The organism is Saccharopolyspora sp. NPDC050642 (genome assembly GCF_040654735.1).
Classification (GTDB): Bacteria; Actinomycetota; Actinomycetes; order Mycobacteriales; family Pseudonocardiaceae; genus Saccharopolyspora; species Saccharopolyspora elongata.
On sequence record NZ_JBFAIN010000007.1, the window covers coordinates 229885 to 345227 of the forward strand.

Below are 115343 nucleotides of genomic sequence, written 5' to 3' on the forward strand. Positions count from 1 at the left end.
GGGTGTCACGGTAGGAGCGCTCGGGACATCCGGCTTCAACATGGCGGGTGGCTTGGCGTCCGCCGACCGGCAGGGCATCGTGTCCAGCCTGGTCATGGTCATGGTCTCGATCGGGTCGGTGGTGCTGAACTTCGTGGGCGCGGCCGTGCTCGAGTCGACCGCCGTGGTCGTCGACGGTGAAACGACGAACTCGGCCACGGGCGTGTTCAGCTACATCGCGATCGCTTCCGGCGCGTTCGCGATCGCCGCGGTGCTGGTCGTCATGCTCGTGCGAAGCACCCGCCTCAGCCACGACTCGCCGTCGCCCGACCTCGCGCGGGACGCGGTGTGACGGACCTCTGAAGATGTCGGCAGGAGCCGGCAGTTTCCTCGCGCACACGGCGATCCGAGTTGATTTTTCAACGTCCCACAACGGACTCAGGAGTTGACGAATGGACATGAGAACCGCATCGAAAGGCACGGTCCTGGTTTCCGGCGCGAGCATCGCGGGTCCGGCCGTGGCGTTCTGGCTGCACCGGTACGGATTCGCGGTGACGGTGGTGGAGAAGTCCACCGGACCGCGGGGCGGCGGGTACCCGATCGACGTGCGCGGCACCGCGGTGGAGGTGGCTCGCCGGATGGGAATCCTGCCGCAGCTCCAGGAAGCGCACATCGAGTCGCGCCGGTTGACCTTCCTCGATGCCGATGGCAGCGAGGCAGCGGTGGTTCATCCACAGGCGGTGGTCGGCGGGGTCGAGGGACGTGACGTCGAGGTGCCTCGCGGGGATCTGACAGACATCCTGCACGGGGCCATCCGTGACGAGGTGGAGTTCGTGTTCGACGACTCCATCGACGCGCTCGCGGAACACGAGCACGGTGTCGACGTCACCTTCCGCAGCGGCATCCAGCGCAGCTTCGACCTCGTCTTGGGTGCGGACGGGCTGCACTCGCGCACCCGGGAGCTCGTATTCGGCCCCGAGCGGCGATTCCACCGCTATCTGGGGTACTGCTTCGCCTTGTTCACCATGCCCAACACCTTTGGACTCTCCCATGAAGCACTCATCTGGAACACTCCCGGAAGGGCCGCGGCGCTCTACGCGGTCAGGGACGGCAACGAGCTACACGCATTCCTCAACTTCGCTCACCCCGAACCACCATACGAGGTCCTCCGCGACCCCGAGGCACAACGCGACCTCGTCGCCACCACCTTCGCCGGCGACGGATGGGAAATCCCGACCATGGTCGCCGCCATGCGCCACGCGAACGATCCGTTCTTCGACACCGTGAGCCAAGTCCACATGCCATGCTGGTCCAGCGGCCGGGTCGCGCTCGTCGGCGATGCCGCCTACGCCCCGTCGTTCCTGACCGGGCAAGGGTCCAGCCTCGCCCTCGTCGGCGCCTACGTGCTCGCCGGCTCGCTGGCCGCCCATCGCGACCACACCGCGGCCTTCGCCGCCTACGAACGCGACATCCGCGAATTCGTCGAACTGAACCAGGCACAGGTCGGCGAAGGCGCCGCAGCGCTCTTCCCCACCACCGCCGAAGCCCTTGAAAAGCGCAACAACGAACTTCGGGGCCTCACCGCCTTGCCACCAGGAACCGGGCGCCCGGCCCACACAGCCCTCACATTGCCCGAACACAGTCCCCATCGACGGATCAATGTTGCAGGCCCGCACGGTGACGGCGAACACGATCGCGATGCACGCGCCCGCGATGAACACCACCGGCAAACGACTCACCCGAGTTCAGGAACCGCCTCTGGCTCCTCTGCCTGCTGATGGATTCGGCGGTTCTGTAACGATTGCCGGAATTCAGTAGGCGGGGTCCGGCGACGTTCTTACTGTTCATTCGTGACACTGCCACCAATTCAAGGGCAAGGCGGACAGCCCCAGGACGGGCCTCCCGAGCCAGGCTCATCCGGCCAGGGTGGGCAGCCGCACGTCCAGGACAGCGAGTCGCCGCAACCGCAGACCGGCTTCCTGCACGCGCAGCACGGCTATCCGCAAGCGCCGTACGGGAATCCGTTCGCGGCTCCACCGGTGCCCGCCCAAGAATTGACCGAACCGCGTCGGCCGCGAACGATCGAGATGGCGTTCTGGATCGCAATGGTCGTACCACTGCTGGTCAGCGTGCTGGACACCGTCTTCCTCCACCTGACGAATGACGTGGTCACCGAGGGCCTCAACGCCGCCTTGGAGCAGTACGGCGTAGAACCGGTACCAGCCCAGGACACGGACTGGATCTACACCGCAGTCTTGTACGCTGTTCTGGTCGCGCTGTGGATCGCATTCGGATTCCATTTGCGGGCGGGCCGAAACTGGGCTCGGGTGACGCTCATCGTGCTCGCTGCGGTCTGGCTGTGCGCCGAACTGTTGGGCGGCCTCCTGGCACCCGTCGCTTACATGGCACTCGGGATGCCTTGGGATCTCGGACTTCCCATTGGGATGGTCGTCTTGGGCTGGCTCGTCCGCGCACTGGCTCTGACCGGCATCATCACGTTCATCGTCCTGGTCTGCCGCAAGCCCTCGAAGCAGTACTTCCAGGAGACCCGCTACTTCCAGATGGCCCAGTGGCACGCCCAAGCGGCCCCCTGGCGGTGACGTCGATCGCGCGGCAGGCCTTCCCGACACCATCAGCCGCACGCTCCAACTCCTCATCACCACCCTCGCCGACATCGACGAACGCCGTAGCGCAGCAGAAATCCTTCCGGCCGCATCATTCCGGCACCGCAGGCCCCGGAGCGACGTTCGCTCCCTCCGGGATCGGGAAGTTCACCCCCGTCAAGGGAGTGACGTGCGAACTCTGGATCTTCCACTTCCCGTCTTCGACCAGGTACCGGTCGCGATATTCCAACGACGCCTGCTCGACGACGCCGTCGGCGAGGTTGACCCTCATGAACCAGAAGGTCCAGCTGCCGACCGCGGTGTTCGCGTCGATCAGTTCGATGTCCGGGTGCATGCCATGATGGATGTCGTTGTAGAGCCAGCGGTCGCCGTCGCGGCGCAAGGCCAGCTTGCTGTACAGCTCGACGAGCTTCTCGCGATCGTCGAAGCCGCCGAGGCCCGGGCCGTAGTCGATGTCGGCGCCCTCGCGCACGAAGCACTCCCGGAAGGCATCGGGATCCTTGCTGTCGCATGCTCGCCAGTACCGGTACTTCAGGCGTTCGATCTCCTGAATCGCCTCCAGGCGCGCGACCCTACGAGCGAGGTCACGCACATCCACGTCGCCGTCATCGAACACTTCTGCCTCCTCGTTCGCCGGACTCGCCAACGGCGATCCCGCGTCCGGCGGTTCGGCATGTCAACAGCGGGGGTCCCGACCGGGCCCCGGAACCATCAGGCGACGAACGCCGATCGCGCTCCCCTCAATCCACAATGGAGTCACTGAACTCGACCGGGGAGCCGAGGAACTCCCGGTGCGACGCCGGGGAGGTGCCGTCGACGTCGACCACGCCCAGTTCCTCGCCGACCTCCGCACCGACCAGCACCCGCCCGGTCCACCGCATCCGATCGGGGTGCTCGGCGAGCGCGGCGATGACCCGTCCGGTGAACTCCGGCGACTCGGCCATCGCGGTCAGCTCGCCGTAGCGCTCGGGATCCGAGTTCAGCACCGCCTCGGTCCGCTCGGTGCGCAGCAGTCCCATCCAGATCGACACGGCCGCCACGTCGAACGGTTCGAGGTCCACCGCCATGTCGTGCGCCATCTTGTCCACACCTGACTTCACCGCACCGTAGGCGGGCCCGTGCATGTAGCAGGTGGCGCCGAAGGACGAGGTGTTGACCAGCAGGCCGCCGCCAGTGCTGACGAGCAGCGGCGCACCGTAGTAGCTGGACACGTAACTGGAACGCAGCCCGACCTCGAACATCTCCTGCAACGCCAGCGGTTTGGACCAGAACGGCCCCTTGGTCGCGAGCTGGTCCGGCACGATGAACGCGTTGTTCACCAGGATGTCCAGCCGGCCGTGGTCGGCGCGCACCCGCTCGAACAGTGCCGCGACCTGGGCGTCATCGCGGTGATCGCAGACAACGGGAACTCCGGTGCCGCCTCTGCGGTCGATCTCCTCGGCGGTGGCGAAGACCGTGCCCGGTAGCGACGCCTCGCCCTCCCGCCGAGTCCGGCCGGTGACGTAGACCGTGGCGCCGGTTCCACCGAGCGCGAGCGCGATTCCCTTGCCCGCCCCCCGGCTCGCGCCGGTGACCACCGCGACGCGGCCGCCGCTCACAGCTCGCCCGCCATGCCGAGTGGCCCACCGCACGAGGCGACCGCGAGACCGTCGACGTCCGAGCGGAGAATCGCCTTTGCCGAAGACGTCGACTTGCGGTGCCTGGCCCGTCCCCCGATCCCGGTGATCACCGCCGAGCGGGGACTGCTCGGCACCTCCCGCCCGGACGTTCGTTCATCGGCCATGTACCGCTCCCGGTCCCTGACGCACGAGTCGACTGCGACAACTAAAAACCAAACGCTTGCTTGAGCGTATCGAAGGCGTTCGCCAAGTCAAGCCCCGGTAGCGGAGCCCGCCGGGCACGCCGTGCCCCGTGCGAGCGACTACGGTTGATCTCCCTGATTCGGACAGCTCAAGGGCGGTGACGGCCAGGGCGTCGAGTTCCGCCTCAGCGCCTCTTCTCGGGGCGCTGCCGCGGCTGCCACCAGATCGCCGAACCGGTATTCGGCGATTCGGGCGACCTCCAAGGCAGCGGCGTGGCATTCGTAGGCGGGAGCGTTGTGGAGCCGCCGCGCCCCGTGGTCCAGTACCGCTTGGAGATGTGGACGCTCACGCAGGCACATGATGAGCGGGAAGCCGAAGCGCTCCCGGTAGGCCTCGGTGAGTTCGTCCAGTTGTTCCCGCTCCTGATCGGCCAGGTCGGTCAGCCCGGGAACGGAGTGGTCGCGGAGGGACATTCCGCCGCTGACCACCGGTCCTCCCAGGTCCGGGTAGAGCGACAGCAGTCGCCGCATCTCGTCCTCGCTGGAGTCGAAGAACGCCGTCAGGAGGGCCGTCCTGAGGTCGGTCACGTCAGCGAACGGTCGCTTCTCGCACGCTCGATCGATGGCCTGCGTCGGTCCTTGGAACAGCGGCGCGAAGGCGGCTTTGAACTCCTGAGCGGTCATGCCGTTGATCTGCTCCAGCTGAAGTCGGCCGGCACTCGACGCCTCGTCGTCCGTGGCCTTGCGCCGTCTGCCGAAATGGTGGAAGACCAGGTTCAGGACGATCGCCGTGATGGCGCCGATCGTGGTCCCGCTGCCGCCGAAGATCTGCGCCCAATCCGGGACGGCGTCCTTCACCTCGGGCACCATCGTGACGTACATGGCCATCCCGATGCTGGCTGCGACGATCACGGAGTTGCGGTGATCGCGGAAGTCGACCCGCGACAGGATCTGGAGCCCCACCACGGCGACCATGGCGAACATGGCCAGGGAAGCGCCGCCGAGCACGGGTGCGGGGATCGCCGTGATGACGGCCGCGAACTTCGGCACCGAACCGAGCGCGATCATGAAAAGCCCGGCCACGCTGATCACCCACCGGCTCTTCACCCTGGTGAGCCGCACCAGACCCACGTTCTCGCTGAAGCAGGTGTACGGGAACGAGTTCAGGGTCCCGCCGATCACGCCCGAGAGCCCGTCCGCCCGCATCGCGCGGGTGATGTCGTCGCCCTGCACCCGCCTGCCGACGATCTCCGAGACCCCGGTCACCGCGCCGGTGGTCTCGATCGCCGTGATCATCATGACCACCATCATCGAGACGACCCCGCCTACCGAAACCATCGGGCTGCCGAACTGGAACGGGGTCGACAACCCCATCCAGGAGGCATGTCCCACATCGTCGAAGTCGGTGTCTCCCAGCGACCAGGCCGCGAACGTGCCGAGCGCCAGTCCGAGCAGCACGCCCACTGTGGACAGAAATCCCCGCGACACCTTGTGCACCAGTACGATGACGGCGAACGTGCCGAGGGCATACGCCATGTTCCGGCCGCTGTCGGGATGGAACGCGGAACCTTCACCTCCGGCCGCGCTCGTCGCCGCGACCGACAGCAGGCTCAACCCGATGATGGCGATGACCGACCCCGTCACGACCGGCGGGAAGTACCGCATCATGCGCCCGAAGACCGGTGCGATCACGAAGGTGATCAGCCCGGCCACGATCACGGCGCCGTAGACCATCCGCAGCCCCTCCGTGCCACCGCCCGCACCCAGCCCGATGGCGACCATAGGCGCCACCGCCACCGCCGACACCCCCTGGAGCAACGGGAGCCGCACTCCCACCTTCCAGAACCCGACCGACTGGATGATGGAGGCGATACCGCAGGTCAGCAGGCACGCGTTGATGAGGTGCACGAGCTGGCCGCCGTCCAAGCCCAGGGACGACGCCAGCAGGGTCGGGATGACGATCGCCCCACCGGCGAAGAACGCCAGCACGTGCTGGAACCCGAAGACGGCCAGTTTCGCCACCGACGGCACCTCGTCCACGGGGTGGCGGCGAGGCCGCACGTCGCCGCTCATGACGGATGTCCCGCGGCGACGCGGAAGATCCCGGGCATCAAGGGCAGTCCCGGCACCCGCTGGACCCGATCGCACCAGCGCCGCACGGCGGGATAGTCCTGGCGGGATATGCCGCCTTCCTCGCAGAGCGCGACATCTCCGAAACAAGCGATGTCGCCGAGCGAGAACGCGCCCACCAGGAAGTCTTCGCCCTGCCGTTCCATGAACCACAGGTGACGGTCCAACACGCGCAGCAGCCGATGCGCCTCTGCCTGAACCTGCGGAAGGTCCGTCGGCTCACCGAAGGCCTCGTGCCTCCGCGCCGCTCCCGCTGACGCGGTCAGAGCACGCCCGAACGCCAGCCAGTCCAGCATCGCTGCGTGACCAGCAGGATCCTCACCGCGCACGAGCCCGCCCTCGCTGTCGTAGACCCGAGCCAGGTACAGCACGGCCGACTCGGCATGATGCGCAACCGCCGCGGGGTCCACGTGTCCATCGACGAGCACCAGAGCCGGCCGGCGATCGTCCGGGGCGAACTCGTACTCCTCCAAGGCCACCGAACGGAATTCCAACCCGAGGACGCCCAGCAACGCGCGGACCTGGTAGCACTCCGCGGACGTCTCGTCGTCGTAGAGGACGATCATGGCGCGAACTCCTCACAGGTCCAGGGTCAGCTGGGCGGTGAGCGAGCGGGAGACGCACGTCATGATCGAGTCTCCGGCCGCCCTTTCGGCATCGTCGAGGTAGACGTCCTGGTGGTCCGGCTCGCCGTCGATGACCGCGACCCGGCACGTACCGCAGGCCCCCTGCTCGCACGAGGACGGAACCGTCACCCCGGCCTCGCGCACGGTTTCCAAGATGCTGCGCCCGGGCTCCACCGTCAGGTTCATGACAGACCGGGCGAGGACGATCTCGAAACGGCTGCTCTCGTCGATCTCCTGGTCATTGCGGAAGTACTCGAAGTGCACGGCATCGCGCGGCCAGCCGGCCCGGTGCGCGACATCCCTGGCGACGTCGAGCATCGGCGGGGGTCCGCAGATGTAGACCTGGCAATCCGCATCGTCCGTGGTGCCGAGGATCCGCTCCAGCTCGGCCCTGGTCTCCACCGGATCCAGGCCGATGATGGTCCGGACGTTGCCGAGCCGCGACAGGCGGTCGCCGAAGGACACGTCGGCTTCGCGCGCGGCGAAGTGGTGCAGCTCGTAGTGGAGACCTTGGTGCTCCAAGGCCTGCGCCATCGCGAGCAGCGGCGTGATCCCGATTCCGCCGGCGACCAGCAGCGTGCGTTCGCGGTCTTGCCGCAGCGGAAAACCGTTGCGCGGTAGGGACACCGCGAGCACGTCACCTTTCCGCACCTGCTCGTGCACGGATATCGACCCACCCGCGGAGTCGGAGGTCAGCTTCACGCCGATCACGTAATGCCCGGTCTCGCCGGGCCCGTTCACCAGGGAGTACTGCCGGACCAGGCCACCGGGCAGGGCGACGTCGAGGTGAGCGCCCGGCTGGCCGCTGGGGAGCGGACCGTCGCCCACCGGTCCCAGCTCCAGGCCGCGGACGCCGGCGCCCGCCTCCCACGCCCGTACCACCCGGACCCGCGTCGGCAGCTCGTGGTGGCCACTGCGGGCGGGCATCGACGCCAAGTGCTTCGGGACCGGCTCGTAGCGGGGCAAGAGCGGTTCAGGGGCGGGTTGCTCCGCAGCCCGGTCCTGGGCGAACTCACGAAGCCGGGTCAGGGCGAGGTCGAAGTGCCGAAGCAGCCGCAGCCGCTCGCCCACCGGTGCGGGGCTGCTCAGCACTCCCCGGATGATCGCACGGTCGGCATCCGTGGGCTGCACCGCGAAGAAGCCAACCCCTTCCAGCTCGACGACGAAGTCCCCGTGTCGTCTCGTCGCCGGCGGCTCGGTGTTCGGGAGCGCGGGTGGCTGCTCCAAGAGCAGGGTCACCACGTCCGCCGGTTGCGCCCGCACCGGCATGGGGCGGAGCACGAGACCCGCATCGAGTTCCGGTGGCTCGTCAGGCGGCTCCGCCAACGCGGTCCACACCAGCCCGCCGCTGGTGCGCACCGGGTAGGTGCGATTGGTGATGGTCCGCGCGGGTGCGTCGGCGGGATGGGCCGGGATGTACGTGCAGGCCGCGGTCCGGTTGGCGTAGCGCCAGCCGTGGTACTGGCATTTCAGCTCGCGGCCGTCGTTCATCGCGATCGACAATCGGACACCGCGGTGCAGGCACCGGTTCTCCCAGACGTTGACGTAATCGTCGTCGGCCCGCCACACGGCCAGTTCCTGTCCTAGCAGTTGGCCTTGAAACACGTGCCGGTAGACCAGATCGCTTTCGGACGCGACCGGGTGCCAGGTCTTCTCCGCGCGCAGCAGCAGGTCCTCACGCATCACGCGGCTCCCGGGATGACGCCGTAACGGACCCCCAACTGGCCCAGCCACCTGCGGTAGGCGACCCCGGACTTGTCGGCCCGGATCGGCGTCTCCGCTCTCGGGTCGAGCGGCAGGCCGCGCGGCAACTGGTTCTCCAGGATGGGTTTGTCCTGGCCGAAGATCGATACCTGGAACCGGCGCAGGGCCCAGTCGGGCTGGTCGTCGTCCAGCAGGCACAGCCACATGTGGGCGCGGATGTGTTCCTGGTCGAGGGCCTGCACGAACAGACCGATGACGTCGAACCGGCCCTCGGCCCCCGGGCTCGACTTGTACAGCACGGAGCAGTGCGGATGCGGAACCCGGAAGACGTAGTCGACCTCCGCCCCACCCTGGCTGGAGAGAGCCGCTTTGGGCTGGTAGAACACGCAATCCGTGGCGATGATCTCCCCGTCGGCGGCGGAGACCTCGACGTTGTAGTCCTTGACCTCGGTGTGCGGCTCATCGCCGAGTACGGAGGTGTGGACGAACGGGAAGTGCCCCATGTCGAGGAAGTTCTCGATGCCGCGGGGCGCGGATGTGCGGGCCGTGACCGAGATGGCGTGCAGCACACGTCGATTGCTCTCGTCCGCCTCCGGAATTTCGAACAACGGGCGTGGCGCGCCCAGCGACGTCCACAGGTAGCCGTACCGCTCGATCACCGGCAGGGTCGAAGCGGGAGGCCCTTCGGCGGGCCATGCCGCCGACTCGGGATCACCGTCCTGCCGTCTCCACACGGCGAGCCTGCCCTCGGGCGATCTGCTCAGCGTCAGCGGAACACCGAGCAGTCGGTCCCTCCAGGTGCGGTTTCGGGGCATCGTCTCGACGGCACCCAGCGGGTGCCAGAGGTCGAGCAGGACCTCGTCTTCGCAGGGTTGTTCCAGGAATTCGGGAGCCATGGACGGCCTCCTTGCACAGACGGTCGGGAGGGGAGGGGTATGGCCGAAAACGCCATCCCGCTCCGGAGGTCGACGACGCGACCACGGACCCGGCGCAGATCACTCCCGAACTGGTGCCAGCCAGCAAGTTAGCACCATCCGACCGAAAAATAAACAAACTGTTGCAAGGCGTTCAAGGCTCGCCCCGTCAAAGGCCTCCACCGGCCACTCCCCCGGGAAGACCGGTTCCCGTTACTACATCGGGGTGAGTCGTGCCCGCTGCGAGCCGCATCAGCTCGCGCGCTTCGGCTTCGCAGCCCGGCTTGCCCGAGTTCGTGAACGGATTGCTCCCAGGCACCGAAATACCCGGCACGCCCGCGGTCGTGACCGCACCACCGCCCGTGCGCACGGCGGACACAATGCTGCCCCGGTGTCAGCACACCGGGGCAGCAGGACGTCCGGGACCGCGGGTCCGGGACTATCGGGTTCGCGACGGGGGTCTTGCGGGGCAATAGCTTCGCCCCTGCCCCCAATGCGCGCCGGGTGTCAGCTCAGCACCTCGAGGAAGATCCAGCCCTTGTCGTCGGTGTAGCACCTGGCGTCCTTGTAGGTGCCGTCGGCCTTGAGCTGCGCCGCCTCCGCATTGCACTGGTCCATCGAGGAATACACCGCGGGTCCGCCACCGACGGTCTCCCAGCCGGACGCGGAAGCGGTGCCCACGGCCAACGGAATGGAAACCACGGCGGCGCCGAGGGTCAGACCAGCAGCGATGAGGGAACGCCGCATCTTCATATACACCTCTCCTGATGAACAAGGCCACAATGGCCTAGCCGGTTTCTTGCAGGGCCGAGATTACGTTCAGCCGGTTCCGGAACCGCAACGGCGAACCGAACATGTAGGGATTCCTTTCAGGAGCATGGGCTCCGCACGTCATAGGTGCCCGTTGGCCGATGAACCCAACCGGGCATCCGCCCCACCTCGGCCCCGCCGTGTTCGGTGATCCCCGCCCGCGACGGAGGCGGCAGCGTCAGCCACTCCTGGCCCTCCGGCACTGCTCGGCGACCGAACTCCTCACCACCTGAGCAGCCCTACGCAGATCCACTGTGGACGTCTGGTGGAGTTGGCGGTGATGGCGGGCAGGCCGGCGCCGCGGGCGGCGTGCCACGCGATGATCAGGCCGCGCAGCGCGCGCCGGTCGGTAGGCTCGATATCGTGCCTGATATCCACCAGAGGCCCTCTCTGGTCACGCAGATCGTGGAGAAGCGGGGGCTGCTCGTGCACGGGGATGGCATTGCGCCGCACCGTCATACCGAGGGGCAGCTGCTGTATCCCTCGGCGGGCGTTCTCGCCACCACGACAGAGAGGGGCACATGGGTCGCCCCGGCCAATCGTGTCGCGTGGACGCCGCCGGGTTTCGAGCACTACCACCGCGCGTACGGAAAGACCGAGGTCCGGGTGGTGGAGGTTACCGGGGCGCTGTGCGCGTCGTTGCCGGATCAGCCGATGGTGTTCGCGGTATCCCCGCTGCTGCGGGAGGCGTTGCTGGTGCTCACCAGTGGTCGTGCGCTTCGGCCGGAGGCGCGGGACCGGCTTCGCGGGGTGGTCGTGGACGAGCTGGCGGATGGCCACGAGGAGGCGCTGCATCTTCCGGAGCCGACCGATGATCGCCTTCGTGCGGTCGCGGACCTGCTGCATGCCGATCCCGCGGCATCGTTGACGTTGGCGGAGCTGGGGCGGGTGGTCGGGGCCGGCGAGCGGACTTTGAGCCGCCTGTTCCAGACCGAGCTGGGGATGAGCTTCCACAAGTGGCGGAGCCTGCTGCGCGTCCAGCATGCGCTCATCAGGCTGGCCGAGGGGGCCGCGGTCATCGATACGGCTGCCCGGCTGGGGTGGGCCAACCCGACCAGCTTCATCGAAGCATTCACCGCCATCGTCGGCCAGACACCCGGGCGGTATCAGATGGAGCTTCGTCGCAGGGACCGGTGACCGCGACAGGTTTGGCGGGTTTCCGGAACATGGTGTCGACATGCCGGTACCAGGCAGCCCTTGCGCCGGGTGACCATGGGGTATGCCAACAAACCGATCGACGTCCGAAGTGGACAAGAACACCACCGTGGTGATCGTGGGAGCGGGAGTCGCCGGGCTCGCGCTCGGCAATTTCCTGCTGCGGCGCGGGATTGATTGCGTCATCGTGGAGAAGCACAGCCGTGAATACGTCGAGCAGCGACAGCGAGCCGGGGTCATCGACACCCGGGCGGCACGCATGTTCCGCGTGTGGGGGCTCGAAGACCGGGTGGTCGGCGGCGTCCCGACCGAGCCGGTGCTGAACTTCCGCGTCGACGGGGAGACACGCACCCTCACGCTCGACGCGAATGATCACGGCGGCGGCCGTTTCTGCCCCCAGCAAGTCCTCATCCGCAACCTCATCGACGTCTTCCTCAGCGATGGCGGAGACCTTCGCTTCGACGCCGAGGTCTCGGTGGAGAACATCGCCGGTGACGAACGCCCACTCGTTCGCTACCGGGACAGTGCCGGCTCGACGAAGCTGATCAGTTGCGAGTTCGTCGCCGGCTGCGACGGTGACCGTGGCGTCAGCAGGGCCGCCATCCCCAGCGAGTCCCTCACGCGCTACTCGCACGAGTACGGATACGCGTGGCTGACCATCCTGGCCGAGGTCCCCGCCAATCACCAGTCCATGATGGCGCTCCACCCTCGTGGATTCGCCGGACAGTTCGGTCGCGGTCCGCACGCAAGCCGGTTCTACCTGCAGTGCCCGCTCGACAGCTCCACGGCACAGTGGACGGACGAGCGCATCTGGGACGAACTCGAGACCCGCTTCGGTGAACCCATGGCCGCCAAGGGCCCGATCTCCGGCACGCAACTCGTGCCCTTGCGCAGCGTGGTGTACAGCCCGATGAGCTACGGCCGGCTGTACCTGCTCGGGGATGCCGCCCACATCGTTCCCCCGATGAGCGCGAAAGGGATGAACCTCGCCCTGCACGACGCCGAAGTGTTCGCCAACGCCATGGTCCACTACCAGACCAACGATCACGATTTCAGCCTGCTCGACGATTACTCGTCGACGTGCATCCGTCACGTGTGGAACTACCAGGCCTTCGCGACGTGGTGGACCGAACTGGTGCACAACGCCGGAGACGCCTCGCACCAAGGCGAGTTCCGGCATCAGATCGCCCGAGCAGACCTCGCGCGCCTGTTCGAGTCCGGCTCGGCGAACCGACTGCTCAGCGAGTTCATCGCCGGGCTGAACTAACCACGCCTACGCGGGGAGGAAGCACCTGTTTCATTGCTGACGCCTCGCGTGGCATCGGTCCCGAACTCGCGGAGCAGATCCTTGCCCGCGGGGACCGTGTCCCTCCGGCGACGAACCGGTACCCGGAAAGGCCGACTCAGCCGATCTCCGCAAGGCACATTCCGCAACTGCCGGGTTTATTGCTGCTTTACAGCAGCTGAACAATTGACGACGACCGCCAGCAGGAATGTTAGGACGATCACCCAACCTTCCTTTCGCTTGCGCCACGACAATCTTCTCCAGGAGCCTTTTCAGGTATCGCAGTCGATAGACCGCGACGCGCATGAGGAGGCAGCAGATTGGACCGCGTTTCGGCGGACTCCGGACACATTGCGAGGACAGCGAGGGCTTTCCGCGACGTGGCCGAAGGTATGCGCAGTTCGGGCGATCAGTTCGCAGACAGCTTCCAGGGAAGCGGATACGGGAACCTGCCCGAATCCGACGAGGCCACGGCGCAGACCCGGGCGGTCGTGCAGGCCGTCCTCGACGGGGTGCGCGGGCAGGTGGACGAGTTGCTGAGGCACGCGGACGCGCTGGATCGGCAGGCCGCGGATTACCGGTCGACCGAGAACCATGCCGAGCAGGCCGCCACCAGACTGGGCCTCGGTCGATGAGTTCGGAAGGCGAGCAGAACGCGGTCGGCGGAGCGGGTTCATGACCTACGACGCCGCCTACGATGCGGCGGCGAAGACCGGCGACCCCGCCGTGCTCGGAACGCAGGCGCAGGCCTGGAGCACGCTCGCCGCAGCCCTGCGCAGCCACGAGGCGGACCTTCAGTCCCGGCTTGCCCATTCGCAGGCGGGTGGCGACTGGACCGGCCCCGCAGCGGACGCCTTTCACAACGCGACCGACGGCCTCACCGGGCGCATCGACGCGCTGTCCACCTTCTGCGAAGAAATGGCGCAAGCGCTGGGCCACCACGCGCAGCAGCAAAAACAGATTTCGGAGATTCTCAAAGAAATCGCAATTCAGGTCGCGACACTGGTCGCCTACATTGCCGCGGCGGCATTCTTTCCGGCGCTGATCGCGACTGCGGAAGCATACATCGCGACGCTGGTCGCGCAGTCGAACCGCATGCTCGCCCTGCTCGCCCAGATACTCGCCACACTCACCCGTTGGCTCGCCTCCGTACGGGCCGCCGTTCAGCGGCTGGCGGCGGCGAGCTGGCGGGGGGAGAACTTCAGCTTCGGCTATGGTCGCGCGCTGGTCGAGGGTTTTCGCGACTTCGTCATCGACATCGCCGCCAGCAGCACGGCAGCGGGGATCACGGGCAAAAGCATCAACCCGGAGCACCTGTTCACCAACGCGGCGATCAGCTTCGGCGTCGGAGGCGTCTTCGGCGGAGCAAGCGCCAGTGGACTGAAGAGGAAGCTCGACAGCTCGGGCGAGATCTTGCGCGCGCCGGACGGGCGGCCTGATTTCGTGCCTTTCAGCGGTCAGATCGACACCGCTGTGCAATCGCTGCGGTGGAACTCGCCGGGTCGGCGGCAGGCCACAACGCCGCCGGAACCGAACTCCCCTGTCCCGCGCCCCCATGCACACCGAGAACAGGCGATCTGGAGGCTCGACGATGCTCGGGCCAACGCCCGCGAGCTTGGCTTGCGGGGAAACCCGCGCGAACACCGCCACCTCATCGGCGAGGCGGACGCCGCGCACCAACGTGCCTCCGATGCCCGCGAGAAGCTCGCCGCCGCACGATCTGCGCTGCAGGACGCGGAAAACAGCGCGGCAGAAGCCCACACGGCGTTGCAAGCGGCGCGGAGCCGCGTCGACCACGCCGAACAGCGACTGTGGCGTGCGGAAAGCCTCCTCGCCGTCTACCAGCGATCGGGAAACCAGCGCTGGCAGGACGATGCGGAGACTTTCGTCCGGGAGGCCAGAACGGAGCACCACGCCGCCACCCAGCAGGTGACCGCATTGCGTGAACAGCACGACCGAGCGGTGCAGGCGCTCGACACGGCACGTGACTCGGCGGGCGTGGCGCTTCGCGAGGTGGAGCAGACCGAGGACGTCGTCAACGAACTTCGGCGGATGCTGGCCGCGTCGAACGAAGTCAGGGCGGCGGCGATCCAGTTCAACATGCATGGCACCTTCGACGACAAGCTGCGAGAGGCGTGGCGGCACAACGACTGGCGGGACTCCTTCGGCACCGCCAAGCCCTGGCAGTCGATCGTCTTTCACGAAAGCGTGCGCGACATCGCCAAGGGCGCGTCCGGCTCCGCCGCACAGTCGGCAGCCGGCATCGCGAACGGCAGCCGGGACCCGGGCACCACTGGGCGTGACGTTCTTTTCGGTGCGCTTGCCGGCGGCGTGCGCGGGGCTGCCGTTGGCTCCGCCGGCAACCGGGCATTTCCCGACACGGGCCTCGAAGAATGGCTCTTTCGAATCGGTTTGAAGTCCACCGAGAGTTTCACCCGTGAACAAATCAATGGGCCGCGATGAGCCCTTTCGCCGCGCCCTGACCGGAGACGCTCGTCGCGGTCTGCGGCACGTTCTGGACGCTGCGCATGGCCAGTGAATGCAGGGCCCGCACGGGATCGCCACCCGTCCTCAGGCCAAACGGAAGAGTGCTCCGCTGACGAGCCGGCCGCGCGACCATACCGGCATGCCGGCTCGGACGAACCCAAGCGGACCTCGGGCACCCCGTCGCGTAGGTCAGTGCCCGCTGGGCTGGTTCTTCTGGCTCATGTTGAGCTTCTCGGCCGCATGACGGAGTTCTCCGGCGCAATGCTCGCGTTCAGCGAGACCGACAGCCTCCCGCAGCGGTCCGACTTGAAGTTCCCAGGTCGCGCGGCCGGTACCGTCGAAGACGGGAGCCACCGCGTAGCTCAAGGGCAGCGGTTCGTCGGCCCGCAGGTCCGCGAATCCGTAGGGCCGCCCGCTGATCCTGGCGAGCAGGGACAGGACGCGACCCCGCAGGTGCTGCGGAACAGCGTCACCGGCGAGCTGCTCGACCACGTCGGCGAGCACGTCGAGCACGACTGGATCGGCCGCGCCGATTCCCCACAAACCGGTTCCAGTGGCCCGAATCTGCTCAAGCACCTGGGCGAGAGCTGGGCGCTGTTCGGCAGCTGCGGTAGCCAACCACGCGCTCTGCCACTGCTCATCGGCGAAGGCCACCACGGCCGCTCCGGCCGGCGCACGTAGCGGCAGACTGGTTCCGGTGGTGATTCCCGCCGGCAGCCTGCCGTTGCCTTCGGTGACAGCCAGGAACGTCAACTCGGTTCTCGTCACCAGGCTCAACGCCGCTCCACACCCCACGCGCTGGGACAACGCGCGGAGCACCTCCTCGACACCGGCAGGCACTGCCAGCGAGTCGCGCGCCGTGGCCGCAAGTCCTGCGAGCCTCGATCCCGGCCGGTAGCTGAGATCCGCCAGCCGGCGCACCCAGCCACGTTCGTCGAGCGCGGAAAGTACGGCCGCGACAGTGGACCGGCTCAGGCCGAGTTCGTCGGCGACCTCGGCGGCCGTCATCGGCGCTCCCCGCTCCACGACCAGTTCCACCACCGCGATCGCTCGTTCCGTCGGCGGAGAAGCCGATCGGTCCTTGCCCACCGCCATGCAGCCCCCTAATCTTTTGAACACGATTATTTGAGTTTATGATACGAATATTCGGGTCACATGCGAAAGAGGTTCCGATGACCGCCTCGCCAATCGCCGGTGGAGCAGACTTGGAAGGCTTCGACTTCGCCGTGGACGACACCACCGCCCTCCACGAGATCCTCGCCGAGCTGCGCGCGGCGAAGCCGTACGCGATCGTGCCGTTCGCCGGAAAGCACGCGGTGCTCCTGCTCACCCACGAGCTGGTCGGTGCCGCGTTCCGGGATGAGGCCACCTTCCCCGCCTCGGCGATCTACCCGCTGACGACCGGGCCCGTACTCGGCAAGACCCTGCAGTGCATGTCCGGGCGTGAGCACCGGATCAACCGCGCCATCGCGTCACCGCCGTTCCGGCGTGGCGAAGTCGCCCGGCACGTCGAGCCGGTGCTCGAACCGCTCGCCCACGAACTCATCGACCGCTTCGCAGACCACGGCGAGGCGGACCTGGTCGCCGAGTTCACGACCCGGTACCCGGTGCTGGTCATCAGCCGACTGCTCGGGCTCCCGGTCGAGGACGAAGACATCGTCCGGCGCTGGGCTCACGACCTGTTCTGCTACCCGTTCGATCCCGACTCCGCATTGGCGGCTTCGCGGGAGTTCACCGAGTACCTCACGCCGATCCTCGAACACCGCCGCCGCAACCCCGGTGACGACCTGATCTCCACGCTGGTCACCGCGACCGCCGAAGGCGAACGGCTCGATGACGAGCAGGTGCTGGCATTCCTGCGGCTCTTGTTCCCCGCCGGGGCCGACACCACGATGCTCGCGCTCGCCAACACCTTGGTCGCCCTCCTGACTCATCCCGACCAGCTCGAACTGGTCCGCTCAGCCCCGGACGAGCACGTGCAGTGGGCGATCTGGGAAGGCCTGCGCTGGGAACCTCCGGTCGGCCTGCTACCCCGCATCTGCCCGGAAAGCACCACGTGGCGGGGAATCGACATCCCCGCGTCCACCCCGATGATCTTCTCCATCAACGCAGCTCTGCGCGATCCCGCCGCCTACCCGAACCCCCACCGCTACGACATCACCCGACGAGCGGCGGACATGCTGGCATTCGGCCAAGGACCCCACACCTGCGCCGGCACCTGGCTCGCCCTGGCAGAGCTGAGAACGGCCCTTGCGATCCTGCTACGCCGCCTCCCCGTCCTGCGAATCCGGGACAACGCCACCGAGCGCGCTCGCATCACCAGCCAGGTCGGCACCGCGCTCCGCGGCCCAGCCGAACTCCCCGTGCGATGGGAGGTGCGGCGAAGTTCGACCTGAGCTCGGTGCGATTCCCCCGAACACGGGAACATCGCGCGTTCAGGGTTCAAGTCCCCCTGAGCGTTTTTCATCCTCTGTGCGGAATGCCTGTGCCTCTGGGTCGTGAGTGGCTGTGGCTGCTGTGGCGACCACAGGCACTCACGACTCCTGTGCGTTCGGGACCTGATGCAGTGGTGCCGTGACGCCGCTAAAACCTGTCCGGTGTCGTCGTACATCTCGTGCTGGATCGCCTCGTCGACCACCCCACTAGCCTCGCGACCCGCTACGGTGACGTGGTAGCTGCCGCTGGCTCCCACTGCAGGCGGTCTGCGATCAGCCTGCCGATGACGGCCATCGGTTCCGACTGCGTGATGGTGTGGTGGGTGCAATCGATGTCGTGGGAGATCACCTCACCCGTGATCCGCGACCGCCACGCGCCACCGTCGGTGACTTGATCGGCCCGGGTCGCGCGGAAGTACAGCAGATCCCCGTCGAAGACGGACTCGGTGAAGGTCGGCAGCAGCGCGGCGGCGTGGACGAGAACGGTGGTGAGCGCCGTCAGATGCTCCTCCCCCAACGCGAGGTGCGCCTCGGCGTCCGGACCCGCCGCCTCGAGCAACAACGACAGGACGTCCTCGTGCTTGGGCGCGACTCGCTGTTCCTGCGGGTCGACCGGCCGCGCGTCGAGCAGGGCGAGCAACGCCACGCGCTCGCCGTCGGACTGCAGGCGGGCGGCGACCGCGTGCGCCAATGCGCCGCCGAGCGACCAGCCCAGCAGATGGTACGGCCCGGTCCGTTGCACCGAGCGGATCTGGCGCACGTAGCCGTCGATCATCTCGCGGAACGACGAGGGCAGCTCGTCAGGCCGGGCCAGACCGCTGGACTGCAGGCCGTAGACCGGAACGTCCTCGGGCAGGTGCCGCGGCAGGCCGGCGTAGCACCAGCTCAGACCACCCACCGGGTGCACGCAGAACAGCGGCGGTCGAGAACCGTTGGCACGCAACGGAAGCAGCGTCTCGAACGCGTTCGAAGACGTTTCGTGATCCAGCAGGCGCACCAGGTCGGCCACGGTCGGAGCCTCGTACACGACGCCGAGGGGCACCTCGGTTCCCAGGTCGGCGCGGAGGCGGGTGACGAGTTCGGCGGCGAGCAGCGATTGCCCGCCCAGTTCGAAGAAATCGTCGTCGATGGTGACCTTCCCGACGCCGAGCACCTCGGCGAACAGGGCGCACAGCCGTTCCTCGCGGGGGGTGCGGGCGGCACGACCGGGGCGGGTGTCGGCGGCGGGCAGGGCTGAGTGGTCGAGCTTGCCGTGCACCGTCAGGGGCAGCTCGTCGAGCAGGACGAACGATGAGGGCACCATCGAGGTGGGCAGTCGTTTCGCCGTCCACGACCGGAGTTCCGCCGCGTCGAGCGGGCCTGAACCCGGTACCACGTAAGCGACCAGCTCGGGCTCGGCGGACGTTGTCGTCGTCACCACTGCCTCGGCTGCTCGTGGATGCGCGGTGAGCACCGCCTCGATCTCGCGCGGCTCGATGCGGACGCCTCGGACCTTGACCTGCTCGTCGGTGCGGCCGAGGTACTCCAGCATGCCGTTCTCCGTCCACCGGGCCACGTCGCCGGTGCGGTACATGCGCGCGCCGGGCGGCCCGAAAGGATCGGGCAGGAAGCTCTGCGCGGTCAGCTCCTCCTGGTTGAGGTATTCGCGGGCGACCTGGTCACCAGCCAGGTACAGCTCGCCGGGCACGAGTGGCGGCTGGGGTCGCATCACGCGGTCGAGGACGTAGGCCCGGACGTTGTGCCCCGGACGGCCGATGACCGGCCGGTCGCCCTCGATGCGGCAGTACACGGCATCCACTGTGGACTCCGTCGGCCCGTAGTAGTTCCAAGCCTCGACACCGGGGCAGTCGCGCAGCGTCGACCACAGCGCGGGATCGATCGCTTCGCCGCCGACCATCAGCAGCCACGGGAACTTCTCCGGTCCGGACAACAGGCCTTCGGCCAGCAGGAGACGGAGGAAGGACGGGGTGAGGTCGGCGAAGTCGATCCGATGCTGGGAGAAGTAGCGCACGAGTGCGGCCGGGTCGAGGCGCACCGCGTCCTCGACGAGGTGGACTTCCTGGCCTGCGGCCAGGAACAGCAAACCCTCCCAAGCGGTGTCGAACGAGAACGACGCGGTCAACGCCGCACGCAGTCGTCGCCCCGCCGGGTCGATCAGTTCGCGCTGGTGGTCGTGGAAGAGGTTGGCCAGGTGGCGGTGCTCGACGACCACTCCCTTCGGCCTGCCGGTCGAGCCGGAGGTGAAGCTGACGTACGCCGCGTGATCCGGCCGGTGGGTGCCGGTCGGATCGGTGCCGGGTTGCCGGTCGATCCCGACGTCGTCGAGCAGCAGAAGTGGATGCTCGACCGGAAGAGTCGCGCTGATCTCCGCGGTGGTGAGCACGTGGAGCGGCAGGGCGTCCGAGAGCAGCGTCCGGATGCGGGCGGGTGGATGGCTCGGATCGAGCGGCACGCACGCCGCGCCGGCCTTGAGCACCGCCAGCACCGCGACCACGTAGTCGGCAGTGCGCGGCAACGCCAGCGCGATGCGCGTCTCCGGACCCGCGCCACGTGCGATCAGCAGGTGCGCCAGGCGATTGGCGCGGGTGTTGAGTTCGGCAGCGGACAACATCGTCGAGCCGCAGACCAGCGCGGTGGCATCGGGCGCCGCACGAACTCGGGCCTCGAACAGTTCCGGCAACGTCGTGGCCGGCGTCTCCTGCCGGGTGTCGTTCCACGTGTTCAGAACCAGTTCGCGCTCATCCGCGGACAGCATGTCGATCGCGCCCACCTGCTGCCCGGGATCAGCGGTCGCCAGCGTGTGCAGCAACGCGAGGAAACGGCGGTGGTGCGCGGCCGTGGTCGCGGCGTCGTACTTGGCCGGATCCGAGTTGAAGTCGATCCGCAGCGATCCATCGGCGGGCCTGTCGTAGACGTTGACACCGAGGCCCGTCACCGGACCGTTCGACAAGTTGCGCAGCACCGCGGGATGGCGGCCGAACCGGAGCTGCGCGTCGTGGGTCATGATGTTGATGCCCCAGTCACCGAGGTACCCCCCGCGGTGATGGCCGATCCCCAGATCGCGCACCAGGTGCGTCGAGGAGTAGCGCTGGTGGCGCAGCAGGCCCTTCGCGCTGTTCGCGGTGGTGCGCACCAGCTCCGCCACGGTGGTCGACGGAGTCATGCGGGTGCGCAGCGGCAGCACGTTGGCCACCATCGACGGCACGCCCCGCGCGACGCTGCCCGACCGGCCGTTCACGGTCAGGTCCAGCGTGACCTCGTCGTCGCCCGCCAACCGATGCACGTACAGCGCCAGCGCGGACATCGCGACCGACGGCAGGCTCGTGCGCGCCTGCCGCGCCAGCGCCCGCAGGCCCTCGGCGTCCGCCGGGGTGACATGACCGGTCTCCCGGAGGAAGGTGTGCGGCACGATCGACGACGGCCGAAGCGACCGGCGCGCCGCAGGCCAGTCGGCCAGTCGTTCCGCCCAGTACTGCTGATCGCGGGCGAAGCGCTCGGATGCCTCGTATTCGGCCTCATCGGCCAGGATCTGCGCCAGTGAGCCGAACGGGCACGGCGGAGCAGGGTGCTTCTCCTCGGCCGCCGTGTAGAGTTCCGCGACCCGCTGGATGAACAGCGAGAAGCCGTAGCCGTCCAAGATGATGTGGTGCAGTCCGAGGTAGATGGTGAACCGCTGCTGCCCGGTCCGCAGCAAGGCGAACGAGAACAGCGGCGAGCGGCGGAGGTCCGCCGGCCTGCCGAGATCGGCCCACATCCACTCCTCGGCGGCCGCAGCCGGATCGGCGGCCCCGCGCAGATCCACCACCGGCAGCGTCCAGTCCAGCAACGGTTCGATCGCCTGCCAGACTCGCCCGCGGCCGTCGCCACCGAATCGGGCCCGCACCGCTTCCGTCTCGTCAACGGCCTCGCGCAACGCGACCTCGAGCAGCGCGACATCCACCGGGCCGTCGATCTCCACCGCTTCCGCGGCCCGGTAAATGGGGTTTGCCGGATCGAATTCCTGGGCGAACCACACCCCCCTCTGGGCAGCCGTCAGCGGCAATGTTCCGCAGTCGATCTCCTTAGGCATGGCACGCTGCGTACCACGAGAGCAGCAAGATCACACAGCGCTATGCCCTGCGCGCCAGGGGTAATGACCCTCCGTAATTCTGTGAATCACGTTCCCGGGTGATGACCCCCAGCTGCTGATCCACCAACGAGACGCCTGCCCAAGCCGGCAATGTGCCGCTACCCCCGAAAACCCAGAAACCGCAGGACAAACCGACGCAGCACGCTTCCGTTCAGCGCGGTGCGGCGTGGTTTCACTCACCACGGCCTCCCGCTTCCCTCCCACCGCAACCGTCAAAACGGTCCGCTTCGGACGGCGTTGATCAGGCGGCGTCCTGCCTCTTGATCAGCGCGAGGATCCGGTAGCTCATGGGCTCGAGATCATGTCGATCCTGGTCACTCGCCCTCCCGCGAAGCGTGTGGGCCGACAGCGGTGGCGAACTCTCCCCGCGCTTCGGCCGGCGGAGCGCCGGGGAACTCGAGCGCGGCCGCCTCGTGGTAGCCGAGGCGCGCTATGAAGCGGCCGACCGGCCCGGGGTTGTGGAAGCCGTGTTCGTCGAGCACCACGCGGCCGCCTGCCACGACGATCTGCGGCCAGCCGCGCAGCTCGTGGCCCTCGAAGGGCGAGAAGTCCGTGCCCATGTGCAAAGCCGGGCCGTCGACGGCGCGGACTTCAGCCGGGTCGAAGACGACGAGATCGGCATCGTAGCCCGGTGCGATGACGCCCTTGCCGGGGAGCGCGTTGATGCGTGCCGGCCCCGAGGAGAACAGCTCGACGAAACGCTCGAGCAGCCCGGACAGCGGCGAGCCCTCCGCCGGGACCGCGGCCCCGCCGTCGTCCGTTCCCGACGGGGAGCCGAACGCCCCCGTTGCCTCAGAGAGAGCCGTGAACGCGACCGGCATGCGGGTCTCGACACCGGGGAGCCCGTGCGGCATCTGCCGGATGTCGTCAGACCGCTCGCGCTTCTGCGAGAGGTCGTAGCACGAGTGGTCGCTCGAGACCGTGTGGATCGAGCCGTCCGCGAAGCGCTCCCGCAGCGCCGCCACCGTCTCCGGCGACCGCATCGGCGGGCAGCACGCGAACCACTCGGGGAAGCGCGAGGAGTACACCCCGTCGTCGAGCACGAGGTAGTGCGGACATGTCTCGGAGTGGATGTCGAGCCCGCGCGCGCGGGCTTCCGCGACCAGGTCGACGGCGCCGGGCGTGGACTGGTGGACGAAGTACACCGGGGCGCCCGTGTACTCGGCCATCGCGAGGACCTCGTGCACGGAGGCCTCCTCGGCGAGCTCGGGGCGGGTCTCGTGGAGGTGCGCGATCCCGGTCCGTCCGGCCTCGGCGTGCCGCTGGGTGCAGTCGACGATCACGGCGTCGTGCTCGGCGTGGACGTAGGTCAGGCCGTCGAGGCGCACCATCTCCCGCATGACCTTGAGGACGGTGTCGTTGTCCGCCATGGTCGAGCCGCGGTTCGTCATGTACATCTTGACCGAGCGGATGCCGAGCGCCGCAAGCTCCTCGAGCTGGGCCGGAACGGTCTCATCCCATTCGATGACCGAGCCGTGGAGCGCGACGTCGCAGCGGGCCTCGCGGGCGAGGGCGAGCTTGTGCTTCGCGGCCTCGAGCGGGGATTCGCTCGCGTCACGTGGGATGCCGAAGTCGAGGATCGTCGTCGTGCCGCCCCACAGGGCAGCGGTCGACGTGATCGCGAAGTCGTCGAGCGTGCGGTAGCGACCGGTCACCTGGGCCACGTGGCAGTGTCCGTCGACGCCGCCGGGGATGACGACGCGACCCGCCGCGTCGATGACGCGCTCGGCGGCGGGCACGGGTTCGAACGCGTCGAGGACGGCGGTCACCCGCCCGTTGTCGACGACGACGTGCGCGGCTCTCGTGCTGAACGAGTTGACGACAAGACCGTGCGCAATCACGAGATCGGCCTTCAACGGGCCCTCCCTTCGGTAGAAGCGGACGCGGGCGCCGCGGGGCGTGCCGCGAGCTGGGCGGCCTCGAGCGCGGCGTCGAGGGCCGGACTCAGGCCGGAGCGCGGCTTGGGCGGCGGGGCCGCGAACGAGCCGGCCCGGTGCGGCCCGGGGTTGAGCTCGACGATGGCCTCGGCGAGCCGGATCCCCGCCCCGATGCCGTCCACGACGGGAACGGGGATATCGGCCGCGACCTCGCGGGCGAGCCCCGCGAGCGGCGCGCCCGCGAGGATCACGACGTCGGCGCCGTCCTCTACGACCGCGAGCCGCGCAAGCTCGACGAGGGTGGGACGGAAATCAGCCTGGACGGTGCCGATGCCGCGCAGCGCCTCCTTGATCGAACGGATCGACGCGAGGCGATTCCCGAAGCCGAAGCGCTCGACGCAATCCCGGTACCACGCCGTGATGCGGTCCGAGATCGCGATGATCGAGAAGCGGTGGCCCTGGAGGGCCGCCGCGCAGAGCGCCGCCTCGGTGATGCCGATGACGGGGACGTCCACGAGCTCCTTGAGCGCGGGCATGCCCGGATCTCCGAACGCGGCGACGACAACGCCGTCCACGTCGCGGTGCTCGGCGATGAGCTCCGCGACGGCGCCCGCCGCGATCAGCGACTCGAAACGGGTCTCGATGTACTCGACCCCGCTGGCGGCGGTGCGCACGAGAAGCTCGGTCGTGGGGGCCGCCGAACGTTCCGCCTCGGCGCGGATCAGCTCGGTGACGTCGTCGCTGATGTTCGGATTGACGACGAGAAGTCTCATAGTGGTTCCTTGGTTCGGGCCGGCTCGCGTGGGCTCGAGCCGCTTTCCGGGTACTGCTCCCTGTACTTGCCGATGTGGTGCGCCGACTGGGCTGCTGCCCGCTCCAGGTCGCCGCTCGCGATCGCCGCGAGGAGGTCGCGGTGCTCTTGCACGAGCTCGGGCAAGTCCGTGACATGACGGAAGAGCCAGTGCATCCGGCCCTGGAGGGGCTCGAGCGCCGCGCGGAGGAAGCCGTTGTCGGCGATCCGCGTGACCTCGTCGTGGAACTCGCTGTTGGCCCGATGCGCCTCGTTGATGCTGCCGCGGGCCAAGGCGTCCGCAGCCCGGTCGAGGAGCGCATCGAGCCTCGCGATGTCCTCCGGCGTGGCCCGCTGGGCAGCGAGCCGGCAGGCCAGCACCTCGAGCGAAAGCCGGACGTCGAACAGGTCCTCGACATCCTTGTCGCTCAGCCGGGCGACCACAGAGCCGCGCGAGGCCCGCTCGGCGACGAGGCCCTCCTGGACCAGCATCCGCAGCGCTTCGCGGACCGGGAGCCGGGAGACGTCGAACTCGGCGGCGAGGTCGCGCTCGATGAGCCGCGTGCCCGGGGCGTAGTGGCCTTCGAAGATGCGCATCCGCAGGGCGTCGCGGATCACTTCGCGCAGCGGTCGGTCACGCTGTGGTTCCTCGGCCGGCCGTGCCATGGCGTCTCCCTTCGGGTCGGGTTGCGCATGATGAGCAGCGCATGCAGTTCTGGCCACATTCGACCACGCTCCTCGGCCGTGCCCCCACGTTCGGCCGATGAACGACGCAGGGCGCGTGCCGTCCACTTCGGCTCGCCCGGGAAGCCGCTTGCTGCAGTCGGGGCGAGGCCTGAATGGCCGGGAGGCGCGTCTTGGCCATGTCGTGGCCGTGAGCCGGGATCAGTCCACGGAAGGCTCCCCGGCAAGTTCTTCTCGTTCACTCATTCCGGACGGCACGCCGACCGCCGTGTTGCGCGCGATGAAGTAGTACGCCACCGCCGAGGCGACCACGCCGATCGGCCATGAGAACGGGGCGACCGCCGCGAACGCGGGGACGAGGGCAAGGATGGCGGACACGGCCGCGGTGGGGATGAACACCGCGAGTGCGCGGGGGTTGACGCCGCGACGGTAGTAGAACTCCCCGAACTCATTCGCGCGGTACAGCTCGCGGACGTTCACGACGCCCTTGCGGACGAGGAAGTAGTCGGCCGCCATGATGCCGAACAGCGGGCCGAGGAACGCGCCGAGCCCGCCGAGGAAGTAGTTCACCACGACCGGGTTCGAGTAGAGGTTCCACGGCATGACGAGCAGGGCGAGGACGGCGCTGATCACGCCGCCGCGCTTGAACGTGATGCGCTTGGGCCACACGTTCGCGAGGTCGAACGCCGGGGAGACGAAGTTCAGCACGACGTTCACGCCGATGGTCGCGACGATGAACATGAGCGCACCGACGACGAGGACGGCGGTGTGCGGCACCTTGGCGATGATGAGCGCGGGGTCTGTGATGGCGTCCCCGAACACGACGACGGTGCTGATCGTCATCGTGATGCTGACGGCTGCGAACGCCGCGAAGTTCACGGGGATGCCCCAGAAGTTGCCCCGCACGACATCGCGGCCGGACCTCGCGAAGCGCGTGAAGTCGCAGTAGTTGAGGAGCATCGTCGCGTAGGTCGCGACGAGGAGGAACGCGCCGGTGAAGACGCCGCGCAAGGCTTCGCCGCCATCGAGCGGATGCACCGAGAGGTCCATGGGGATGTGCCACCCGGCCGCAGCGAACAGCCAGACGGCCATCACGAGCATGACGACCCAGATGATCGGGCCGGCCCAGTCCTGGAATCGCCTGACGGCCTCCATGCCGCGTGTGATGACGATGAGCTGGAGTGCCCACAGGAGGAGGAAGCACGCCCACCCGAGGTAGGAGAGGCCGAGGAAGGACTGGTGCTGGAAGCGCTCCAGATCGGGGGCGATGCGGAGGAGGAGCACGACGACCGCCATGCTCGCCAGATACGTCTGGATGCCGTACCAGCAGATCGCGATGACGGCCCGGACTAGCGCAGGGAGGTTCGCTCCCCAGATGCCGAAGCTGATACGGGCCATGACCGGGAACGGGACGCCGGTCTCCTGGCCCATCTTCCCGGCCCAGTTCATGCCGACGAACAGGATCCCGGTGCCGATGAGGATCGAGGCGAGGACTTCCCAACCGTTGAGCCCGAGCGTGAACATCCCGGCCACGAACGTGTAAGTGCCGATGTTGTGGACCGAGGACATCCACACGGCGAAGAAGTTGTACGTCTTCCACTTCCGCTCGGCCGCGGGCGCGAGGTCCTCGTTGTAGAGCCGGCCAGAGGGATCGAGTTCTCGCAGGGATGACGAGTCACAGCGCACAGCGACTCCTTACGTCCGACTCCGGGCAGTGTTGGGATACCGTACTGGGATCCCAGATGTCGCACAATGACGGATGCGCATTTCGTCCGTTTTCCGCGAATGGTGCTCGTGAGCTTCGAGCCGGTCCCCGACCTCGAACCGCACGCTCCGTCCGGGTCTTGGTGTTGCGCCTGGCGACGGAGAACCCCTGCTGGGGATACCGCCGTCGCGGGATCAGCGCGGTGCCTTCGACTCGGTGCCGGGTGCGGAGGTGGCGCGGTCGCGGGCGAGGCGGTCGTCGGTGTCGCGGATGCGCTCGACCAGATCCTTGGTGATTGCCGACCTCGTGGTCGAGGCGGTACTGGCAGTGTGACCGGGACGCAGGCTGCGTGGATTCCCGGTCACCGAGCGGTTGCCGACGGGGTGAGTTCGGCGTTTCGGGCCAGCGCGGCCGCCTCGCCCCGCGAGCCGACGTCGAGTTTGCGGAGCACACCGGTGACGTGGAATTTGACGGTGCTTTCCGCGACGCCGAGCTCGTCGGCGATGGCTTTGTTGCGCTTGCCCTGGGCGAGCAGGCGCAGGACTTCGTGCTCCCTGGCGTTGAGGCTGGTCAGTCGCGGCTCGCCGGAGTGCGTGGCGGGCGAGTCGAGCGGGAGAGCGATGCTGACCCGGCTGCCCCAACCCGGGACGGCGTCCAAGTCGACAGCGGCGCCCAGCGTCCGTGCCCGACCTTCCAGCTCTCGCGACAACGTGCTCACGCCCAGCTCTCCGGCCTCCTGATCACGCACGTCGATCAGCAGCGAGCCACCGTCGCAACTCCACGCGATGCGCAGCCGGGCCAACCTGGGCTGCGCGGCGAAGGCCAACACGATCGTCCTCGTCATCGCGCGCGCCGCATAGGCGACTTCCCCCGGCAACGGTCGCGCAGTCTTGCCGGGCGCGATGAACTCCAGGCACACCTCATGGTGCTTCAGCAGCTGCCGGATGTTCTTGCGCAGCTTGGTGAACGCGGCCGATGCGGGTTCTTCCGACAACGACAGATCCGATTCTTGCGCGGACCGCAAGACGACCAGCGCCGCCGACGCCGTCTCGGTCGCGGTGAGCCGGGCACTCCGGTCATCGAGTCCGGAGGAGCGCAGCGTGTTCAGAATGGACAACAACGCGCTTTCGTGCGCGGCGACCATCTCCGTGATCGTGCGCGCCCGCTCGCTCGAGGCGGCCCGTGATTCGGCGAGGTAGTCCGGGCTGGCCTGAGCCACCTGCTGCCTGATCGAGGTCGCGACGATGCCGAAGAACCCCGCCAGCTCCTCTGCTTCCGGCAGTCGCTTCCGCGGCGCGCGGGGCACCAGCACGAGCAGCGTGCCAACCGGATCCAGCACCACCCACACCACGCGTGTCACACCGCCGATCATGGCGTTCGCCGCGACGGGGGTGCCGGGGTCGACACGGGCTTTGAGCTGGTCGAGTTCGTCGATGGTGACGCGGTTGATCATCTCGGCGTCCCCCGCGACCTTGCGTGGACGGCCCGTGCATTCCCGGGTGAAGATGACGAGGGCGCTGTGCGGCCACCGGGCGGACAGGAAACGGGAGAACCGGCCGGCGATCCCGTGCAGCGGGCCGTCGACGACCTCTCGCAAACCGCGCAGACGGTCCGGGCGCGGGGACTTCGGGTCGACCATTCCAGCGAGTCTAGGCCGCAGGTCCGCTAGCCGGAAGTCGAGGTTCTGCCCGCCTTTCGACCAGGTCGCCCAGCGGCGTGGCGCGGCTAGGGTCGCGAACGGCATGCGCCGAAGCGCATGCTTTTCCGCCGACAGACAAGGAAGCAAGCCCACATGCCACAGCAGGTGCGCGGGGTGATCGCCCGTTCGAAGCAGGCCCCGGTCGAGCTGACCGACATCGTGATCCCCGACCCCGGTCCCGGCGAGGTCGTGGTCGACATCGCGGCGTGCGGCGTGTGCCACACGGACCTGACCTACCGCGAGGGCGGGATCAACGACGAGTTCCCGTTCCTGCTCGGGCACGAGGCCGCGGGCACCGTCGAGATGGTCGGTGAAGGTGTCGAATCCGTGCAGCCGGGTGACTTCGTGATCCTGAACTGGCGGGCGGTCTGCGGCCAGTGCCGTGCCTGCAAACGCGGGCGACCGCAGTACTGCTTCGACACCTACAACGCCGAACAGCCGATGACGCTGACCGACGGCACCGAGCTCACCCCGGCGCTCGGGATCGGCGCGTTCGCCGACAAGACGCTCGTGCACGCCGGGCAATGCACCAAAGTCGATCCCGCCGCCGATCCGGCCGTCGCGGGGCTGCTCGGCTGCGGGGTCATGGCCGGGCTGGGCGCGGCGGTCAACACCGGCATGGTCGGCCGTGGCGATTCGGTCGCGGTCATCGGCTGCGGCGGTGTCGGCGACGCCGCCATCGCCGGCGCCCGCTTGGCCGGCGCGGGCACGATCATCGCGGTCGACCGGGACGAGAGGAAACTCGACTGGGCCCGCGAACTGGGCGCCACCCACCTGATCAACGCCTCCGACATCGACGCGGTCGAAGCGATCGCGGAACTGACCGGCGGGTTCGGCGCCGACGTCGTGATCGACGCGGTGGGCCGTCCCGAGACCTGGAAGCAGGCCTTCTACGCACGTGATCTCGCCGGCACCGTCGTGCTCGTCGGCGTGCCCACGCCGGACATGAGGCTGGAGATGCCGTTGCTGGACTTCTTCGCCCGCGGCGGCGCCCTGAAGTCGTCGTGGTACGGCGACTGCCTGCCCGAGCGCGACTTCCCGATGCTGATCGACCTGTACCTGCAGGGCAGGCTGCCGCTGGAGAAGTTCGTGACCGAACGCATCAGCCTCGACGAGGTCGAGAAGGCCTTCCACACCATGCACTCCGGCGAAGTCTTGCGCTCGGTGGTGATCCTGTGAACCTGCGGATCGACCACGTCGTCACCACCGGCGTCTTCGAACTCGACGGCGGGACCTGGGAGGTGGACAACAACATCTGGCTCGTCGGCGACGACACCGAGGTCGTCGTGATCGACGCGGCCCACGACGGCAAGCCGATCATCGAGGCTGTGGGCGATCGCAATGTCGTCGCCGTCGTCTGCACGCACGGGCACAACGACCACGTCACCGTCGCCCCGCAGTTGGGCGAGCAGCTCTGCGCTCCAGTCCTGCTGCACCCCGGCGACCGCGAACTGTGGGAGATGACCCACCCGGGCCAGTCGTTCCGGCAAGCGGGCGACGAGGAACGGATCGCCGTCGCGGGAACGGAACTCGAGGTGCTCCACACGCCGGGGCATTCGCCCGGTTCGATCTGCCTGCACCTGCCCGAAGCCGAGGCCCTGTTCTCCGGGGACACCCTCTTCTCCGGCGGTCCGGGCGCCACCGGCCGCTCGTTCTCCGACTTCCCGACCATCATCGGCTCGATCCGGGAACGCGTGTTCGCCCTGCCCGAGGACACCCGCGTGCACACGGGCCACGGCGACGGCACCACCATCGGCACCGAAGCACCGCACCTGGCCGAATGGATCGCCCGCGGCTACTGACGGACCTGCCCGCCGGGCCGGTTCAATCGCCGAAACCCCGGCCACGCAGGTAGTCCACCAGCATCGCCTGCGACCCGCGGATGTGGTCGCGCATCGCCGTGCGCGCCCGCGCGGCCCGTCCGCGGGTGATGTGCTCCAGGACGACCGCGTGCTCCTCGACGTAGAGCGCCCGCAGGGTCTCCGGCGACCGGATGGCAAGCCGCACGGTGTCCTTCGGGAAGTAGCGGTGCAGGTCCTGGATCATCCCGCCGAGCCGCTGGTTCCCCCCGGCGTCGTGGATGATGCCGTGGAAGGTGTCGTTGAACCGGCGCAGTCGCTCGCCGGCCTCGGTCTCCTCGGGGTCGTCGAGTTTCGCGACGGCGAGCGGCACGACCTCGGCCAGCGCCTCGTGCGCCTTCTCCAGCTTCGCGAGCATCTCGGGGTCGTGTGAACGGGCCGCCAGTTCGGCGGCGAACCCTTCGAGCTCCGCCCGCACCTGGTAGACGTCGTTGAGCTCGCGCAGGGTCGGCACCTTGACCATGGCGCCCCGGTTCGGCACCAGTTCGACCAGGCTCATCGCCTGCAGCTTGCGCAGCGCCTCGCGCGCCGGCGTGCGGCTGACCCCGAAACGCCCGCAGATCTCGTCCTGCTGCAGGTGTTCCCCGCGGGGGTACCGCCCGTCGAGGATCTCGCGTTCCAGGATGTGCGCGATCTGGTCGGCGTAGCTGCTCGGCGTCCGCAACGTGTCCGCGGCCTCACTCATTTCGTCCTCACAACGGAAATCTTAGGACAACCGGGGCCGCTCCGGTTCAGCTACCTCGGTCTTGACAACCACTCCGCGCTCAGATTGTATCCATGGATACACAGACATTGGATACACGAATACGGAGGGCGACATGGTCGACGTGCGCAACGTCAGGGGCGGCAGTGGCCTCGATCCGATCAGGGCCGAACTCGACGAGTTGCTCGACTCGGTCCAGGTGGCCACGGCCCAGGCGACCGAAGCCTTCTTCGCCAGCTACGACGAGGACCCCGACCCGGCCCGGCTGGCCTCGTGGCTGATCCCCCGCTGCTGGCGCGAGATCGACTACGTCTACCTCCTCAACGAGGAGATCCGGCGTTACGGGATGCAGTTCGAGCGGCGGCACATCACGTTGCTGGCCAAGCAGTCCTTCCAGGAGGCCGAGCACTACGACATGGTCGGCAAGGCGATCGAGTCCCTCGGCGGCGAGGTGCCCACGACCGTTCCCGCCGAAGCCGAGCCGTGGAGCCGGTTCCTCTGGGAATGCCTCGACCGCCACCCGCTGTCCGCGGTCGCGGCGTGGAATCTGTCGGAGACGTCGGCGTCGGGAAGCTTCGAACCGACCTTCCGCGGCGCGGAACGGCACGGCCTCGACGAGGTCACCCGGATCTACAAGCAGATCGAGAAGGACGAGAAGTTCCACGTCGGCCTGGGCCTGCAGATGATGGCGACCTACGTGCACACCGACGAGGACCGCGACGAGATCCTGCGGGCGATGCGCGGCATGCGCGACATCGCCTGGCGCACGTTCAGCCCCGAGTCCGTCGCGGCCGGCCGCGACACCTGATCGGCCGCCGGAGATGACCGCACAGGAAATCGACGTCTGGCGCACTGTCGTGGTCGAGGCCACGGACGGCCGCGCCGATGACGTGGTGGCGCTGACCCTGCGCGACCCCGAGGGGCAGCACCTCCCGGCCTGGGAGCCGGGAGCGCACATCGACGTGGATCTCGGCCCGGGGCTGATCCGGCAGTATTCGCTGTGCGGCGATCCGCGGACCGCCGACCGGTGGCGGATCGCCGTCCTGCGGGAACCACGCGGGCGCGGTGGATCCGCCCGGATCCACGACCACGTCCGCGTGGGCGACCGGCTCCGGGTCCGCGGGCCGCGCAACCGGTTCCCGCTCGCCGACGCCGAGAGGTACTTCCTCGTCGCCGGCGGAATCGGGATCACCCCGATCCTCGCCATGGCGACGAAGGTGGCCGCGCTCGGCCGGCCGTGGACCTTGCTCTACGGCGGGCGGACGCGATCCTCGATGGCGTTCCTCGACGAGCTGACCGCCCTTCCGGGAGGCGAGCTGATCATCGTGCCGCAGGACGAGTTCGGCCTTCCCGATCTCGACCGCTACCTGGCGGTGCCTGCGGACGGAACGGTGGTCTACTGCTGCGGCCCCGGGCCCATGCTGTCAGCCGTGGAACAGGCCTGCGGGGCGTGGCCGGCGGGATCACTGCACCGGGAGCGCTTCTCGGCGGAGGTTCCTCAGCCCGACGCGGATTCCGGGTCGTTCGAGGTGGTGCTCAAGCGCAGTGGCCTACGGCTGGCGGTCCCCGAGCACGAGCCGTTGCTCGACGTTCTCGAGGCCTCGGGCATCGAACTCGACAACTCGTGCCGGGCGGGGATCTGCGGCACCTGCGCCGTCGGGGTGGTCTCGGGAGAGCCGGACCACCGCGACGACGTGCTGACCGACGAGGAGCGGGAACGCGGCGAGATCATGCTGCCGTGCGTGTCCCGGTCACGGGGCCGAGTGCTGGTGCTCGACCTCTGACCTTTCCCATGCGGCGTTCAGCGCCACAGCAGTCACGGCGCTGAACGCCGCCTTCATCCGGTCATTTCTCTCACCACGAGGTCAGCGTCGCCATAGCGCCGCTGCAGAAGGCCAGAAGAAACCCAGCCGACCTACCTTGACTGTCTTCATTGGACACTTGTGAACTTGATCGACAGTTGGCCGTTGGCAACGCTTTCCGCCCACGCAAGTCGCCGCAGACGATTTGCGGTCTCAGCCGGTCAGGCTTGAGCCGGTCGTGTCGGCCCCGATACGGCAGCGGCGGCGCCAGGATGCGTCAGCGGTGCAACGCGTCATCCAAGACGGAGGCGATGTCCGGGTGCCGGCTCTCGAAACCCGCTTCGGTCAGGCGGGTAGGAACGACCCGCAAGCTGCCCAGGACCTCGGGAGCCACTTGACCCATGGCTACCCGAAGCAATCCAGTAGGCACGCGCAGCAACGCTTGCTTTCCGATCGCACTCGCCAACGCGTGGGTGAACGCCCGGCTTCGGATCGGGTTGGGCACGGCGATGTTGTAAGGCCCTTCAGCTCCTGGACGGGCCATGAGAAACCGGATCGCGCGGACCGCGTCGGCGAGTGATACGCAGCTCCAGAACTCGCTCCCGCTACCCAAGGTGGCCCCCAGCCCCGCTCGGAACATGGGCAGCAGCCTGGGCAGGAATCCACCGCAACGGGAGACCACCAGGCCAAGTCGCAAGTGGCATACGGCGATTCCCGCAGCACTCGCCGGGCTGGTCGCCTCCTCCCAGGCGCGTGTGACCGCGGGAAGGAAACCGTCCGCCACACCACTCGCGGACTCGCCCAGCACCTCGTCACCACGGTCGACGCCGTAAAACCGAATACCCGAAGCCGAGATCATCACCCGAGGCGGTCGATGCGCCGCAGCTGCCGCGACCGCAAGCGTGTGAGCACTGTCGATCCGGCTGCGCAGTAGCAGGGACTTGTACCCTCGTGTCCAGCGCTGCCCACCCAGAGGTGCACCGGCCAGATTGACGACGACCTCGGCTCCCGCGACCCATGCCGAACTGGGCTCGGCGACTGGGTCCCACCGCACTTCATCCGGCGACGCCGGCTGCCGCCGCACAAGCCTTCGGACCGTGTGGCCATCGCTTTCCAGTGATCGGCGCAGTGCCGTACCGATCAACCCGCCGGCTCCCGCCATGACCACGAGCATCACGCCACCATCCCCACGCTAGCGGCCAACGCGACGACGAACGCGGTGCTGACCAGCCCCAACATGATCCACGCCTGCCACCGAAGTCGCCGGCGAAACCCCGCCAACTCGTTGGCGGAGGCGAAGACCCGCGCAGGCCAATGCCGCCACGAAACGTTGCAGAACACCGTCCCGGCAGCCGCGTACAGCACGGCGACGGCGCAGTAGGCGACCACCCGCTGCGGCACGAGAGCGGCAAGGCCGGAAGCGGTCAGTATGAGGGTGCAGATCACGCCCGCTACCGGCCACCGGTTCCCGCTCGCCAGCTCAAGCAGGAAATCCTCACGCTGATGCTCGTCGGGAAAGAACCGCGCCACCCGCGGCTGAACCACCACGAGGCTGTACACCATCGATCCCAGCCACACAGCGGCGAGGATCAGATGAACCAGAACGAGGATCGATCCCACGGAGGCGGACATTCTTGAAGGCTAATCATTCGGCCGATCTCGCGTAGCCGGTTGCCCCAGACCGAACTATCCCGGTGGCACCGAAGTGGTCGCGGACCCGCCGCATCAGGGGAAGTGCTCTTCGGCCCGGGTGGGCGAGCGGTACAAGTCGGTGCCGGTTTCGATCGGGGCGCTTCGCGCGCCATTCGGCGTTGTTCGCCGGTCGCTCACCGTCGGCACTCCTGCCAGCGAGTGCATCGCCGTCACCAGCCGAGCACTGCTCGGACAGCGCAGCGCTCCGGCATATCCGGCCGCCGAGCTCAAAAATGTTTAATCTGTGATTGTTGGCAATAAATCGAGGGAACCCCGTTACCTATTGGGAATGAAATGTGATCGGGATCACTAAATAGCTTGTTGCGGTGGGTTATTGACCGCCATATTGTCCCGTTCGTGAACAAATTACTCAGGGCGGCCGCGATCGCCTCGACCCTTGCAATCGGTACATTCGCAGGAGTCGGCGTCGCTGCCGCCGCCCCGAACATGACGACCACCGCAACCGTCGCTTCTGCGCAAGCGACCGGACTGCCCGACAACACCTGGTGGGGTGTGCCGAACGGCACGACCGAAGCCGGGTACAACCTCTACGTTCCCGGTTACCAGTTCGGCTGCAATGGCGATCAGCGCCACAAGGGCCTCGACATCTCAGCGCCCACCGGAACCAACATCCACGCTTGGGGATCGGGCCAGGTCGTAGGCACCGGTTATGACGCCGGCGGATATCACCGCTGGATCCAGGTCTACTTCCCGTCGATCGACATGACGATGACCCTGGGCCACCTGCTGGACGGTTCCCAGCTGCCGGTTGGCCGCACCTTCGAAGAAGGTGATGTGTGGGCGCAGGTCGGGACGACGGCGGACGGACTCACCTTCTCGCACGTCCACTACCGCGCGTCGCACGGCAACTGGGGCGCCTCGCCCATCGGCCCCTGCGACGATGTGGACCCGTTCGTGGTGTGGTCCTCTTTGGGCTTGCCCGCCTGATCCGCATCCCCTGTGCGCCGCCAGGCGTGTGCCGCTGCCGGCGACGATCAACAGCTCCGAAGTGGAACTGGAGTCCCTGTTTTCTCCTGCGCCCACGGAGCAATTCGTCATCGCGGCCGGCTTGTTCTTGCAGTCCGTTCTTTCGAAAGGTAACGACGTGGTGAACCGGAAAAATTCATTCAGGAGAATTGTCGGCGCTGTCGCGCCGGTGTTCATGGGCGCAACGTTCATGCTGGGGAGTGCGACGCCGGCTTCGGCCGCGGACGACTACGCACTGCCGTATCCCGCTGGTGAGTCGTACGTGGTGACCCAGGGGCCGGAGGGCACCTACTCGCACGTTGGCCCGTACAACGAGTACGCCTGGGACTTCGGTCTTCCCGCCAACTACGAGGTGTCAGCTGCCCAGGGCGGGACCATCCTCGCGTCGGACTGGTCGCCGTACTGGCAGAACGGCATCGAGGTCATCATCCAGCACCCGAACGGCCAGTGCACCCACTACGCACACCTCAACAAGGCGATCTACAACACCGGCGACCAGGTTCCGCAGGGGCGGGTCATCGGCTGGTCTGGGAGCACTGGAGCGTCGTCTGCTCCACACCTGCACTTCCAGGTGATCGACTGCAACACCCGCGTAGGCATTCCCGCCGTGGTGCAGGGGCAGACGCCCGGCACCGGTACGTCGCCGGTGAGCGTGAACCCCCGATCCTGACCAGCTGAACGCGGACGCGATCCTGTTGCACCGCCTTGCGGCCCAACAGGGTCGGAACTGAACTAGCACGCAATGGCGGGGGTTGATCTCGAACGAGATCAACCCCCGTCTGCCGCGTGGAGGCGTCGATCGGTAGGTCGACGCAGGCTCGCCGAGCGGCGCTGTCCTTTTCGGACCGGATGCATGGAATTGCCCGTCCTGGTCGAGAATGCGGTCGTCCGGTTCGGCGGCATCCTCCACGAATATCGTGTCACGGCGATCGGATCTTCATCCGCGCGCGTAGACCTCCGCACCACCGACGTAGGTGGCCTGGACTGCGATCTTCGAGATCTGGTCGTGGGGCACCTCGAGCGGATCGTCTTCGAGCACCGCGAAATCGGCGAGCTGACCGACGACCAGTGAGCCCTTCAGCCCTTCCTCACCGGTGCTGGCAGCTGATCCAGTTGTGTAGACCGACAACGCCTCGGCCGGAGAGACCCGCTGCCCCGCACCGACGACCGATCCATCCCAGCCGGTCCGCGTGACCATGCTCTGCACCGCCAGGAGGGGCTCCACCGGACCACACGGATAGTCGGACGAACCGGCGACGGTGATGCCGGCGTCCAGGAAAGAGCGGTGGGCGAACATCCGCTCCACCCGGGCCTCGCCGTACCAATCGATCAGGCGCCCGCCATGCTGGTGAACGTAGTTGCCGAACGGCACAGCGATCGCAGACAGAGCTCGGATCCGGCCGAGGATATCGTCGTCCACCAGACTGCAGTGCTCGATGCGGTGCCGCAGCCCAGGTTTCGGCATTTCCCGGTGGGCGCGTTCAAGTTCGTCGAGCACGAGCCGGATTGCCCTGTCCCCATTGGCGTGGACGCAGACCCGGTTGCCATCGCCGTGCACCGCCCGGACGATGCCGGCGAGTTCCTCCCGCGTGAGCACCTGGATGCCGTGGTCGCCAGTGCCGTGGTGCGGCTCGTCGAGCAGGCACGTCCGGCCGCCGACCGCGCCATCGGCGAAGGTCTTGACACCGACGAAGCGAAGCCCAGCGTCCCCGAAGCCCGAACGAAGGCCGAGTCGGCGCAAGGTGTCGTAGTGCTCCGCGGCCAGGAGGAACCCGACCCTCATCGTCAGCAGCCCCTGCTCCCGCGCCGCGGCGAAGAGGCGGATGTCGTCTGGCCCGACGAGTGCGTCGCACACCGATGTCACGCCGGCCGCGTGCCAGCGGCGCACCACGCGTCCAAGCGCCTCCACACGGTCGTCGAACCGGGACTGCGGTACGACTGGACCTCCCGCAGAATTGACGTGACCGTAGGCGAACTCGTTCAACGCGCGTTCGTAGAGGACACCATCGAGCCGCCCGGTCGCGTCCCGGCCGTACTCGCCACCGCTCGGAGGTAGCGACTCATCGGTGATGCCGCCTGCGGCCAGCGCTGCCGAGTTGACCACACCCCAGTGACAGGCGACGTGCAGCACGATCGCCGGGACATCGCCCGTGACCGCGTCCAGGTCCCAACGGGTAAGTCGGCGCCCCTCGGTCATCCGCGCATCGTCGTAGCCGAAGGCGCGGACCCAGCCGTCCACCGGTTCGCTCCTCGCAGCGGCTCCGACCTTCGCGGTCAGCTCCGCGAGGGAGGACACCTCCGCGGGGGACACGTCGACCTGGAGCTCGTTGTCGGCGGCCATCGACAGGTGCACGTGCGCGTCGTTGAAGCCAGGGGCGACAACTGCGTCGCCCAGGTCCACGAGCCGCGCGAGAGGCAGCGACCGCCGAAGGTCGTCCGCATCGCCCACCGCAACGATTCTGTCCCCGAACACCGCGACCGCGTCAGCGGATGGGGAGGACGGCGTGATGACCCGACGCGCACGGAAGATGCGCGGCTCGGCTGACGAATACATGCGATTCCTTCCGGGTTTTCGATGCTGGGAAAGCTGGGACCGCGCCTGTCGGCGTGTTCACGTCTACTGGCGCGCAGGGGTTCGCCCGGGGTGAATGGCGCACCGAGTCTCATGCGGGCGCATCGCTGGCGCGAAGGTCCGAGTTGTCCGGCAGATCCGCAACGCCTTGGGACTTCGCGGTCCTGCGGCCCAGCGCGGCCACGCACACCAAGGTCAAGACGATCAGCCCGACGTGGTAGGCGACGACCAGGCCGATCCCGCCGCTGGAGAGCAGGGACTGTGCGATGAGCGGGACCGAGCCGCCGATCACCGTTGCGGAAAGCTGGTAGGCCAACGAGATTCCGGTGTATCGGATCCTGGCGGGGAACGCCTGCGTGAGGAAGCCGGCGAGGACGGCGAAGTAGGCCGGCGCGACGATGTTGATGAGGACGATGCCGAGGACGATCTTGCTCCCGTCACCCGTGCTGACGAGCAGGTAGAAGACCGGGGTGAGGAGGGCGCTCGCCACCAGAGCCACGATCATGAACCGCGTGGCGCCGACGCGGTGCGCGATCAGCGCTGCCACCGGTTGCGCGCAGAACTGGATCACGGTGCCCACCAGCAGGGCTGACAGGATCGTCGCCCGGGGCACGCCGAGCTCGGTCGTGGTCCACGCGATCATGAACGCGTTCAGGAAGTACGCTGCGCCGATTCCGATAGCCGATGCCCCGATTCCCAACAGGACTGCAGCCGGGGCCGTCCGCAGCACTTCTGCCGCCGGCGCCTTGACGATCTCGCCGCGCTGCTTGGCCGCCAAGAACTCCGGCGACTCAGCCACGGTCAGCCTGATCACCAGGCCCACCACCAGCAGGACCGCAGACACGAGGAACGGAACACGCCACCCCCAGGCGGCGAAGTCCTCAGCCGACAGCCGGCTCACGCCCAGGAAGACCAGGGTCGCCAGCAGGCCACCCGCCGGCGAGCCCTGCTGGGCGAAGGCGCCGAAGAGGATTCGACGGCTCGGTGGCGCGTGCTCGGCCGCGATCAGCACAGCTCCTCCCCATTCACCGCCGAGCGCCAGGCCCTGCACCAATCGGAGCAGGACGAGGAGGGCCGGGGCAGCCATCCCGATCGAGGCATAGCTGGGCACCAGACCGATGGCGGTACTGGAGACGCCCATGAGGACCAGCGTGGTGACGAGCGTCTTCTTGCGGCCGATCCGATCGCCGAGATGACCGAAGACCACACCTCCCAGCGGCCGGGCCAGGAAACCCGTCCAGAAGGTCGCGAAGGACGCGAGCAGACCGGCTACCGGTGACGCCGTGGGAAAGAAGACCTCCCCGAAGACGAGCGCCGCAGCGGTTCCGAAGATGAAGAAGTCGTACCACTCGATCGCGGTGCCGATGAACGATCCGAGGCCCGCCCGGCGGGCTGCGCGGAGATCAGAAGAACTGGACATGCCGTCTCCTCGACGACGGGAGCGTTGAGGCTCGGTGACCGGAACGGGATCTGATTCTGGGCGCATGTGACATAGCCGTCTAATGCCCGTTAACATCGCTGCCCATACCTCGGAGGCATGGTGGAGATCAGAGTTCTGCGGTACTTCCTGGCAGTAGTCGACCAAGGCTCGATCACGGCGGCCGCGCGCGATGTCCGAATCGCACAGCCCTCGATCTCCCGCCAACTGCGCAACCTCGAGCGCAGCCTGGGAGTGGAACTCTTCTCGCGCACGCCGGGGCCGCGAAAGCTCACCCCCGCCGGGGAGCGCTTCCTGCCCCTCGCCCGTGATCTGGTGGCCCGGGCCGACCGCACGCTGGGCGCGGTCAGGACCATGGCCCAAGGGCATGACGTGCCGTTGACCGTCGCCGCACCCCCGACCACGATCGCCGACTTCCTGGCGCCCTACCTCGCCGACCGAGGCGCCGCCTCTTCAATTCGCGACATCCTCGAACGCGACGCGCGCAGCGTGTACGACGTCGTTGCGCGCGGAGACGCCGATCTCGGCGTCGCGCCCGTCCCGCCACCCGGATCGATGGAATCCCGCGTCGTGGGTCACGCCCCCGTGCTCGCACTGGTGCCACCAACCCACCCGCTGGCGCGAATCGGCGAAGTCGAGCTGACCGAGCTCGTCCATGAGCAACTGATCCTGATGCATCCCGTCAACGCGGGTCGACTGGCGCTCGACGCGGCTGCCGCACGCGAGGGTTTGGTCTACAACGAGCCGCGAGTGGTCTCGACAACCGTCGTGGCCCGTGCCTTGGCAGCCTCGGGCCACGGGATCGCCGTGCTCACCGACAAAGCGATCTTCGGACTCACCCCGGTCGCCATCCGGGTAGGCGAGAGCCTGCTCTCCGTGACCCTGTACGCCGGCTGGGACAGGACCCACTGGGCCGGCGCACAGGTAGCCGCGCTCGTCGACTCGGTCTCCCGTTTCCACCGAGAAGTGCTCGCACGCACCCGTCTCTTCGAGAGCGCACCGGGCGACCGCTCGGAGTAACAGCCCGAGGTTGCCGCTACCGCGAGACCTTCCCACGGCGTGCCCGCCGCCCTGCGGATGACAGACCGCAAGCACAACCTTGCGGCGGCCAGGAGGCTGGCCAACACCCCTCACCTCGCGGATCGGCTGCGTCCTTCGGGACAGCCGGGTCCGGTGTGGTGCTTGTGGCGCGGAGGAGGGGCGTGGACACAATCCACTCCGTTCGAACGGTGCCGGCGGAACAATGACACCTCGCCGCGGGTGCCTGATGGTGGTCTGCGACACGCACGTGGCCGAATGCACATGCGACGTTTGCGACATATGACTGGAACCGATCTGGCGGCACCGCTGCCGCATGAACGGAGCTTCCTCAGATGAGTCAGCCACCCACCGAGGAATACCGCCGCGCGCTCAGCAACCGGCACATCAACATGATCGCCCTGGGAGGCGCGATCGGGGTCGGGTTGTTCCTGGGCTCGGGCAAGGCCCTGCACCAGGTCGGCCCCGGCCTCATCGCCATCTACGCGATCGCCGGCCTGATGATCTTCTTCGTGATGCGCGCGCTGGGCGAACTGCTGATGTACCGGCCGGTCAGCGGCTCCTTCGCCGAGTACGCCGGGGAATTCGTCGGACCGTGGGCCCGGTTCGCCACCGGATGGGGGTACTGGCTGGTGTGGATCGTGACCGGCATGGCCGAGATCACCGCCGTCGGCAAGTACTTCCAGTTCTGGTTCCCCCACGTTCCACAATGGATCCCGGCACTCGTCGCGCTGTTCGTCCTCACCGGGGTCAACCTGATCGCGGTACGGCTCTTCGGCGAATTCGAGTTCTGGTTCGCGCTCATCAAGGTGCTGGCCATCATCGCGCTGATCGTGCTCGCCGCGGCGATCCTGGTGTTCGGCTTCAGCGACCTCGGCAGCTCGGCGGCGGTGAGCAACATCTGGTCGCACGGCGGGCTCTTCCCGAACGGCCCGACCGCCGCGCTGCTGTCGTTCCAGATCGTCATGTTCGCCTTCGTCGGCGTGGAAATGGTCGGTCAGACCGCGAGCGAGAGCACGAACCCCGAGAAGGTGCTGCCACGCGCGATCAACTCGGTCATGTGGCGGATCCTGATCTTCTACGTCGGCGCCCTCACAGCGCTGACCGTCCTGGTGCCGTGGAACCAATTCCCGGCGAACGGCAGTCCTTTCGTCCACGCCTTCAGCTTGATCGGCATCCCGGCCGCGGCCGGCGTGGTGAACTTCGTGGTGACCACCGCGGCGCTGTCGTCCTGCAACAGCGGAATCTACTCCACCGGACGAATGCTGCGCACCCTGTCACAGGACGGGCAAGCGCCACGCAAGGCCGGCCGCCTCAACGCCCGCGCCGTGCCATCCCGCGCCATCGCGGTCACGTTCGTCGCGATGCTGCTGGGCGTCCTGATCAACTACCTGGCCCCCGAGGAAGCCTTCACCTACATCACCAGCGCGAGCACCGTCGGCGCCATCTTCACCTGGGGCATGATCGTCATCGCCCACCTCGGATTCCGCCGGAAGGTAGCCGCGGGTGAGATCCGGGCGGGGAAGTTCCGGATGCCCTTCGCCCCGTACTCCAACTACCTCGTGCTCACCTTCCTCGCGCTCGTCGTGGTACTGCTGGCGTTCGACCCGGACACCCGCATCGCGCTCTACCTCACCCCGGTCCTGGCCGGCGCAGTCGCGATCGGCTACCTCGCGGTGCGCAACCGCCGACCGGTCACCCCGACGACCGCTCCCGCCGAACACCCCCTGCCCTGACCACAATTTGCGGCTGGAGCGTGCGCTGGCCCCCCGTCCCAGCGCACGCACCAGCGACAGCTCCGGAAATCGACTCCTCGGCCGTGAGGCGCTATCCGACGATCAACCGTCCAGATCGCGCGTGCTCAGGCGGTTCGTGGTTCGCGTCGTGAGCGGATCGCCAGGCGTCGCACGTGCCATGCCGAGTAGATACCTCCGCATGCCATGAGCCACGGGACGGCGACCACCGAGCCCGACAGGACTGTTACGACCGCGACCAGCGCGATGCCCAGCGCCGAATCCGCAAGCCGGACGAGGAAGATGTGGCGCGACATGCGCCGGGCGACCACCTCGGTGACATGGGGCAGTCCCGCTGCCCAGACCATCAAGTACGCGACCCACCCGAGCACCAGCAGGGGGTCCACGGCTTGACCGGTCAGCAAGGTGCCCAGGGGGTCGGCGAGCAACGTCAGCGCGACGCCGCCGACTCCGGTGCCGATGATCAGCAGCCACGTCGCGCGGTGGACGAGCCGCTGTGCGGCGACGGCGTCTTGCCTCATCTTGGCGACGAAGTTCGACAGCAGGAAACTGCCCGCACCGTTGATCACGACCTGCAGCGGTGCGACGACGAGGCGACCGGCTTCGAGCATTCCCACCGCGGCCGTGGACACCAGCAGCGCGACCAGGGCGCGTGAACCGAGGAGTGCGGCCGGACGCAACGCGGCCTGCAAGGATCTCCAGGTGGCGAAGGACATCATCGCGGGCAGACCGGCGGTTCCGGCCCGCAGCTGCCGCAATTCCGCTGCGGGCAGCTGCACAACGCCCACGAACACCGCGGCGGCCGCTCCGCCGGCCATCGACAGGAACAGCGCCGGCAGCGAGACCCCGGCCACCGCTGCTGGTGCGAGCGCGAGCACCGTCCCGGCGACGTGCACGATGTCGTTCCCTACGAGGTGCCAGAACTGCAATCTGGCCATGAGCAACCGCCGCACCGTTTCCGCGGCCAGTCGCAGCACTACCATCGTCCCGAAGGCCAGTGCGGTGGCTGGTTCGCCGTCGCGCAGCAGCAGGGCCGTGCCGACTGCGGCGGCGAAGCACAGCAGCCAGCCCGCGAGGGCGCTGGTGACGATGCTGGCCCGGGTGTTGGGTTCGTGACGGTCGAGGACTGCTAGCGAGTCACCCACCCAGCCCGTGTACAGCGCGATCGCCGTCACCAGCAACGCCAGCAGCAGCACGAAGGATCCGAACTCGGCGAGCCCCAGCGTGCGGGCGGCCAGCACTTGGAGCACCAAGCTCGTGCCCGCGGTGATGCCCTGCGACAACACCGGGGCGGCGACCTTCGCGGCGAGGCGCCGTTTCGGCGCTCGCGCGCCGGTCGTGGTCATCGGGATGGTTGCGGGGCGGGAGATTCGCCGGCGCGCCAGGCCGGGGCCGGCCCGGCGAATGTCAGCACGTACCCGGTGATCGTCCCGCCGAACAACTGCAGCTGCTCGCGCAACCTGCGCAGCGAACCGAGATCGCCGTCTCGCCTCACCGTCACCACCACCCCGTCAGACGCGCTGATCAGCGACGTCGTCTCCGGCTGGGAGATCAGCGGGGGCAGGTCCACCAACACCAGGTCGTAGCGCGACCGCATCTCCGCGATCACCTGCTGCAGCAGTCCGGAACGCAGCTGCTCCCGGGAGTAGGGCTGTCCGTGTCCCGCGGGCACCACGCTGAACCCGACCCCGTTGCCCAGGTGCACCGGGTGCGCCGACTGGGCCAGCGACGCGGTCCCGGTGGCGATCGAGGTCAGCCCGGGCCAGTCGGCCAGCCCCAGCATCTGCGACAAGTCGCGGGAGCGGAACGCGGCGTCGACCACCAGCACCTGCAGGCCGTCCCGGGCGGCGGCGCCGGCGATCTGCAGCGTGGTCGTCGTCGCTCCCTCGCCGCCGGACGGGCCCGTGACGAGTACGACTCCCCTGCCCACCGTCGACCGCAGACCGGAGGCCACCAGCTGGTAGGAACGCAGCGGCGGGACGCCCGGTCTGCGCAGCGCCAGGATGGCCTGGGCGGGCAGCGTCTCGATCTCGCCGAGCACCGGTTCGTCGACGACGCGGGTGAGGTCGTCGGCATCTCGCACCCGGTGATCGCGATCGGCGCGGAACCAGGCCAGCGCGGCCGCGAGCATCAAGCCGACGGCCGTGCCGATGGCGAAATCGCGCAGGACCCCGCGCCAAGGGCTCGTGCCGTCCGGCGACGCGACATCCACGAACGACACCCCGTCGGCGAACTGGGCCGCCACCACCCGGATCCGGGTGATCTGCTTGTCCAGATCGCTGACCGTCGGCCCGGCGGCCGAGCCGACGGGGCTGCCCGGCGACACCGTGCCGGCATCGGCCACGATCGCCGCGCGTTGCGCGTTCAGCGTCTCCAATGCCTTGTCCGTGGTGGCGACCACCTCTGCCCTGGACCGGTCCTGGTAGGCGGCGATGACAGCGTTGGCGATCAGCACGGAACGCTCGAAGCCCGGCCCGTCGACGTTGATCTCGATGGACTCACCGCTGGAGGAGGCGTCCGCGGTGATGGCGGCGCGCAGCTGCAGCACGGTCTCGTCGCCGCCGAGCCGGGCACGCGCGTCGTCGAGCACTTCGTCGGAGGTGACGAACAAGGCCCGCTGCTTCACGTATCGGAGGAAGCTCGACTCGCTGGCCATCTCGATCCCGAGCACGCCGGTCTGGTCGGGTGCCTTGAGCACGATGCGCGCGTGGGCGCTGCGGCCGTCGCCCGCCACCAGCGGGACCAACAGGCTCATCAGCACCGCTGCCGCCACGATCCCCAACGAGATCCAGCGATACCGCCACAACGAACCGAAGATCGTCGGTGCCGGGTGGGCGTCGTCCATCGACCGTCATTCCGCTCTGTGTGCCAAAAGGGGGATTCCTCCGGGCAGGCCGGCGCTCATCGGTAACGCACCGGGCCCCTGCGGCGAATACCGCGTGAGCGCAGTGATCGGAAACCGCTAGGAAGATCGCGGCCGATGAGGCAAGTCAACCGGTCTGGTTACCCGGGAGGAGAACTACCGATATTTTCAGTATTCAGACGATGGTGATCGCCTGTCAAGTTCCTCCGCCCGGCGGCGCCGCCCGTTGGCCTACCCAGTGATTTCCGCGCGTGTCGCGCAGGAACGAAAGGCTTCGATGACCACCTCCGACATGCCGAAATCCGGCTTCGCGGCGGCGTTGCGCCGGTTGCCGTCCGCGCAGAAGTCGGCCAAGGGGGCGCCGGCCTACTCGCGGTTCGTCAACCGCAGAGCGGGCGGCTACCTCGCGGCGGCCGCCTTCCTGCTCAAGGCCACCCCGAACCAGGTCACCGCCGTCAGCGCGCTGTTCACCTTCGCCGGCATCACCGCCGTAGCCACCGCCGCACCGTCGTGGCCGCTGGGCATCGCGGTGGGCCTGGCGTTGGTCGTCGGGTACGCGCTGGACTCGGCCGATGGGCAACTCGCCCGGTTGCGGGGCACCAGCAGCATCGCGGGCGAGTGGCTGGACCACGTGATCGACAGCGCGAAGATCGCCACCCTGCACCTGGCCGTGCTCGTCTGCGCGTTCCGGTTCTTCGGCTTCTCCAGCGGTTTCCTGCTGGTCCCGCTCGGTTACGCCGCCGTCGAGACGGTCATGTTCTTCGCGATGATCCTCAACGACCAGTTGCGCCGCCGCCATCATTCCGGTTCCAGCACACCGGCGCCCGCCGGGGCGCCGCCATCGATCCTGCGGTCGTTGCTGGTCCTGCCGACCGACTACGGGGTGCTGTGCCTGGCTTTCCTGCTGCTGGGATCCCCGATGGCGTTCTCCGTGGTCTACGGCGCGCTCTTCCTGCTCAACACCGCCTTCCTCGCCGCGGCGCTGCCGAAGTGGTTCGGCGACATGGCGCGCCTCGACGGCGCCGCTGCGGAACAGGTGCGGTGACGATGCCCACCATCGGATACGCACCCGGCGCCTTCGACATGTTCCACATCGGACACCTCAACATCCTGCGGCGGGCCAGCACGGAATGCGACCACCTGGTGGCGGGTGTGGTGACCGACGACGTCCTGCTGAAGGTGAAGGGCCGCAAGCCGGTCATCCCCTTCGAGGAGCGGTTGGAGATCGTGCGCAACATCCGGTGCGTCGCCGAGGCCATCGCCGACCGGTACGAGGACAAGTTCCGCATGTGGGAACACCTCCGGTTCGACGTGCTGTTCAAGGGCAGCGACTGGCGCGGCACGGCACGCGCCGACGCGTTGGAGCGCAAGCTGTCGGCCGTCGGGGCGCGGATCCGCTACTTCAGCTACACCACTCACACGTCCAGCACCTTGCTGCGGCAACGAATCTCGCTCCCCTCGCCCAGCATGCTCGGCGAGCTGGAGCCCGGGCCGACATGAACCGCCCGCGTCGCCGCGACCGGCTCGTGCCCGCAATCGCCATCGTGACCGCGCTGCTCGCATCCTGCACCGCGAACACCAACGACAGAACCGCAGCGCGTCCCATCGATGCGACGATCACCACGACGGACTACCCGGTGCCCGCCGGCGCGCTCTTCGTCGCCACCAACGGGAAGGACTCCGCGCAGGGCGACGAAACGCACCCGCTGCGCAGTCTCGGCGAGGCGGTGCGCCGGGCTCGGCCCGGCGCCACGATCGTCCTGCGAGAAGGGACGTACCGGGAGACGGTCGGCATCATCGGCAAGAAGTTGTCCATCCAGCCGTATCCGCGTGAGCGCGTCTGGTTCAAGGGCAGTCGGGTGGTCGCGCAGTGGTCCCGCGACGGCGATGTGTGGCGGCACGCGGGCTGGAACGTGCCGCTGTGCCGGACCTGCTTCCTGCCTGAGATCATCGACCCGGCGCATCCGCTGGCCGGGCTTCCGGACATGGTTTTCGTCGACGGCAGGCCGCTTCGGCAGGTGGGCGAGCGGAGATCGGTCACCGAAGGCACGTTCTACGTCGACGTCGCGCGCGAGGAGTTGGTGATCGGCGAGGACCCGGCCGGGCGGTTCGTCGAGGCGACCGAGTTCGCCTGGCTGCTGCAGTTCGACGGCGCGGGAGCCGCGGGCAGTTCGATGCGCGGGATCGGGATCGCGCACTACGGCTCGAACCAGAAGTACGGTCAGCGCGGCGCGATGGTCGTGGTGAACGCGCCGTCGGTGGTGTTGGAGAACAACACCTTCGCCGCTTCCGCCTCCAGCGGCGCAGCGGTCTTCCAACCCGATGCGAACGTGATCGGCAACCAGTTCCTCGACAACGGCCTGGTCGGCTTGATGGCCAACCGGGCCGACGGGCTCCGGTTGGCTTCGAACACTTTCGCGCGCAACAACAACGAGCGCTTCGCGTTGACCGGCGAGGCCATCGGAGCGGCGGGTGCGAAGGTGACCCGCACGAAGCGGGCGTGGGTGTCCGACAACACGTTCGCGGACAACATCGGCACCGGGTGGTGGTGCGACCTGGGGTGCACCGACGCCGTGGTGGTCCGCAACATCGCGCGGGGCAATGCCGTGAACGGCCTGTACTACGAGGTTTCGGCGAGAGCGCTGATCGCGTCGAACGTCGTGGTTTCCAACGGCGGGCGCGGCATCAAGGTCTCCAGTTCCGACCACGTCCGGCTCGTGCACAACACGTTCGTCGACAACGGGATCGAGCTCGGGCTGTACAACGACAAGCGTTCTGCGAGTTCTGACCCGTACAGCGCGGAACTGGGCCTGTCCTGGATCACGTCCGACACCGAACTGGTGAACAACTTCCTGATCAGGCAGCACGACACCGAGCCGTTCATCGAGTCCGCCGACTACAAACCGCGCCCCAAACCGGCGTCACCGTTCCTCTCCGCCAGCGACGGCAACGCCTTCCTGCGGGCGCCGGGCTCGGCACCGCTGGGCACTTGGTCGCTCGGCTCGGGTGCCGTCGTCACGATCCGCACGCTGGCACAGCTGCGGGAACGGACGGGACTCGACCTGCACAGCCTCGCGGTAGCGCCGCCACCCGCCCCGTTCCGCGATCCAGGCCGGGGCGATTACTCGCTTCGCCCGTCCACGCCGGGTGTCCGCGCCGGTCAAGCCCTGCCGCCGGATGTCGCCCGGATCGTCGGCGTTCCACCGCTGGACCACCCCGACATCGGCGTGCTCACCGGCCCACGCGGGTGAGCGCGGGGACGCCTGCTCCGACGTCCCCGCGTCTTCTGGATGCTCGATTCCTAATTGGGCCGCAGCCGCGATACCCCACGCGACGACGGGGTGAGCTACCGCAAGCGCGCAGCGCTTAACCCACCCTCGCAGCGTGCACCGCCGCGGGTTCTGAGCGGTCTTCTCGCGAGAACAGCCCCTCCGCCGCGTATTGGACATACATAAGGAGGGGCTCCCACAGCCGAGAAGGCCGCTCAGGTTCCGCTACCCGCACCGCCACGCAAAACGAGTTCGGAATCAATCCCCGCTGGATCAGCCGATGCTGCTGCGCGGGGTGCTGAGCACCGCGCCGTCGGCGTCGACCGCCCTGACCCAGTACTCGTTCCTGCCCTGGGGCGCTTGGTCGTCGGTGAAGCTCATCGTCGTCACCGACCACGGCCAGGCGCTGCTGGTGGTGGTGTAGATCGGGTTCGCGGTTCCGCCGCGCATCACCTCGTAGCGGATGTCCCGGTTCTGCGCGTCCCAAGTTCCCGTCCACCTGATGGAGATCCCGCCGAACAGGCGCCGGTCGAGCTCCGGGGCTGGGAAGGGCACCTGCGGCCCGTTGTTGACAGCGCCGGGCACGCCCCGGGCGGCGAACCGGGTCAGCGACTGCTGGGCGCTGCCGTTGACCATCGTGAACTCGCCGCCGACCACCACGTAGCGACCGTCGGTGTCCACCGCCCACGGCCCGTTCAACCACGGGCTGCCGGCGGGGCCGCCGTTGGTGTTGGGCAGCCACGGCAGCAATTCCGGAACCGGGTCGCCGAAGCGCACGTGGTTGACGTTGCGCTGGGCCGTTCCGGTGGCGATCGTCGTTTCGGCGAGCAGCCGGTGGTAGTCGATCGGCCCGTTCTCGGGGACGGCGTTGATGGCCTCGCAGTTGTGGGCGTGCGAGGCGCTGTAGAGCACACCCCCTGCTACCGCGACGCTTTGGGTGTCGCCGTAGCAGCCGTCCAACCAGCGCGGCTTGCCGGTGGCGATGTCGATGGCGCCCCTGCCCTCCAAGCGGGGATTCCCGCCGCGCCAGTTGTAGGACCCGAGGTAGACCGTCCCCGTGCCGTCGGTGACCAGGTCCGTGATCGTGTCATCGGGCGAGGGCGTGACCCATTCCCACGGCACGAGGGCACCGCTGGCCGCGTCGACCGCGGTGAGTCCGTGCCGGTAGGTGCCGTTGACGTTGTCGAAGGCTCCCCCGATCACCGTGCGCCCCTGGGCCGGGGCGGCCAGGACCGCGAAGACCTCCCGGTCCGCAGTCGGCGCCCAGGGCAGCAGCGCACCATTGCCGGTGGACACCGCGGCGAGCCGGGTGCGCGGCACGCCGTCGACGGCGTTGAAGCCGCCGCCGAGGTAGACGGTGTCGGCGGTGATCGACAGGCCACGGACCCGGCCGGCCACGCGGGGCTTGAAATTGGGATCCAGCGCGCCGGTCGCGGCGTCGAAGGCGGCCACGCGCGAGCGCCACTGACCGTCGACCTTGTCGAAGTCGCCGCCGACGTAGACCTTCTTCCCGTCCGGGGAAACCTCGATCCGGAACACGGTGTCGCAGATCCAACGCCCGGCGTCGGCGGGCTTGCAGAACGGTCCCGGGTCCGCGCCGGAGAAGACACTGCCGCTGACCACCGGTGCCCACGGCAGGAGCGCGCCGGTGGTCACGTCGAAGGCCAGCAGGTTGTTGCGGGTGACCTCGCCCGGTCCCCCCGGCGCCACGCCGGCCGGGCGCGCCTTGCTGAACCTCCCGCCGGCGATGGCGGTGTTGCCCGCGATGGCTACCGCGAAGACGACACCGTCGGTCTGCGGCGTCGGCAGCGCCCCGGCGGTGACCGGCTGCGGCAACTCCGCGGCGATCGCTGCCGGCCCCGGCACCACCGATGCCGACAACACGGCGACGGCCACTGCGGCGACGCACGACAGCTTCCGCGCGCGATTCATCGGACCTCCTCGGTTTCTGGCATGGACACGGCCGCTGTGACGGCAGCCCGCGCGCCGGGCAGCCCGCGCGGCGCGGGTCTGCGCCTGCCCACGAGCAGGACGCGGGCGGCCAGTTCTTCGTACTTCTGCGCTACCCCGTCCCACGTGTAGCGGTCGAGCGAGGCCACCTGCTCTTGTCCGCGCAGCAAGGTGCCCGCTGGGTCGGCTTCCGCCGCGTCGCACAACGTCGCGAGATCGCCGGGATCGCGGAAGTAGCGGCCGAACGAGCCGAGGACTTCGCGGTTGAACCGCACGTCGAAGGCGGAAGTCGGGGCGGCGGCGCCCATCGCGCGCAGCAGCGAGGGGTTGGTGCCGCCGACGGAATGACCGTGGACGTAGGTCAAGGCGTTGCCGTAGAGCTGGTCCAGCAGCCGCTGGTCCCACACCGCGCCGAGCAGCCGCACGCGGGGATCGCCCTTCGCCGCTCGCACGATGGTCGCGGTGTATTCGTCGGCGTAGGGGGCCGATCCCACCACGACCAGCGGGTGGCGGGCGTTGCTGCGGAGGTAGCCCTCGACCGCAACGTGCACGTGGTTCTCCGGTTCGAACCTCGCTACGACCAGGTGGTAGCGGCGGGGGCTCAGCCCGAGTCCGGTGATGCCGTCGGTCCCGACCTCGGTGAGAACCGGTGCCCCGTAGGGGATGTATTCGGTCTCGGTGTCGAAGCGATCGCGGTAGTAGTCCTGAATTCCCCGGGCGTCGGCGATCAGCGCGTCGGACCAGCGGACGGCGAGCGCTTCGGCGCGGCGGTAGTAGGCCGATCCCGCAGGTCCCCACTTGGCCCGCTTCCACTCCAGGCCGTCGACGTGGGTGATCGTGGGAATTCCGCGGAGCCCCAGCAGGGGCAGCAGCGGCGCGTTGGCGGCGTTGAACACCACCGCAACCTCCGATGGCCGCACCGCCGCGTGCAACGCCGAAAGGGCCGTGTGGCTCAACGTTTCCAGCGTCTTGCGGCGCAGTGCGGGAAGATGCACCAGGCGCATCCCGAGGTGGCGCTCGGGGCGGGTGCTGCGCGCGCCGAGGTTGCGGCAGTACACCGTGACCTCGTGCCCGCGCTGGACGAGTCGGCTCCCCACCTCCTCGACGCACGTCTCGAAGCCGCCGTAGCGCGCGGGCACGCCGCGGGTTCCGATCATCGAAATCCGCATGTTTCGTTCTACCGTTTCGTCGAAGGGCGGCCATCGGATCACGACGGGCGGCCCTGGAGCCGCACAGCTGTTTTCGTGCGGCTCACTCGATTCGGCGCCCAGCTTGTAATATGTCGGCGGCGGGCAGTCGTTACATCGATTCCGCAACCCGTCTTCGGCGCATTCGCGCCCGAACCCACCTGATCCGAGGACCGGCCGTGAGCTGGAATGCCCTTCGCCGCCGCTATGGCGTCGCGCGTCGCCGGGCCTTCGACGCCGAGCGCTGGCCCGTCGTGTGCGTGCTCGCACTGATCGTGGCCAGCGAATACAAGTTCCGCGTTCGCTCCGACGACCAGTCGGTGTCCGGCTCGCCCGACCTGTTCGTGCTGGCCGAAATCGCCGTCTACGCGGCCGTGGCGTGCTTCCTGTTCCTGCGCTTCCGCCCCACGTCCCGGGTGCGGCGCGCCGACTGGATCACCTGTTCGGCCTATGCCTACGCGGCGGTCCTGGTGCTTTCGGCGCTGTACTCGCCGTACCGCGAACTGGCCCTCGTGCGGGCCTGCCAGGTCGCGGTCGTGCTGGCGCTGAGCCGTTCGATCGCCCGCCATTGCGCCCGGGATGCGTTGCACCGCATCGCCCACGCTTTCGCAGTCCTGGTCGGCGCCTCGGTCGTCTTCGGCGTGGTCGTGCCGTTCCCCCGGCTTCCGACGCAGCCCGACAGGTTCACCTGGCTGCACCTGCATCCGGTGGACGCGGGCCAGTTCCTCGCGCTCGCGGTGGTGATCCTGGTGGCGTACGCCTTCGGCCACCGGTTGGCCCGGCCCGGCCCGCGCTGGCCGTTGCCCGTCTACCTCGTGCTGCTGGCGATCTGCGCCGCCGGGTTGATCGGGAGCAATACCCGGGGGGCCGCGTTCGGGGCGATCGTGGGTTGCCTGGTGATCGCGGGATTGCGATGGCGCGGCCGCCGCCGGCTGGAGATCGCGGTGGCGTTGGCACTCTTCCTGATCACCGCGTGGCTCGCCGCGGGGCCGCTGGTCGAGGCGTTCTTCGTCCGCGGTGAGTCCGCCGAGCGGCTCGCGTCTTTGAACTCGCGAACGGACCTGTGGGCTTACGCGTTCGACGCGTTCCTCGAACGCCCGCTGTACGGCCACGGTCTCACCGCCTCGCAGGGTTTGTTCCTCGACGAGATCGGGTTGGGCGGCGGGCACAACGGGCTGGTGAACCTGCTCGTCGACGCCGGACTGCTCGGCGCGGTGGTGTGGCTCGTGCTGCTCGGCTGCATCTTCACCGCCGCGGTCGCGCTGCGGAACCTCCGGCCCGAGCCGCGACTGGATCGCATCCTGATCCTCGCGGCGTTGTCGGGCTTGCTCGCCAACTCGATGTTCACCGAAGGGCTCGGTGCTCCGGCCAACGTCGCCTGCGTCTGGCTCTTCCTGCTGGCTGCGTGGACGAGCATGGCGAGCACGCGGAACTCGGCATCGATGCTGCCATCCCACATCCCCGCCAACGAGCTGGAGTGACATTGGTCCGACGAACCGCGCTGATGGTCCATCCCGGTGCCGAGCTGTACGGATCCGACCGCATATTCCTGGAATCGGTCATCGCGTTGACCGAGGCGGGCTGGCGGGTGGTGGTCGCGCTGCCGGAGCGCGGGCCGCTCGCCGACCGCCTGCGCGACCGGGGCGCGGACGTGGTCCTGTGCCCGACCCCGGTGCTGCGGAAGGCGGCGTTGCGCCCAGCCGGGTTCCTGCGGCTGCTGCTGGAAGGCCTGCGAGCGGTGGCACCGGCTTTGCGCTTGCTGCGGAGGACCCGCCCCGACGTCGTGTACGTCAATACCGTGACCGTGCCGTTGTGGCTCCTGCTCGCCCGCTCCACCCGGCGATCGGTGATCGCCCACGTGCACGAGGCCGAAGACAGCGCACCACGCCTGATCAGGACCGCGCTCGCCGCTCCCCTGCTGTGCGCTGCCTCGGTCGTGGTGAACAGCGAGGCCACGGCTCGCGCGATCACGCGACCGCTGCCCTGGCTGCGTCGCCGGATCCGCTTGGTCTACAACGGTGTTTCCGGGCCGGTGCATGCCGCGGCCCGTGGCGGTGAGCGACCCGATCCGGTCCGGATCGTGCTGGTCGGTCGACTGTCACCGCGCAAGGGCACCGACGTCGCGGTGCGCTCGATCGCCCGCTTGCGCGCCGATGGGCACGACGTCGTCCTCGAATTGCTGGGGTCCGCGTTCACCGGCTACGAGTGGTACGAGCGGCAGCTGGAGGACCTCGTACGGCGTCACGGCCTGGCCGGGGTGGTCGCCATCCGCGGTTTCCGCGCGGACGTGTGGGATGCCTACCGGGACGCCGACATCGCGCTGGTCCCGTCGCGGTTCGAGCCTTTCGGCAACACCGCCGTGGAGGCGCAGCTGGCCGGAACCCCGGTGATCGTGACCGATGTGCAGGGCTTGCCCGAGACCGTCGCGCAGGGGCGCTACGGCCGCGTCGTGCCCGCCGACGACCCCGAAGCGCTCGCCGGAGCGATCAGCGATGCGCTTGCCGAATGGCAAGGAACTCTCGACACCGCGGCGCAGGCTCGCGAGCGCGCCCAGGAGGTGTTCTCACCGCGGCGCTACCGCGACGACATCGCCGCGATAGCAACCGACGTCGCCCGCTGCCGCTGACGGAGCCAACGGCCGTCAGTACGCGCCCTGCTTGGTCAGCACCGCGCGCACGGTCTTCCAGAGGATCACGGCGTCCATCGCCAGCGACCAGTTCTCCACGTACCGCAGGTCGAGCCGGACGCTTTCGGCCCACGACAGGTCGCTGCGACCGCTGACCTGCCAGAGCCCGGTGAGCCCCGGCTTGACCAGCAAGCGGCGCCCCACCTCGTAGTCGTAGGTCTCGGTCTCCTCCGGCAGTGGCGGCCTCGGACCGACCAGCGACATGTGCCCGGCGAGGACGTTGAACAGCTGCGGCAGCTCGTCGAGCGAGTACCGGCGCAGCAGTCCACCGACCTTGGTCACCCGCGGATCGCGGCGCAGTTTGAACAACGGCCCTTCCGCATCGTTGGCCGGGCGCAACGCGGTTCGCATCGCGTCCGCGCCCACCACCATCGTGCGGAACTTCAGCATCGTGAACGTCGTGCCGCCTCGCCCGGTCCGGCGCTGCCGGTAGATCACCGGTCCACCATCGGACAACTTGACGGCGAGGGCGATCGCCAGCATCGCCGGCCCGATCAGGCCCAGCAGGAGCAGCGCGCTCACCCGGTCGGCGAGAGCCTTCACGACTCGGCGACCACCGGTGAAGGAGGGTTCGCTCACCTTCAGCATCGGCATCCCCAGCACCGACGACACGTGCAGCCGGGGACCGGCGATCTCCATCAGCACCGGGGCGACGACCATCTCGGCTGAGGTGTCCTCGATCTTCCACGCCAGTTCCTGCAGGCGACGTGGCGTCCAGTAGGAATCGGCGGTGATGGCGACCACCCGGTACCCGCCGCGCCGGACGTTCTCTGCGAGCTCGTCGACATCACCGATCACCGGAACGCCGTCCACCTCGCAGATCAGTCCCTCGCCGGCCTCGGGACGAAGGCACAGCGCTTGGATCTGCCATCCGACATGCGGCTGCTGGCGGGTGCGGGCGATGAGGTCGCGCAGCGTGCGCGTACTGCCCGCCGCGATCACCGGTAGCAGGCACCTGCCGTCGCTGCGGGCGCTGTGCAAGTAGCGGCGCAGCACGTACCGCTGCGCGAGCACCAGAAGCGCAAGCGCGGGTAGGACACCGAAAACCCACGGCCGCACGTCCAACGGCGGTACCACAAGCCCCGCGACCGCCAGGACGACGCCAGCGGAGAAGATCCCTCGCCCCAGGCGCCGGTACTCCTCGTGCCCTTGCCCCAGGACCCTGACGTTCCAGGAACCGACCAGGGCCCACAACACGGCCACCGCGGTGAGCAACGCCAACACCGGCGGCGGCAGCACCGCGATGTCCAGCACTGCCACCCAGACCGCCCCGGCTGCCGAAGTGATCGCTGTTGCGATGGCGTCGCTGGCGATCACAGCGAGTCGGTATCGCCGTTCCCACACCATCGCGGGAAGTGCGGGGAGCGGGTGGGCTGGGGGCGCCGTCGCGTTCAACCGCGGAGCCCGGACGAATCCGGCCGACCCCACCCCGTCCGGCAATGACATCGGTGCGCGCATCGGCTCCTGCATCGGACCCCTCTCCAGTTGGCAGAAACGTCCGCGCGGCGGAGGCGATCGGACGTCAGAGCTATCGGGGCCATCACGAATCCGTTACACGTTCCCCGACGAGAGGTGAACGGCCGTGCGGACTGGAAGAGCTTCGTGCTGCCGCTGCGTTCGGCCGGGGCTCGGACTCGTCGGGCTCATCGACGGCCCGCTCCGCGCTGGCGTGCCCATCTTCGCAGCAGCTCTGCTGGCCAGTTCGCACGCGGCGCTGTTGGCGGGGCGGCATCAGCATGGGCTCGTCGCACGACGGCAGCCAGACCTGTCGTGATTCGGCGACCACCCGAAACGCGGCCACCGGGACGACTCATCAGCTCCTTGCCGGCATCGGCGTGGTGCTCCTCGCACGGATGGAGGAGCACCCGCGCCACCTACCAGAACCCGGCCTCGCCGGACATCACCGCGACAGTCGATATCGCGCTCTGCCGAGAAGACTCCCGAAGTCCTAAAAGGACTGCGCGACCGCGGCTACGCGAGTCCTCGGCGGCATCATCAACGAATCCTGATATATCGCTCAACCTGCGGCGATGACTTTCCGGGCCCGCAGGATTCGTGCATCAAGATCGAGTGTATCGCGGGCGTATCGAAAATCGCATACGCCAACGCAACAGTCGTGCGTCTTCAGTGAAGGCATGGACCACAGCGCATCCGTACATGGGTGGCGCATGGGTCGGTTCGTCGATCGGGAAAGGACCGTGATCGTGGACTCGGATTCCGCACGTGGTGTCGACCGGCGGCGGCTGCTCGGGTGGGGCGGGTTGGCGGCCGCTGGCGTGGCGGCCGGCGCGCCGCTGATGGGCGCCGGACACGTCGGCACCGCCTCCGCCGCGCCGGAGCCGTCATGGCGCGACCGGATCCCGCCGGACACCCAGCCCGGCGGGGCCTACGACCGGTACGTGGCGGAACTGGCCGCGGCGGACAAGTTCTCCGGCGTGGTGCTGCTGTCGTACCGGGGCCGGACGGTGCTGTCGCGCAGCTACGGCATGGCCGACAAGGAGAAGGGGATCCGCAATCACGAGGGCGTCGCGGTCAATCTCTCCTCGGGGAGCCAGCCGTTCTTGTCGGTGGCCATCCTGCAGTTGGTGCAGCAGGGCAAGGTGGCGCTGTCGGACACGGTGGGCACCCACCTGACGGGCTTCGCCGGAGAGATCGCCGAGCAGGTGACCATCCACCACCTGCTCACCCCCCTCTCCGGGCTGGACGCCCCGATGCCGGACTGGCAACGCGTCTTCCACAGCAAGGAGGAGGTGCACGAGTACCACCAGCAGTGGACCCGGCAGGCGGAGCTGGTGGCCGTCCCCGGCTCGGGCGACAACGGCCACCGACCCGGCGGCGGCGCCAGCCTTGCCATCGCCGCGCAGATCGTGGAGGCCGTGACCGGCACGACGTTCTGGGACTACGTGCACCAGCACGTCTTCGGGCGCTGCGGCATGACCGGCTCGGCCTTCTACACCAGGCAGCAGTGGCTCACCGACGAGCACATCGCGCGCTCGTACATGCTCCAGGCGGACGGTAGCCGGGTGGACGCCGTCCGCAATCTGGACAAGGGCACCCGGAACCCGGGCCGTGGCTTCATCGGCTACGCCTCGGGCGACGGCTTCGCCACCGCGCCGGACCTGGTTCGGTTCGCGAACGCGCTGCGCGACGGCACGGTGCTGGACCGACCGCACGCCGACTTGTTCGCCGGCCCCAAGCTCCCCGGCCACGGCCCCACGTCGTACGAGGCGTACACGATGCCGGTCTCCATCATCGGCGACCAGTGGGTGATCGGGCGCGGCGGCGGCACCGGCGGCAGCAGCGTCAACTGGAACATCTACCCGGACACCGGTTGGGTCGGCGTCGTCCTCAGCAACTACGACGAAGTGCCGATTCAAGACATCTGCCTGCAGGAGATCAAGGCCATCACCGGCGTGACGATCGACCCACCAGGCGGCGGCTGACGCGCGGCCTTCGGCTGGTCCAGCGCTGACCGCTGTCGGGAAATCGAAGAGATCGCGATCGGACGGAAGCGGAGGAAACGTGCTCAAGGGGTGGCTCTGGGTCAGCACGTTCACCGGCATAGCGGTCATCACGGTGGTCGCACTGCCGTTGGCAGCGCTGGCGGTGTGGGCTCCAGGTGTGCGGGTGCTGATCGTGGAGGACGAGCCCTACCTGGCCGAAGCCGTCCGTGACGGCCTCCGGCTGGAAGCGATCGCCGCCGACATCGCAGGCGACGGCGACTCGGCAGGCCAGCGCAGAGCGCAGCCGGGTGATCTCCTCGTGCTGAGCTGTCAGCCGCGAGATGGCTCGGACGCGGAACGCGGCGAGTTCGGCCTTCTGCTGTTCCACGCCATCAGATCACGGCGCTGGAGCGGCAACTCGGCAAGAACAGGGTGTTCGCGCCGGTCACCGGTCGTTGGGCGGCGAGGCCCGCCGGTTTCCCGACGGGCCTCGATCTCCGCAGTCCGCGGCCGCGGTCAGCGAGCCGGCTTCACCGCCTTGGCGTAGCGGTTGATCGGCGGGAGCCAGCAGAACACGAGCGCCAGCAGGCAGCAGGGCCAAGCGGCCATGAGCATCCCGCCGACCGTGTCCGATCCCATGGCCGAAGTGCCGATGGCGGCGAAGTGGACGATGAAGGCGAGCACCGAGAACACGGTGAGCAGCACCCGGGCCCAGATCGTACGGGCGAAGATCGTCCACACCAGCACCAGGATGCCAAAGCCGATCTCGATGCTCGCCCAGGTGGCCATGGCGCCCTGGAATTCGGCGACGAAGCCGTCCCACTGGCCGGTGCTGCGCATCAGCTCGACGAACGCGTCCTCGCTGAGGCCCGCGTCGTCCAACAGGCCGGGCTCGATGCGGTCGATGTTGTTGACCAGCTCGTCCTCGGCCAGCTGGCGGCCGCCGGCGAAGTTCAGGATCCCGGCGACGATCGGCAGCAGCCCGGACAGTCCGGCGAAGATCTGCAGGATGAGCAGCGTCACCGGTCGCTTCGGCGCGTGCACGTGCGCGGGCGCGGTGGTGGGGGCGTAGGTCATGGTCGGTGTTTCTCCTCTTGGGGTGCAGTGCCGGGTGCCGTCCGACGCGCCGGAGGAGTCGGTTCCAGCTGTCGGTACGGCAGTCGTTCAGATGCGGCCCACCCGGTGGCGGTTCAGAGTTCCAGCCAACCGTAATCCCCTCGATACCAACGGCGGTCCCGGAACCCAGTTCCCGCAAGAAGAAATCCGCAGATCAGTTGTGCTGTCATCGAGATCAGCGCCGACCGTCCACAGTGGCGTCTGGTCAGGCGCAGTACAGGAGCACTCCCCCTTCGGCGCTCTCGCCGACGGCGCTGCCGGGCCCCGAGGGTGTCCGCTCAGCGCGGTCGGCGCGAGCAACGGGGACGGCATTCGGCGAGTCCCTCGATTCGTCGTCGAAGAGGGCCTCTCCGAATCGCACGATCACTGCCGGGTCACAGGCTGTACGCCCACAACTCGTACACGCCGTTGTTGTGCCGGCACTCGTGCGGCAGGTTCGGGCCCCCTCCGGTCATGTCTTCCCAGGCCTTCTCGCACTGGGCCGCGGTGTAGTACCAATGCCCCGTGTAGGTCCAACCTTCCGCTGCTGCGGGCGTTGCGGTGGCCGCCAGCACGCTGAGCCCGAGAACGGCGCCGATTGCGAACTTCTTCACCAGAATCCTCCCGTTGACCATCATCCAGTTGCGCTCCAGCCGAATCGAGACGTTCGACGCGTTCTCATCGGCCGTCATCGCTCTTTCTTGGGCGAAGCGGGAGCGCCGCACCAACCGTTGCGCCGACTGGGAATGATCGGTGCCGATGTCGATGACGCAGCAGCACTGGCTTCGACTCCCCCACGGCTTGACGGATGCGCAGGCCCGCACTGCCCGGCGACCGCAACTGACGGTGAAGTTTTCACGCGCACCAGGACGAAAGCCATTCGCGGCACGGAACTCTGCCCGAACATCCATCCTTCTTGCCCCGTCCGTACGGCCAACCGACCGTCGCACCTGCCCGGATCGGCCGACGGCCATGCGGACGCACTGGGCGGCGACGAAAGACGGGCCCGGGATGCAGCACCGGGGCCAGGGCGATTACGCCGGACAGCCGATCCCGGTTCGGGCACCGTCGCCGAGGGCTGGGTGGACGATGCCGTGCGCTTCTGGGAGCAGCAGATCGGCGCACGGTAGGCACTGCGGGCTGAACACTTGTCCCGTCGGGCCGGTCACCGGCCAGGAGCACGGGATGCTCTCGACGCTACTCGGCGATCCGCGCCTGTTCACGAATCTGCGCGATGGCGGCGTTGAACCCGTCCGCCTAACCGCTGGCACCGGCGAGCTTGCCGACCTCCACCTCGTCCAGGCTCTTCCCGACCACTTCGTCCGGTACGGCCGCGGCGAAACGCTCCTGGTAGCCCCGGGAGGTCTCGTTGTTCTCCGGCATCGGCTCGACGGTGACGTCGTTGATCGTGTCGTCGTTGAGCGTGACTGTGATGGTCATGTAGGACGGTGCGCCGCCATAGACACCTTTCACGGTGTAGGTCCCGTCCTCGTATTCCGCGCCGCTCGAACTCGCGTCGCCTCGCGTCTGACCTGCACTTTCGTGCCATGTCAGCGGGCTTTTCCACGGCCGGTCCGACAGGATTCAAACCTGCGACCCCTTGGCCACCAGAGTGGTCCACAAGAGACACTGACCACACGCCGACCGCGACGTTTCGCTCAAGGCCGTTCCAAATCCTGGCCAGCCGGCGCGAAACGCGGAGTTAACACGTCCATTGTGGTCGGGCACGACGCCGGGAGCGCGTATTCGCGGACCGCGTGAGAGCTTCGCACGCACGGAGCCAGTGTTATGTGATATTGGATACGGTTTCCGCGGATACCTTTCACGCTGCGGTGAAAGGATTGTCGAGCCCTGTTCCGGTAGTAGAGGCTTCCTGCCGCTGACCCGACCGACGGCCGGAAAGGGGACTTCGCCAAACATGTTGCCTTCCGAGGACTTACTCGAAAGCACTGCCCTCGACGCCAACGCCACGGCGCCCGGGGCACTCGATTCGTTCCCGGTCCTGGGCATCGACCACCTCCGATTCGTCGTGGGGAACGCCAAGCAGGCCGCCCACTTCTACGCGACGGCCTTCGGCATGCGCTGCGCCGCGTACCGGGGACCGGAAACCGGGTATCGCGATCGGGCCGAGTACCTCATGGTCGCCGGGCGAACCCGGTTCCTGCTCACCGGCGCGGCGCGTGCGGGCACCGAGATCGATCGCCACCTGGCGGTCCACGGCGACGGCGTCATCGACATCGCGCTGCGGGTCGCCGATGTGGACCGCGCGTACGAGAACGCAGTGCTGCGCGGTGCGACCGGGCTGGAGGCGCCGCACGACGCTGAAGGCGCCGACGGTGTGCGGCTCGCGGCGATCGGGACCTTCGGCGACGTCCGGCACACGCTCGTCGAGCGGACCGACGACGCGGTGTTCCTGCCGGGCTTCGAGGCGCGGGAATCGACCGGTGCCGCTGAGGGCGCCTTCCACGAGATCGACCACGTGGTCGGGAACGTCGAGCTCGGCCGGATGAACGAGTGGGTGGAGTTCTACCGGCGGGTGATGGGCTTCACGAACATGAAGGAGTTCGTCGGCGACGACATCGCCACCGAGTACTCGGCGCTGATGTCGAAGGTGGTCGCCGACGGGGAGCACAAGGTCAAGTTCCCCATCAACGAGCCGGCCGTCGGCGAGAAGAAGTCGCAGATCGAGGAGTTCCTGGAGTTCAACGGCGGCCCCGGGGTGCAGCACATCGCGCTGGCCACCGACGACATCACCGCGGCGGTGCGCCGGATGCGCGCGGCCGGGGTGCAGTTCCTGGACACGCCGGATGCCTACTACGACACGTTGGACGAGTGGGTCGGGGAAACCCGGGTGCGGCTGGACGAACTGCGGGAGCTCAAGATCCTCGCGGACCGCGACGAGGACGGCTACCTGCTGCAGATCTTCACCGCGCCGGTGCAGGACCGGCCGACGCTGTTCTTCGAACTGATCGAACGCCACGGCTCGCAGGGATTCGGCAAGGGCAACTTCAAGGCCCTGTTCGAGGCGGTCGAGCGCGAGCAGGCCCGGCGCGGAAACCTCTGATCGGCCTCGGCGGGAGGGCCCGTACCCGATGACATCGAACCCACTTGAGACCGCGCCGCGTCCGCTGCTGGCGTTCGTGCGCCTGGGGCGCCCGAAGTTCCTCTTCCAGAGCATGCTGGTGGTCGCCGCCGGCGTCACGATCGCCGTTCACAGCGGCCACCAGGCGAGCCTCGGCTGGTACCTGGTGACCCTGCTGTTCGCGTGGTGCACGCACCTGATGACGCACTACTGCAACGAGTACTTCGACCTGGAGGCCGACCGCGCCAACGCCGCACCCACGTCCTGGACCGGCGGCAGCCGGATCCTGGTCGGCGGACACCTGCGGCCCGAGGTGAGCCTCGGCGCAGCGTTCGTGCTGCTGTTCGTCGGGGTGCTGCTGCTTGCGCTGCTGCCGAGCCTGGAGACCCGGCTGGTGGCGACGGCGATCATCGCGCTGGCCTGGCTCTACACCGCTCCCCCGCTGCGGCTGAACTACCACGGCCTGGGCGAGGTCAGCTGCGCGCTGGTGCTGTACGGGCTGGGACCGCTGCTGGCGTGCGTCGTGCAGGCCGGGACGATCGACACCGCCGGGCTGGGCTACGTCGGCGTGCTGTTCGTGTTCCAGTTCCTGCGGATGGCCATCATGAACCTCTCCGACATCGAAGGGGACCGGGCCACCGGCAAGCGCACCCTCGCGGTGCTGCTCGGCGCGGCCGGGCTGGTCCGGCTGTTCGCGGTCGGCCAGCTCGTCGGGTACGCGGCGATCGCGCTGCTGCTGGTCACCGGCGTGATCCCGGTGTCGGCGGGGCTGTTGATGCTGGCCACCGCTCCGGTGCCGATCTGGGTGACCCGGCAGCTGGCCACGGGTGCGCTCGCCGAGCCGCGGCGGGCCAACGCGGTGACGTTCTGGGCGTCGATGCACATGCCGCTGACCTCCTCGTCGATCATCGTCGGCCTCCTCGTGGACCTGGGTGTCCACGGTGGACGGCTGTGGCAACCGTGGCTGGCGGTGGTCGGCGCGACCTTCCTGATCTTCGGCACCTGGCTGGTCCGCGCCGCGCAGACCAACCGCGCCGGCGCGCCGAGTCCAGCTGGGTGAGCCGCCCCCACCCGAACCTGCCCAACCACGAGGAGCGAGGTCGACCATGACGACGTCTCCGGTCACCGCCGATCACGACCTGATCGCGAGCGCGACCAACCGGGCACGCGGACTCACCGAACCGCTGCTGCGCAACATCGTCGAAGCGCTGGACCCGTCGCTGGCCGCGATCGGGTGCTACCACTTCGGCTGGCAGACCGACGAGCCCTACACCGCGGGCAAGGCGATCCGGCCGACCATGGCGATCCTCGCCGCCGAGGCCGTCGGCGCCCCACCTTCGGCCGCGCTGCCGGCCGCGGCCGCCGCCGAGCTGGTGCACAACTTCAGCCTGATCCACGACGACATCATCGACAGCGACGAGCAGCGGCGCGGCCGGCCTTCGGTGTGGAAGGCCCACGGCGTGCCGGCGGCGATCCTGATCGGCGACGCGCTGCACGCCGCGGCGTTCGAGTTCCTGCTCGGCACCGGCCGGCCGAACGCGGCGGCGGTCGCGGAGCGGCTCGCGGTGGCGATGCGCGAGATCGTGATCGGGCAGGTGCAGGACATCGAGTTCGCCGGGCGCCCCTGGTCGGGCCCGCAGGCGGTGATGCTCGACGAGTACCAGGCGATGGCCGAGGCGAAGACCGGCGCGTTGCTGGCCTTCGCCGCCGCGGGCGGCGCGCAACTCGCCGAGGCTCCGCCCAGCGCCGTGCGGACCTTCGACGTCCTCGGCCGCCACCTCGGCTTGGCCTTCCAATGCACCGACGACGTGCTGGGCATCTGGGGTGATCCGGCGGTCACCGGGAAGCCGGTCTTCGGAGACCTGCGCGAGGGCAAGAAGACCTTGCCGGTCATCGCCGCGCTGGCCACCGACACGCCCGCCAGAGCGCGGCTGGCGCCGCTGCTCACCGAGGGCCTGCGCGACGACGCCGGGCTCCGGCTGGCCGCCGAGCTCGTCGAAGAGGCCGGCGGCCGGAAGTTCGCCGAGCAGGAGGCGTCGAGGCACCTCACCGGGGTTGGCGAGTGCCTGGACTCGCTGGACATGCCCGACACCGTCCGAAAGTCCTTCGAGGCACTGGCGAACACGCTGATCGGACGGACGCGGTGACCCGAGAACTGTCCACAACGGACCGGGTGGAACAGGCGATCCACACCGCCGAACAGGTCCTGCTCGGCGCGGCGTGCATCGGCTCCTGGTCGAATCCGCGCCGCGCTGCGGTCTCCGGTGCCGCCGGCGCGGTCCTGGCCCTGCACTTCGCCGACGCCGATCGGTCGGCGGACCTGATCGCCGGCGGCGTCGCGTGGCTGCTGCGGGTGCAGAACCCCGACGGCGGCTGGGGCACCCTCGAAGGCTTCCCCAGCGACTTCGTCGCGACCGCGATGGCCACGGCGGCGTTGCACCTGGCGGCGGGTTCGGACGGCGCGGACAGCGTCTCCCGCGCACGCGGCTGGATCGACCGCCGGGGCGGCGTGGCGGGACTCGACGACCCGATGATGGGACAGCTGTGCGGCCTGGTGCTGTCCATCGCCGGCCTGCAGGACGCGAACCGGCTGCGACGGGTTCCGGTCGAGCTGGTCCTCCTGCCCGCCGCGCTGCACAGGCGGCTGCTGTCCTACCTGACCCCGCCGTTCCTGGCCCTGTCGTTCATGCAATCCCGGCAGCGCAAGCACAATCCGCTGGCCCGGGCCATCGACCGGCTCGCCCGACCGGTCGCGGCACGACTGCTGGAGGCGTTCGACCAGCAGGAAGGCGGGGTCGGTTCCTATGGCGGCGATCCATGGCTCACCGGCCTGGTGTGCACGGCGCTGACCCGGGCCGGCGCCGCCCCGGAGCTGGCCCGGCGTTCGGTGGAGTACCTGCGGATGACGGCGCAGCCCGGCGGTTCCTGGCACCTGGTCCACGGCGTCGAGGCCGAACGGGTGGAAGTCACCGGCATGGCCTTCAGCGTCCACGGGCTGGCGCTGGCGGGCCACTCCGCCGATCCGCGGCTGCTCCGGGCCCGCAGTTGGCTGGCCGGGTGCCAGCAGCTCGAACCGTCCGAGGTGTACGCGAGCCCGGCGGGCGCGTGGGCCTGGACCGGCCGCAAGGGCTGGCCGAACGCACTGGAAACCGTTCTGGTGCTGCGGCTCCTGGTGGCCGACGTAGAACTCGATCCGGACACCGAGCGGATCATGCGGCGCGGCATCGCGTGGCTGATCGCGCAGCAGGACAAGCGTGGCTCGTGGAGCACTTTCGTGCGAAACACCCTGGTGCCGCTGGACGGTCCGTGCCCGTTCATCACCGCGCTGGCGATCGAGATCCTGCACCGCGTCGGTGTCGCCACTTCGGACCCGCCGATCCGCCGCGCCCTGCGCTGGCTCGAGCGGCACCAGGCGCCTGACGGGTCGTTCGAGGCCAGGTGGCATCGCGGCGGCGTGCCCGCCACCGCCGCCGTGGTGCACGCGCTGACCAAGCTCGGCATGCGCGGGCATCCGGTCGCGACCAAGGCCCGGGACTGGCTGCTGGCCGCGCAGCTCGACGACGGTTCGTGGAGCACCGGGCGCGGTGATCAGGACGGCACCCCGGACGAGACCGGGCACGCGACCCGCGCGCTGGTGGCCTGCGGCGAGCACGAAGCGGCGCGGCGCGGCGCCGAGTGGCTGGTCGCCGCCCAGCAGCCGGACGGCCGGTGGGAGCCGGGCCAGACCTGCATCTACATCCGGGACTACGTGCACTACTCGGATCCTCTGATCGCGCAGGGGTTGGCGATCGGTGCGCTCGCGGCGTATCGGGAGGTGGGCAATGGCTGAGTCGTCCGCGACCTACGACGTCGTGGTCGCCGGGGCCGGTGTCGGCGGCCTGGCGGCCGCGCACGCGCTCGGCGCGCGGGGCCTGCGGGTGCTGTTGTTGGAGAAGCAGCGGCAGCCGGTGGCGATCGCCAAAGGCGAAGTGCTGCAACCGAGTTCGATCCGCATCCTGCGGGAATGGGGCGTGCTGTCCGAGTTGCGGGACCGCGGCGCGGTGCAGTTGGACCGGCTGGTGATCCGCGAAGCCGACGGCCGCGAGGTGATGGTCTTCGACTACGCCGCGCTCGCCGGTCGAGGCCACCACCTGCTCAGCCACGACTACTCGGAAATTCTCGGCGTGCTCGCGGACGGCCTCGCCGACGAGGTCGAGTGGCGGCGCGGTGCGCTGGTCAAGGACCTGAGCCGGGATGCGAGCGGGCGGACGGACGGGGTCGTGGTCGGCGAAGGCGACCGGACCTACGAGGTGCGCGCACCGCTGGTCGTCGCCGCCGACGGCCTGTCCTCCCGGCTGCGCAAGCTGGCCGGGATCACCACCCACCCCGTCGAATACGCCCACCGGTTGGCGTCCTTCGAGCTCTCCGGCGGACCGGAGCTGCCCAGCGAGGTGTCCGCCTACCTCACCGACCGCGGGCTGCGGCTGCTCTACCCGTTGCCCGGCAACCGGATTCGGCTCTACGTGCAGGTGGGTGCGGACGAGCTGCGCGGCATCAAGAAGGACGAGCTGACGGCGTGGTGCGGCGGGCTGGCGGCCGATGCGCCGTCGCTTCGGCCGCTGCTCGATTCGTTGCGGGCAAGTCTCGACACCCGGCAGTTGCTGAAGCTGTGGCGGTTCACGGCATCCAGGATGTCGGTGCCCGGACTGGCCATGGTCGGCGAGTCGGCGCACGCCGTGCACCCGATGGCCGCGCAGGGCATGAACACCGCCATAGCCGACGCGCACGCCCTGGCCGGGCTGGTCGGCGACGGCCCGCTGCAGAAGTCCGCGGTGGACGCGGCGTTGGCGAGCTACCAGAAGACACGCGCCGGTTGGGTCCGCCACATCGACAGGATGAGCCACGATGCGACCCGGATGATCACCGACACGTCGTGGGCGGGCAAGGTGATCGGCCGCCGGATGCTGCGCCACACCAGCCGGAACAGCCGATTGCGCTACGTGGCGACCTACAACATGGCCGGGCTGGGCATCCGCCCGTTCACCGTGCTGGACCGCATGCACCAGCTCGGACTGCCAGATCCGCGAGCGGGAAGGACCCCGGCTTGGGCGTGAACGGACGAGCAGTGGTGCTGGGCGGTGGCCTGGCGGGTGTGCTGGCGGCGTCCGTGCTCGCCCGGCACCTGGATTCGGTCGTCGTGGTCGAGCGCGACCGGTACCCCGACGGTCCGGTCGTCCGCAAGGGCGTTCCGCAGGCGCAGCACGGGCATCTGCTGCTGACCGGCGGGGTCCGGCGGCTGGACGCGCTGCTGCCCGGCGTCGTCGACGAGCTGCTCGGGCACGGCGCGCGCCGGCTCGGGCTGCCCCGCGACGTGGTGTCGCTGACCGCGCAGGGCTGGATGCCGCGGTTCCGCGAGATGCGCTTCGCGCTGTCCTGCAGCAGGGCCCTGCTGGACTGGGTCGTCCGCAAGCGGGTGCTCGGCGACGGCCGGATCCGGGTGGAGGAGGACACCACCGCGTTGCGGCTGTGCGGCGACGGTGCGCGGGTGACCGGGGTGCTGGTGCGGGACCGGGCGTCCGGGCAGCCGCGGCTGCTCGAAGCGGACCTCGTCGTCGACGCGACCGGGCGCGGTTCGAAGGCCCCGGAGTGGCTGCGGCTGCTGGGACTACCGGAGGTGCGCGAGGAGCTGGTCGATCCCGGACTCGCCTACGCCACCCGCCTCTACCGCGTGCCGCCCGGTGCACCCGCGGACTTCCCCAACGTCTCGATCCAGGCCGAGCCCGGCAACGGTCGTCCCGGCCGGGCTGGGGTGATCTTCCCCATCGAGGGCGACCAGTGGTTGGTGACCCTTTCCGGCACCAGGGGCGCGGAACCTCCGGTGGACGACGCGGGTTTCGAGCAGTTCGCCCGGGCGTTGCCGCACCGGGTCGTCACCGATCTCATCGCCGCAGCCGAACCGCTCGGCCGCGCCCGCGGTTACCGCAACAACGCCAACCGCCGTCGCCGCTTCGACCGGCTCCGCCGGTGGCCGGACGGCTTCCTGGTGATCGGCGACGCGGTGGCGACGACGAACCCGACCTACGGGCACGGCATGTCGGTGGCGGCCGGCGAAGCCGTTGCCCTGCACCGGGGGCTGCACCGACATCGGCTGCGCCCGGGGAGCTGCCGCCGCATCCAGCGCGGGATCGCCGCCGCCGCACAGGCGTCCTGGACGATGGCGACCAGCCAGGACCGGCTCTACCCGGACGTGGTCGGCGGCGGGCCCAGCCGCGCCTTGTTCGTGCAGAAACGGCTGACCGACCGCTTGCAGCGGGTCGCCGCCCAGGACCCGGCCGTCTTCGACGCACTGTTGCAGGGCCACACGCTCTCCGGCGTGCCGTCTCCGCTGGTCATCCCCCGGGTAGTCCGGGGCTTGCTCCGCGGCGGCGCCCGCCCGAACAACGGCGACCCGCCGTTCACCCCCGCCGAACGAGCCGTGTTGGCACCGCAGGACCCGCCCGAAGGAGGCAAGGCTTGACCGATCAGATGGCGTTCACCGAGGACGAAGTCGCGCAGTTCTACGACGGCCTGGAGAAGTTCCTCTCCTCCTGGCTCGGCGAGAGCATCCACTACGGCTACTGGCCCGGCGGTGCCGGTGGCTCGTTCACCGAGGCCCAGGACCGGCTGACCCACCTCCTCGGCGACCGCCTCGCGCTGCGGCCCGGGCAACGGCTGCTCGACGTCGGCTGCGGAACCGGCCGCCCCGCCACGCTGCTCGCCCAGTCCTCGGGTTGCGCGGTCACCGGGATCACCATCAGCCAACGGCAGGTCGAGACCGCTCTGGAGCGCACGGCCGGGTTCGCGGGCAAGGTCGGCTTCGAGCTCGTCAACGCGATGGAAATGCCTTATACAGACGGCGAATTCGACGCCGCGATGGCGCTGGAATCGCTGCTGCACATGCCCGACCTGACGCGGGCCCTGACCGAGGTGCGGCGCGTGCTGCGACCGGGTGGCCGCTTCGTCGTCGCCGACTTCTTCGAGGTGTCGAAGGCGTCGGCGCCACCGGGTGGCATCCCGTTCAACCCGCCACCGCCGCTGGACGAGCTGACCGACCGGATCCGGACTGCGGGATTCGAGGTGACCGACGTCCTCGACATCACCGAAGCCACCCGGCCGACCTACGCGGAGCTGCTCGCCGCGGTGCGCGCGCAGCGATCCACATTGGACTCCATCCGGGACGCCCGGATCGCGGAGCAGGTGCAGCGGGCAATCCCGCTGATCGTCGAACACGCCCAAGAGCACACCGGCTACGCGGTTCTCACCCTCCGCACGAGCTGAAAACACCGCTGCGCCCCCTGCGAAGCCAAGGAATGAGCGTTTTCATCCTGATCGGCCCGCAGCCGCGGGTCGCAAAGCTGCACGTCGATGGGTGTCGCATGCGCCGCAGGCGCATAGCCCACCTACGACGCTTGCACCGCCGCGGGTTCTCAGGGGCTTCCTGGCGAGGACGGCCCTGACGCCGTGTATTGGGCATACATCAGTCAGGGCACCCACAGTCCAGGGAGCCTCTGAGGTTCCGCTACCCGCACCGCCACGCAAAACGAGGTTGGAAAAACCGGAATGGAAGGAAGAGCCGACTTGACCGACCAGAGCACGTTCACCGCGGACGAGGTCGCGATGTTCTACGACCAGCTGGAGGAGTTCTTCTCCGCCGTGCTCGGTGAGAGCATCCACTACGGGTACTGGCCCGATGGCATCGATTCGCCATCGCTGACCGACGCCCAGGACCGGTTGACCGCGCTGCTCGGGGAGAAGCTGGCGCTCGGCCCCGAGCACCGGCTGCTCGACGTCGGCTGCGGAACCGGCCGCCCCGCCACGCTGCTCGCGGAAGCCCTCGGCTGCGACATCACCGGCATCACCATCGCCGAGCGCCAGATCGAGGCGGCCGACCAGCGCGCCGCTGCCGCCGGGGTCGCCGACCGGGTGCGCTTCCGGTTCGCCGACGCGATGGGAATGCCGTTCGCCGACGGCGAGTTCGACGCCGTCCTGGCCCTGGAATCCCTGCTGCACATGCCGGACAAGAAGCGCGCCTTGGCCGAGGAGCACCGGGTGTTGCGGCCCGGCGGGATCCTGGTCATCGCCGACTTCTTCGAGACCAAGCCGCTGCCGCCGGGCACGGTGCCGGACGCGGCGGTCGACGTGCTGCCCAACCACGTGCCGCCGCCCCTGGACGAGATGACCGGCCTGGTGCGCGAGGCCGGGTTCGAGGTGACCGAGGTCCTCGACATCACCGAGCAGACCCGGCGCTCCGGCGAGGCGATCCTGGCCGCGATCGGCTCCTACCGGCCCGCGGTGGATTCGGTGCAGGGCAAGCGGATCGCCGAGCAGGTCCAGCAGGCGATACCGCTGATCGTCGAACACGCCCAGGAGCACACCGGCTACGTCGTGCTCACCGCGCGCAAGGCGGTGTCGGCATGACCGCGGCCGAGCAGCGGTTCTGCCCGTTCGACGTGGGCGAGGGGTTCCGGCGGCTCCGGGAGGACGATCCGGTCTCCCGCATCGAGCTGCCCAGCGGAACACCGGCGTGGTTCGTCGCCCGGCACGCCGATGCCCGCCACGTCCTCACCGACGAGCGGCTCAGCAGCGTCGACGCGTCCCGGCTGATGCGGCCGGGCGCGGGCGACGACCAGATCGCGCCGCCCGGCCCCGGGGTGCTGCTGTTCTACGACCCGCCGGAGCACACCCGGCTCCGGCGCATGCTGGCAGGGAACTTCACCGTTCGGCGGATGAACCAGCTGCGGCCGATGGTGGAGTCGATCGTCGTCGCCCAGCTCGACGAGATGGCGCGAGCCGGTTCGCCGACCGACTTCGTGCGCTCGTTCGCGCTGCCGGTGCCTTCCCTGGTGGTCTGCGAACTCCTCGGCGTGCCGTACGCGGACCGCGCCGAGTTCCAGCGGCGCACCGCCGCGCAGGTAGACCTGGCAATGGGCGAGGAACACGCCGCCGCGTTGTGGGCCGAGTCGACCGAGTACATGGCGCGGCTCGTCGTCGACAAGCGCGCCCATCCCACCGACGACCTGCTCGGGCGGCTCGTCGCCGAGCACGGCGAGGAGCTCTCCGATGCGGAGCTCGCCGGTATCGGCGTCTTCCTGCTCGGTGCGGGCTACGAAACCACGGCCAACATGCTCGGGCTGGGCACGTTGCTGCTCCTGCGCCATCCGGAACAGCTCGCCCGGCTGCGCGACGCCACGGGCGACGGGACCGCGGTCGACCGCGCGGTGGAAGAACTGCTGCGGATCCTGACGGTCGTCAACAACGCGGCGATGCGGCAGGCGAAGGAAGACATCACCGTTGGTGGGCAGCTCATCCGCGCTGGGGAGTTCGTGCTCGTCTCGCTGGGCTCGGCCAACCGGGACGACGCGGTTCACGAGCGCTCCGACGAGTTCGACATCGGGCGCGCTCCCGGCGCGCACCTGGCTTTCGGCCACGGCATCCACCACTGCCTCGGCGCGCCGCTGGCGAGGCTGGAGATGCAGATCGCCTTCCCGGCGCTGCTGAAGCGGTTCCCCGCGCTGCGGTTGGACGCGCCGTTCGACGAGATCGAGTACCTGCCGCAGTCCCTGGTGCACGGCGTGCGCGCCCTGCCGGTGGCGTGGTGAAACGGGAGGCGCGATGACCAACGTCCAGCACGAGGCCCCGGCGTTCCCGATGGCCCGGCCACCGGGCTGCCCGCTGGACCCACCCGCGGAGTACGGGCGGATGCGGGCCGAGACCCCGGTGGCCCCGGCGATCCTGCCCGACGGCAGCCGGACCTGGTTGATCAGCCGGTACGCCGACGTGCGCGCGGTGCTGCGCGACCCGCGGGTCAGCGCCGACCTGCGGAAACCCGGCTTCCCGATCATCTCCGCGGCCGAGCGCACCCTGGTTGACGTGGGCTTCCACCCCGGGTTCATCCGGACCGACCCGCCCGAGCACGGGCAGCTCCGCCGGATGGTTTCGGCGGACTTCACCATCAGGCGCGTGAAGGCGTTGCGACCGGCCATCCAACGGCTGGTCGACGAGCGCGTGGACCGCATCATCGACGGCCCGAAGCCGGTGGACCTGGTCGCGGAGCTGGCGCTGCCGGTGCCGAGCACGGTGATCTGCTGGCTGCTCGGGGTGCCCGTCGCCGACATCGGCAAGTTCAACGAGTGGACCCGAGCCGTGGTCGACGCCGACACGACCCCCGAGCAGACCCAGGAGGCCAACGCGGCGATCCTGGGCTACTTCGACGAGCTGATCGCGATCAAGCAGCGGGAACCGGCCGACGACATCGTCTCCCGGCTGGTCCGGCAGCACGAGGCCGGCAAGCTCACCCGGCCCGAGGTTCTCACCACCTCGATGCTGCTGCTGGTGGCGGGGCACGAGACCACCGCCAACATGATCTCGCTCGGCGTCCTCACCCTCCTGCAGCACCCGGAGCAGGCCGCCGCGCTGCGCGAGAACGCAGGCCTCGCCTCCCGCGCGGTCGAGGAACTGCTGCGCTACCTGTCGATCTCGGAGTTCGCCACCACCCGTGTCGCCACCGAAGACCTGGAAGTGGGCGGCCGGCTCATCCGCGCCGGTGACGGGATCGTGGCCCTGACGCCGTCGGCCAACCGGGACGCGACGGCCTTCCCGGATCCGGACACCGTGGACATCCACCGGAAGTCCAGGCAGCACGTCGCCTTCGGCTTCGGGCCGCACCAGTGCGTGGGCCAATCGCTGGCCCGGGCCGAACTGCAGATCGTCTTTCCCACGCTGCTGCGGCGAATTCCGGGCCTGCGGCTGGCCGTTCCCGCCGAGGAACTCCGCTACAAGCTCAACGAAGGCATCTTCGGCGTGCTGTCGCTCCCGGTGACCTGGGACTGAGCCCGCCACGCTTCTGCCGACCATTCCGTTGCGAAGGAGAGCATGACCAACAAAAGGGAACAGCCCGCCGCATGAAAGTCCGGGCCAGAACCGATAACCGAATTTTCGGCCAGTACAGGTGGTTCCCCCACCTGGCCCAGGCCGGACGCGAACGGGGCAGCTCCGACACCGCACGCCACGATGTCCGCACTGCCCCGCCTAGTCGTCAGGACCAGAAGAAGCCGGGCCCTTCGACGGTGGTGACGGTCACCCCTTCGCGCGGGTCGTACGTGCCGCCTCCCATGGTCTCATCGTTGCTCGCGATGCGGATCTCGTACCGCTCCGTGTGGCTGATGCCGAGCGTGATGCACTGCCCGTTGGGGACGATCACAGTGGACGAGTGCGAATCCGGGAAGGCGGCGTAGGAGTCGTAGCCTCCCTTGGAGCACAAGGTGAATTCGCCCGGGGTGGCGGCTGCGGCGGTGCCGGCCGTCGCCGTGACCAGCGCCGCACCCAGGGTTGCGACCAGCACGAGACCGCGGCCGGCCCGACGCTTGGTTGACTGCTTCATTGGCGAATCCCTTCATCGGATGTCGATTGCACCAATGATTCAACCGAAAACTTCCACCGCGAAAGGGAAACCGCCGCCATGCGACGACGTTCGGGCATGTGCGACTGCCCGAACGTCCCCCTTTGCCTTCGACTTCAGCCACTGCGCCCACGCCGCCGCTGACGCTGCCCTGAATTCCGATGAAACGTCGCCGCCGCCGTCCTTCCACCACGCCCAGCCAGATTCACGGAAACCTTGCCAGAGCCCACATTCCTGTGGGGCTTGTTTAAGCATCACTGCAGGTGAAGACTTCAACTCGGCAATCGCTGGGATAATGTCTGCGTGATCGTGTCGCTGCTATACAAGGCAACCCAGCAGCTGCTGTCTTTTCCAGCTCTGCTTTTGCGCCGCGATACGGTCAAGGACGCCGAGCTGCTCGTACTGCGGCACGAGAACTCATTGAGCGGAATCCAGGGGTGCGGGGACGTACGAACAGGCGCGGGCGGGCAGCCGGGCGCCGGCTAGGCGCAGTTGGTTCACCCGGCTCGTGAACGCCGCACCACGCATGACATGGGTGGCCAGCTCCGCCGCGTGGCGGTTCTCGACGGCGGCCAAGTAGGTTCCTCCGACCCAGTTGTTGAACGCACCCATCGCGGGACCGCACCAGACCTGGTAGTCGGCCACCCGCCCCTCAGTGCCGGAGATGCTCCATCCCCGTCGTGGGCCCGGTAGACGTCGTATCGGATTGCCGGCATGTCTCTTCCTTCTCCCTGGCTGGACACAACGCTTAGAGCCTGCTGGCGAATGGCGGTTTTGTCTTTGAATCGGCGAAGCCGCTTGGCCCATCCTGGCAACTTGCACCGCCGCGGGTTCTCAGACGTTTCCTGGCGAGGACAGCCCATTCGCCGCGTATTGGTCATACATAAGAAGGGGCTCCCACAGTCCAGGGAACGGCTGAGGTTCCGCCACCCGCACCGCCCCGCACAACGAGTTCCGCTAACAGACTCTTGGAGATGTGAACCTGCGCATTCTGCACCTCCGCGCTCGCGAATCCGCTTCAGCGTCCAGACGATCGACAACTGGCGCCGTCAGGAGCTGATCGACACCGGACCGCTCCCCGGGACCACCAGCACCGATCACACGGAGCTGGTCTCCGCCCGGTGGCGAGAGGGCGAGATGTCCCTTTGAGCTGGGATGACGACCGAGTCCCGATAGATGGGTAAACCATCGCACGGGACGTCATGCACCTCGATCGCGCCGTTGGCGATCTCAGTGACGAACATCTTGTGCCGTCCGTCTTCGGTGAACGCGATGTTCGTCGGCGCCTTGCCCTTCGTCTCGATACGCTCCACCACCGTGCCGGCCTCGTCGAAGACGACGATGTGCCCGGCACCCATCACCGTGCAGTAAAGGCGCCCGTCTGCACCGAATTTCATGCCGTCCGGGCCAATGAAACCGTCGGGCGCCACACCGTCCCAAACATTGCCGAACAACTCGCGCCGCGGATTGGTGCCGAAAACCTCGTAACGGTAGATATTCCCACCAATGGTCTCGGCCACGTAGAGCCGGTCGTGGCGGTCGAAGGCAATACCGTTGGCGAACCGAATGCCGTTGTCGATCCGCGCCACGTCCAACGTCGCCCGATCAATCCGGTACACCCGGCCATCGAACGGATAGTCAGACCAACCAGGCTTGAGGGTCATCTTCACGGGGTCGAGCACTTCGTGCTCCCACGCGCCGGAGTCGGTCATGTAGATCGCACCGTCACGGCCGATGACGTGGTCGTTGGGCCAGCGGAAAAGCTCGTCCCCACAATTCGTAATGCGTGCTTCCTCGTTGCCTTCTGCGTCGTAGCGGATGAGCGCGTGCTCGTGCGCTTCGCCGACCCACAGCTTGCCTTGCGCATCACGAAGCAGTCCGTTGGGGAACCCTCCAGTCAGGGTGATAGCGTGCAGTTCCCGTGTTTCCGCATCTACACGAGTGACGGCGCTGCGGTCCCGCCGCATCTCCACCACCAAGACGTCACCGTTGTCCAAGATCACCGGGCATTCCGGGGCGAAGAGCCCTTGCGCGAAGAGTTCCATTGCTCGTCCTTCCACTTGCCCACTGACTTTCGCGCAAGTCTGGAAGCAAGGTCGCGTGGCGTGCCCGTTAGGACATCGGATTATGTGCAGTTCGGGCAACTAGGTGTGACAGAAGCTGAGATATGTAGGAGGTTTTCGTTACTCCGATCGCGACGACGCTTGTAGGCGGGAGCGACGAAGTGACAAGTACCCGCACTTGTTGGGAGCGTTTGACGCCCTGGCCGAAGCACCAAGAGACCTGGCGGCTGCCGGGTAGCGCAGAAATGAGTTCGACCATGCACCTTACTGGATGATCACGGAACCCTTGAGGTTTTTCCGTGCCGATTTGTTCCTCTTGGCCGCCCAACTGTGTGTCTTGCTGGGCCCAGCTTTCCCGCCACCGTGGGTGAACGGCCGCTAGATGGGCCCTGCCCAACTAGCACGGTCCCCTTTGAAAATGCGCGATGCCCACGAATCGAGAGGATTTCGATCACATGGCCGCAACTTCAGTCCCCAATGGGCAACCTCTCTTAACCCATGCCCATGCCACGGAGGCGGAGCGGTTGACTGCCGTGGACGTGGCGCAGGACGTCTCCGCCTACCGGCGGACGATGCGTGACCTGCTGCGGCAGGAGTTGTTCGATCCGCGACTGCGTGACGATCTGCCCTTGCGGGAGTACATGGACCTGACCATCGACCGGATGAAAGCGATCTTCCGGGAGGGGCTCGTCGACAACGACATGTGGATGGGCCAGTCCCGGGAGCACGCGTTCCGGTCCATGTGCGAGGTGATGGGCCTGACGGGCGCCTTCGATTTCGCGCTCACCTCGACCATCACCGATCACCTCATCGCGGGGAGCGCGCTGTTCAACCACGGCACCCCTGAGCAGGTCGCCCGATACCACGACGAAATCACGCGGATGCATCAGGTCTACGCGTTCTGCTGCACGGAGATCGGCGGCGGTACCAACCTGCGGGAGATCCGCACGACGGTCTCCTGGAATCGTGAGGAGCAGAGTTTCACGCTCGACACCCCCACGGACGCCGCCTGCAAGTTCTGGATCGGAAACATCAAACACGCCGCGACCGTCGGCATGGTCCTGGCCCGCCTTGTCATCGACGGCGAAGACGTCGGCCACCACTGGTTCCGTGTCCCGCTGCGGGACGAGGAGAACGGTCCTCCCCTGCCGGGTATCACGATCCTGTCGTGCGACCCGAAGGGAGGTATCCAGGCCAACCAGGTCGGCGGTGCCCGCTTCGCCGGGGTCCGGCTCCCCCGCGAGGCGCTGATGGGGCGGTTCTCGCGCATCGACGCGGACGGACGTTTTTCCAGCACGCTTCCCGATGCCGGCGCCCGCTTCGTGAAATCCATCGAGACCTTCGTCCAGGAACGCATCTTCCCGCTCAGCGCCGGAGCGCGAGCCGCCGAACTCGCAGCTCACCTCACCTGGCGGTTCGCCGGTCACCGCGAAACCCGCCGCACGCCTACCCGCACGGTCCTCCTGGACGAGCCGCTGTTCCTGGACCGCCTGTATCCGGTCCAGCTGCGCTGCCTCGCGCTGCGCCTGCTGGAACGCGCCGTCGTCAGGGGCGTCGAACGCGACTGGCACACCGACCCCGGCCGTAAAAACATGCACCTGCTCACCGCGACCGGAAAATGCGGCTCCTGGCTGGTCCTGGACGTCCTGGCCGCGTCCCGCGAGATGTGCGGGTCGCAGGGGTTCCACTGCCACAACCAGATCGTCACCCTGCGGACCGACTTCGAGGTCAATGTGACCTTCGCGGGCGACAACTCCGTGATGGCCTACCAAGTGGCGCGCGCTGCTCTGCGTTCGGACCGGTTCGCCTCACGCCCGCCTGGGACACTGCCCGAGCGGGTCGAAAGGGAACTGACCGAGGCGTGGCGCAGCCGTCCGGGCGGATCGTTCACCCATGACGAGGCCGTCGCGCTCGTTCACGCCCGCATGCTCGACCTCATCCTGAGCGAGCACGACGCCGACCCGCAGGTGCCGCAGCAGATCATGGACGACCTGGTAGCCGATTTCGCCGCACACCGGCTGGGGGAACCGCAGCGGCCTGTGTCGGCCGACAGGGAGAAGATCGGCCTCCTGGCCGAGTTGCTCGCGCCCCTGCCCGAACTCGTCACCGCCCCCCTGGTCGACGACGGCTACCTGACGGAATTCACGTCCCCAGCGCGGGCCGTAGAAGTTCCCCTCCCAGCGCCGCGGACCGCAGGAATTCCCGTCCCAGCGGACGGGAGGTAAACCGCCGTGGCGATGCATGTGCGGGAAGAGACGCGGACGGTGGACGGTTTGCGGTTCCATGTACGGCGCGCTGGAGAGGGTCCGCTGATCCTGTTCCTCCACGGATGGCCGCAGACCAGCTACGCCTGGCGCCACGTTCTGCCCGTCCTCGCGCGGGACCATACGGTGGTCGCGCCGGATCTGCGCGGATACGGGGCTTCCAGCCGGCCCCGAGGCGGCTACGACAAGCGGACCATGTCCGCCGACATGAGCGGACTCATGCATGAGCTGGGATACACGCAGGCTGTTGTGGTCGGGCACGACCGGGGCGCACGCGTGGCCCACCGGTGGGGACTGGAGCGGCCGCACGAGATCAGCCGCCTGATGCTGCTCAGCGTCGTACCGACGCTGGAAATGTGGCGGCACATGGACGCACGGGTCGGGGCCGCGTACTGGCACTGGCTCTTCCACCTCGTCCCCGACCTCCCCGAGTTCCTCACCGAAGGAAAAGGCGGGGAGTACGTCCGGTTCATGCTGGCCGCCGGAGCATTCCGGCGCGAGGCGTTCACTGAGGCGGACCTGCGGCACTACGCGGAAGCGTACGCACAGCCCGGGGCGCTTCGCGCGAGCTTCGACGACTACCGCGCCGCTCGCCATGAGGATCTGGAAGCCGACGAGGCCGACGCGGCTGCGGGCCGCCGCCTGACAATGCCCGTGCACGTGGCGTGGGGCGCCGAAGGGCTGGTGGGGTCACTGCCCGTACTCGACCTGTGGCGGGACTACGCCACCCGGCTTGAGGGGGCGCAAATCGCCTCCTGCGGGCATTTCCCGGCCGAGGAGCAGCCGGACGTCCTGGTCGCCCGGATCCGGGCTTTCCTGGACGCTGAGAAGACTGTGGAGGAAAATTGAGGACACTGGTCATCACCGAGGAGCGCGGGCTGCGCCTCGCGGAGGTCGAGGAACGCGAGCTGGAGCGCGGCTGGGTACGCGTGGACGTAGCGTTCTGCGCCATCTGCGGTTCCGACCTGCACCTGCGGGCGATGCCGCACCTCGTCCCGGCCGGCGCGGTTCTCGGACACGAAATCTCCGGGCACGTCGCCGCACCGGGCGGGGAGCGGCTGACGGCGGGGCAGGCCGTGGTGGTGTGGCCGAAAGCGGGCTGCGGGGACTGCGACGACTGCCGGCTAGGCGACAACCACCTGTGCCCTGTACAGCCCTGGCGGCTGAGTTCCCTCGGCCTGGGCACACGCCCCGGCGGCTACGCCGAAGCCGTCGTCGTCCCCGAGCACACGGTGTACGCGGTGCCGGACGGTGTTTCGCTGGAGCACGCGGCGCTGACGGAACCGCTGTCCTGCGCTGTCCACGCGGCCGACCGCTCCGGAATTTCGGCAGCGGATACTGTCACGGTCCTCGGAGGCGGCACGGTCGGCTTCCTGCTGGCACACGTGCTGCGGCTACGGGGAGTCGAGGACGTGCGGGTGGTGGAACCGCACCCCGTACGGCGCGCACGCCTGACCGCGACCGGGATCACCGCCGTGGACGTCGATGAGCAGGGCCCGGACGCAGACGTGGTGTTCGAGTGCGTGGGCTCGGTGACCGCGCTCGCGGACGCGGCCCGACGCGTGCGGACACGGGGAACGGTCGTCGCACTCGGAGTGAACGAGCGGCCCGCAGAACTGGACTCGGTCGCCCTCATCACCAAGGAGATCCGGATCGTGGGCAGCTTCGCCCAGAACAGAGGCGCCTTCGAGGCGGCCTTGGATCTTCTCGGAGGCGGCCGTGTCCCGGTCGAGCAGATCATCACCGACGTCGTCCCCCTGGACTCCGGACCGGTCTCAGCGATGATGGACGCCCTCACCGGACGGCCCGGAGACCACCAGGTGGTCATGATCGCCCCCGGCGGGTGACGTCGACGAGAGCGGGCAGGGGGACTTGGGCTCAAGCCGCCTCCGCCAGCTCCTCCATCGGCGCGGCACTCGGCGTTTTGCGCAGCGTTCCCTACGCCTGCCTGCCACGGCAGCGCTCGACCTGGGCGTTCCCCTGGAATTGCCTGGTGGTCAACTGCTGTTGGTCGTGGCGGTCCTCATCGCGATCATCGCCATGTCAGGGTTCTTCGCTGCACGCCCGGCCGCCCGGTCCGCCCCGTCGACGCCCTCACCACACCGGACTGACGCCCTCGTCCCCGGCGACGGGCTCTCGCTTCTCCTAGTCGCGATGTTGGTATGGAGTCCAACAGGTGGTGGTGCTGACGGTCAGGGCCGCCGCGAAACCTAGACGCAGCAACGACATGCCCCTTCACACTGCAACAGGGGCGGCACCTTGCCTGTAGAACACAGCATGATACTGCACTGCGCTGCTGGTAGAAAACGGTCGGGGCAACGGCGTGACCGCCACTCTCACTCTGGAAATGTAGGTGGGTCCGGTGGATTGACATGACGCGATCCCGTCCTGCGGTGCCGGCGGCTTGACCAAGGGAACGAGTCTCGCCGCCGGCCTCGGGCAGTGGCCGTAGGGTTATCGTTGCTCCGTTGAGCCCACCCGAAGTGCGGGGGTCGTTCCGGACTGGCGTAGCCCTTGAAGACGCTCATCCCCCGTGGCCTTAGCGCTTCGGGCGGCGTTGTCACCGTTGGCTGGCGTGTCCGATAGCTGCCTTCCTCTTTGGCCACTCGCGTCGGTACGAACGGGCAAGAGGCGCTGACAGATTGCCAGGCTAAGTGGCATATTCCGGAGTGTCTCAATCTCGGCCGGTCCCTAAAGCACGAGGACTCCTAGACCTGGCAATCTCGGCAAAGTTCCGTCAGGGAACAGCATTGTTCTTGATGGGGAGGTTGATGGACGCGGTCACCTCAACGCGACGCGTGACCGCCAGGAGTTTTCCATTGGCGGGCCGGGCTCGCGGAGGGCAATGATCATGAGGAACTCGGTGGTACCTATGGATCATCTCTCGCGAGATCTGCCGGAGGGCCCGGTCGCAATCGTCGGCCAGGGACGGATGGGCACCGCGTTGGCACGTTCGTTGCGCGACGCGGGAACGGAGATCGTCGGCCCGTTGGGGCGTGATCCGGATGTCGGGAATGCCCCCGTGGTCCTGCTTTGCGTTCCGGACGGTGCTATCGCAGATGTCGCGGCACGGTTGCGCCTGGGAATCGTGGTCGGACACTGCTCGGGCGCCACCGGCCTCGGAGTTCTGGGTGAGCACGAGGGATTCTCCCTGCATCCACTGATGACGATCACACGAGCCGCGCCTGCCAGCTTCGACGGTTGCGCTGCAGCGATCGCCGGTACTACCCAGCGGGGGTCAGAAGTGGCACGAAAGTTGGCCATGAGCCTGGGCATGCGCCCTATCGCGGTCGCGGAGGGCGACCGCGCCGCCTACCACGCTGCGGCATCGGTCGCCGCGAATTTCCTCGTCACGGTGCTGGGCCTGGCCGAGGACATGGCAGCTACCGCGGGAGTAGATCGCGGGGCATTCCTTCCGTTGGTGGAAACGGCTTTTCGGAACTGGGAGAAACTCGGCGCCTCGCGTGCGTTGACGGGGCCCATCGCTCGCGGCGACGAGAAAACCGTGGCGCTCCAGCGATTCGCGGTTGGACAGCGCTGCCCGCAATCGCTGTTCTTGTTCGACGCGCTCGTCGAGGCAACCAGAGACTTGGCATTCAATCGGACAGCGCAGAAATGAGTCCGGGCCAGCGTGCCGGGAAAACGACTAGGAGAGTAGAGCGATGTCCACGTACCCCCAGCCTGAAGGCAAGTCCGGAGCCAGCCGCAAACCCGTCACGGTGAACGCACTGGCCGACCTACGCCACCGCGGTGAACGGATCGTAATGATCACGGCCTACGACTACCCGAGCGCCCAGGTGGTCGATTCCGCTGGCGTCGACATGGTCCTCGTCGGCGATTCGGCCGCCATGACCGTGCTCGGCTATCCCACGACGGTTCCGGTCTCGATCGAAGAGATGATCATGCTGACCGCGGCGGTTCGCAGAGGTCTGAAAACCCCGCTGCTGGTCGGCGACCTGCCTTTCGGTTCCTACGAGGTGTCCAACGAGCAGGCAGTGAGCACCGCGATTCGATTCGTCAAGGAAGGCGGCTGCGACGTCGTCAAGCTCGAGGGCGGCGGCGAGTCGGCGGAGCGGGCGAGGGCGATCGTCCGCGCCGGCATCCCGGTCATGGGCCACATCGGGCTGACCCCGCAAACCGCGACGGCCCTGGGCGGGTTCCGCGCCCAGGGCGTCACCGCCGAACGAGCACGGTCGGTGCTGGACGATGCCCTACGTCTCCAAGCCGCTGGTTGCTTCTCCATCGTCTTCGAAGCGGTTCCGGCCAAAGTCACCAAGGCCATCATGCCGCACATGAAGATACCGGTGATCGGGATTGGTGCGGGTCCGGACACCGACGGCCAAGTGCTCGTCTACCACGACTTGCTGGGCATCTTCGACGGCTTCCAGCCCAAGTTCGCCAAGCGGTGGGCCAACATGCGGTCCGCGATGATCGATGCGGTGAGCGAGTACGCCGACGAAGTCCGCCGCAGTGCCTTCCCCGCGCCCGAGCATTGCTACGGCATCAAGCAGGAGGAACTGGACCAGTTCATCGCCGACACGGAGCTGCCGGTTCCCGTGCAGGCGAACTCGAGCTCCAGGCGCCCTGTCGAGGCCGTCAGCCACGCGGCCAACGGCCAGCAATAACGCAGCGCCCGGCACGGCGTGTTCAGCGGGACCACCTGGCGGCCTTGGCTGGCTCGCTCATATTCGGGTTCCTCGGCAATCGGCCCCTCGTACCTGGCTGGCACTACGCTGTGACAGGCCAACGCCTGATCTTCGTTTGTCGGCACAGCAGGAAGGCGGGCGGAATCCATAGCGGCCATCCGAGGAGAGCGAATGAGTGAGTGACCATCGAATCAGAACGCGAACGGGCCTTTGGTACCGAAGAGGCCGGGATCGATGACCGGAACCGCATGTCTGCACACCAACATCAACGGGCAGGTCATCACCGCGGACGGAGGTGGCAGCATCTGATGCCGGACATTCCCGTCCCCGCGCCCAGGGTGAAGACGGCCACACCGCCGCTGTGGCCCCTCACCTCCCATCCCTCCCCGAACTGAACCTGGTGTGCTTTCCGCACGCGGGAGGCAACGCGGACTTCTTCGCCAAGTGGCCGGCAAACGCCGTGTCCGGCGTCCAAATCCATGCGGTCGAATACCCGGGGCGCGGGCGAAGGCGGGATGAGCCGGCCGCTGCGGAGTTCTGCCCACTCGCGGACGAGATCGCCTCGCACATCCTCGCCTTGCCTTCGGTGCCGCTGGTGCTCTTCGGGCACAGCATGGGCTCGGTGGTGGCCTTCGAGGTCGCCCGCAGGCTTTCCGACGTCGAAAGCGCTCCGCCGCACGCACTGGTCGTATCGAACATCACCGCGCCCCACCGGCTGCACCGGCGCGACCCGCTTCCCGTCACAGACGACGGAGTGTGGGAACACTCCTACAGCATCGGTGGTATCCCCAAGCCGACCTTGGACGATGCTTCGGCCTGGAATGAGTTAACGGTAGGCACGTATTCCTACCGAGGCTTCACCGGCGGGCATTTCTACCTCACCGAACAAGAAGCCCTGGTCGCCCGGCTTGTATCCGAACTTGGAATCGGCCACACAGCCGAGGAACTTCGGACAGCCGTGCCCCTCCAGCGCGAGACGAGCTCCGCCGACCGCACGCATACCATCGAACCCGTGCACTGAATCCTCCCCGGATCGCAGGTGACGGCTTGCCGGAGGACCGAAAGTGCCCCGGCAAGCCGTCGCGACGCTTTGCTCAACGCGGCATGCCCGGTCGGGACGCTTTGCGTCCCGACCGGGCATGCCGAACTTCTCAACGCGCCGTCAGGCTTCCACCCAGCCGTTGCTCTGCGCGAATGCCACGAGCCGCTTGCGCACTTGGAGGATCTGCCCACCCGTCAGGCTGGGCGCGGTCTCGATCAGCACATCTGTGATCTGCTGGGAGAACTCGGCCACCGGCAGGACGTCGCACAGCTCATCATCGTCACCTCTGCGGGTTTCGTCCGCGACCTCCGCCGCCTGCGGAGCCGCGCCGAGCGGGTGCACAGCCACTGCCTTGGTGCCCTGAGCGCCGGGCATCGCCTCGAACCCGACCCGCATACCGCCGCGGAGATTCTGCTTGAGCTCCTCGTCCAGAATGGACGCATGCAGGAATACGTCCTCACCACCGGAATCCGGCGCGATAAAACCGAATCCTCTGGTCTCGTCGTACTTAACGATCTTACCCGTTTCCACCGCTTCAGCCTCGCAAACCGCTAGTGCACGCTTCCGCACCGCCAACAAATACATCCGAAGTATAGCTCCCCTCGCACAGAAAACAAAGGCCACAACGCGACATTTACCACAATCCTGATGACCAAGAACGAGAACGCGATCACGAGCTATCTTGAATTGCCCGTGATCGCGTCCCGTGCCGGTGCTCCTATGCGCGGTAAGGAGCCACCAGCAATCTAGCGGAACCCGGCTAATGATTCTCGTCGGTTTCCTCCAGAACCTGTGCCGTATCCACCCGCTTGCGGACGAAGAACCAGCCGATCACCAGGGCTGCCACAAGCACCGGGACGCACAGCAGCGTCACCCGCCCCGCCGGCACGTCGAACCACATCAGAACCGCGACGGACAACAGGAACGCGATCGTCACGAGCTGAGTGATCGGCGAGCCGGGCAGGCGGTAGGTCGGTCGAGATACCGCGCCGGTCTTCGCCTTGCGCACGAACAGAAGGTGGCACAGCATGATCATGCCCCAGGTGGTGATGATCGCGATCGCGGCGAAGTTCAGCACGATCTCGAAGGCTGCGGCGGGGACGACGTAGTTCAGCCCCACGCCGAGCACGCAGACCGCGCCGGTGAGCAGGATTCCGCCGTAGGGAACCTGGCTTCGGTTCATCAGACCGGTGAACTTCGGCGCCGAACCGGCTGCCGCCATCGACCGCAGGATGCGGCCGGTGGAGTAGAGCCCCGAGTTGAGACTGGACATCGCAGCGGTGAGCACGACCAGGTTCATCATGTCGCCGGCTGCGGGGATTCCGAGTTGGGACAGGACCGTGACGAATGGGCTCTCGCCCTTCTGGTACGCGTTCCACGGCAGCAACATCGACAACAGGATGACCGAGCCGACGTAGAAGATGCCGATCCGCCACATGATCGAGTTGATCGCCTTGGGCATGATCTTCGACGGGTTCTCCGTCTCCCCCGCGGCGACACCGACCAGCTCGATGGCAGCGTAGGCGAAGACGATTCCTTGGATGACGAGGATCAAGGGCACCAGGCCGTTGGGCAGCACACCGCCGTTGTCGAAGATCAGCTGCGGCCCAGGGACGGTGTCACCGATCGGATGCGCCACGGCCAGCAGACCGATGCCAATCACCATGAAGACGACCAGCGCGCCGACCTTGATGATCGCGAACCAGAACTCCATCTCGCCGAAGATCTTCACCGAGACCAGGTTCAGCGCAAGCACCACCACCAGCGCCACCAGCGCCAGCACCCACTGCGGAACCGGGGTGAACAGGCTCCAGTAGTGCGCGTACAGCGAAATCGCGGTGATGTCGGCAATCCCGGTGGTGGCCCAGTTCAGGAAGTACATCCACCCAGCGACGAAAGCGCCTTTCTCGCCCATGAATTCCCGCGCATAGGAAACGAATGCGCCGGACGACGGCCGGTGCAGGATCAGCTCACCCAGAGCCCGCACCACGAAGAAGGCGAACACACCACAGACGGCATACGCGATGGCCAATGCAGGACCGGCCTGCGCCAATCGCCCGCCCGCGCCGAGGAAAAGCCCGGTGCCGATCGCGCCCCCGATCGCGATCATGTTGATGTGCCTGGCTTTCAAGGACTTGCTGTATCCCATGTCGCCGACATCGACATGCTCTTGCAGCTCTGGTCGGCCTTCATCCCGCACGGTTCGGTCAGTCACTCGATCCAACTCGTTTCCGGTGTCGTTTCGTCACACGCGAATATGACGCGCGGCCGATCCTCACGCTTGTTCCGCTCTTGGCGAATGAAGAGCAATGCTGACCCCTGGGTAGTTACCCGTCAAGAATTCGTTGCAAGGACGAGACTTCCGGGCAATCCTGATGGGGCGCGGAGGCACCGCGGACGAGCGATTCCCGCGAGCAACCTGGTACACCTTCACGCAGCATCCTTGGTGCGCCACGCGCCCACCAAAGCATCCGGACACGGAGACGGCACCCGCAGAAGCCGCACGGGTGGAAGCGTCGAACTGTGAACTGGGTCAACTTATCCAGCCTGAAAGTGCACGTATGCCCTGAAGTATCGCAAAACGCGCGCTCGCTGCGTAGCTTCAAGGTCACGAGCCTGTTAGGTGGCTTACATCGAGATCTGACCTGGACACGGCGTGAGCCGGCAAAGGCCGCGTACCCGCACTCGACTCCCACATCGGTGGCTCGCACGTCACGTCCCAGATGGACGCTGACAGAATGGCAATGCCCAGTGGAGGCGATCAACGTGAGTGACGTTCGGTGGCTGCCAGTGAACGGCGCCAGACACGCCATGCGCAAGGAGCAACATCAGCGTGAACTCGGGACCGAGGTCGTAGCGCTCTGCGGCGAGGTGATCACGCTGATCCGACCGAGTGAGACCGATTGGTTCTGGGACAGCTGCCCGGAATGCTGGTCCGCCGCCAAGATCATAAACAGCACGCCGACTTTCGCGAGGACCCTGCACCGCCTGTGAAACGCCACACGACGATGGCAGCCGGGATCGCTCAGCAAGGGCACAGCCGTGGTCAAGCGGTATCGTCTCTGACGATAGAACCGTAAAAATTTGCCACGAAATCGCGACCAACGACATTTGGTCCGGTTGGCCACAGAATCAATACCCCGGGCGTACACCTGGGGTAGTCCGATTCCCGCAGCCAGCGACCCCAGCAGGTTTCGAGTGCTGGAGGCAACCGAGGAGAGTGCCTCCAGCGAGGCTCGACACCAGAGAAACGCGCGCCGACGATACACCAACACCATCGTGGAAGCTGGCCTGACGACGCTGGGCGCATGACTGTCTCACATTCCTCCATGTACTCCAAGCACCGCTGGCCGCTCAGACCTGCCAATTACCCTATCTACAGCAGGGCGAGAGGTACAAACGGGTACAGGATCGAGAACATTCAGGCAGCCTCGTTCAGCTCGGCGTTGCCCCTTGGGCCACCTTGATGATCCCGTGGTAGTGCGCACGGTTCGACCGCTGCGCGGTCCCGATAGATCGTCGATTAGACGCCGCTGGAAGCGGCGGCGGATTCCGGAAAGGACACGCACGGAGAATTCTGCCGGAGGCGGGGAGCAAGGAGTGTCTGGAACGATCGCCCGGTTTCCTTGCGGGTCTTCCTTGTGGCCCCGTTGCTTGCACGCGAAGCGGCGATCAATGGCACCATTTTCTCCAAACAATACTTGCGCGGAGCGCGCATGCTGTCATGCCGTCGGCGGATAATCCGTGGCGTCGGTTTTCGTGGGGGTAGGCCGGCGCCGGGTGCAACTCGGAACTAATTGTTCCTTCTTTGGAGGCTTTCCCGATGGTCGTCCCCGCACCAAGGCATGCCGAACGTATAACCGGTGCTCAAGCCCTGCTCCGAAGCCTGGAACTAGTCGGGACGGAGGTGATCTTTGGCTTGCCCGGGGGCGCGATCCTGCCGGCGTATGATGCGCTGGTCGATTCGAAGACGCTGCGGCACGTATTGGTACGGCACGAACAATGCGCCGGTCACGCGGCGAGGGGATACGCCCAGGCGACCGGGAGGGTTGGGGTTTGTCTGGTTACCAGCGGTCCCGGCGCGACAAATCTCGTCACTCCCCTGGCCGACGCGTACCGAGACTCGATCCCGATTGTGGCGATCACCGGCCAAGTGCCCAGCACGGCGATCGGAACGGACGCTTTCCAGGAGATTGACGTCCTGGGGATCACTCTTCCCATTACCAAACACGGGTTCGCAGTCACCGACGCCGAACAGATCCCCGCTGCGATCGCCGACGCATTTCGGATTGCCAGGGCTGGCAGGCCCGGGCCGGTGGTCGTTGACGTGTGCAAGGATGCCTTGCTCGCCTCCACTCCCTTCCCCGGACTACTAGGGTCTGCGCCTCAGACGCCGACCATGTATGACGAGGAGTTGCTGCGTAGCGCCCTAAAGCTGTTGAGTTCGGCATCGCGGCCGGTGCTCTACGTAGGCGGTGGTGCCGTTCTCGGAGAAACTGCTCCGGAGCTGTTGCGCTTTGCAGAGCACGCCGGAATACCTGTGGTGACCACGCTCATGGGACTCGGCGTTTTCCCGGACAGCCATCCATTGCACATGGGCATGCCGGGTATGCACGGATCAGTGGCCGCAGTCGGCGCTCTGCAACAGGCTGACTTGCTCATCGCGGTCGGCGTTCGCTTCGACGACCGAGTGACCGGACAACTGTCCACGTTCGCCCCTGGGGCACAGGTCATCCATATCGACATCGACGCCACCGAGGTTTCTCGTGTCCGGCACGCCGATGTGCCCCTGGTCGGCGATTGCAAGCAGGTCCTCGGCGAACTCCACCGGCTAAGCGCTGCAGAGGATCTCCGCTACGACTTCACGGCCTGGACCAGGATCTTGCAGGGGTATCAGAAGACCTATCGCCCGGCCTACGAACAGCCAGCGGAGGGCCTGTCCGCCCCTCGTGTGCTACGTCGGCTGAGCGAACTGGCCGCGCCGGAGGCGATCTACGTGACCGGGGTTGGCCAGCATCAGATGTGGGCTGCCCAGTGCATCGGTTTCGAGCGTCCGCGCTCGCTGATCACCTCGGGCGGGCTTGGCACGATGGGAGTGGCGGTGCCTGCCGCCATGGGCGCGAAAATGGCTTTGCCCGAGCGCGAGGTCTGGGCGATCGACGGCGACGGCTGCTTCCAGATGACGCATCAGGAGCTCGCGACGTGCGTGGCCGAACGAATCCCCATCAAGATCGCTGTGATCAACAACGGTAGTTATGGCATGGTCCGGCAGTGGCAGAACCTTTTCTACGACGAGCGGTACTCGCAGTCTGAGTTGAACGCCGTTGGGGCAGCGCCGGATTTCGTGCGGCTCGCCGAAGCATATGGATGCGTCGGCCTGCGATGCACGGAGGCCGATGAAATAGACGAAGTGGTTCGGCGTGCTCTGGAAATCACCGACACTCCGGTGGTCATCGATTTCCAGGTGCCGGCCAGTGAGATGGTGTGGCCGATGATCGGGCCAGGCGTCAGCAACGATGACATCGCCATCGCCCGGGGTATGTCACCGCGCTGGGATACGAGCATCGTTCGCGAGGAAATCATCGCGAGAAACGCGAGCAACAAGTTGGCCTGCGCCTCGCTTCGAGCAGTTTTCCTGGTTGCGCGGGATACGCCATACGTAGTACCGCGCGTTACTGCCACAGTGCGCCGGTCCGGCCTCACCATAGACCGGATGTCGGTGGAAAGCCGCAGCGGGCGGCAATACTTGGAACTGTTCTTGGAATCCTCCGGGGACCGCGGCGAATCCCTGGTGGACAGTCTCCGGAACCTGGCAGATGTTCTCGAATGCAAGGCTGTAGAACAGGAGAAAATTCATGAGTACGAGCGGCTTGACCACGACGCAGTCGGGTAGCCAAGAAACTACTAAGTTGCCACGTCCGCGGCGCGTAACCATGCAAGCCCTAACGCTTGTGGCGCACAACGAGGTCGCGCTGGCAGAACGGCCGGTACCGGAACCAGGTCCGCGCGATGTGGTAGTGCGAACCACCGCATCGATGATGTGCGCGAGCGATGTGCACAATCTAAGCGGAGCAATGGCAGTGCCGGTGGGCCGGGTCCTTGGGCACGAAAGTGTGGGGATCGTGAGCCGCGTTGGGGACGCGGTGACACGAGTTCGCGAAGGCGAACGGGTGGCGGTTACCTCAGTCACGCCATGCGGGTGCTGTGATTTCTGCCAGAGCGGGGCACCACAGCAGTGCGGTGGTGGGGTTGGCGGCTACAAGTTCACCACACAGCAGGACGGAAGTCTGGCTGAATATTTCGTCGTGCCGGACGCCGATTTCAACGTCGCCAGGATCCCCGACGAGCTGACCGACGAGCAGGCGTTGTACGCGACCGACTCCATGAGCACGGGGCTCGCCGCAGCCGAACAGGCCAACATCCCTCTTGGCGGTACCGTTGCGGTGTTCGCTCAAGGCGCGGTCGGTCTCTCCGTCACGGCAGGAGCCCGCTTGCTCGGCGCCGGCACAGTCATAACCACTGCGACTCGCCCACTCAATGCCCGTCTGTCCGCGCAGTTCGGCAGCGATCTAGTCATCAACCCGCGCCACGAGGATGCGATCAACAAGATCCGGGACGTCGTTGGCCAGCACGGGGTCGATTGCGCCATCGAGGCACTCGGCACCCACGAGACCTTCGAACAGGCCGTTCGCGCAACGAAAGCCGGAGGCACGGTGGTCAATGCCGGCTACCACGGCTGGCAGGCCACCGGGCCGCTGCCGATTCCACTGGTGTCCTTCGGTTTCGGCATGGGGGGCAAGACGATCCGAGCGATGCTCTGCCCTGGCGGTTCCGAGCGTCTTCAGCGGTTGTTCCGGCTCATGGTCAACAAACGCATCGACCCCACACCGATGACGACGCACCGCTTCGGCTTCGGAGACGCGGCGAAGGCCTTCGACCTCCTCGCTTCGCGCGCTGACGGAATTATCAAGCCGCTCATCACGTACTGAGGGACGACATGACACAGACTGCAGGCATTCTCGGCGCTGGCTATTCGGTCCCCAACGGGGTCCGACGCAACGACGACCCGGCATATGCTTCGCTGAACCAGAACCGCAACGCCCAGGGCGTGATCGAGGCGGCCGTCTTCCGCGGCCTCGATCGCCGCCGAGTGCTCGCCAAGGGCGAACGCATTGAAGACCATGTCGTCAAAGCCGCTGATGCGGCGCTGGGCAGAGCAGGCCTCGAGCCCGGCGACATCGACCGGTTGTACGGCTACATCACCGTGCCCGAATACCTCACCCCCAACAGCCTGTACCAGGTGCACCACCTGCTTCGGCTTCCCCATGAAGTCATGGTCGTACCGATCAACAGCGAGTACAGCAACTTCCTGCTCGGCGTCGTGCACGCAGCCGAGGCGGTAGAAGCCGGCCGGGCCCGCAACTCGCTGGTCGCCTGCGGCGCCAACTGGACCGGGCACATGGACTACACCAAGGGCCACGCGGTCAGCATCGGCGACGCGGCCGGTGCGGCGGTGGTCGGTCCTTCCGATCGATTCGTGGTCGTCGACCACTTGACGCAGACCGCAAGCAGCCAATACCACGGCCTGACCATGACCATGAGAACGTTGCACCTCAACGGACTCACGCTGCTCCCCACCGATCCGGTCACCGGGCTGCCGACCCCGACCTACGACATGACGCAGACCGGGATCGAGGATCTCGGCGGGCTGGTCAAGGACGCCGTTGCAGTAGTGGCACTGGACCTGCTCAAACGCAATGACGTGGACCCGGATCAGGTAACCCTGATGACCCACCAGGGTTCCCGGATCCTGATGGACCACTGGAACGAGCGCATCAAACCCCGGGAATACCTGGACACCCTCGCCGAGCACGGCAACATGACCGTGGCCACCTACCCGGTCAATCTTGCGTACTACCTCGACGACATCACCACCGAGTACACGCTGATCGTGGCAGTCGCATGCGGTCTACATGTGACAGCGTTGCTGCTGCGCAACTGAGCTACTGCCGCGTCCGGCAACGTGTTTGGTGAGCGGGGCGCAGCAATGCGTCCCGCTCAACCAACGAACGCGGGTCTTCCCTTGCGCAGGTCTGTTTCCCGGCGCTGCTTACCTCGGCTCCCCGCAGGCGTGCAGGCTGCCGCCTGTGCTGGGCAGGAGTGTCCCAAGCGGATACAGCCCCACGGCCTGCAGATCCAGCCCAGCCCGTTCGGCGACTGTCCGCGCCGTGGAAAGAATCCGGGACTCGGCTGGATCCTCCACGCATATCAGCAATCGCCCAGATCGTCCGTGCAGCTCTGGGCAACCGGCTCGCAGCACTTGCACCACATAGGCCAACCGGGCCAGCTCGGAGTAACTGGTGACCTGCTCGGTCGCAGCGATGCGGCGCCAGACCGGATCGACGTCGGCTAGAAGCCGCAGCCCCTGTTGGGGCGTGGTTCCTGGCAACCGGCCGCGGGCAATGTCCGCAATATCGGCCAGCCCCTCGACGACGACAGCGTGCAGGCCCTCCGCGAGACAGCGCCGCACCACCAGTTCGTGAACCTGGGCGTTGCGTTGACGCACCAAATCCTGCCAGCAGTGCCACAGTTCCGGTGCCAGCATCGGCGTACCCCGCTCGTCCAGCAAGGCGGCCAAGTAGTGCAGGTGGGGTATGTCCCAGTTCATTGTGGGAGGCACTCGTATCGCCGCCCACCGCGCCAACGCGCCCGCGAGTCCGGCCAGTGCCGCTGAGGTCGTGGTCTCATAGGCGGAGAGCTCCGCTTGGGCCCGCAGAGTGTGCAGAGTGCGTACCTCCTCGGGTTGCGGCGCCCGCGTCAATTCCACCGCTCCCGCCTCTCCCACCGCGCACAACGCTCCGGTCCCCCACAGACACAGTCCCGAGGACAGCACCACCTCGTCGACCGCGACCTGACGCGCACGCAAATGCGACAGCCCGGCCGCACGCACCCAGTGCCGGTCATCCTCCTCGCCAAGTGCCACGAACCAGCTGCCGCCCGCTGGTGACCGTTCCTCCACCGCTGCTTCGCCCAGCGCCACATCCTGCGCACCAAGCAAGCTCAGCAGGTGCTCCAATCCGCGCCGCGCCCGCCTCGCCGACTTGGATTCCGGTGTCCTGGAATGCAAGGTGAACCGATCGGTCAATGGCACCTTCCCCACCTCGGTCTCGCACCACGGCACCGGAACACCCATCGTCAGCGGAGAAGGATCGAGTCGCAGCATGCGAACCTTTCTGACGAGAAGGATTCGGGGCGAACGGAAGGCGTCTGACATCACCACCGAGCCGGGATGCCATCGCGTGTCGTCCCTGAAAGAACGTGCGCTACCAACACAGGGCTTACAAAACATTCTTGGCATGCTTGAAAAATTCGGTCCCGCCCGGGCGGATCAGAGGATGACACCGGCGAACGGATTCCTCGATGTCCTGCGGGTAGTAGTTGTCGCCCCGGATGTTGATCAGTTCCTTGAGCCGACCGGTGACGAACAATTCCCCGTTGTGCAGGAAGCCGAGATCACCCGTCCGCAGATACTCGCGGAGGTCGCCGTCGGACACGCGAGCGCGAAAAGTCTCACGGGTCTCGTCCGCCAAGCCCCAGTACCCGAGGGCCTTGGTGGGCGAGTCGACCCAGATCTCCCCCACCTGCCCTGGATCGCATGGCTTGTGGGTGTCGGGATCGACGATGCGGACGCGGGCATCTTCCTTGGTGACCCAACCGCTGCCATAAAGACCGACCGCATCCAGCGCGGACCCGGCCTCCACCGGCCGCACGCGGCCCTTCTCCAGCTCCCGCTTGTCCACCCACATCGGTCCGCCGCTGCCCACGCTCAGGCTCAATGTGTGCTCAGCGATGCCGTAACCGGGGTGGAACACCGCGGGCTTCAGACCGCGCAGTATGAAAGCGTTCCAGAACCGCTCCATGGTCTGTGGCAGCACCATTTCGCCTGAGGAACCGAGAATTCGCACGGCGCTGAGGTCCCATTCGGCGCGCTGCTCCAAGGTCGTCTTGCGGACCATCAGGTCGTAGGCGAAGTTCGGCGCCGACGTGTGCGTGGCGCGTACCCGGGACATGACGTCGAACCACACCGAGGGCCGCTGCAGAAAGCTCAGGGGCGACATCACGTAGGTCCGCCCGGAGTGCCCCACGATGGTGTTCAGCAGGAAGCTGATCAATCCGAGGTCGTGGAAGTGCGGTACCCAGGTGACCGCGACCGTGTCGTCGCCGAGCCCTAGGTCCGCGGCCAGGAACAGCAACTCGTGGTAGATGTTGCGATGGCTGACGATCACGCCTTTCGGGAAGCCCGTCGAGCCGGACGTGTACTGCAGGAATGCCGGCTCATCGGGATCTGCGGGGGCGTGCCAACGCCGCAGGTCGACCACGTCCACCTCGCCACCATCGCGTGAATCGGTGGCCAGCCAAGGAATCTCGGGTAGTTTGGGCGCTTCGGGCGGGAGCGGGCGCGCTCTTATCGCAGCCTCGATCGCCCCCTGGTAGGCATCGTGGGTCAGCACCACACGCGCACCGGAGCTGACCGCAATGGCCGCCAAAGCCCCGGTGTCGGTCGCGAGCCTGCACGGATTCGGCGGGGCGACCGGAACTGGGATCACGCCGCAGGCAAGACATCCAAGGAACGCGCTGACGAAATCCAGGGAAGGCAGGTAGACCAGCAGGGCCCGGTCGCCACGCCGGACGTCCCGTTCTTCCAGCAGAGACATGACCCGGTGCGCGTCCTGGGCCAGGCGATGCACTGTCATCGACTCGACATCGCGTCCCTCGTCGTCGACGAAGACGAAAAGCTCGCGGTGCATGTCGCGCTCGTGGAGATCAGCGAACGCCGAGAGAATCGTGCCTGCACCGGGGCTCGCGACCGGGCGCGGACCCGGCTCAACGTCCGATTGCACAACGAGCCTCCCTGTCTGCGGTCGCGGCACGCGAACCACTTGATCTGTGCAGCCAACAGCCCAGACAGCACCGCGCGGACGGCCTTGCGCCGGACCAGCCGAATCCGACCCGGACGCCGAAAACCTAGGAACCTCGGTACGGTGGACGAAAGGGAGCCATCCTCGAAGTTGCCTGATCGACCCACGTTTCCTGCCCATCCATCCGCCCAACGGCGTGAGGCAAGATGTGCGCAAGCGAGTGCTACTTTTATTCGCCATAGCACACGGAGCCGGCAGCAACCAAGGTGATCACGGACCGTGCAGCGCGCCCTCGAGAATGCCTGACGGCGGATTCGCAAGGGAATATGTTCATGCCCGCACGGGCAGATCTGTTCGCACCCTGTTGCAGAGCCGAGTCTCTCCGGCATAGCTTCACAACGCAATTTCCATGCGACCGCAGCAATAGTGATTCGGCGCAGAGACACCTGAAACGGAGAAAATATGTCCTTCGCGAACACCCTCAAGCGAGCAAGTTCTTCCGCCATCGCTGTCGGTGTCCTAGCATCGGCCACCATGCTGGCTGCCACGACGCCCGCCTCAGCCGCCACCGGTCAGCTTACCGTGTGCTCGCGGGGCGACTACGCGTCCTACGTGGAGTTTCCTGCGCGAGGCGGTATGACCACGAAAATCGTGCACCGTGGCCAGTGCCAGAAGTTCACTGGCTTTGGGTCCAGTACCGCCGTCGAGTCGATCAACGTTTACGGCATCCACAGCCCGTCCACGTTCTGGGTCCAGAGCGGCAAGTTCCGTCCGAGCCGAGGCGGGAACGTCATCACGTACGGTTCCTCGGCCCACGCATGGGCGTCGATGCCGCAGATCTGACCAATAGTCTCAACCAATCCTGAGACCGGCCCGAAGATCTCCGCTCGGTGAAATCCGCCAAGTCCTGCCCTGCCGGTAAATCACGCTGACGAATCAGACTGCCGCTGCGCGATTCGGTCGCGCAGCGGCAGTCTGTTTCCAGGTTTCAAGCTCAGCACAGGGTAATGCGTTGGTGACCCACACCGTGGTGGGGTTGTAACGACCTTGTCGCCTGCTCAGATCTGCATGAGTACGCCGGAATCAATTACCCATTCCGCGCCTGTAACTTGGCTTGCCAATGGGGAGACAAGGTAGGCAATCACGCGAGCGACGTCCTCGGGTTCACTGACTCGTTTCGTCAGTTGCGGGCGAACTGAAGTGGCCATGTAGTCGACGATGCCAGCAAATTCGATCCCGCGGAGCTTCGCCACTTGCTCCCCGAAACCGCCGGGGCGGTCATAGATTGCCGTCCTGGTCAGTCCAGGAGTGACCACGTTTGATCTGACTCCATTGCCGGTGAACTCGGCAGCCAAGGTTTTTGACAGGGACAACAGCGCCAGCTTGGCCGCCGCGTAGTCGGGATTCAGCATTGTCCCTAAATGGGCAGAAGAGCTGGAGATATTGACGATCGCACTGTCGCCAGTTGCGAGGAGTGCCGGTAGTGCGGCTTTGCTCATGCGCCGCGCGGCATGGAAGTTCAAGTCGAACATGTCGAGCCATTGTTCCTCGGTGATGTCGAGGAAGCCGCTTCGGAGATCCAACCCACCTGCGTTGTTGACCAGCCCATCGAGGCGGCCGTGGCGTTCCAGCACTGTCTCGACGATGCGATCACCTGCTTGCGGATCGGTCACATCGGCGATGACGTGATCGATCTGTCGATCTGGGTCGCTAGGCCCCAGATTGCGGCTCACGCCAACTACGGTGGCTCCTTCCGCTGCGAGCAGCTCGGCAGTTGCCCGTCCGATGCCGACGGATGCCCCAGTGATGAGTATCACTCGATCCTTCAGTTCAAGGTCCATTTGCCTGCTCTCAAGATGTGACGAGATAAGAACGTGGTGGATGGTTCCGCGAGAACTGATTCGGCACCGACCTGATACTCACGCGGCCGCAGTGCCTCCGTGATCAGATATCAGCTGGGTCGACATGCGGGTCTCCCTCACGCAGGGAATCGCGGGTTGGGCAGATCTGTCGCTAGAGGTCGCTGCCCCCAGGCTGCGACGCTCGCGATGCACAGGTCATCGAACGAGGAGCTCTCGACCTGGTCGGCAAACGCCGCGAGCTCGGCTGCGGTGATCCCGAAGTATGTATTCAGGTCGGCCGCGATGTGCTCGGCAGTCAGCCGCCACGCACGGCCCATCGGGGTGGCTCCAACACCGTGGCTCGAGGCATGGACACCAGTGTTGACCAGCCCGTTCGCGCGCAACTGGGCCGGGAACGCTCGCGACCATTCGTAGTCGCTTCCCATTCGCTTGGTGGCGATCGACAGCACCGCCTTACTGACCTTGCGGTACAACGCATTCGGCGATGAGTCGAACGGGAACGGTCCGGTGTCCTCCAGGAGGAGCCAGCCACCTGGGGCCAGCGAGCGGACCACCTTGGCGAGCACCGCGTCACGGTCGGCGATGTGCTCGAACACAAACCTGGAACAAATCAGATCGAAGGCGCCCTCGGGGAAATCATCGACAGTCACATCATGCGCCATAATCTCCAAATTTGGGGGACGCCCTTCGTCTGGAATCAGGCTGGTGTCGAGATCGGTGGCAACGACACGGCCGCGAGGACATTGGGCCGCCAGCCAGTTTGCAACTGTACCGACGCCAGCTCCGATCTCCAAACAGTTCCAGTCGGGCTGGATACCAAGCCTCCCGAGCCGGTGGATGGTGTCAGAGTCAAACGCCGCCGCCAACGCAGTCAACCGTTCCGCCTCCGCGGCATGGCCGTGCGTGAAGAGAACCTGCCCGTAAGGAATCGAACTCGAGACCACACTAGAACCTTTCTACGATTCAACCAACTAAAGAGAAACCGAACTTTTCGGACTCCCGAATACTCAGCCGGTCCCCACCTTTTCCGACAATTGGCCAGTTGCGGAGGCTCGTCGACAAACGCAGTCAGCAGCTTAAATTTTCCGGTCCTCAGCAGGACATCAAAACTCGGCGAACGAGGGAAAAAGTGCAGGCTGGTTTGCCCGTTTGACTCGAGCCGTGTCCGTGTTCGGGTGGGGTGCGTGACCAGAAGTCGGCGTCATGGCACCGCTGATACCTGAGCTCCGAGCGATCAGCAGCTTCTCGCTGTTGCGCACCCGCTCGGCACGGGCCGTCCATGACGGCGTGGATGATCAACTTACTGGATTCCGTGTCCGGATACCTGGCAACCGGCCGATCGCACAGCTGGGATGCGCGGCGATCAACCGCGCGCACGATTTCTGTTCCGCCCAAGCGACCGCGAACGCACTGGCGCGCACCGCGTAGGCCACGGCATGCTGCCGGTTGCGCAACTTCAGCCAGCCGGCCATCCCGTAGATGACGTTCTTCACGGTTCGCTCTGAGTAGCAGAGCACGGCGGCAATGTCGGCAGAATCCCAGCCCTCGGCTAGCAACCGAACGATGTCGACCTAGCGAGTTGTCAGCCCGGCAGCGTTGAGACCATGCGGGGCGAGAACTTCCGCTTGCAGACAATCAACCTGGCGGAGCAACCCGCCGATCAACTCCTGGGGAAGCACGCCGCCGGCGGCACGCGACTCCACAACGTCTCAACACCGTCCCAGCATCCCCACCAGCCAATGGAAACCCGCCAACGTACGCCATCGCAGGGCAGTACCCCGTGCGCCCGCGGAACTCGGCCCGGCACTGGGGACGAGTGCAATCTTGGTGAGTCGTGCGGGCAACGCACAACTCAAGTCGTGGCCAGTGCTAGGCCGGGGCCGGTAGCTTTGCACTGCGGGCACAGGGATCGACCATTTCGGGAACGACATGCTCCGCCACCCTCCGGTCCAGGCGGCGCGTCGCCCGGCCGTTCGCTGTCGACGCACAAATTCGTAATCGCGCGCCACGGAGTATCTGCCCCTGACGCACGCAAGGGAGAACGACATGTCTGTCATGGACCCGGGCGTCATCGCCCCCGAATCCCCGCAGAGCTTCAGCAGCGCCCTCGACCAGGTGCTCTTCCACATGGGCTCGGCCCTGAACGACGAGCAGGCGAACAAGGTGGCCGGCTACCTGGAAGGCGGAAAGGCGTTGCCCGCGGCGGAAGCGCTGGCGTCCATCGCTGCGGCCAAGCGGCGAATGGTTTCGCGTGAAGACCGCAACATCCTTCGGACAGTCATCGAAACCTACAACGGCGATCTCACCCACATCAGCCGCCTGGAGTCGCAAGCTGTCACCGATGCCCCGACGGTCACGATCAAAGCCCCCCGTTTTCTCGGCCTGGCTTGATCCGGCCAACCGTGCACGATGTACGGTGCCACCAAGCACAAATGAATCTCCATGCGAGGGGGCAGGAATTCCTGTCCCCTCGACAAGTGCGCGAATCACTCTGCGGTACGCACCACGAATGCGCCGTGCGGCGTCGGTCCTTGCCGACACCGCACGGCGCGAGTGTGAATACCGGTCGGTTACAGGTCGTTTGGGAGCAGCCGGTTCAACGCCTCGTCGACACTCATCCACCGGTGTTCGTCGCCGGGTTCGACGATGTCATAGGTGTCGTTCAAGAATTGTGCCAGCTTCTCAGCCGGCGTTTCGAAGGTGGCCTGTCCCGATGGCGAGCGCAACGTGATCAAGAGGAGTTCGGGCTTGCCCGGACAAGGGCCGATGCGCATGTCACCTTCCCCGCTGTCGGCGACCAGCCCGTCGGCGAGTAGGTCACGGGCAACCTCCCAGCGAACCTGGTGACTCTGCCCCGCGTTGAAGATCACGGCCACCGCGTACGGGTCGCGGGTTTCGTACCGCAGTTCCACCCGAACCGGTGCGCTCACCCCTGGCAGGGCAGCCAGGCTGAAGACCGTGGCGAAGCGGATGATCGTCCGGTGGTTCTTGGCCATCATGCTGCGCTCCTTCAAGCTTGACTCCCACTCGAAATGCAGCATGGCCAACCTGGATTCACTTCTTCTTCACGACATCTTCAGACTCCGGCGGGCACCTGGACTGCTCCGTTCGGCAGGCGCTCAACCAGGCCAACGGGAGGCCTGAGCCCAGCCGTCGCCCCGAAGAAGATCCGTTTTGACCGATTGATCGATCGAGACGATCCAGTACCGGAAAACGGAACCCGATGGTAACCCCTGACGCGTGTACAAACAGGCAATCCTTCGGGCAATGAGCCGCCTCGGGCACAATTCGGTACACGAAGGTGCACCATTGCGGAGAGAGGCGCTATCTTTTGCGACTGTGGAAATAGGGGTGGCGATGCCCGCGAGCGCGAACGGACCGCTTCAGGTCGCGTTGCTTGGACCGTTGCGTGTTTGGCTTGGACAGGACGAGATCTCACTTGGTCCGCCACGCCAACGAGCCGTGTTCGCGGTGCTGGCGCTGCAGGCCAACCACGTCGTGCCCCGGCACGAAATCATCAACGCCCTTTGGGGGGATCGCCCGCCGGCCAGCGCCGAAGGCAGCGTCTACACCTACATTTCGGGACTGCGCCGCAGCCTGGAACCGCAGCGCTCCCGCCGGTCCAACGACGGCGTCCTGATCTCGCATTCCGCCGGTTACACGCTTCGGCTGCCGGCCGAGAACCTGGACGTCAAGGTGTTCGACCGGTTGCGCGAGCAGGGGCGGCAGCAGCTCGCCTCCGGTGACCACGAGGGCGCGGTCGAGTCCCTGGACGCCGCATTGGGCTTGTGGCAAGGGGAGGCTCTCGCCGGTATTCCGGGACCGTTCGCCCAGCTGCAGCGCGAACGACTCGCGGAGTTGCGCATCATGACCATCGAACACCGCTCGACAGCGATGCTCGCGCACGGCAGCCACGTCGAGTTGGCGGCCGAACTTGCCGGTCTGGTCCGCGAATTCCCGTTGCGTGAGTCCCTGCGCGCGCTGCTGATGACCGCCTTGTACCGCAGTGGCAGACCCGCGGAGGCGTTAGAGGTCTTCCGCGAGGCCCGCCGGGCGTTGGTCGAAGAGCTCGGCATCGAACCCGGGCCTGAGCTGAGTCGAGTGCATGAACAGATCCTGGCCAACGATCCTGACTTGGACCCGACACCGGTGCGGAAATCGCTGGTTCGCCACGCCACGCCGCTCTCGATCGTTCCCGCCTACGTCAACCGGGCACTGCAGCAAAGCGACAAGAGGCGTTACGTCGGACGCCTGGCTGAAAGCACGCGCCTGCAGGAACTGGTCGCGGAAGTGCTGGCCGGCCGCGGCCGTTCGGTGTGGATCGAGGGCGAACCCGGTATCGGCAAGTCGGAGCTGCTCACGGTCGCCCTCGCCGATGCCGGCCGTCTCGGCTGCCAACTCGCCTGGGCGGTCGCCGACGAACTGAGTCAGCGGTTCCCGCTGCAGGTCATGGCGGAATGCCTTGGCATCGATACGAAAGCACCCGACCCGCGACGGGCGAAGCTGGCCGCCACCCTGCACGGTGAGCGCTCCACGGAGCCGGTGGATCAGCTGCTGGAACTCGTCGACGAGCTGTGTGCCATCTCGCCGCTGATCCTGGTCATCGACGACCTGCAGTGGGCGGACGAAGCCAGCGTGCTGGTGTGGCACCGGCTTTGCGCGGCAACGCGCCAGTTGCCGTTGCTGCTCGTGGCTGCAACACGCCCGGCACCCGACAGGGTCGAGCTGCGGCAGCTGCGCCGCGCCGTCGAGTCGCGCGACGGTGAAGTTTTCCTCCTCGAACCGCTGACCGAGCTGGAGACCATCCAGCTGCTTCGCGAGATCGTCGGGGCCAAACCAGGGCCAGTGCTGCGGGAAATTGCAGGGCGCGCGGCGGGCAACCCGCTGTATGTGCAGGAAATCACCGGCACACTGCTCCGCTCTGAGACAGTATCGATCACCAATGGCACCGCAGACGTTCCCGCCTCGTCGATCTCGCAGGCCCCTCGGTCTTTGGTCGCCGCGATCGGCAAACGACTGGAGTTCCTCTCCTCGCCAACCCGGGAAGTGCTTCGCTGGGGCGCGCTGCTCGGCTTGGAGTTCTCCTGCACCGAAGTCGCCGCCGCCATGGGTAGACAAGCGTTCGAGCTGCTGGACGCCTTCGAAGAGGCCGTCTCCGCCGACGTTCTGGTCGATGCCGAAGTCCAGATGGCATTCCGCCACCCGTTGCTGCGCCAGGCGCTCTACGACGGAATCCCGAAGGCCGCCCGGGGCGCACTGCACCGGCAGGCGGCGGAAAAACTGGCCCAGGTCGGCGCACGGGTGGAGCAGGTCGCCGAGCATCTTCTCGCAGCGTCGACCGCCAACGACCGCTGGGTACTGGAATGGCTGACGGAGCATCACGTCGCGGTGTCCAACCGTGCCCCGCTGATCGCCATCGACCTTTTCGCACGCGCGCTGGAAACCTGCCCGGTCGGTGACCCCAACCGGGAAGTGCTGCTCGCCGCGCTCGTGAAGGTACTGTTCCGGGCGGGACGCGACACGGAAAACAAAGCACGCCAGGCCCTCGCGATCGCCACCGACCCGTACCGGTCGGCGGAGATGCGACAACTGCTGGTCGCGACGCTGTACCGCAAGGGCGAGTTGGCCGCTGCTCTCGACACGCTGGGCAACGCGGCCGACGATCCAGCAGTACCGGAGATCTGGCGCAGTAGACACAGATCGCTGGCAGCGAACTTCCAGCGCGGCGACCTCAGCGATCTCGATGCCACTCAGAAAAGCGCCGACAAGGCCTACGCGCAGGCAGTGACCACCGGTGAGCCCTACCCCATCGCGCACGCATTGCAGACCATGTGGCTGGTCGAGACGGTGCAGCGGGATCACGTACGCGCGCTCGAACACGTCGACAAGGCGCTCGAAGTGGTCGGGAATGATCCCGAATTCTCCGAGTTCCGCTTCGACCTGCTCGACAACCGCACGTTCACGCTGCAGAACCTGGATCGCCTCGACGAGGCGGAAACGACGATGCTCGAGGCCCGCCAGATCGCGGCCCAGCACCTTCCGTCCAGCGGCCTCCAAGTTGCCGAGGCGGTCCACTACTTCTGGGTAGGCCGCTGGGACGACGCCATGCTCCAGTTGCAGACCTTGACCGAGGACGGCCCCGCGATCTCCTTCTACGGGTTGCGCGAGCCCGGCCCTGCGGCGCTGCTTTCGCATGGCGTCAGCGCGTTGATCGCCGGGCAGCGGGAAGACGGCAAGACAGCCGCCCGCCATCTGGACGCCGCCGAGGAGTACGCGCCATCCAGCGGCGCGGAGCGCGAGAATGTTGACTTCTTGCTGATCGCCCGGGCGTTGGCAGCCGAACAACGCGGCGAGCCGGAGAAGTCACTGTCGATTATGGACCCGATCTTGAATCCCGGGTTCGCCCCGCTGATGCTGCGCCACCAGTGGTTGCCGATCATGGTCCGGTTGGCGGTCGAACTCGGCGACCTCGATCTGGCGAACCAGGCGTTGGCCGTGTGCCGGGACGAAGCCGCCAAGGAAACCCGGCCGGCCCGGGCATTCGCGGCAGCGGCCCGATGCGAGGGACTCATCGCTGGTGACCCCGAACCGGTCATGGCGGCGGGGCGGCACTACCGGGAAGTGGGGCGCGTGGTCGAACTGGCCGCGGCTTTGGAGGATGCTGCTTTGCTGCTGGCGCAACGGAATCTGCTCAAGGACGCGCAGTGCGCACTCGACGAGGCGATCCAGCACTTCGCCGGACTGTCCGCCCGCTGGGACATCCGCCGCGCCGAGTCACGACTCCGCGGGTTCGGGATCCGCCCGAGTCCGGACATCTCGGTCGTCCATCCCGCCGAAGGCTGGGAGGCGCTGTCCCGCGATGAGGTCCGGATCGCGATTCTCGTGGCCGAAGGCCGCTCCAACCCGGACATCGCGGCCGAACTGGGCCTGCCGAGACGCGTGGTGCAAAGTCACGTTGCCCGCATCCTGGGGAAGCTCAACGCGCATTCCCGGGTCGCCATCGTCGACGAGGTCCGCAGGCGCGGACCGGAGAGTCTGCAGGCCGATCACGCGTAATCGCTCGGGTCGACATCCAGCAGCAGATCGCGGACCGCGGACCGCAACCGTTCGCTCTGCAAGGGAGTGAGGACCGCAGCGGTGCCGTCCGGTGTGGTCAGCACCAGCCGGCGGCCGGTGAATGCGAGTGTGAGTTCGCGGTCACGGCCTTGCTCGTCACTGCAGGGCAGCACACGGCGAGTCGTTCTCGCCGCAAGGGTGTCCCTAATGGACCTCGAGTTCTTCTGCGCCATGGCGTTGCGGCGCTCGCGGTTTTCGCGGCCTGCCGCGGCAGGGACGCAACCGGCCGTTTCCCTGATCCTCACACCCATCAGATCGCTCCGGCTCTCATCGCAAAAGCCACCGCGTGCGGCCGGTTACGCAGGTTCAGGCGATTGGTCACCCCGTAGATGACGTTCTTCACCGTCCGCTCCGAATAGCACAGCTTCTCCGCGATCTCCACGGTGTCCAACCCATCGGCCATCAACCGCAGCACATCAACCTCACGGCTGGTCAGCCCGGACGCGTTCAAACCCCGCGGCGTCAGCACTTCACGCTGCAGATGATCGACCTGCTTGAGCAACTCACCCAGCAGATCCGGCGGCATCACAGCACCACCCCTGGCCGCGGCCACCACGCTGTTGATCAGCCTCGTCCCGGTCGCGGCGATTCGCGGCAGCACCGCCACCACACGGGCCTCCACCGCACGCAGGACATCGGACGGATCGAGTTCGTTGGCCACCAGCACACGAGGCACCGACACCTGCTGTGCCGACACGCGCAGATCAGCCAGCACCTGGGCACTCACACGGTCCGCGGCGAACACGACCACATCGGCTTCGGCCGGACTCGGCACCACGAACAACTCCGACCACGACTTCAGACAACTCACCAGGCCGGCCAGGGTGATCGGGTCTGCTGCCTGCACGGCCACTCGCACTCGGTCCATCAGGATCTCCCACACGCTCCGTGATAACACGCTCCGTGATGTTGTGACCCCAGTGTGCAAAACCCATCTTCACAAACTCTCTACACCATCTAAAGACCCCACCAACCCGCCCAAAACCCTTGCACCACCAGACGACAACACCTCCACTCCCGCAACCAACCATCCCCGAAACCCGCACCCACAGCGACCACCACGACGAGAACTGACCTTTCAGCCAACCCCCTCTGCCCCCAAGTCAACCCACAACAGACTCTGACGAGACCCACGCCACAGCCGACGCAAACCCGACGGCGTCCACTACGCCGCCAGCGGTGCACCAGCCAGGTTGAAGACCGTGGTGAGGAGAACCGTCCGATGATCGTTGACCGTCATGCGCGCACTCCTCAGCGTCGACTACTAATCGACAAGCAGCATGACCGCCGCGGGTTCATAACTTCACCGCGACACCTTCGCGCTCGTGCGCACTGCCCCGGGACCCGCCCGGCGAGCGGCGGCGACCTCGTCGACGAGGTGTGCGTGACCTCGCCGCTGATCCTGGTCATCGACGACCTGCAGTGGGCCGATGAAGCCATTGCGCTGGTCCGGCACCGGCTGTGCGCGGCCACAAGTCAGCTGTCGCTGCTGTTGGTGGCAGCCCGAACTCCCGCAACGGCGCCAGCGTCAAGACCAGCACAGATAGTCGCCTGGGTCGACGTCCAGCAGCAGGTCGCGCAATGCCGCCCCGTGCCGTGCGCGGTCAGATCACCCCGGCTCGCATCGCAAAAGCCACCGCGTGTGGCCGGTTGCGCAGGTTGAGCCGACCGGTCACGCCGTAGATGACATTCTTGACGGTCCGCTCGGAATAGCACAGCTTCTGCGCGATCTCCGCGGTGTCCATTCCATCGGCCATCAACCGCAGGACGTCGACCTCCCGGGTGGTCAGCCCGGAAGAGTTCAATCCGCGGGGCGTCAGCACTTCCCGGCGCAGGTGGTCGATCTTCTTGAGCAACTCGCCCAGCAGATCGGGCGGCATCATGCCCCCGCCGTTGGCCGCGGCGACGACGCTGTTGATCAGCCTCGTCCCGGTCGCGGCCGTTCGCGGCAGCACAGCCACCACATGGGATTCGACCACGCTGAGCACGTCGGCGGGGTTGAGCTCGTTGGTCACCAGCACTCTGGGCACGGAGACCTCTTGCGCCGACTGCCGCAGGCCGGCCAGGACCTGGGTATTGACCCGATCCGCGACGAATACGATCACGTCGGCCTCAGCGTGGTTCGGCTCTATGACCAGCTCCGGCCGTGACGTCAGGCAGCTGGTGAGGCCGGCCAGGGTGATGGGGTCTGCTGCCTGCACGGCCACTCGCACTCGGTCCATCGGGACTCCCACACGTTGAGTGATGATGTGATCTCAGTGTGCGAAGCCCGTCTTCACGAATTCTCTATGTCGCCTCTATTCGAGAGAGCCCTGGTCAGGACTCTTGCGCGACCAACCGGCAACGGTTCCACTCGTCCAGCAGGAGGTCGATCCAGATGACGTGGAGTTGAGCCGCCTGGTCGTCCCCTGACGCACGGCACCGCAGGATGTACTCGCGAGTATCCGCCATCTCAGACTCCAGCTGCCGCAGCACGTGCTCAACATCCTCAGGCAGATCGATCGTCGCCAACGAACTCCTCCTCGATCCGATGTTTACGGACCAACCATGCCTGAATATCGACGCGGTAGCCGATCCGGCAACCAGAACTGACCTTTCGACTAGTGCACTCTGCCTGGTAACCCCCCGCCGGCGACGCCGTGGAGCAATGCTCGAGACCTGTGGATCGGCCGGGAAGGGGCGTACCTTCCCGTGATCGAGGGCTGGTTCTCCAAGCAGGCCGACGTTGCTGCGTCGGTCGGGAAGGACGCCGATGCTCACCGTAGTACCCGAGTCCGAGTCCGGTGATAACGACCGTCCGGCGCCCGGCTCGCCGTCGTTGATCGATGAGAACGTCCGTGAGGGCGCCCGGCGGATGTTGACCGAAGCGCTGCGATGATCACGAAGCTGACCGAGCAGTGGAAGGCCGAGCAGCGCGCCTTCACCGAACGTGATCTGTCCGGAGTGGACCACATGTACCTGTGGGTAGACGGCATCCACGTCAACATTCGCTTGGAAGAGCACAAACTCTGCCAGGGTTTTCAGCCGCTGGCGCGTAGCGGGTCTGTTGCCTTTGACCGGCAACAGCCAGAACGCCCCGGCGTTGTCGGCCTCGGTGATGAAGGCGGTGCTGGTGTGCTTGGCGTCAGCGGTGATCACCGTGCCCTCCAAGGCTTTTCGCCCCAGCCGCGTGATCAGATCACGAGCGGCGGCGTTCTCGTCACCGGCATCCACCGCGGTCTGGCCCAACACGTCGCCGCGGGAGTTCATCGCGGCCACCACCTGGATTTGCGGCATGTCGGTCTGCCCGGTGGTCGCCGCCCGCATCGTCTTGCCATCGACGGCGGCCGCAGGTGGCCGGCTCGCTATCCCGGGCCGTCCAGCCGGAGAAAGCCTGGTCGAGCTCGTCCCAGTACCCGGCCGAAGGCCAGCCAGACGGGGTGCCGGCCCAGGAACACGCCCCGAGTTCGGCGAGTAGCCGGGCCGGCAGATCGGCACTCGCAGGCGAGCGTGGGTTGGTTCAGTGCAGCCGGGATCGGGGAAGATGAGGACACGAGGGCGCGGCTTTCGGGTAGAACATCAAGGCTTCAGCAACCTGATGATCTCCCATCAAGGCCGCGCCCTCGTCTTGCGTCCCGCCTGGTCAGCGACCCGACACAGCCCCCAGCTCAACTTTGCTCACGCCCTGGGTTCTGGGGCGCGCGATCTCCGCACTGGTATACCAGTCGTGGTGGCGTGTGCCACCACGGCCATGCTGCCGTAAAATTGAGACCGAGCAGCGCATGCCTGCCCTTTTGTGCACTCAATGGCGCGGATCGATCGAGTGCCCGCTGGAGGACACCAGGTTCGAGTCGCGAGACCCGTACCGGTCCTGCATGACCGCTCGTCAACATGGGATCGCGCTGTTGTCGAGCCTTATCCCTGGGTGGTCATGTCAGGCCACAGACCGCCCTGGTTGCCAGGCTGTCTGGCTCATTCGGCCTTGCCCGGTTCCGCGCGGGGCGTGGTGTCGTTGCTGGGGCCGTCCCGCCAAAGTGGACGTAGGAGGGCCTGGAAGACGAACGAGGCGGTACTACCGCGCCCGACCAGCGGCCACACCTGCTGCGATCGCCGTTCAGCCGCTCAACCGCTGCGTCGTGTTCGGGTCGAACACGTGGACCTCGGCGGTATCGCGCACTGCGACCCGGATCCGCTCACCGATGTAGGGCGGGGTCCGGCCATCCACGCGGACGACAATGCGCTGCTCCGACCCAGCGACAACGCAGTGCACATAGGCGTCCGAGCCCAGCTCTTCAACCAGTCGCACGATGAGTTCAAAACCCTCCTCGTCCGCCCCGACCAGCCGCAACGACTCCGGCCGCACCCCGAAGGTCACCTCCGCCAACTGCTTGGCGGAGGCATCCGAAAGCACCTCCCGGGGCAACGCGATGGTCAGTCCGCCGATCACGACACCGGCCGCGTCCAACGGCAGGTCCAGCAGGTTCATTGCGGGCGAGCCGATGAAACCCGCGACGAACGAGTTCGCTGGAGCCTCGTACAACTCCCGAGGGCTGGCGCACTGCTGCAGCACACCGTCGGCGAGCACCGCCACCCGGTCCCCCATCGTCATCGCCTCGACCTGATCGTGCGTCACGTAGATCGTCGTCGTCCCCAGGCGCTGTTGCAGCGACGCGATGTTCGCCCGCGTCTCCACCCGAAGCTTGGCATCCAAATTGGACAGCGGCTCGTCCATCAGGAATACGCTCGGCTCCCGCACGATCGCACGGCCCATGGCGACCCGCTGCCGCTGCCCACCGGAGAGCGCCTTGGGCTTGCGGTCCAGGTACTTGGTGAGATCCAGCATCGCCGCGGCTTCGGCGACCTTCTCCTTGATCTTGGATCCGGGCATGCGTCGAAGCTTCAGCGCGAAACCCATGTTCTCCGCGACAGTCATGTGCGGGTACAGGGCGTAGGACTGGAAGACCATCGCGATGTCGCGGTCCTTCGGCGGGAGGTTGCTCACCGCCCGGTGGCCGATGCGGATCTCTCCTTCGTCGACTTCTTCCAGGCCGGCCACCATGCGCAAGGCGGTGGACTTGCCCGATCCTGACGGACCGACCAGGACCAGGAATTCACCATCGGAGATCGAAAGATCGAGCCGATCGACGGCGCGCACCTGCGAAGCACCGCCGTAGACCCGCGATGCCTCCACGTAGGCGACTTCTGCCATGCCGTTTCCTCCATGTCTTGCTGGGACTGGATCTGGTTCCGAAGGGGTTGCTCAGCTCGGACGGCTCGGCCGGTGCCGACGATCACGGTCACGAGAACGTTGGATTACTGACCACGCCTGCCGAAGTCGATGGACCGCTCGGGATCGAGCGCCTCGAAGTCCGGCAGCACCTGGACCTTCAACTCGGCGCCGCTGCGGGTCAGTTTCAAAGCCTCGTCGAAGCTCGCCAGCGGCAAGGCGTGAGTCAGCAACGGATCGGTTCGGATCGATCCTGATGCGATCAGTTCGAGCGCGACGCCGAAGCTGTTGAGCACGGCCATCGAGCGATTCAGCTCGGCTTGCGGATCGTAGAGCGGAACTCGCGACAACTGGATGCGCCCGCTCGCGTGGGGCGTCCCGAACACGAGCAGCCGGCCATCGGTGTGTATCGCGTCGAACGCACCCTCCATCGCCTCCGGATCACCGGTGCAGTCGATCGCAACATCGAACTTCTCACCGCCGGCCTGGGCGATGTCCGTGGCAACCGCAAACGCGCCGAGGTCCATCGCGAGATCCAGCAGCCCCGGGTCGCGGTCAACGAGGGTTACCTTGACACCGCTGAGTCGCTGCACCTGCAGCAACAGCAGCCCAGTCGCGTTCGCTCCCACGACCAGTGCACGCTGCCCAGCGACGACGCCGAACCTGCGCACGGCCCTGAGTGCACGCGAGGCCGGTTCGACCATCGCTGCCTGCGCCCAGGTCATCGAGTCCGGCATCCGGTGACAGTTGGCGGCGGGCACAGCGACGTATTCCGCGAACGCACCGTTCACCGTCTCACCGATAGCACCGCGCTGCTCACACTCCATCATGTAGTCCGAACAGCACGCCGCGCACTGCCCGCAGGGCAGGATCGGATCGACCGTCACACGATCCCCGACCCGCCACTTCCCCGGCGCGCCTGGCCCCAATGCAACGATCTCGCCGCTGAACTCATGCCCCGGCACGATCGGATACGGCACGGAAGCAAGCTCGCCGTCGGCGATAAGCACGTCTAGCCCGCAGACCCCGCACGCACGGACCCGGACAACCACCTGCCCCAAGCCCGGTTCCGGATCAGGCGCCTCACCCACACCGATCACCCCCGGCCAGCTGATGACGGCAGCCCGCATCGGCAACGCACCCTCCTCAACACCGTTGTCGCCCCACCCCGGAATTGCGCTCAATTGAGCACCAACGTGGCCCAACACCCAACAAGACCGCAGGACATTCAAAGACCAGATACGCCCCCAAGCCAAACCATGAGAAAGATCCAGGACCCTGCATCCCCGCCACCTTGCCCATTCGCGCATCGACGAAGAGAGCTTGCGCGCGCTCCTGAGCGACCTCATGTGCGAGCCGGTCCGGACAGAGTCAGCGGTGCTGACCAGTTCAAGCCGATCAGTCGGTGACAGCGGAAGTGGGGTCGACACGCCTCCGCCTCATCCGGGACACCGCGACACCGAGCAGCGACAGCGCGCCGCCCCCTAGCGCGACCGGCGTCGGCACCTCGCTGAGCAGGAGCCAGGACAACAACACGACCAGCACCGGAACCACGTAGGTGGTGGCGCCCAGCTTTCCGGCCGTTGTCCGGGACAGCGCGTACGCCCAGGTGTGGAACGCCAGCGCGGTCGGCAACAGACCCAGGTAGACCATTGCGAGTGTGGAGCTCATCGGTGCCGTGCTCAGTTCGGTGGTAAGCGAGCCCGCGAAGGGCAGGCACGCCAGGACGCCGACGGCGCAAGAAAATGCCGTAACTTGCAGCGCAGAAGCATGCTTCAGCGCAGGTTTCTGCGCCACGACCCCGATTGCGTTCCCGGCCGCCGCCACCAGGCAGAGCAGGGCGCCCTGCGTCGTAGCGTGTCCGTTTCCGTTGGACAGCCCCACTACCGCGGTCCCGACGAACGCAACCGCGAGGCCGATCAGCAGCCGGGTTGGAAAGCCCTCCTTGAGCAGCCAGCCGCCCAGCAGCGCCACCAGGATCGGACCCGTTCCCACGATCAACGCCGCTGTTCCGGCGTCGGTGTATCGCTCACCCCAGTTCAGGGCCACGGTGTACAGCGCGAACCAGAAGACGCCCGCGCCGATGATGCCCGGCCACGCCGCCCGCGGTGGCAGTCCTTCACCGCGCACCATCAGGACCACGCCCAGTGCGAGCAAGCCGACCAGCAGCCGCCCCAGCGCCAGCGAACCCGGTGTGAAATCCTCTCCCGAGTAACGAATTCCCACAAAAGCCGAGGCCCACAGCAGCACCGTGATCGTGATCGCAACGGTCGCTTTTCGGTCGTTCTTACGACTTTCGGACAATATCTCTTCCGTCACCGAAGACCACCCTGTTCTGCTTGCGCGACTCCAGTGACAGAAATCAGGAGACGGCCGTCCCCTCCGCGGCCCTCGCCAGATAGCCCACCGCGACGGCGAGCTCGAGTGCTTGGTCGCGGTTCAGGCGCGGGTCGCACGCCGTCTCGTAACACCGGCTGAGACTTTCCATGGTCACCGCGGGATTCCCACCTACGCACTCGGTGACAGCCTCACCGGTGAGCTCCAAGTGCAGGCCGCCCGGATGGGTGCCGAGCGCACGGTGCACTTCGAAGAAGCCCACAATCTCGTCGAGTACGTCATCGAAGCGACGGGTCTTGTAGCCGTTCGGCGAGGAGAAAGTGTTTCCATGCATGGGATCGCACACCCACGCCACCGAGCCCGCGCTCGCCGTGACCTTCTCCACGAGCGGCGGCAGCACATCGCGGATCTTCCCTGCTCCCATTCGAGTGATCAGGGTGAGTCGGCCCGGTTGGCGGTTCGGGTCCAGCCTGTCGATCAACGTCAATACGTCGGCCGGGTCGGCGGTCGGGCCAAGCTTCACGCCGATGGGATTGCAAATCCCAGCGGCGAACTCCACGTGCGCACCGTCGAGTTTCCTGGTCCGCTCCCCGATCCAAAGCATGTGGCCCGATGTGCCGAACCGCCGATCCGTCAGGGAGTCGGTGCGACTGAGGCCTACTTCGTATGGAAGCAGCAACGCCTCGTGGCTGGTGAAGAACTCCTCGCGGACCAGCGCGACGTTACCGGTCAGCTCCCGGAGCCGCACCGAGGTGTCAGCAGCTGTCCGGTATGCCTGTAGGAGTCTCCTCGGGTCCGGTGTCCGGGCCTCGGCTGTGAAGTCCGTCCCGTTCACGGCGTCACCCCGGTAACTCGGCAGCACCGTCCCGTCCCTGGTTTCCGTTGCCGAGGACCGGGGTTTTCCGTACTGCCCCGCGATGCGGCCAACGGTCACCACGGGCAAATTCATATTGGCCGCGAGGATCTCCGCCATCTGGTGGAGTATGCGCACCTTCCCCTCGATGGTCTCCGGAGTGGCACCCTCGAAGGTCTCCGCGCAATCCCCTCCTTGGAGGAGGAATGCCTCGCCGGCGGCCACCGACGCGAGTCTCGCCAATAGCCGATCACACTCTCGGGGCGAGACGAGTTGCGGCTGTGCGGCGAGTTCACCCACCACGTCCCGCAGTGCACACGGATCCGGCCAATCTGGTTGTTGTGCTGCAGCCGGGTCGAGCAGGGCGGGCGGATCGAGCAGGGCATGCGATCTGTTCATTTCAACCTTCAGCCACGGTAGAGGTGCGTGTCAGCCCCGGCAGATCCGCAACAGTGCGGCAGCGAGCGCACTACCGGCGTCGCCGAACGGGACGTGGTAGTTGTTGGTGATATCGGCCTCCCGGACGGGTTCGCCCCGCGGCCCGCCCACGTCGGTGGGAGTGCGCTGCACCTGCCGGGATATTTCCTTGCAAGTACGGATCAAATCGATGATGCTCTGGTCGATGTCGTCAATGCGCCGACGAAGCTGTAACACGTCAAAACCGCCGTCAACGGTCTCCCCTGGCATGGAGATGAGAGACCTGATCATTCCTCCTCCGTGGACTCATAGGAGCTTGAGCGGCTGTTCTACCCGGTCAGCGACATGGCGGAGAAAGCCTGATGCGACCTCGCCATCGCAGACTCGGTGGTCGAACGTCAACGAGAGCTGCACGACCTTGCGCACCGCCAATTCGCCTTCGTGCACCCAGGGCTTGGCCACGATGCGGCCGACGCCGAGCATCGCGGCCTCCGGGTGGTTGATGATCGGCGTGGAGCCATCGACTCCATAGCCGCCGTAGTTGTTCAACGTGATGGTTCCACCGGTAAGCTCAGAAAGAGCGAGTGTCCCGGCACGGGCGGCCTGGGTGAGCCGCGCGATCTCGACGGACAAATCGGCAGTGGTCATCTTGTGGGCGTCGTGCACCACGGGCACGAACAAGCCCTTCTCGGTTTGGGCCGCAAAACCCAGATTGACAGCTGAAAAGCGGACAATCTCTTGACGTTCGACGTCCACCGTGGAATTCAGCTCAGGATACTGGCACGCGGCAGCGACGCAAATGCGTGCCAGGAACGCGAGCAGGCTGATTCGGTTCGCCTCAGCGCCTGCGTTGAGTACGTCCCGTGCCGCGAGCAGCTCGGTGGCGTCGACATCCACCCAACACGTGACGTCCGGAATTTCGCGTCGACTGCGGGAGAGCTTGTCGGCAACCGCCTTGCGCATGCCACGAATCGGAACCCGCTCACCTCCTCGCCGGTCGGCGGAATCCACCTGGGAGGCTGCGGTGATGGCCCGTTTGACGTCGGCGCGCGTGATCACACCGTCGGTGCCGGTGCCTTGGACCGCGCGCAGATCAAGCCCGTTGTCCCTCGCGAGGCGGCGCACCAGTGGCGAAACGACGGCGACCGGCGTGGTCACCAGCGCCGACGAGCCGGAATCCCGGCTGGGGGCAGGCTGAGCACAAAGACTTGTGGTCCTCGGGACGGGAACCGCCCCCGCCCGAACCCGACCGCGCCGGCGAACGGGTGCGCTGCTGACGCCGGAGCCGACAAGCACCTTGGCCGAATCGTCGGAGCACTCGAGTTCGGTCGCGGCGACCGCAACGGTCACCAGGACGCTGCCCACGGGGAGGACGTCACCCACGTCTCCGACACGACTGTCGACCGTTCCTTGATACGGGCACGGCAGCTCGACCGTGGCTTTCGCCGTCTCCACCTCGACCACCGGCTGGTCCGCGCGCACGCGATCGCCGACATCCACCAGCCAGCGAACGATTTCCGCCTCAGTGAGGCCCTCACCGATGTCGGGAAGCAGGAATTCAAAGACCTGCGACATGCACCTCTCCCCCTCGGATATCCGTCTCCCATTGGAGGCGGGCCACTGCATCGAGAATCCGGTCCACCGACGGAAGGTGACGGCCCTCCAGCATCGGCGGCGGGTACGGGATGTCCAACCCTGCGACACGGAGGATGGGCGCCTCCAGGTGGTGGAAACAGCGTTCGGTGATCCGCGCCGCGATCTCCGCACCCGCACCCGCGAAGCCCGCCGACTCGTGCACCACGACCGCGCGTCCCGTTCGCCGCACCGCGGCGCAAACCGTCTCGTCGTCGAAAGGCACCAAGGATCGCAAGTCGACGACTTCGAGCTGCCATCCCTCCTCAACTGCCGCCTCGGCCGCCGCCATGCACAAGGGCAGGCTCGGGCCGTAGGTGATCAGCGTCGCCGAAGTCCCACGGCGACGCACTGCCGCGACACCGGCAGGATCCACCTGTTCGGAAGAATCCGACGACCATTGGTCTTTCGACCAGTACAGCCGCTTGGGTTCCAAGAAGACCACCGGATCATCAGAGGCTATCGACTGCCGTAGAAGACCGTAGGCGTCGGCGTGGGTAGCCGGGCAGACCAAGTGCAACCCGGGTGTGTGCATGTAGTAAGCCTCGGAGGAATCGCTGTGGTGCTCAACCGCGCCGATCCCGCCCCCGTAGGGAATGCGGATGGTCAGCGGCAGCGTCATGCGGCCCTGCGTCCGGTTCCGCATGCGCGCAACGTGGCTGACCAGTTGCTCGAAAGCCGGGTAGGCGAAGGAATCGAACTGCATTTCAACGACCGGGCGCAGCCCGTTCATCGCCATGCCCACTGCCGTTCCCAAGATGCCCGCCTCCGCGAGGGGCGTGTCCGCACACCGGTCACTGCCGAATTCGGCGGCCAATCCGTCAGTGATCCGGAAAACCCCGCCGAGAGCGCCCACATCCTCGCCCATGATGTGGACTGTAGGGTCGTCGCGCAGAGCGTCTCGCAGGGCGGCGTTGAGCGCTTGAGCCATCGTCGTCGAACGCTGCCCCGGACTCGCTCCGGCCGGCGCCGAGAATGTGACAGTGGTCGCGCCGTTCGTCATTGCTGTTCGTTCCCTTCGGCCTGCGCCTCGGCGCGCAGCTCGGCGCGCAACATCGCTTCCTGCTCACGCAGTTGCGGTGTTTTCTCTGCGTAGACGTGGGAGAACAGCGTCATGGGGTCCGGGCTCGGCGCGTGGTCGTAGCGCTTCCGCAGGTTCGCTGCGAATTCTTCAGCCGACCGGGCTGCCTGCTCGACGGCGTCATCGTCGAGCACCCCCATTCCGCGCAAGGACCGCTCCAGGACGAGAACTGGATCACGCCGCCGCCACTGCTCGACCTCCGAAAGGTCGCGATAGCGGCTGTCGTCATCAGAGT

The 115343-nt window shown here is 67.2% G+C and carries 94 protein-coding genes and 5 pseudogenes (2 of these 99 only partly in view); 48 read left to right on the forward strand and 51 right to left on the reverse strand.

Annotated elements, in window-relative coordinates:
- From AB0H93_RS14425 to AB0H93_RS14435, 3 genes are all read left to right on the forward strand, one after another.
- Nucleotides 1-331 carry the final stretch of an MFS transporter gene (locus AB0H93_RS14425; RefSeq protein ID WP_358572300.1) on the forward strand. The gene continues 1127 nt to the left of window position 1, outside the view, so 331 of the gene's 1458 nt are visible here — the last part of the coding sequence; the start codon falls outside the window, past its left edge; its stop codon occupies nucleotides 329-331.
- Nucleotides 332-431: 100 nt separating this feature from the next.
- The gene (locus AB0H93_RS14430; protein WP_358572302.1) at nucleotides 432-1757 is read left to right on the forward strand and encodes an FAD-dependent monooxygenase; all 1326 of its coding nucleotides are present in this window, start codon (nucleotides 432-434) and stop codon (nucleotides 1755-1757) included.
- Between the two features lie 72 nt (nucleotides 1758-1829).
- On the forward strand, nucleotides 1830-2579 hold the full coding sequence (locus AB0H93_RS14435) for a hypothetical protein (RefSeq protein ID WP_358572304.1): 750 nt from the start codon (nucleotides 1830-1832) through the stop codon (nucleotides 2577-2579).
- Between the two features lie 115 nt (nucleotides 2580-2694).
- On the opposite strand, the gene AB0H93_RS14440 is transcribed toward AB0H93_RS14435, so the two are convergent.
- The 8 genes from AB0H93_RS14440 to AB0H93_RS14475 all read right to left on the reverse strand — a co-directional run bounded on the left by AB0H93_RS14440 (nucleotide 2695) and on the right by AB0H93_RS14475 (nucleotide 10525).
- On the reverse strand, nucleotides 2695-3249 hold the full coding sequence (locus AB0H93_RS14440) for a nuclear transport factor 2 family protein (RefSeq protein ID WP_358572306.1): 555 nt from the start codon (nucleotides 3247-3249) through the stop codon (nucleotides 2695-2697).
- 94 nt (nucleotides 3250-3343) lie between these two features.
- Entirely contained in the window at nucleotides 3344-4201 is an 858-nt protein-coding gene (locus AB0H93_RS14445; RefSeq protein ID WP_358572308.1) for an SDR family NAD(P)-dependent oxidoreductase, read from the reverse strand.
- Nucleotides 4198-4386, reverse strand: a complete 189-nt coding sequence (locus AB0H93_RS14450; protein WP_358572310.1) for a hypothetical protein — start codon at nucleotides 4384-4386, stop codon at nucleotides 4198-4200. The genes AB0H93_RS14445 and AB0H93_RS14450 overlap by 4 nt, the downstream gene beginning before the upstream one ends.
- A gap of 138 nt (nucleotides 4387-4524) precedes the next feature.
- On the reverse strand, nucleotides 4525-6477 hold the full coding sequence (locus AB0H93_RS14455; RefSeq protein WP_358572312.1) for a solute carrier family 23 protein: 1953 nt from the start codon (nucleotides 6475-6477) through the stop codon (nucleotides 4525-4527).
- Complete coding sequence (locus AB0H93_RS14460; protein WP_358572314.1) at nucleotides 6474-7100, reverse strand: hypothetical protein; 627 nt, start codon at nucleotides 7098-7100, stop codon at nucleotides 6474-6476. Before AB0H93_RS14460 ends, AB0H93_RS14455 begins: the two co-directional genes overlap by 4 nt.
- Nucleotides 7101-7112: 12 nt before the next feature.
- Nucleotides 7113-8843 carry a Rieske 2Fe-2S domain-containing protein gene (locus tag AB0H93_RS14465; protein WP_358572316.1) on the reverse strand — a complete coding sequence of 577 codons (1731 nt, stop codon included), beginning with the start codon at nucleotides 8841-8843 and terminating at the stop codon, nucleotides 7113-7115.
- Entirely contained in the window at nucleotides 8843-9760 is a 918-nt protein-coding gene (locus AB0H93_RS14470; protein ID WP_358572318.1) for an aromatic ring-hydroxylating dioxygenase subunit alpha, read from the reverse strand. The genes AB0H93_RS14465 and AB0H93_RS14470 overlap by 1 nt, the downstream gene beginning before the upstream one ends.
- Before the next feature lie 525 nt (nucleotides 9761-10285).
- Nucleotides 10286-10525 carry a hypothetical protein gene (locus tag AB0H93_RS14475; RefSeq protein ID WP_358572320.1) on the reverse strand — a complete coding sequence of 80 codons (240 nt, stop codon included), beginning with the start codon at nucleotides 10523-10525 and terminating at the stop codon, nucleotides 10286-10288.
- Between the two features lie 426 nt (nucleotides 10526-10951).
- Here AB0H93_RS14475 and AB0H93_RS14480 point away from each other — a divergent pair, with 426 nt between their 5' ends.
- From AB0H93_RS14480 to AB0H93_RS14495, 4 genes are all read left to right on the forward strand, one after another.
- Nucleotides 10952-11725 (forward strand): helix-turn-helix transcriptional regulator, encoded by a 774-nt coding sequence (locus AB0H93_RS14480; RefSeq protein ID WP_358572322.1) that lies wholly within the window; start codon nucleotides 10952-10954, stop codon nucleotides 11723-11725.
- Nucleotides 11726-11807: 82 nt separating this feature from the next.
- Nucleotides 11808-13010, forward strand: a complete 1203-nt coding sequence (locus AB0H93_RS14485) for a 4-hydroxybenzoate 3-monooxygenase (RefSeq protein WP_358572324.1) — start codon at nucleotides 11808-11810, stop codon at nucleotides 13008-13010.
- A 338-nt stretch (nucleotides 13011-13348) separates the two neighbouring features.
- Entirely contained in the window at nucleotides 13349-13663 is a 315-nt protein-coding gene (locus AB0H93_RS14490) for a hypothetical protein (protein ID WP_358572326.1), read from the forward strand.
- Between the two features lie 40 nt (nucleotides 13664-13703).
- Entirely contained in the window at nucleotides 13704-15491 is a 1788-nt protein-coding gene (locus AB0H93_RS14495) for a hypothetical protein (RefSeq protein ID WP_358572328.1), read from the forward strand.
- A 213-nt stretch (nucleotides 15492-15704) separates the two neighbouring features.
- On the opposite strand, the gene AB0H93_RS14500 is transcribed toward AB0H93_RS14495, so the two are convergent.
- On the reverse strand, nucleotides 15705-16610 hold the full coding sequence (locus AB0H93_RS14500) for a helix-turn-helix domain-containing protein (protein WP_358572330.1): 906 nt from the start codon (nucleotides 16608-16610) through the stop codon (nucleotides 15705-15707).
- 77 nt (nucleotides 16611-16687) lie between these two features.
- Between AB0H93_RS14500 and AB0H93_RS14505 the strand changes: the two genes are divergently transcribed.
- The gene (locus tag AB0H93_RS14505) at nucleotides 16688-17911 is read left to right on the forward strand and encodes a cytochrome P450 (RefSeq protein ID WP_358572332.1); all 1224 of its coding nucleotides are present in this window, start codon (nucleotides 16688-16690) and stop codon (nucleotides 17909-17911) included.
- A 262-nt stretch (nucleotides 17912-18173) separates the two neighbouring features.
- On the opposite strand, the gene AB0H93_RS14510 is transcribed toward AB0H93_RS14505, so the two are convergent.
- The 6 genes from AB0H93_RS14510 to AB0H93_RS14535 all read right to left on the reverse strand — a co-directional run bounded on the left by AB0H93_RS14510 (nucleotide 18174) and on the right by AB0H93_RS14535 (nucleotide 28879).
- Complete coding sequence (locus tag AB0H93_RS14510; protein WP_358572334.1) at nucleotides 18174-22019, reverse strand: amino acid adenylation domain-containing protein; 3846 nt, start codon at nucleotides 22017-22019, stop codon at nucleotides 18174-18176.
- A gap of 374 nt (nucleotides 22020-22393) precedes the next feature.
- Nucleotides 22394-23935 (reverse strand): amidohydrolase family protein, encoded by a 1542-nt coding sequence (locus tag AB0H93_RS14515; protein ID WP_358572336.1) that lies wholly within the window; start codon nucleotides 23933-23935, stop codon nucleotides 22394-22396.
- On the reverse strand, nucleotides 23932-24729 hold the full coding sequence (locus AB0H93_RS14520) for an aspartate/glutamate racemase family protein (RefSeq protein ID WP_358572338.1): 798 nt from the start codon (nucleotides 24727-24729) through the stop codon (nucleotides 23932-23934). The genes AB0H93_RS14515 and AB0H93_RS14520 overlap by 4 nt, the downstream gene beginning before the upstream one ends.
- On the reverse strand, nucleotides 24726-25412 hold the full coding sequence (locus tag AB0H93_RS14525) for a GntR family transcriptional regulator (protein ID WP_358572340.1): 687 nt from the start codon (nucleotides 25410-25412) through the stop codon (nucleotides 24726-24728). The genes AB0H93_RS14520 and AB0H93_RS14525 overlap by 4 nt, the downstream gene beginning before the upstream one ends.
- 219 nt (nucleotides 25413-25631) lie before the next feature.
- Entirely contained in the window at nucleotides 25632-27116 is a 1485-nt protein-coding gene (locus tag AB0H93_RS14530) for an NCS1 family nucleobase:cation symporter-1 (RefSeq protein ID WP_358572342.1), read from the reverse strand.
- Between the two features lie 380 nt (nucleotides 27117-27496).
- The gene (locus AB0H93_RS14535; protein ID WP_358572344.1) at nucleotides 27497-28879 is read right to left on the reverse strand and encodes a helix-turn-helix transcriptional regulator; all 1383 of its coding nucleotides are present in this window, start codon (nucleotides 28877-28879) and stop codon (nucleotides 27497-27499) included.
- 48 nt (nucleotides 28880-28927) lie between these two features.
- Here AB0H93_RS14535 and AB0H93_RS14540 point away from each other — a divergent pair, with 48 nt between their 5' ends.
- Together AB0H93_RS14540 and AB0H93_RS14545 are read left to right on the forward strand one after the other, a co-directional pair.
- The gene (locus AB0H93_RS14540; RefSeq protein ID WP_358572346.1) at nucleotides 28928-30013 is read left to right on the forward strand and encodes an S-(hydroxymethyl)mycothiol dehydrogenase; all 1086 of its coding nucleotides are present in this window, start codon (nucleotides 28928-28930) and stop codon (nucleotides 30011-30013) included.
- Nucleotides 30010-30636, forward strand: coding sequence for an MBL fold metallo-hydrolase (locus AB0H93_RS14545; RefSeq protein ID WP_358572348.1), 627 nt, complete (start codon nucleotides 30010-30012; stop codon nucleotides 30634-30636). The genes AB0H93_RS14540 and AB0H93_RS14545 overlap by 4 nt, the downstream gene beginning before the upstream one ends.
- A gap of 22 nt (nucleotides 30637-30658) precedes the next feature.
- Here AB0H93_RS14545 and AB0H93_RS14550 read toward each other — a convergent pair whose 3' ends face one another.
- Entirely contained in the window at nucleotides 30659-31378 is a 720-nt protein-coding gene (locus tag AB0H93_RS14550; RefSeq protein WP_358572350.1) for a GntR family transcriptional regulator, read from the reverse strand.
- A 133-nt stretch (nucleotides 31379-31511) separates the two neighbouring features.
- Here AB0H93_RS14550 and AB0H93_RS14555 point away from each other — a divergent pair, with 133 nt between their 5' ends.
- Together AB0H93_RS14555 and AB0H93_RS14560 are read left to right on the forward strand one after the other, a co-directional pair.
- On the forward strand, nucleotides 31512-32204 hold the full coding sequence (locus AB0H93_RS14555) for a hypothetical protein (RefSeq protein ID WP_093265260.1): 693 nt from the start codon (nucleotides 31512-31514) through the stop codon (nucleotides 32202-32204).
- A 13-nt stretch (nucleotides 32205-32217) separates the two neighbouring features.
- Nucleotides 32218-33180, forward strand: coding sequence for a PDR/VanB family oxidoreductase (locus AB0H93_RS14560; RefSeq protein ID WP_358572352.1), 963 nt, complete (start codon nucleotides 32218-32220; stop codon nucleotides 33178-33180).
- A 295-nt stretch (nucleotides 33181-33475) separates the two neighbouring features.
- Here the strand turns inward: AB0H93_RS14560 and AB0H93_RS14565 are convergent, their stop codons facing one another.
- Nucleotides 33476-34372, reverse strand: a complete 897-nt coding sequence (locus AB0H93_RS14565) for a TIGR01777 family oxidoreductase (RefSeq protein ID WP_358572501.1) — start codon at nucleotides 34370-34372, stop codon at nucleotides 33476-33478.
- Nucleotides 34372-34830 carry a hypothetical protein gene (locus AB0H93_RS14570; RefSeq protein WP_358572354.1) on the reverse strand — a complete coding sequence of 153 codons (459 nt, stop codon included), beginning with the start codon at nucleotides 34828-34830 and terminating at the stop codon, nucleotides 34372-34374. Before AB0H93_RS14570 ends, AB0H93_RS14565 begins: the two co-directional genes overlap by 1 nt.
- A 417-nt stretch (nucleotides 34831-35247) precedes the next feature.
- Between AB0H93_RS14570 and AB0H93_RS14575 the strand changes: the two genes are divergently transcribed.
- A complete protein-coding gene (locus AB0H93_RS14575; RefSeq protein WP_358572356.1) occupies nucleotides 35248-35838 on the forward strand; it encodes a peptidoglycan DD-metalloendopeptidase family protein in 591 nt (196 codons plus the stop codon).
- Nucleotides 35839-35866: 28 nt separating this feature from the next.
- Complete coding sequence (locus AB0H93_RS14580) at nucleotides 35867-36547, forward strand: M23 family metallopeptidase (RefSeq protein WP_358572358.1); 681 nt, start codon at nucleotides 35867-35869, stop codon at nucleotides 36545-36547.
- A gap of 267 nt (nucleotides 36548-36814) precedes the next feature.
- On the opposite strand, the gene AB0H93_RS14585 is transcribed toward AB0H93_RS14580, so the two are convergent.
- Nucleotides 36815-38326, reverse strand: coding sequence for an amidohydrolase (locus AB0H93_RS14585; RefSeq protein ID WP_358572360.1), 1512 nt, complete (start codon nucleotides 38324-38326; stop codon nucleotides 36815-36817).
- Nucleotides 38327-38540: 214 nt separating this feature from the next.
- Entirely contained in the window at nucleotides 38541-39869 is a 1329-nt protein-coding gene (locus AB0H93_RS14590; protein ID WP_358572362.1) for an MFS transporter, read from the reverse strand.
- 117 nt (nucleotides 39870-39986) lie between these two features.
- Between AB0H93_RS14590 and AB0H93_RS14595 the strand changes: the two genes are divergently transcribed.
- Nucleotides 39987-40907, forward strand: a complete 921-nt coding sequence (locus AB0H93_RS14595; RefSeq protein ID WP_358572364.1) for a LysR family transcriptional regulator — start codon at nucleotides 39987-39989, stop codon at nucleotides 40905-40907.
- 353 nt (nucleotides 40908-41260) lie between these two features.
- A complete protein-coding gene (locus AB0H93_RS14600) occupies nucleotides 41261-42661 on the forward strand; it encodes an amino acid permease (RefSeq protein WP_358572366.1) in 1401 nt (466 codons plus the stop codon).
- Between the two features lie 125 nt (nucleotides 42662-42786).
- Here the strand turns inward: AB0H93_RS14600 and AB0H93_RS14605 are convergent, their stop codons facing one another.
- Together AB0H93_RS14605 and AB0H93_RS14610 are read right to left on the reverse strand one after the other, a co-directional pair.
- Nucleotides 42787-44025, reverse strand: a complete 1239-nt coding sequence (locus AB0H93_RS14605; RefSeq protein ID WP_358572368.1) for a hypothetical protein — start codon at nucleotides 44023-44025, stop codon at nucleotides 42787-42789.
- The gene (locus AB0H93_RS14610) at nucleotides 44022-45524 is read right to left on the reverse strand and encodes a cell shape-determining protein (protein ID WP_358572370.1); all 1503 of its coding nucleotides are present in this window, start codon (nucleotides 45522-45524) and stop codon (nucleotides 44022-44024) included. Before AB0H93_RS14610 ends, AB0H93_RS14605 begins: the two co-directional genes overlap by 4 nt.
- 295 nt (nucleotides 45525-45819) lie before the next feature.
- On the opposite strand from AB0H93_RS14610, the gene AB0H93_RS14615 reads away from it, so the two are divergent.
- Genes AB0H93_RS14615 through AB0H93_RS14625 form a run of 3 tightly spaced genes read left to right on the forward strand, consistent with a single transcriptional unit; the run spans nucleotide 45820 to nucleotide 48793 of the window.
- On the forward strand, nucleotides 45820-46587 hold the full coding sequence (locus tag AB0H93_RS14615) for a CDP-alcohol phosphatidyltransferase family protein (protein ID WP_358572372.1): 768 nt from the start codon (nucleotides 45820-45822) through the stop codon (nucleotides 46585-46587).
- A 2-nt stretch (nucleotides 46588-46589) separates the two neighbouring features.
- The gene (locus AB0H93_RS14620) at nucleotides 46590-47042 is read left to right on the forward strand and encodes an adenylyltransferase/cytidyltransferase family protein (RefSeq protein ID WP_358572375.1); all 453 of its coding nucleotides are present in this window, start codon (nucleotides 46590-46592) and stop codon (nucleotides 47040-47042) included.
- On the forward strand, nucleotides 47039-48793 hold the full coding sequence (locus AB0H93_RS14625) for a right-handed parallel beta-helix repeat-containing protein (protein WP_358572377.1): 1755 nt from the start codon (nucleotides 47039-47041) through the stop codon (nucleotides 48791-48793). The genes AB0H93_RS14620 and AB0H93_RS14625 overlap by 4 nt, the downstream gene beginning before the upstream one ends.
- Before the next feature lie 291 nt (nucleotides 48794-49084).
- On the opposite strand, the gene AB0H93_RS14630 is transcribed toward AB0H93_RS14625, so the two are convergent.
- Nucleotides 49085-50743, reverse strand: a complete 1659-nt coding sequence (locus AB0H93_RS14630) for a hypothetical protein (protein WP_358572379.1) — start codon at nucleotides 50741-50743, stop codon at nucleotides 49085-49087.
- A complete protein-coding gene (locus AB0H93_RS14635; RefSeq protein ID WP_358572381.1) occupies nucleotides 50740-51918 on the reverse strand; it encodes a DUF1972 domain-containing protein in 1179 nt (392 codons plus the stop codon). Before AB0H93_RS14635 ends, AB0H93_RS14630 begins: the two co-directional genes overlap by 4 nt.
- Before the next feature lie 209 nt (nucleotides 51919-52127).
- Here AB0H93_RS14635 and AB0H93_RS14640 point away from each other — a divergent pair, with 209 nt between their 5' ends.
- Nucleotides 52128-53429, forward strand: a complete 1302-nt coding sequence (locus AB0H93_RS14640) for an O-antigen ligase family protein (RefSeq protein WP_358572383.1) — start codon at nucleotides 52128-52130, stop codon at nucleotides 53427-53429.
- A complete protein-coding gene (locus AB0H93_RS14645) occupies nucleotides 53426-54574 on the forward strand; it encodes a glycosyltransferase (RefSeq protein ID WP_358572385.1) in 1149 nt (382 codons plus the stop codon). Before AB0H93_RS14640 ends, AB0H93_RS14645 begins: the two co-directional genes overlap by 4 nt.
- A 15-nt stretch (nucleotides 54575-54589) precedes the next feature.
- On the opposite strand, the gene AB0H93_RS14650 is transcribed toward AB0H93_RS14645, so the two are convergent.
- Complete coding sequence (locus AB0H93_RS14650; RefSeq protein WP_358572387.1) at nucleotides 54590-56104, reverse strand: sugar transferase; 1515 nt, start codon at nucleotides 56102-56104, stop codon at nucleotides 54590-54592.
- A gap of 734 nt (nucleotides 56105-56838) precedes the next feature.
- On the opposite strand from AB0H93_RS14650, the gene AB0H93_RS14655 reads away from it, so the two are divergent.
- Nucleotides 56839-58077, forward strand: coding sequence for a serine hydrolase domain-containing protein (locus AB0H93_RS14655; protein ID WP_358572390.1), 1239 nt, complete (start codon nucleotides 56839-56841; stop codon nucleotides 58075-58077).
- A 178-nt stretch (nucleotides 58078-58255) separates the two neighbouring features.
- Nucleotides 58256-58363 (forward strand): annotated as a pseudogene (locus tag AB0H93_RS14660) (response regulator transcription factor); the annotation flags it as partial.
- Nucleotides 58364-58593: 230 nt separating this feature from the next.
- Here the strand turns inward: AB0H93_RS14660 and AB0H93_RS14665 are convergent.
- Together AB0H93_RS14665 and AB0H93_RS14670 are read right to left on the reverse strand one after the other, a co-directional pair.
- Nucleotides 58594-59154, reverse strand: a complete 561-nt coding sequence (locus tag AB0H93_RS14665) for a hypothetical protein (protein WP_358572392.1) — start codon at nucleotides 59152-59154, stop codon at nucleotides 58594-58596.
- A gap of 413 nt (nucleotides 59155-59567) precedes the next feature.
- Nucleotides 59568-59786 (reverse strand): hypothetical protein, encoded by a 219-nt coding sequence (locus AB0H93_RS14670; RefSeq protein ID WP_093269023.1) that lies wholly within the window; start codon nucleotides 59784-59786, stop codon nucleotides 59568-59570.
- Nucleotides 59787-59799: 13 nt separating this feature from the next.
- Between AB0H93_RS14670 and AB0H93_RS14675 the strand changes: the two genes are divergently transcribed.
- A complete protein-coding gene (locus tag AB0H93_RS14675; protein ID WP_358572395.1) occupies nucleotides 59800-59922 on the forward strand; it encodes a hypothetical protein in 123 nt (40 codons plus the stop codon).
- Between the two features lie 507 nt (nucleotides 59923-60429).
- Here AB0H93_RS14675 and AB0H93_RS14680 read toward each other — a convergent pair.
- A complete protein-coding gene (locus tag AB0H93_RS14680) occupies nucleotides 60430-60612 on the reverse strand; it encodes a hypothetical protein (protein ID WP_358572397.1) in 183 nt (60 codons plus the stop codon).
- 478 nt (nucleotides 60613-61090) lie between these two features.
- Between AB0H93_RS14680 and hppD the strand changes: the two genes are divergently transcribed.
- From hppD to AB0H93_RS14730, 10 genes are all read left to right on the forward strand, one after another.
- On the forward strand, nucleotides 61091-62236 hold the full coding sequence (gene hppD / locus AB0H93_RS14685) for a 4-hydroxyphenylpyruvate dioxygenase (protein WP_358572399.1): 1146 nt from the start codon (nucleotides 61091-61093) through the stop codon (nucleotides 62234-62236).
- Between the two features lie 28 nt (nucleotides 62237-62264).
- Nucleotides 62265-63314, forward strand: coding sequence for a prenyltransferase (locus tag AB0H93_RS14690; RefSeq protein ID WP_358572401.1), 1050 nt, complete (start codon nucleotides 62265-62267; stop codon nucleotides 63312-63314).
- Nucleotides 63315-63360: 46 nt separating this feature from the next.
- Complete coding sequence (locus AB0H93_RS14695) at nucleotides 63361-64401, forward strand: polyprenyl synthetase family protein (protein ID WP_358572403.1); 1041 nt, start codon at nucleotides 63361-63363, stop codon at nucleotides 64399-64401.
- Nucleotides 64398-66083 carry a prenyltransferase/squalene oxidase repeat-containing protein gene (locus AB0H93_RS14700; RefSeq protein ID WP_358572405.1) on the forward strand — a complete coding sequence of 562 codons (1686 nt, stop codon included), beginning with the start codon at nucleotides 64398-64400 and terminating at the stop codon, nucleotides 66081-66083. The genes AB0H93_RS14695 and AB0H93_RS14700 overlap by 4 nt, the downstream gene beginning before the upstream one ends.
- On the forward strand, nucleotides 66076-67347 hold the full coding sequence (locus AB0H93_RS14705) for an NAD(P)/FAD-dependent oxidoreductase (RefSeq protein WP_358572407.1): 1272 nt from the start codon (nucleotides 66076-66078) through the stop codon (nucleotides 67345-67347). Before AB0H93_RS14700 ends, AB0H93_RS14705 begins: the two co-directional genes overlap by 8 nt.
- Entirely contained in the window at nucleotides 67344-68750 is a 1407-nt protein-coding gene (locus AB0H93_RS14710) for an FAD-dependent oxidoreductase (protein ID WP_358572409.1), read from the forward strand. Before AB0H93_RS14705 ends, AB0H93_RS14710 begins: the two co-directional genes overlap by 4 nt.
- Nucleotides 68747-69550: a methyltransferase domain-containing protein gene (locus AB0H93_RS14715; RefSeq protein ID WP_358572411.1), complete on the forward strand. Its 804-nt coding sequence runs from the start codon at nucleotides 68747-68749 to the stop codon at nucleotides 69548-69550. Before AB0H93_RS14710 ends, AB0H93_RS14715 begins: the two co-directional genes overlap by 4 nt.
- A gap of 300 nt (nucleotides 69551-69850) precedes the next feature.
- On the forward strand, nucleotides 69851-70690 hold the full coding sequence (locus tag AB0H93_RS14720) for a methyltransferase domain-containing protein (RefSeq protein ID WP_358572413.1): 840 nt from the start codon (nucleotides 69851-69853) through the stop codon (nucleotides 70688-70690).
- The gene (locus AB0H93_RS14725; RefSeq protein WP_358572415.1) at nucleotides 70687-71871 is read left to right on the forward strand and encodes a cytochrome P450; all 1185 of its coding nucleotides are present in this window, start codon (nucleotides 70687-70689) and stop codon (nucleotides 71869-71871) included. Before AB0H93_RS14720 ends, AB0H93_RS14725 begins: the two co-directional genes overlap by 4 nt.
- Nucleotides 71872-71884: 13 nt before the next feature.
- A complete protein-coding gene (locus AB0H93_RS14730; protein ID WP_358572417.1) occupies nucleotides 71885-73102 on the forward strand; it encodes a cytochrome P450 in 1218 nt (405 codons plus the stop codon).
- 205 nt (nucleotides 73103-73307) lie between these two features.
- On the opposite strand, the gene AB0H93_RS14735 is transcribed toward AB0H93_RS14730, so the two are convergent.
- From AB0H93_RS14735 to AB0H93_RS14745, 3 genes are all read right to left on the reverse strand, one after another.
- Nucleotides 73308-73652: a hypothetical protein gene (locus AB0H93_RS14735; RefSeq protein ID WP_358572419.1), complete on the reverse strand. Its 345-nt coding sequence runs from the start codon at nucleotides 73650-73652 to the stop codon at nucleotides 73308-73310.
- Nucleotides 73653-74087: 435 nt separating this feature from the next.
- Entirely contained in the window at nucleotides 74088-74315 is a 228-nt protein-coding gene (locus tag AB0H93_RS14740; protein ID WP_358572421.1) for a hypothetical protein, read from the reverse strand.
- A gap of 452 nt (nucleotides 74316-74767) precedes the next feature.
- Complete coding sequence (locus AB0H93_RS14745) at nucleotides 74768-75715, reverse strand: SMP-30/gluconolactonase/LRE family protein (RefSeq protein WP_358572423.1); 948 nt, start codon at nucleotides 75713-75715, stop codon at nucleotides 74768-74770.
- Nucleotides 75716-76257: 542 nt separating this feature from the next.
- Here AB0H93_RS14745 and AB0H93_RS14750 point away from each other — a divergent pair.
- The 6 genes from AB0H93_RS14750 to AB0H93_RS14775 all read left to right on the forward strand — a co-directional run bounded on the left by AB0H93_RS14750 (nucleotide 76258) and on the right by AB0H93_RS14775 (nucleotide 83664).
- Nucleotides 76258-77958: a hypothetical protein gene (locus AB0H93_RS14750; RefSeq protein ID WP_358572425.1), complete on the forward strand. Its 1701-nt coding sequence runs from the start codon at nucleotides 76258-76260 to the stop codon at nucleotides 77956-77958.
- 12 nt (nucleotides 77959-77970) lie between these two features.
- Nucleotides 77971-78846, forward strand: a complete 876-nt coding sequence (locus AB0H93_RS14755; RefSeq protein ID WP_358572503.1) for an alpha/beta hydrolase — start codon at nucleotides 77971-77973, stop codon at nucleotides 78844-78846.
- Entirely contained in the window at nucleotides 78843-79844 is a 1002-nt protein-coding gene (locus tag AB0H93_RS14760; protein WP_358572427.1) for an alcohol dehydrogenase catalytic domain-containing protein, read from the forward strand. Before AB0H93_RS14755 ends, AB0H93_RS14760 begins: the two co-directional genes overlap by 4 nt.
- Before the next feature lie 1004 nt (nucleotides 79845-80848).
- Nucleotides 80849-81616, forward strand: a complete 768-nt coding sequence (locus AB0H93_RS14765) for a Rossmann-like and DUF2520 domain-containing protein (protein ID WP_358572429.1) — start codon at nucleotides 80849-80851, stop codon at nucleotides 81614-81616.
- 43 nt (nucleotides 81617-81659) lie between these two features.
- Complete coding sequence (panB, locus tag AB0H93_RS14770) at nucleotides 81660-82622, forward strand: 3-methyl-2-oxobutanoate hydroxymethyltransferase (RefSeq protein ID WP_358572431.1); 963 nt, start codon at nucleotides 81660-81662, stop codon at nucleotides 82620-82622.
- Between the two features lie 382 nt (nucleotides 82623-83004).
- Complete coding sequence (locus AB0H93_RS14775) at nucleotides 83005-83664, forward strand: alpha/beta fold hydrolase (RefSeq protein WP_358572433.1); 660 nt, start codon at nucleotides 83005-83007, stop codon at nucleotides 83662-83664.
- Nucleotides 83665-83805: 141 nt separating this feature from the next.
- On the opposite strand, the gene AB0H93_RS14780 is transcribed toward AB0H93_RS14775, so the two are convergent.
- Entirely contained in the window at nucleotides 83806-84270 is a 465-nt protein-coding gene (locus AB0H93_RS14780) for a cold shock domain-containing protein (RefSeq protein ID WP_358572435.1), read from the reverse strand.
- Between the two features lie 175 nt (nucleotides 84271-84445).
- Nucleotides 84446-85900, reverse strand: a complete 1455-nt coding sequence (locus tag AB0H93_RS14785) for an amino acid permease (RefSeq protein WP_358572437.1) — start codon at nucleotides 85898-85900, stop codon at nucleotides 84446-84448.
- Between the two features lie 551 nt (nucleotides 85901-86451).
- Here AB0H93_RS14785 and AB0H93_RS14790 point away from each other — a divergent pair.
- The 4 genes and pseudogenes from AB0H93_RS14790 to AB0H93_RS14805 all read left to right on the forward strand — a co-directional run bounded on the left by AB0H93_RS14790 (nucleotide 86452) and on the right by AB0H93_RS14805 (nucleotide 91687).
- Complete coding sequence (locus AB0H93_RS14790) at nucleotides 86452-86679, forward strand: zinc finger protein (RefSeq protein ID WP_132493077.1); 228 nt, start codon at nucleotides 86452-86454, stop codon at nucleotides 86677-86679.
- Between the two features lie 829 nt (nucleotides 86680-87508).
- Nucleotides 87509-89242 (forward strand): annotated as a pseudogene (locus AB0H93_RS14795) (acetolactate synthase large subunit); the annotation flags it as partial.
- Nucleotides 89243-89636: 394 nt separating this feature from the next.
- Entirely contained in the window at nucleotides 89637-90674 is a 1038-nt protein-coding gene (locus AB0H93_RS14800; protein WP_132493087.1) for an alcohol dehydrogenase catalytic domain-containing protein, read from the forward strand.
- Nucleotides 90675-90682: 8 nt separating this feature from the next.
- On the forward strand, nucleotides 90683-91687 hold the full coding sequence (locus tag AB0H93_RS14805; protein ID WP_358572440.1) for a hypothetical protein: 1005 nt from the start codon (nucleotides 90683-90685) through the stop codon (nucleotides 91685-91687).
- Between the two features lie 108 nt (nucleotides 91688-91795).
- Here the strand turns inward: AB0H93_RS14805 and AB0H93_RS14810 are convergent, their stop codons facing one another.
- Nucleotides 91796-92908: a hypothetical protein gene (locus tag AB0H93_RS14810; RefSeq protein WP_358572442.1), complete on the reverse strand. Its 1113-nt coding sequence runs from the start codon at nucleotides 92906-92908 to the stop codon at nucleotides 91796-91798.
- Nucleotides 92909-93023: 115 nt separating this feature from the next.
- A complete protein-coding gene (locus tag AB0H93_RS14815) occupies nucleotides 93024-94586 on the reverse strand; it encodes an AMP-binding protein (RefSeq protein ID WP_358572444.1) in 1563 nt (520 codons plus the stop codon).
- 480 nt (nucleotides 94587-95066) lie between these two features.
- Between AB0H93_RS14815 and AB0H93_RS14820 the strand changes: the two genes are divergently transcribed.
- Nucleotides 95067-95447 carry a hypothetical protein gene (locus AB0H93_RS14820; RefSeq protein ID WP_358572446.1) on the forward strand — a complete coding sequence of 127 codons (381 nt, stop codon included), beginning with the start codon at nucleotides 95067-95069 and terminating at the stop codon, nucleotides 95445-95447.
- A gap of 215 nt (nucleotides 95448-95662) precedes the next feature.
- Here AB0H93_RS14820 and AB0H93_RS14825 read toward each other — a convergent pair whose 3' ends face one another.
- The 3 genes and pseudogenes from AB0H93_RS14825 to AB0H93_RS14835 all read right to left on the reverse strand — a co-directional run.
- Nucleotides 95663-96445: an SDR family oxidoreductase gene (locus AB0H93_RS14825; protein ID WP_358572448.1), complete on the reverse strand. Its 783-nt coding sequence runs from the start codon at nucleotides 96443-96445 to the stop codon at nucleotides 95663-95665.
- A 137-nt stretch (nucleotides 96446-96582) separates the two neighbouring features.
- On the reverse strand, nucleotides 96583-97410 hold the full coding sequence (locus AB0H93_RS14830) for a methyltransferase domain-containing protein (RefSeq protein ID WP_358572450.1): 828 nt from the start codon (nucleotides 97408-97410) through the stop codon (nucleotides 96583-96585).
- Nucleotides 97411-97878: 468 nt separating this feature from the next.
- Nucleotides 97879-98151: pseudogene (locus AB0H93_RS14835) on the reverse strand (helix-turn-helix transcriptional regulator); the annotation flags it as partial.
- Between the two features lie 361 nt (nucleotides 98152-98512).
- On the opposite strand from AB0H93_RS14835, the gene AB0H93_RS14840 reads away from it, so the two are divergent.
- Nucleotides 98513-98857 carry a hypothetical protein gene (locus tag AB0H93_RS14840; protein ID WP_358572452.1) on the forward strand — a complete coding sequence of 115 codons (345 nt, stop codon included), beginning with the start codon at nucleotides 98513-98515 and terminating at the stop codon, nucleotides 98855-98857.
- Nucleotides 98858-99036: 179 nt separating this feature from the next.
- Here AB0H93_RS14840 and AB0H93_RS14845 read toward each other — a convergent pair whose 3' ends face one another.
- Nucleotides 99037-99465 (reverse strand): SsgA family sporulation/cell division regulator, encoded by a 429-nt coding sequence (locus tag AB0H93_RS14845; RefSeq protein ID WP_358572454.1) that lies wholly within the window; start codon nucleotides 99463-99465, stop codon nucleotides 99037-99039.
- A gap of 358 nt (nucleotides 99466-99823) precedes the next feature.
- Here AB0H93_RS14845 and AB0H93_RS14850 point away from each other — a divergent pair, with 358 nt between their 5' ends.
- Nucleotides 99824-103522, forward strand: coding sequence for a BTAD domain-containing putative transcriptional regulator (locus AB0H93_RS14850; protein ID WP_358572505.1), 3699 nt, complete (start codon nucleotides 99824-99826; stop codon nucleotides 103520-103522).
- Here the strand turns inward: AB0H93_RS14850 and AB0H93_RS14855 are convergent.
- The 3 genes from AB0H93_RS14855 to AB0H93_RS14865 form a co-directional block, all read right to left on the reverse strand.
- Nucleotides 103513-103833, reverse strand: a complete 321-nt coding sequence (locus AB0H93_RS14855) for a hypothetical protein (protein WP_358572456.1) — start codon at nucleotides 103831-103833, stop codon at nucleotides 103513-103515. The two genes, AB0H93_RS14850 and AB0H93_RS14855, sit on opposite strands and share 10 nt — an antisense overlap.
- A complete protein-coding gene (locus tag AB0H93_RS14860; protein WP_358572507.1) occupies nucleotides 103833-104450 on the reverse strand; it encodes a response regulator transcription factor in 618 nt (205 codons plus the stop codon). Before AB0H93_RS14860 ends, AB0H93_RS14855 begins: the two co-directional genes overlap by 1 nt.
- A 736-nt stretch (nucleotides 104451-105186) precedes the next feature.
- Complete coding sequence (locus AB0H93_RS14865) at nucleotides 105187-105804, reverse strand: response regulator transcription factor (protein WP_358572458.1); 618 nt, start codon at nucleotides 105802-105804, stop codon at nucleotides 105187-105189.
- Between the two features lie 643 nt (nucleotides 105805-106447).
- On the opposite strand from AB0H93_RS14865, the pseudogene AB0H93_RS14870 reads away from it, so the two are divergent.
- Nucleotides 106448-106594 (forward strand): annotated as a pseudogene (locus tag AB0H93_RS14870) (IS256 family transposase); the annotation flags it as partial.
- Nucleotides 106595-106633: 39 nt separating this feature from the next.
- Here the strand turns inward: AB0H93_RS14870 and AB0H93_RS14875 are convergent.
- From AB0H93_RS14875 to AB0H93_RS14915, 9 genes and pseudogenes are all read right to left on the reverse strand, one after another.
- A pseudogene (locus AB0H93_RS14875) lies at nucleotides 106634-107059 on the reverse strand (transposase); the annotation flags it as partial.
- Nucleotides 107060-107675: 616 nt separating this feature from the next.
- Nucleotides 107676-108770: a sn-glycerol-3-phosphate ABC transporter ATP-binding protein UgpC gene (gene ugpC, locus AB0H93_RS14880; protein ID WP_358572460.1), complete on the reverse strand. Its 1095-nt coding sequence runs from the start codon at nucleotides 108768-108770 to the stop codon at nucleotides 107676-107678.
- A gap of 104 nt (nucleotides 108771-108874) precedes the next feature.
- Nucleotides 108875-109918: an alcohol dehydrogenase catalytic domain-containing protein gene (locus AB0H93_RS14885; protein ID WP_358572509.1), complete on the reverse strand. Its 1044-nt coding sequence runs from the start codon at nucleotides 109916-109918 to the stop codon at nucleotides 108875-108877.
- Nucleotides 109919-110186: 268 nt separating this feature from the next.
- Entirely contained in the window at nucleotides 110187-111107 is a 921-nt protein-coding gene (locus AB0H93_RS14890) for a DMT family transporter (protein WP_358572462.1), read from the reverse strand.
- A 43-nt stretch (nucleotides 111108-111150) separates the two neighbouring features.
- Nucleotides 111151-112377: a 3-deoxy-7-phosphoheptulonate synthase class II gene (locus AB0H93_RS14895; RefSeq protein ID WP_358572464.1), complete on the reverse strand. Its 1227-nt coding sequence runs from the start codon at nucleotides 112375-112377 to the stop codon at nucleotides 111151-111153.
- 30 nt (nucleotides 112378-112407) lie between these two features.
- On the reverse strand, nucleotides 112408-112686 hold the full coding sequence (locus AB0H93_RS14900; RefSeq protein ID WP_358572466.1) for a hypothetical protein: 279 nt from the start codon (nucleotides 112684-112686) through the stop codon (nucleotides 112408-112410).
- A 15-nt stretch (nucleotides 112687-112701) separates the two neighbouring features.
- Nucleotides 112702-113970, reverse strand: coding sequence for a dihydrolipoamide acetyltransferase family protein (locus tag AB0H93_RS14905; protein ID WP_132494347.1), 1269 nt, complete (start codon nucleotides 113968-113970; stop codon nucleotides 112702-112704).
- Nucleotides 113954-114958, reverse strand: coding sequence for an alpha-ketoacid dehydrogenase subunit beta (locus tag AB0H93_RS14910; protein WP_235884195.1), 1005 nt, complete (start codon nucleotides 114956-114958; stop codon nucleotides 113954-113956). Before AB0H93_RS14910 ends, AB0H93_RS14905 begins: the two co-directional genes overlap by 17 nt.
- A 68-nt stretch (nucleotides 114959-115026) precedes the next feature.
- Nucleotides 115027-115343, reverse strand: the final stretch of a protein-coding gene (locus AB0H93_RS14915) for a thiamine pyrophosphate-dependent enzyme (RefSeq protein WP_358572469.1). Its footprint extends 832 nt past the window's final position; the window shows 317 of its 1149 coding nt (coding positions 833-1149); its start codon lies beyond the right edge, outside the window — the gene reads right to left on this strand; the stop codon is at nucleotides 115027-115029.

Bases quoted from the DNA above. Each gene is read 5' to 3' on its own strand.
- AB0H93_RS14905 (WP_132494347.1), bottom strand. From the start codon at position 113,970: ATGTCGCAGGTCTTTGAATTCCTGCTTCCCGACATCGGTGAGGGCCTC.
- ugpC (WP_358572460.1), bottom strand. From the start codon at position 108,770: ATGGCAGAAGTCGCCTACGTGGAGGCATCGCGGGTCTACGGCGGTGCT.
- AB0H93_RS14845 (WP_358572454.1), bottom strand. From the start codon at position 99,465: ATGATGGCCAAGAACCACCGGACGATCATCCGCTTCGCCACGGTCTTC.
- AB0H93_RS14735 (WP_358572419.1), bottom strand. From the start codon at position 73,652: ATGAAGCAGTCAACCAAGCGTCGGGCCGGCCGCGGTCTCGTGCTGGTC.
- AB0H93_RS14780 (WP_358572435.1), bottom strand. From the start codon at position 84,270: ATGTATTTGTTGGCGGTGCGGAAGCGTGCACTAGCGGTTTGCGAGGCT.
- AB0H93_RS14430 (WP_358572302.1), top strand. From the start codon at position 432: ATGGACATGAGAACCGCATCGAAAGGCACGGTCCTGGTTTCCGGCGCG.
- AB0H93_RS14500 (WP_358572330.1), bottom strand. From the start codon at position 16,610: ATGGCGGTGGGCAAGGACCGATCGGCTTCTCCGCCGACGGAACGAGCG.
- AB0H93_RS14510 (WP_358572334.1), bottom strand. From the start codon at position 22,019: ATGCCTAAGGAGATCGACTGCGGAACATTGCCGCTGACGGCTGCCCAG.
- AB0H93_RS14615 (WP_358572372.1), top strand. From the start codon at position 45,820: ATGACCACCTCCGACATGCCGAAATCCGGCTTCGCGGCGGCGTTGCGC.
- AB0H93_RS14625 (WP_358572377.1), top strand. From the start codon at position 47,039: ATGAACCGCCCGCGTCGCCGCGACCGGCTCGTGCCCGCAATCGCCATC.
- AB0H93_RS14520 (WP_358572338.1), bottom strand. From the start codon at position 24,729: ATGAGACTTCTCGTCGTCAATCCGAACATCAGCGACGACGTCACCGAG.
- AB0H93_RS14810 (WP_358572442.1), bottom strand. From the start codon at position 92,908: ATGCTGCGACTCGATCCTTCTCCGCTGACGATGGGTGTTCCGGTGCCG.
- AB0H93_RS14535 (WP_358572344.1), bottom strand. From the start codon at position 28,879: ATGCCGTTCGCGACCCTAGCCGCGCCACGCCGCTGGGCGACCTGGTCG.
- AB0H93_RS14745 (WP_358572423.1), bottom strand. From the start codon at position 75,715: ATGGAACTCTTCGCGCAAGGGCTCTTCGCCCCGGAATGCCCGGTGATC.
- AB0H93_RS14865 (WP_358572458.1), bottom strand. From the start codon at position 105,804: ATGGACCGAGTGCGAGTGGCCGTGCAGGCAGCAGACCCCATCACCCTG.
- AB0H93_RS14570 (WP_358572354.1), bottom strand. From the start codon at position 34,830: ATGTCCGCCTCCGTGGGATCGATCCTCGTTCTGGTTCATCTGATCCTC.
- AB0H93_RS14635 (WP_358572381.1), bottom strand. From the start codon at position 51,918: ATGATCGGAACCCGCGGCGTGCCCGCGCGCTACGGCGGCTTCGAGACG.
- AB0H93_RS14900 (WP_358572466.1), bottom strand. From the start codon at position 112,686: ATGATCAGGTCTCTCATCTCCATGCCAGGGGAGACCGTTGACGGCGGT.
- AB0H93_RS14555 (WP_093265260.1), top strand. From the start codon at position 31,512: ATGGTCGACGTGCGCAACGTCAGGGGCGGCAGTGGCCTCGATCCGATC.
- AB0H93_RS14910 (WP_235884195.1), bottom strand. From the start codon at position 114,958: ATGGCTCAAGCGCTCAACGCCGCCCTGCGAGACGCTCTGCGCGACGAC.
- AB0H93_RS14540 (WP_358572346.1), top strand. From the start codon at position 28,928: ATGCCACAGCAGGTGCGCGGGGTGATCGCCCGTTCGAAGCAGGCCCCG.
- AB0H93_RS14885 (WP_358572509.1), bottom strand. From the start codon at position 109,918: ATGCGGGCTGCCGTCATCAGCTGGCCGGGGGTGATCGGTGTGGGTGAG.
- AB0H93_RS14805 (WP_358572440.1), top strand. From the start codon at position 90,683: ATGACACAGACTGCAGGCATTCTCGGCGCTGGCTATTCGGTCCCCAAC.
- AB0H93_RS14560 (WP_358572352.1), top strand. From the start codon at position 32,218: ATGACCGCACAGGAAATCGACGTCTGGCGCACTGTCGTGGTCGAGGCC.
- AB0H93_RS14690 (WP_358572401.1), top strand. From the start codon at position 62,265: ATGACATCGAACCCACTTGAGACCGCGCCGCGTCCGCTGCTGGCGTTC.
- AB0H93_RS14705 (WP_358572407.1), top strand. From the start codon at position 66,076: ATGGCTGAGTCGTCCGCGACCTACGACGTCGTGGTCGCCGGGGCCGGT.
- AB0H93_RS14495 (WP_358572328.1), top strand. From the start codon at position 13,704: ATGACCTACGACGCCGCCTACGATGCGGCGGCGAAGACCGGCGACCCC.
- AB0H93_RS14665 (WP_358572392.1), bottom strand. From the start codon at position 59,154: ATGACCTACGCCCCCACCACCGCGCCCGCGCACGTGCACGCGCCGAAG.
- AB0H93_RS14695 (WP_358572403.1), top strand. From the start codon at position 63,361: ATGACGACGTCTCCGGTCACCGCCGATCACGACCTGATCGCGAGCGCG.
- AB0H93_RS14525 (WP_358572340.1), bottom strand. From the start codon at position 25,412: ATGGCACGGCCGGCCGAGGAACCACAGCGTGACCGACCGCTGCGCGAA.
- AB0H93_RS14460 (WP_358572314.1), bottom strand. From the start codon at position 7,100: ATGATCGTCCTCTACGACGACGAGACGTCCGCGGAGTGCTACCAGGTC.
- hppD (WP_358572399.1), top strand. From the start codon at position 61,091: ATGTTGCCTTCCGAGGACTTACTCGAAAGCACTGCCCTCGACGCCAAC.
- AB0H93_RS14600 (WP_358572366.1), top strand. From the start codon at position 41,261: ATGAGTCAGCCACCCACCGAGGAATACCGCCGCGCGCTCAGCAACCGG.
- AB0H93_RS14630 (WP_358572379.1), bottom strand. From the start codon at position 50,743: ATGAATCGCGCGCGGAAGCTGTCGTGCGTCGCCGCAGTGGCCGTCGCC.
- AB0H93_RS14465 (WP_358572316.1), bottom strand. From the start codon at position 8,843: ATGCGTGAGGACCTGCTGCTGCGCGCGGAGAAGACCTGGCACCCGGTC.
- AB0H93_RS14765 (WP_358572429.1), top strand. From the start codon at position 80,849: ATGAGGAACTCGGTGGTACCTATGGATCATCTCTCGCGAGATCTGCCG.
- AB0H93_RS14590 (WP_358572362.1), bottom strand. From the start codon at position 39,869: ATGTCCAGTTCTTCTGATCTCCGCGCAGCCCGCCGGGCGGGCCTCGGA.
- AB0H93_RS14595 (WP_358572364.1), top strand. From the start codon at position 39,987: ATGGTGGAGATCAGAGTTCTGCGGTACTTCCTGGCAGTAGTCGACCAA.
- AB0H93_RS14565 (WP_358572501.1), bottom strand. From the start codon at position 34,372: ATGCTCGTGGTCATGGCGGGAGCCGGCGGGTTGATCGGTACGGCACTG.
- AB0H93_RS14650 (WP_358572387.1), bottom strand. From the start codon at position 56,104: ATGCAGGAGCCGATGCGCGCACCGATGTCATTGCCGGACGGGGTGGGG.
- AB0H93_RS14505 (WP_358572332.1), top strand. From the start codon at position 16,688: ATGACCGCCTCGCCAATCGCCGGTGGAGCAGACTTGGAAGGCTTCGAC.
- AB0H93_RS14730 (WP_358572417.1), top strand. From the start codon at position 71,885: ATGACCAACGTCCAGCACGAGGCCCCGGCGTTCCCGATGGCCCGGCCA.
- AB0H93_RS14825 (WP_358572448.1), bottom strand. From the start codon at position 96,445: ATGGACCTTGAACTGAAGGATCGAGTGATACTCATCACTGGGGCATCC.
- AB0H93_RS14895 (WP_358572464.1), bottom strand. From the start codon at position 112,377: ATGAACAGATCGCATGCCCTGCTCGATCCGCCCGCCCTGCTCGACCCG.
- AB0H93_RS14610 (WP_358572370.1), bottom strand. From the start codon at position 45,524: ATGGACGACGCCCACCCGGCACCGACGATCTTCGGTTCGTTGTGGCGG.
- AB0H93_RS14485 (WP_358572324.1), top strand. From the start codon at position 11,808: ATGCCAACAAACCGATCGACGTCCGAAGTGGACAAGAACACCACCGTG.
- AB0H93_RS14820 (WP_358572446.1), top strand. From the start codon at position 95,067: ATGTCCTTCGCGAACACCCTCAAGCGAGCAAGTTCTTCCGCCATCGCT.
- AB0H93_RS14620 (WP_358572375.1), top strand. From the start codon at position 46,590: ATGCCCACCATCGGATACGCACCCGGCGCCTTCGACATGTTCCACATC.
- AB0H93_RS14455 (WP_358572312.1), bottom strand. From the start codon at position 6,477: ATGAGCGGCGACGTGCGGCCTCGCCGCCACCCCGTGGACGAGGTGCCG.
- AB0H93_RS14860 (WP_358572507.1), bottom strand. From the start codon at position 104,450: ATGGACCGAGTGCGAGTGGCCGTGCAGGCAGCAGACCCGATCACCCTG.
- AB0H93_RS14725 (WP_358572415.1), top strand. From the start codon at position 70,687: ATGACCGCGGCCGAGCAGCGGTTCTGCCCGTTCGACGTGGGCGAGGGG.
- AB0H93_RS14475 (WP_358572320.1), bottom strand. From the start codon at position 10,525: ATGCGGCGTTCCCTCATCGCTGCTGGTCTGACCCTCGGCGCCGCCGTG.
- AB0H93_RS14680 (WP_358572397.1), bottom strand. From the start codon at position 60,612: ATGACCATCACAGTCACGCTCAACGACGACACGATCAACGACGTCACC.
- AB0H93_RS14450 (WP_358572310.1), bottom strand. From the start codon at position 4,386: ATGGCCGATGAACGAACGTCCGGGCGGGAGGTGCCGAGCAGTCCCCGC.
- AB0H93_RS14755 (WP_358572503.1), top strand. From the start codon at position 77,971: ATGCATGTGCGGGAAGAGACGCGGACGGTGGACGGTTTGCGGTTCCAT.
- panB (WP_358572431.1), top strand. From the start codon at position 81,660: ATGTCCACGTACCCCCAGCCTGAAGGCAAGTCCGGAGCCAGCCGCAAA.
- AB0H93_RS14855 (WP_358572456.1), bottom strand. From the start codon at position 103,833: ATGGGTGTGAGGATCAGGGAAACGGCCGGTTGCGTCCCTGCCGCGGCA.
- AB0H93_RS14840 (WP_358572452.1), top strand. From the start codon at position 98,513: ATGTCTGTCATGGACCCGGGCGTCATCGCCCCCGAATCCCCGCAGAGC.
- AB0H93_RS14850 (WP_358572505.1), top strand. From the start codon at position 99,824: ATGCCCGCGAGCGCGAACGGACCGCTTCAGGTCGCGTTGCTTGGACCG.
- AB0H93_RS14605 (WP_358572368.1), bottom strand. From the start codon at position 44,025: ATGACCACGACCGGCGCGCGAGCGCCGAAACGGCGCCTCGCCGCGAAG.
- AB0H93_RS14470 (WP_358572318.1), bottom strand. From the start codon at position 9,760: ATGGCTCCCGAATTCCTGGAACAACCCTGCGAAGACGAGGTCCTGCTC.
- AB0H93_RS14550 (WP_358572350.1), bottom strand. From the start codon at position 31,378: ATGAGTGAGGCCGCGGACACGTTGCGGACGCCGAGCAGCTACGCCGAC.